General features: G+C 44.5%; 77 protein-coding genes. 32 read left to right on the forward strand and 45 right to left on the reverse strand.

What is annotated here, in order from left to right:
• Positions 1–42: 42 nt before the first annotated feature.
• Entirely contained in the window at positions 43–1932 is a 1890-nt protein-coding gene (gene mdoH, locus EYR97_RS17355; protein ID WP_131095094.1) for a glucans biosynthesis glucosyltransferase MdoH, read from the reverse strand.
• A 100-nt stretch (positions 1933–2032) separates the two neighbouring features.
• A complete protein-coding gene (locus tag EYR97_RS17360) occupies positions 2033–3646 on the reverse strand; it encodes a glucan biosynthesis protein (RefSeq protein WP_131095029.1) in 1614 nt (537 codons plus the stop codon).
• Between the two features lie 585 nt (positions 3647–4231).
• On the opposite strand from EYR97_RS17360, the gene EYR97_RS17365 reads away from it, so the two are divergent.
• Positions 4232–4786 carry an outer membrane beta-barrel protein gene (locus tag EYR97_RS17365; RefSeq protein ID WP_131095030.1) on the forward strand — a complete coding sequence of 185 codons (555 nt, stop codon included), beginning with the start codon at positions 4232–4234 and terminating at the stop codon, positions 4784–4786.
• Between the two features lie 78 nt (positions 4787–4864).
• On the opposite strand, the gene EYR97_RS17370 is transcribed toward EYR97_RS17365, so the two are convergent.
• From EYR97_RS17370 to EYR97_RS17385, 4 genes are read right to left on the reverse strand one after another with little or no spacing between them, the layout of a single operon-like run.
• The gene (locus EYR97_RS17370) at positions 4865–5098 is read right to left on the reverse strand and encodes a YheU family protein (RefSeq protein ID WP_131095031.1); all 234 of its coding nucleotides are present in this window, start codon (positions 5096–5098) and stop codon (positions 4865–4867) included.
• Between the two features lie 25 nt (positions 5099–5123).
• The gene (locus tag EYR97_RS17375) at positions 5124–6155 is read right to left on the reverse strand and encodes a hydrolase (RefSeq protein WP_131095032.1); all 1032 of its coding nucleotides are present in this window, start codon (positions 6153–6155) and stop codon (positions 5124–5126) included.
• A gap of 19 nt (positions 6156–6174) precedes the next feature.
• Positions 6175–6690, reverse strand: a complete 516-nt coding sequence (locus EYR97_RS17380; protein WP_131095033.1) for a TIGR02444 family protein — start codon at positions 6688–6690, stop codon at positions 6175–6177.
• Positions 6671–8623: an ATP-binding cassette domain-containing protein gene (locus EYR97_RS17385; protein ID WP_131095034.1), complete on the reverse strand. Its 1953-nt coding sequence runs from the start codon at positions 8621–8623 to the stop codon at positions 6671–6673. The genes EYR97_RS17380 and EYR97_RS17385 overlap by 20 nt, the downstream gene beginning before the upstream one ends.
• Before the next feature lie 125 nt (positions 8624–8748).
• Between EYR97_RS17385 and EYR97_RS17390 the strand changes: the two genes are divergently transcribed.
• Positions 8749–8955, forward strand: a complete 207-nt coding sequence (locus EYR97_RS17390) for a YheV family putative zinc ribbon protein (RefSeq protein ID WP_131095035.1) — start codon at positions 8749–8751, stop codon at positions 8953–8955.
• Between the two features lie 66 nt (positions 8956–9021).
• Here EYR97_RS17390 and EYR97_RS17395 read toward each other — a convergent pair whose 3' ends face one another.
• The 3 genes from EYR97_RS17395 to EYR97_RS17405 all read right to left on the reverse strand — a co-directional run bounded on the left by EYR97_RS17395 (position 9022) and on the right by EYR97_RS17405 (position 12762).
• Positions 9022–11454: a PAS domain-containing hybrid sensor histidine kinase/response regulator gene (locus EYR97_RS17395; RefSeq protein WP_131095036.1), complete on the reverse strand. Its 2433-nt coding sequence runs from the start codon at positions 11452–11454 to the stop codon at positions 9022–9024.
• A gap of 100 nt (positions 11455–11554) precedes the next feature.
• Positions 11555–11788, reverse strand: coding sequence for a SlyX family protein (locus EYR97_RS17400; protein WP_131095095.1), 234 nt, complete (start codon positions 11786–11788; stop codon positions 11555–11557).
• A gap of 44 nt (positions 11789–11832) precedes the next feature.
• The gene (locus EYR97_RS17405; RefSeq protein WP_131095096.1) at positions 11833–12762 is read right to left on the reverse strand and encodes a WD40 repeat domain-containing protein; all 930 of its coding nucleotides are present in this window, start codon (positions 12760–12762) and stop codon (positions 11833–11835) included.
• A 198-nt stretch (positions 12763–12960) separates the two neighbouring features.
• Here EYR97_RS17405 and fkpA point away from each other — a divergent pair, with 198 nt between their 5' ends.
• Positions 12961–13746, forward strand: coding sequence for an FKBP-type peptidyl-prolyl cis-trans isomerase (gene fkpA / locus EYR97_RS17410; RefSeq protein WP_131095037.1), 786 nt, complete (start codon positions 12961–12963; stop codon positions 13744–13746).
• A gap of 276 nt (positions 13747–14022) precedes the next feature.
• On the opposite strand, the gene EYR97_RS17415 is transcribed toward fkpA, so the two are convergent.
• Positions 14023–14292: a hypothetical protein gene (locus EYR97_RS17415; protein WP_131095038.1), complete on the reverse strand. Its 270-nt coding sequence runs from the start codon at positions 14290–14292 to the stop codon at positions 14023–14025.
• 175 nt (positions 14293–14467) lie between these two features.
• Between EYR97_RS17415 and greB the strand changes: the two genes are divergently transcribed.
• A complete protein-coding gene (greB, locus tag EYR97_RS17420; RefSeq protein ID WP_131095097.1) occupies positions 14468–14953 on the forward strand; it encodes a transcription elongation factor GreB in 486 nt (161 codons plus the stop codon).
• Between the two features lie 196 nt (positions 14954–15149).
• Positions 15150–17516 carry a Tex family protein gene (locus tag EYR97_RS17425; RefSeq protein ID WP_131095039.1) on the forward strand — a complete coding sequence of 789 codons (2367 nt, stop codon included), beginning with the start codon at positions 15150–15152 and terminating at the stop codon, positions 17514–17516.
• A gap of 147 nt (positions 17517–17663) precedes the next feature.
• Here EYR97_RS17425 and EYR97_RS17430 read toward each other — a convergent pair whose 3' ends face one another.
• From EYR97_RS17430 to bioH, 3 genes are all read right to left on the reverse strand, one after another.
• Positions 17664–18632: a putative metalloprotease CJM1_0395 family protein gene (locus EYR97_RS17430; RefSeq protein WP_131095040.1), complete on the reverse strand. Its 969-nt coding sequence runs from the start codon at positions 18630–18632 to the stop codon at positions 17664–17666.
• A 12-nt stretch (positions 18633–18644) separates the two neighbouring features.
• Complete coding sequence (locus tag EYR97_RS17435; protein WP_131095041.1) at positions 18645–18968, reverse strand: hypothetical protein; 324 nt, start codon at positions 18966–18968, stop codon at positions 18645–18647.
• A gap of 113 nt (positions 18969–19081) precedes the next feature.
• On the reverse strand, positions 19082–19891 hold the full coding sequence (gene bioH / locus EYR97_RS17440) for a pimeloyl-ACP methyl ester esterase BioH (RefSeq protein ID WP_131095042.1): 810 nt from the start codon (positions 19889–19891) through the stop codon (positions 19082–19084).
• On the opposite strand from bioH, the gene EYR97_RS17445 reads away from it, so the two are divergent.
• The gene (locus tag EYR97_RS17445) at positions 19873–20706 is read left to right on the forward strand and encodes a ComF family protein (protein WP_242635103.1); all 834 of its coding nucleotides are present in this window, start codon (positions 19873–19875) and stop codon (positions 20704–20706) included. The genes bioH and EYR97_RS17445 overlap by 19 nt on opposite strands.
• Positions 20707–20729: 23 nt before the next feature.
• Here EYR97_RS17445 and EYR97_RS17450 read toward each other — a convergent pair whose 3' ends face one another.
• Entirely contained in the window at positions 20730–23372 is a 2643-nt protein-coding gene (locus EYR97_RS17450; RefSeq protein WP_131095044.1) for a M14 family zinc carboxypeptidase, read from the reverse strand.
• Positions 23373–23533: 161 nt separating this feature from the next.
• Here EYR97_RS17450 and nfuA point away from each other — a divergent pair, with 161 nt between their 5' ends.
• From nfuA to EYR97_RS17475, 5 genes are all read left to right on the forward strand, one after another.
• Entirely contained in the window at positions 23534–24112 is a 579-nt protein-coding gene (gene nfuA, locus EYR97_RS17455) for a Fe-S biogenesis protein NfuA (RefSeq protein ID WP_131095045.1), read from the forward strand.
• Between the two features lie 34 nt (positions 24113–24146).
• On the forward strand, positions 24147–24377 hold the full coding sequence (locus EYR97_RS17460; RefSeq protein WP_131095046.1) for a hypothetical protein: 231 nt from the start codon (positions 24147–24149) through the stop codon (positions 24375–24377).
• Between the two features lie 445 nt (positions 24378–24822).
• Positions 24823–25518, forward strand: coding sequence for an aspartate/glutamate racemase family protein (locus EYR97_RS17465; protein WP_131095047.1), 696 nt, complete (start codon positions 24823–24825; stop codon positions 25516–25518).
• Between the two features lie 55 nt (positions 25519–25573).
• Positions 25574–25957 carry a VOC family protein gene (locus EYR97_RS17470; RefSeq protein ID WP_131095048.1) on the forward strand — a complete coding sequence of 128 codons (384 nt, stop codon included), beginning with the start codon at positions 25574–25576 and terminating at the stop codon, positions 25955–25957.
• A gap of 64 nt (positions 25958–26021) precedes the next feature.
• Positions 26022–26654: a class I SAM-dependent methyltransferase gene (locus EYR97_RS17475; RefSeq protein WP_131095049.1), complete on the forward strand. Its 633-nt coding sequence runs from the start codon at positions 26022–26024 to the stop codon at positions 26652–26654.
• Positions 26655–26745: 91 nt separating this feature from the next.
• On the opposite strand, the gene EYR97_RS17480 is transcribed toward EYR97_RS17475, so the two are convergent.
• Positions 26746–28086 carry an MATE family efflux transporter gene (locus EYR97_RS17480; RefSeq protein WP_242635104.1) on the reverse strand — a complete coding sequence of 447 codons (1341 nt, stop codon included), beginning with the start codon at positions 28084–28086 and terminating at the stop codon, positions 26746–26748.
• A gap of 61 nt (positions 28087–28147) precedes the next feature.
• On the opposite strand from EYR97_RS17480, the gene EYR97_RS17485 reads away from it, so the two are divergent.
• Positions 28148–29320, forward strand: a complete 1173-nt coding sequence (locus EYR97_RS17485; protein ID WP_131095050.1) for a polysaccharide deacetylase family protein — start codon at positions 28148–28150, stop codon at positions 29318–29320.
• Between the two features lie 53 nt (positions 29321–29373).
• Here EYR97_RS17485 and EYR97_RS17490 read toward each other — a convergent pair whose 3' ends face one another.
• From EYR97_RS17490 to EYR97_RS17515, 6 genes are read right to left on the reverse strand one after another with little or no spacing between them, the layout of a single operon-like run.
• Positions 29374–29961, reverse strand: a complete 588-nt coding sequence (locus EYR97_RS17490; protein WP_131095051.1) for an N-acetyltransferase — start codon at positions 29959–29961, stop codon at positions 29374–29376.
• A 1-nt stretch (position 29962) separates the two neighbouring features.
• Positions 29963–30613 (reverse strand): SCO family protein, encoded by a 651-nt coding sequence (locus EYR97_RS17495; protein ID WP_131095052.1) that lies wholly within the window; start codon positions 30611–30613, stop codon positions 29963–29965.
• Positions 30610–31527 carry a heme o synthase gene (cyoE, locus tag EYR97_RS17500; protein WP_131095053.1) on the reverse strand — a complete coding sequence of 306 codons (918 nt, stop codon included), beginning with the start codon at positions 31525–31527 and terminating at the stop codon, positions 30610–30612. Before cyoE ends, EYR97_RS17495 begins: the two co-directional genes overlap by 4 nt.
• The gene (locus tag EYR97_RS17505; RefSeq protein ID WP_131095099.1) at positions 31520–32725 is read right to left on the reverse strand and encodes a heme A synthase; all 1206 of its coding nucleotides are present in this window, start codon (positions 32723–32725) and stop codon (positions 31520–31522) included. Before EYR97_RS17505 ends, cyoE begins: the two co-directional genes overlap by 8 nt.
• 5 nt (positions 32726–32730) lie before the next feature.
• Positions 32731–33288 (reverse strand): hypothetical protein, encoded by a 558-nt coding sequence (locus EYR97_RS17510; protein ID WP_131095054.1) that lies wholly within the window; start codon positions 33286–33288, stop codon positions 32731–32733.
• Positions 33281–33985 (reverse strand): SURF1 family protein, encoded by a 705-nt coding sequence (locus EYR97_RS17515; protein WP_131095055.1) that lies wholly within the window; start codon positions 33983–33985, stop codon positions 33281–33283. The genes EYR97_RS17510 and EYR97_RS17515 overlap by 8 nt, the downstream gene beginning before the upstream one ends.
• Before the next feature lie 48 nt (positions 33986–34033).
• Here EYR97_RS17515 and EYR97_RS17520 point away from each other — a divergent pair, with 48 nt between their 5' ends.
• The gene (locus EYR97_RS17520) at positions 34034–34240 is read left to right on the forward strand and encodes a DUF2909 domain-containing protein (protein ID WP_131095056.1); all 207 of its coding nucleotides are present in this window, start codon (positions 34034–34036) and stop codon (positions 34238–34240) included.
• Between the two features lie 18 nt (positions 34241–34258).
• Here the strand turns inward: EYR97_RS17520 and EYR97_RS17525 are convergent, their stop codons facing one another.
• The 6 genes from EYR97_RS17525 to EYR97_RS17550 all read right to left on the reverse strand — a co-directional run bounded on the left by EYR97_RS17525 (position 34259) and on the right by EYR97_RS17550 (position 42258).
• Positions 34259–35137 carry a cytochrome c oxidase subunit 3 gene (locus EYR97_RS17525; RefSeq protein WP_131095057.1) on the reverse strand — a complete coding sequence of 293 codons (879 nt, stop codon included), beginning with the start codon at positions 35135–35137 and terminating at the stop codon, positions 34259–34261.
• 25 nt (positions 35138–35162) lie between these two features.
• Positions 35163–35750, reverse strand: a complete 588-nt coding sequence (locus EYR97_RS17530) for a cytochrome c oxidase assembly protein (protein WP_131095058.1) — start codon at positions 35748–35750, stop codon at positions 35163–35165.
• Between the two features lie 96 nt (positions 35751–35846).
• Positions 35847–37460 carry a cytochrome c oxidase subunit I gene (ctaD, locus tag EYR97_RS17535; RefSeq protein ID WP_131095059.1) on the reverse strand — a complete coding sequence of 538 codons (1614 nt, stop codon included), beginning with the start codon at positions 37458–37460 and terminating at the stop codon, positions 35847–35849.
• Positions 37461–37469: 9 nt separating this feature from the next.
• On the reverse strand, positions 37470–38633 hold the full coding sequence (gene coxB, locus EYR97_RS17540; protein ID WP_181409155.1) for a cytochrome c oxidase subunit II: 1164 nt from the start codon (positions 38631–38633) through the stop codon (positions 37470–37472).
• Positions 38634–39217: 584 nt separating this feature from the next.
• A complete protein-coding gene (gene lexA, locus EYR97_RS17545; protein ID WP_131095060.1) occupies positions 39218–39844 on the reverse strand; it encodes a transcriptional repressor LexA in 627 nt (208 codons plus the stop codon).
• Positions 39845–40149: 305 nt separating this feature from the next.
• On the reverse strand, positions 40150–42258 hold the full coding sequence (locus EYR97_RS17550; protein ID WP_242635105.1) for a TonB-dependent siderophore receptor: 2109 nt from the start codon (positions 42256–42258) through the stop codon (positions 40150–40152).
• 333 nt (positions 42259–42591) lie between these two features.
• Here EYR97_RS17550 and plsB point away from each other — a divergent pair, with 333 nt between their 5' ends.
• Together plsB and EYR97_RS17560 are read left to right on the forward strand one after the other, a co-directional pair.
• On the forward strand, positions 42592–45039 hold the full coding sequence (gene plsB / locus EYR97_RS17555) for a glycerol-3-phosphate 1-O-acyltransferase PlsB (RefSeq protein ID WP_131095061.1): 2448 nt from the start codon (positions 42592–42594) through the stop codon (positions 45037–45039).
• On the forward strand, positions 44991–45956 hold the full coding sequence (locus tag EYR97_RS17560) for an ABC transporter substrate-binding protein (RefSeq protein ID WP_131095062.1): 966 nt from the start codon (positions 44991–44993) through the stop codon (positions 45954–45956). Before plsB ends, EYR97_RS17560 begins: the two co-directional genes overlap by 49 nt.
• 101 nt (positions 45957–46057) lie before the next feature.
• Here EYR97_RS17560 and ilvA read toward each other — a convergent pair whose 3' ends face one another.
• From ilvA to EYR97_RS17575, 3 genes are read right to left on the reverse strand one after another with little or no spacing between them, the layout of a single operon-like run.
• Positions 46058–47611, reverse strand: coding sequence for a threonine ammonia-lyase, biosynthetic (gene ilvA, locus EYR97_RS17565; RefSeq protein WP_131095063.1), 1554 nt, complete (start codon positions 47609–47611; stop codon positions 46058–46060).
• Complete coding sequence (gene ilvD, locus EYR97_RS17570) at positions 47611–49461, reverse strand: dihydroxy-acid dehydratase (RefSeq protein ID WP_131095064.1); 1851 nt, start codon at positions 49459–49461, stop codon at positions 47611–47613. Before ilvD ends, ilvA begins: the two co-directional genes overlap by 1 nt.
• Before the next feature lie 51 nt (positions 49462–49512).
• A complete protein-coding gene (locus tag EYR97_RS17575) occupies positions 49513–50445 on the reverse strand; it encodes a branched-chain amino acid transaminase (protein WP_131095065.1) in 933 nt (310 codons plus the stop codon).
• A gap of 510 nt (positions 50446–50955) precedes the next feature.
• Here EYR97_RS17575 and EYR97_RS17580 point away from each other — a divergent pair.
• The gene (locus EYR97_RS17580; protein ID WP_131095066.1) at positions 50956–51573 is read left to right on the forward strand and encodes a trimeric intracellular cation channel family protein; all 618 of its coding nucleotides are present in this window, start codon (positions 50956–50958) and stop codon (positions 51571–51573) included.
• A gap of 317 nt (positions 51574–51890) precedes the next feature.
• Positions 51891–53405, forward strand: coding sequence for a YifB family Mg chelatase-like AAA ATPase (locus EYR97_RS17585; protein ID WP_131095102.1), 1515 nt, complete (start codon positions 51891–51893; stop codon positions 53403–53405).
• A gap of 39 nt (positions 53406–53444) precedes the next feature.
• On the opposite strand, the gene ilvY is transcribed toward EYR97_RS17585, so the two are convergent.
• Positions 53445–54311 (reverse strand): HTH-type transcriptional activator IlvY, encoded by an 867-nt coding sequence (ilvY, locus tag EYR97_RS17590; RefSeq protein ID WP_131095067.1) that lies wholly within the window; start codon positions 54309–54311, stop codon positions 53445–53447.
• 156 nt (positions 54312–54467) lie between these two features.
• Here ilvY and ilvC point away from each other — a divergent pair, with 156 nt between their 5' ends.
• A complete protein-coding gene (gene ilvC / locus EYR97_RS17595) occupies positions 54468–55946 on the forward strand; it encodes a ketol-acid reductoisomerase (protein WP_131095068.1) in 1479 nt (492 codons plus the stop codon).
• A gap of 92 nt (positions 55947–56038) precedes the next feature.
• Here ilvC and EYR97_RS17600 read toward each other — a convergent pair whose 3' ends face one another.
• Entirely contained in the window at positions 56039–57085 is a 1047-nt protein-coding gene (locus tag EYR97_RS17600; RefSeq protein ID WP_131095069.1) for an AraC family transcriptional regulator, read from the reverse strand.
• A gap of 162 nt (positions 57086–57247) precedes the next feature.
• Between EYR97_RS17600 and EYR97_RS17605 the strand changes: the two genes are divergently transcribed.
• Positions 57248–57772: a hypothetical protein gene (locus EYR97_RS17605; protein WP_131095070.1), complete on the forward strand. Its 525-nt coding sequence runs from the start codon at positions 57248–57250 to the stop codon at positions 57770–57772.
• A gap of 222 nt (positions 57773–57994) precedes the next feature.
• Here the strand turns inward: EYR97_RS17605 and EYR97_RS17610 are convergent, their stop codons facing one another.
• Together EYR97_RS17610 and EYR97_RS17615 are read right to left on the reverse strand one after the other, a co-directional pair.
• Positions 57995–59242, reverse strand: a complete 1248-nt coding sequence (locus EYR97_RS17610; RefSeq protein ID WP_131095071.1) for a multidrug effflux MFS transporter — start codon at positions 59240–59242, stop codon at positions 57995–57997.
• Positions 59243–59399: 157 nt separating this feature from the next.
• The gene (locus tag EYR97_RS17615) at positions 59400–61397 is read right to left on the reverse strand and encodes a S9 family peptidase (RefSeq protein WP_131095072.1); all 1998 of its coding nucleotides are present in this window, start codon (positions 61395–61397) and stop codon (positions 59400–59402) included.
• Positions 61398–61782: 385 nt separating this feature from the next.
• On the opposite strand from EYR97_RS17615, the gene EYR97_RS17620 reads away from it, so the two are divergent.
• Positions 61783–63621: an autotransporter assembly complex family protein gene (locus EYR97_RS17620; RefSeq protein ID WP_131095073.1), complete on the forward strand. Its 1839-nt coding sequence runs from the start codon at positions 61783–61785 to the stop codon at positions 63619–63621.
• Positions 63618–67358, forward strand: coding sequence for a translocation/assembly module TamB domain-containing protein (locus EYR97_RS17625; protein ID WP_131095074.1), 3741 nt, complete (start codon positions 63618–63620; stop codon positions 67356–67358). The genes EYR97_RS17620 and EYR97_RS17625 overlap by 4 nt, the downstream gene beginning before the upstream one ends.
• Here the strand turns inward: EYR97_RS17625 and EYR97_RS17630 are convergent.
• Both EYR97_RS17630 and EYR97_RS17635 read right to left on the reverse strand, forming a co-directional pair.
• Positions 67352–67963, reverse strand: coding sequence for a hypothetical protein (locus tag EYR97_RS17630; protein ID WP_131095075.1), 612 nt, complete (start codon positions 67961–67963; stop codon positions 67352–67354). The genes EYR97_RS17625 and EYR97_RS17630 overlap by 7 nt on opposite strands.
• Positions 67956–68462 (reverse strand): RNA polymerase sigma factor, encoded by a 507-nt coding sequence (locus tag EYR97_RS17635; RefSeq protein WP_131095076.1) that lies wholly within the window; start codon positions 68460–68462, stop codon positions 67956–67958. The genes EYR97_RS17630 and EYR97_RS17635 overlap by 8 nt, the downstream gene beginning before the upstream one ends.
• A 212-nt stretch (positions 68463–68674) precedes the next feature.
• On the opposite strand from EYR97_RS17635, the gene EYR97_RS17640 reads away from it, so the two are divergent.
• Positions 68675–68947, forward strand: a complete 273-nt coding sequence (locus tag EYR97_RS17640; RefSeq protein WP_131095077.1) for a hypothetical protein — start codon at positions 68675–68677, stop codon at positions 68945–68947.
• A 38-nt stretch (positions 68948–68985) separates the two neighbouring features.
• On the opposite strand, the gene EYR97_RS17645 is transcribed toward EYR97_RS17640, so the two are convergent.
• The 4 genes from EYR97_RS17645 to proB all read right to left on the reverse strand — a co-directional run bounded on the left by EYR97_RS17645 (position 68986) and on the right by proB (position 72483).
• Entirely contained in the window at positions 68986–69888 is a 903-nt protein-coding gene (locus EYR97_RS17645) for a DMT family transporter (protein ID WP_131095078.1), read from the reverse strand.
• Positions 69881–70846: a D-2-hydroxyacid dehydrogenase gene (locus tag EYR97_RS17650; protein ID WP_131095079.1), complete on the reverse strand. Its 966-nt coding sequence runs from the start codon at positions 70844–70846 to the stop codon at positions 69881–69883. The genes EYR97_RS17645 and EYR97_RS17650 overlap by 8 nt, the downstream gene beginning before the upstream one ends.
• Positions 70843–71280, reverse strand: a complete 438-nt coding sequence (locus tag EYR97_RS17655) for a thioesterase family protein (protein ID WP_131095080.1) — start codon at positions 71278–71280, stop codon at positions 70843–70845. Before EYR97_RS17655 ends, EYR97_RS17650 begins: the two co-directional genes overlap by 4 nt.
• Positions 71281–71385: 105 nt before the next feature.
• The gene (gene proB, locus EYR97_RS17660) at positions 71386–72483 is read right to left on the reverse strand and encodes a glutamate 5-kinase (protein ID WP_131095103.1); all 1098 of its coding nucleotides are present in this window, start codon (positions 72481–72483) and stop codon (positions 71386–71388) included.
• 187 nt (positions 72484–72670) lie between these two features.
• Between proB and EYR97_RS17665 the strand changes: the two genes are divergently transcribed.
• From EYR97_RS17665 to EYR97_RS17680, 4 genes are all read left to right on the forward strand, one after another.
• Positions 72671–75148, forward strand: a complete 2478-nt coding sequence (locus tag EYR97_RS17665) for a M1 family metallopeptidase (protein ID WP_131095081.1) — start codon at positions 72671–72673, stop codon at positions 75146–75148.
• Complete coding sequence (locus EYR97_RS17670; protein ID WP_131095082.1) at positions 75138–75701, forward strand: DUF6702 family protein; 564 nt, start codon at positions 75138–75140, stop codon at positions 75699–75701. The genes EYR97_RS17665 and EYR97_RS17670 overlap by 11 nt, the downstream gene beginning before the upstream one ends.
• A gap of 158 nt (positions 75702–75859) precedes the next feature.
• Positions 75860–76261 carry a hypothetical protein gene (locus tag EYR97_RS17675; protein WP_131095083.1) on the forward strand — a complete coding sequence of 134 codons (402 nt, stop codon included), beginning with the start codon at positions 75860–75862 and terminating at the stop codon, positions 76259–76261.
• A 144-nt stretch (positions 76262–76405) separates the two neighbouring features.
• Entirely contained in the window at positions 76406–77728 is a 1323-nt protein-coding gene (locus tag EYR97_RS17680; RefSeq protein ID WP_131095084.1) for an AarF/ABC1/UbiB kinase family protein, read from the forward strand.
• A 118-nt stretch (positions 77729–77846) separates the two neighbouring features.
• Here EYR97_RS17680 and EYR97_RS17685 read toward each other — a convergent pair whose 3' ends face one another.
• A complete protein-coding gene (locus EYR97_RS17685) occupies positions 77847–78155 on the reverse strand; it encodes a DUF6482 family protein (RefSeq protein ID WP_131095085.1) in 309 nt (102 codons plus the stop codon).
• Between the two features lie 46 nt (positions 78156–78201).
• Positions 78202–79527: a sterol desaturase family protein gene (locus EYR97_RS17690; protein ID WP_131095086.1), complete on the reverse strand. Its 1326-nt coding sequence runs from the start codon at positions 79525–79527 to the stop codon at positions 78202–78204.
• Positions 79528–79855: 328 nt separating this feature from the next.
• Between EYR97_RS17690 and EYR97_RS17695 the strand changes: the two genes are divergently transcribed.
• The 6 genes from EYR97_RS17695 to EYR97_RS17720 all read left to right on the forward strand — a co-directional run bounded on the left by EYR97_RS17695 (position 79856) and on the right by EYR97_RS17720 (position 84166).
• The gene (locus tag EYR97_RS17695; RefSeq protein ID WP_131095087.1) at positions 79856–80716 is read left to right on the forward strand and encodes a DUF3014 domain-containing protein; all 861 of its coding nucleotides are present in this window, start codon (positions 79856–79858) and stop codon (positions 80714–80716) included.
• Positions 80703–81287, forward strand: coding sequence for a DUF1285 domain-containing protein (locus EYR97_RS17700; protein ID WP_131095088.1), 585 nt, complete (start codon positions 80703–80705; stop codon positions 81285–81287). Before EYR97_RS17695 ends, EYR97_RS17700 begins: the two co-directional genes overlap by 14 nt.
• Positions 81288–81397: 110 nt before the next feature.
• Positions 81398–82690: an amidohydrolase family protein gene (locus EYR97_RS17705; RefSeq protein ID WP_131095089.1), complete on the forward strand. Its 1293-nt coding sequence runs from the start codon at positions 81398–81400 to the stop codon at positions 82688–82690.
• A 13-nt stretch (positions 82691–82703) separates the two neighbouring features.
• The gene (locus EYR97_RS17710; protein ID WP_131095090.1) at positions 82704–83300 is read left to right on the forward strand and encodes a YqaA family protein; all 597 of its coding nucleotides are present in this window, start codon (positions 82704–82706) and stop codon (positions 83298–83300) included.
• A 109-nt stretch (positions 83301–83409) separates the two neighbouring features.
• On the forward strand, positions 83410–83901 hold the full coding sequence (locus EYR97_RS17715; protein ID WP_242635106.1) for a hypothetical protein: 492 nt from the start codon (positions 83410–83412) through the stop codon (positions 83899–83901).
• A gap of 64 nt (positions 83902–83965) precedes the next feature.
• Positions 83966–84166: a hypothetical protein gene (locus EYR97_RS17720; protein ID WP_242635107.1), complete on the forward strand. Its 201-nt coding sequence runs from the start codon at positions 83966–83968 to the stop codon at positions 84164–84166.
• Positions 84167–84172: 6 nt separating this feature from the next.
• Here EYR97_RS17720 and tusA read toward each other — a convergent pair whose 3' ends face one another.
• The 3 genes from tusA to rph are packed head-to-tail and all read right to left on the reverse strand — an operon-like array spanning position 84173 to position 85790.
• Positions 84173–84433, reverse strand: a complete 261-nt coding sequence (gene tusA, locus EYR97_RS17725; RefSeq protein WP_131095091.1) for a sulfurtransferase TusA — start codon at positions 84431–84433, stop codon at positions 84173–84175.
• Positions 84423–85064: an orotate phosphoribosyltransferase gene (pyrE, locus tag EYR97_RS17730; protein WP_131095092.1), complete on the reverse strand. Its 642-nt coding sequence runs from the start codon at positions 85062–85064 to the stop codon at positions 84423–84425. Before pyrE ends, tusA begins: the two co-directional genes overlap by 11 nt.
• A 12-nt stretch (positions 85065–85076) precedes the next feature.
• Positions 85077–85790: a ribonuclease PH gene (rph, locus tag EYR97_RS17735; RefSeq protein ID WP_131095093.1), complete on the reverse strand. Its 714-nt coding sequence runs from the start codon at positions 85788–85790 to the stop codon at positions 85077–85079.
• Between the last annotated feature and the right edge of the window lie 257 nt (positions 85791–86047).

Here is an 86047-nt window from a genome sequence, read left to right on the forward strand (position 1 = left end):
CATATGCGGTTTTTTATTGCTTGTAGCATTAGCGCCTATCCACTAAAGATTCTCTACCAACGCAGGGCGCATGGGAGTAGGCTGTTCATTTAATAGCTGCTCGGGCATGGTCTGCCAAACACTGTCTGGCAACATAGGCACTTCAGGTTTATGTTGCGTAATGGCAAAGTATTGCATGGCAACGCGCAGGCGTTTAAGTGCTTTGCACTCATTTACTTCCTGATCGATGACAAATATTCCCCATTTATACATACGTTGACCTAATAAGTTACTGCTCGATAAGCGGATAACCGGGGCGGCTAACACCATCCCAACCAATACAGGCAACAGCCACATGAAAAGTGAAGGGGTAAAGTAAAATGTTGTCACTCCCCATACCACAGCTAAACAACTCATAATTTGTGTGTGCTTAATAGCAACTTTCCAAGGTACTTTGCGACCTTCGCGTTCCTGCGCTTCCCATTTAACCGAGTGACCTATCAAAACGCTAATAACAAAGTAGCTATGGTAAAACATCATAAGAGGTGCAATAAGTACCGCCATCACCAATTCAACAGTGGCGCCTTTCAGCAATGACCAAGCCCCTCCAAATTCATTTCTACGCTTAATTAAGGCCAGCGCAATACCGAGTAATTTCGGCAAAAACAGTAGTGCGGCAGTCCCCCACATTGTGACCATCATCATATCTTGGCGGGCCACCTGCCACGTAGGAAACAACTGATAGTCAGAAACAAAAAATTCAGGTACTGATGTGGCGCGAATTAAGGCATCTGCCGTACCAAGGGCCAACATACAAAAAAGAATGAGCGACGAAATATAAGCAAATGCGCCAAATAAGAAATGCAGACGGTTAGCTGTTTTTAAACCTTTAACATTAAGCAGACCCAAGTGTTGAATATTGCCTTGAACCCAGCGACGATCGCGAATCGCGTAGTCGACAATATTACTTGGTACTTCCTCATAGCTGCCTGTGGTATCTGTAAGCAAATACGCATGCCATCCCGCGCGTCTTAACAGCGCAGCTTCCACAAAGTCATGACTTAAAATTTCTCCGCCAAAAGGCGCACGCCCTTCTAGGGTAGGTAGCCCACAATGTTGCATAAAAGGTGCAATACGAATAATTGCATTGTGCCCCCAATAATTAGCACTGTCGGTTTGCCAAAAAGACAAACCAGTGGCTAACATCGGGCTATATAGGTGCGCGGCAAACTGCACAAAGCGACCAAAAAAGGTGTGTTGGCGAACAGGCATTGGAATTGTCTGCACTAGCGCTGTATCTGCATTTTGCTCTATGCGACGCGCTAAGTCTTGCATACGTTCACCACTCATCACGCTGTCAGCATCCAACACAATCATTGCCTCGTAGTTCGCCCCCCAACGCTCGCAAAACTCCTTTAGGTTGCCCACTTTACGGTGCACGTTCTGCTCTCTACGGCGGTAAAAAACTTGTGATGAAAACGCCCCTAGGCGCTTTTGTAAGCGAGTAAAAGCGCGAAGTTCGGCATCTGCTTTCTCCATATCACGGGTGTCACTTAGCATAAAGAAATCAAAATTATCTTTGCTTTTGCTATCCATCAGCTCGCGAATACATGCTTCGAATCCCACCATGATGCGACGTGTATCTTCGTTGTACACGGGCATTACTACTGCATGGCGCTTTGTAATAGGCGTTAATGCACTTGGCGTTACCTGCTTCTTGCGAAGGCTTAATGGATCAATATTAAATAGCTGCAAAAAGAAACCAATGATACCGGTCCAAAATGCCATGCACAGCCAAGCAAAAAGAGTTAGACCAAGCGTTAATTGCGCCACTTCTAACGTTGTTAAGCCGTTTGGCAGAAAAATTTCGTAAAGACTCCAACCTGCCAATACCGTACTAGGAATCACTAGCAATGCCATAATAAATAGACGCATATGCTCTCCTTTAACCATTTGCAAAGTAACTTCACTTTGGTTTTCATTTCGAATACACGCAGAAGCACCTTCATCTCGCGTACTTGTTGTCATTGATAAGCTCTGTGACGTGTTGCGATTATTTTGGTTGATAGACATAATTCCACACCTCACTAATACGTTTGCCGTTTTGTTCGATATAAGCGCGCATATCTACAGTTTGCTTTTGTTTAGGCGCAACGAAAAACATGGCTCGCCATTCTTGTCCATCGGCAACCGGAAAAAGGCGCTGCTCTGAAATACTGCCGTTGGCACCTTGAACAACCAGCTTGGTTGTCTCACCGTCAAAAACCATTGATTTGGGCACACTGAAGTCCACACTGAATTGACGAGTGGTGTTCAAATTGTCATTTTTGAATTCATCCCCCGGTAACACGGCCTTGCCCTGACGCGTGCGTACTACCGATGCCAACTGACTTTGAAATGGATTTTGTTCAACCGTTTTTAAGGTGTAAGAAAAGTACCGCGACGACCCCTCGCTGAAGGCTAATTCAGGAGTCCAAAACGCCACAATATTGTCGTGAATTTCCGATTTAGTTGGAATTTCAACAATCTCCAAATGACCTTTATCAAAGCCTGTTTCAGGTGTTACCCACAGTCCAGGGCGCTTGTGATAATTAGCTTCTGCGTCAAGGTAATTGGCCCATTCGCCATCTCTTTGCAACATGCCGAACCCCTGAGGATTGGTGTCACTTAGCGAAGTAACCTGCAAACGTGCGGGGTTAGTTAAAGGACGCCAAATTTCTTCCCCCGCGTGCGTTACCATTAACACACCGTCACTATCGTGCACTTCAGGGCGATAGTCGTCATGCTGTTGTTCGCTGTTTTCACCATACAAAAACATACTGGTGAACGGCGCAATACCTAGTTTCGCTACGTCTTTACGTGCAAAAAGCCAGCTTTCTACATTCACCGATGTGTCCACACCGGGCTGAATAACAAACTTGTATGCTCCCGCCACAGAAGGGCTTTCTAAACGGGCGTAAACCGTAATTGGCTGTCCTTCATTTGGCTCAATCAACCAAAACTCTGTAAAGTGAGGAAACTCTTCGCCTTTGGCCAAAGCGGTATCTATTGCAAGGCCACGTGCAGAAATTCCATAGACTTGATTTTTCCCTACTAAACGGAAATATGAAGCACCTAAAAAGACCGCAAACTCATCTTTATACGCCTTATTTTTAATTGGATAGTGCACCCTGAAACCTGCGAAGCCAGAGTTCTCATCGGTTAGGCTTGAAAGCGCTGATGAAGTACCGTCGTAACTAAACATATCAGGTGTAAATGCCAGTGCTTCAGGCGTGTTATTTTGTCCTATGGTGTGAATAGTGACAGGGTACTCATAAAGAAAACCTGGGTGAAAAAATTGCACTTCGAAGTTGTTCTCATCACGCCACAAGCTTTGTTCAGGCTTAAAACGGATAGAGCGATAAGTATCGTAACTCATCTCTTTAAGCGCTGTATTTAAGCCATGATCATTTTGTTCATAGCTCTCCTGTGCTGAAGCGCGCGCTGAATCGATAATTGACTGTAAAACAGGTGATGCTTTAAGCGGTTGATTTGTCTCGTTAACTTCAACCGCCCACGCCACTTGAGATGAAACTAAAGATAACATACTAACAAGTGCTAATAGCACCGGTGAATAGACTTTCTCTTGAACATCATTTTTTCTAAAAAACAAAAACGGATTAACCATTTGTCCTCTCCTTAAGAATACAACGGTGACTGACGCGATTTTTGTGCAATAAACTTCGTTGAGAAGAAGGTGATAAGAAAGGCGCTCTCTTCCTTTCTTGATAACCGCTTTTTTAGCGGTAGCACTGATGTGTTAAAACATCGCGTAGACCGTAAAAGTGCCCAATAGCACTTGGTAAGGGAATTGCAAAAGGTGATCCAACCTATTAATAGGCCAATGAATTAATAAAAAAGTTCATATATAACATGTAGATAGAAACATGAAAAAGTAAATCAATCTTGCTTTAACAGCCTGACATCTAACCCTGCTATATATAAATACACAAAAGTGTTGTTTTTTAGAGACAGTATTTTTAAGTAGAAGGTATTCCTTATGATAGATGGCTTTTTCACATCCCTATTTAGCAGCTAACCCAGAAAATAAAAGAACAACAAAATTCATAATTATCAACAGATTAAGAAACTCAAGGCCCAATATATTAGAAAAATAAGGTAAGTTGGCAAACGCCTTGCACCCGTATGTTAATTCTAGTTAAACCAGATATGTTGTTTGACTGCAATTTTGTAACTGATAAGGAGTTATCACATGTATAAGGCAATCACTTTACTAACCGCATTAACAGCCACAGCGCTTCCGCTTACTGCAAATGCCGACAAGCCAGATTGGCGCTATGTTGAGGGTGGATACACTAAAATGGACTTTGACGGCAACGAATCATTTGAGCCAGATGGGCTCACCGTAAACGGTAAATACCTTATGAACAGTAACTGGTATTTAAATGGTGAATACAGCTTCTTTGAAGAAGGAAACTTTGACTTTGATATGTTGACACTTGGTGCGGGTTACAGGCTTCCATTAACTGCCACCACTGACGCCTACTTTGGTGCCAATGTCGAGCGTGTTGACGGCGATGGCGACATCGACGACACCGGTTACAGTGTAAACGCAGGACTGCGCAGTATGCTCACCGAGCAAGTAGAGTTAGCTGGTGAGTTGGGCTACTACGATGTTGATGATGGTGAAGCTTTTTTTAAAGTAGGTGCTAACTATTACATCACGCCGGCTTGGGCAGTAGGCGCAAATTATAAAGTCATTGACGATTGGGATATCATGCAAGTAACTGCACGATACGCGTTTTAAACCTACCTCTCCTCTGGTTGGTTGGCCGGGTTGCTCGACCCGGCATTTTCTGCCTTTGCGCCAGCTTAAAACAATATTCTATTCTTCGCGGTCTTCAGGTTGTATATCTTCTTTGCGCTTTATATCTACACTTTCGTGTAGTTCAGAGTAAACCAAAACAGCCTCACCCGTTTTCAGCTTTGCCAGAACTTGCTGCACTTTTACCTCAAGGGCAATTTCTTCTTCTCCATAGTCAGTCCCTTCGCGTAAAACAAAAGACTCTGCTAAGTGATATAAAGTATCGGCTTCTAACGCATCTATGGGGATAATCATTCTTACTCCAAATGGTAACAGTTAATTAGCGGGTGTACCCACACGTGCTATTCACCGGCAAAACATCACTAATAAAGCGTTTTACTCTTTCGTGAAGCCATACGGTAGGGTTAAGTATTGACCCTTGCATAAAACCAACGTGCCCACCTCTTTCACTGAGCTCTACAGTAACATTGCGCGCTAACTCTTCTTCCTTTGGTACAACAAGGTGATTCATAAATGGGTCATCAATACTGTGTAACACCAAGGTAGGACAATGTATTGCACTTAAGAAATGATACGCACTGCACTTTTCATAATAGTCCTGGGCGTCAGAAAAACCGTGTAATGGTGCGGTGATCTTTTGATCAAATTGGGCAAAACTGGTCATGCTATCCACATCGTGCTTCGTTAGTTGAATTAACTTGCGATAGTCTATGTACTCCATTTTTTTACGCAGTGTCGCCTTCATACTGTTGAGCAAGTACTTCTGATAGACCCTAGAGAACCCCTGATTAATCGACTTCGCACATTCTGCCAATTTCAAAGGAGAAGAAATGGCTACTGCCGCATTAAGCCACTTTTGAGCAGGGTTTTCTCCCAGAAGTTTAAGTAGCATATTTCCCCCTAATGAGAAGCCAATTGCTACTTTGGGAATACTGGGGAACTTCGCCTGAAGCCAATCAAGGAAAAAGCTCGGATCTTCGGTTTCGCCACTGTGGTAGGCCCGTGCTTTTAAATTGGGAACGCCGCTACACCCACGGTAATGCATCATCACTACTTGCCAACCATTTACCGATAATTGTGCCATCATGTCGTTAGCATAGTGTGATTTAATGCTGCCCTCCAGCCCGTGAAATAACACAACGATACCCGATGTTTCTTGCGGCTTTGGACCCCATGCAACATCAACGAAGTCGTCGTCAGGCAAGGTCAATCGCTCCATTTCATAGGATAGGGGCAAACGTTTTTGAATAAATCGTGGCCATATCGTTTGGATGTGACGATTCTTCGCCCAACTTGGCACTTTAAAGCTGCTTTTAATGATCTTTCCATGGGATAGTGATGATTTACTCATGTGCTTTCTTATTGTGTTTTTAATTTGGTAGTTGGTTGACAACAAGGCTTAACAATTGGCGAGCCTCTTCGCTATCTTTAAGGGCATACGCATTAATGAACGCAGCAATAGAAGCATTGAAAATAGTTGTTTTTGTGCTTAATGAACCGCTGGGTAAGGTCATCACGTCTTGCGTATTGAATGCCTCTATCATAGCGGCTTGCTGCTGCTTTTCTAATTCAAGTTCTTGTGCTTTTAGCACCTCGTAATGTGCTTTCTGCCCACCATTATCTGGGTGCGCAGCTTTTCTTTGCAACCTATGCGCCTGTAACTGTTTATCACTCTCAGTAATTGCCGCAACAATGGCTTTCATCTGTATCAAATTAACAATGACGTTATTTTCTAAACACCAACACATTAGCAAGAGAACGTTTACATTTACGCCATGGTTGTCTTGAAGCAATAGTGCTAGCGGCGCCATGTCGTTCGAAGCATAGCGACGAGTGCTGTATTGCCAGAATATCGAGCTTGTTAATTTAGAGGCTGGTGCTGTCATAAGCTTCTCGCTCTTTTTCGATATGCTCTTGGGCATCTAGCCATGCCATTTCCTCTTCTTCCAGTTGCTGCTTTAACGTGGTTTGTTTATCAAGCAACTGCATCAAATCTGCCTTTTTGTCCTCACTGTAGAGCCCGCTATCTGCTAACGCGCTTTCTACCTCACTAAGTGCAGCATTATACTTATCCATCGCCTTTTCATGCTTTTCAACGGCTTTTTTAAACGGCGCTATCTTTTGCCTAAACTCGGCTTCGCGACGTTTTTCTTCTTTGCGATCTATTTTGCGTTCGGGCTTACTTTCAACATGACTTCCTTGATTGGTAAGCTCTTTTGCTTCGCTATTGGCCTTGGCCTTTTCAGCAGCTTGTTGTTTTAAGATCCAATCTCGATAATCATCTAAGTCGCCAGTAAATGGCTCAACTTGCCCACTATCTACGAGGTAAAAATCTTCACACACCGACGACAGCAAAAAGCGGTCGTGCGAAACCAATACCATTGCGCCTTCAAAACCTTGTAAGGCAATATTTAACGCATGACGCATTTCTAAATCTAAATGGTTGGTTGGCTCATCGAGTAACAACAAGTTTGGCTTTTGATAAACGATAAGTGCCAGTACTAGTCTGGCTTTCTCACCGCCAGACATAGGGGCTACAGGTGCTAAGGCTTCATCGCCATTAAAGCCAAAACCACCTAAATAATCACGTAGTTGTTGCTCTGTCGCTTTTTCATCGATGCGTTGTAAGTGTAAAAGTGGCGTAGCCCCAGCATCTAGCGTTTCTAACTGATGCTGGGCAAAGTAACCTATTTTTAAGCCTTTGGCCGTATTGAACACGCCTTGCTTAGGCGCATGCACACCGGCAAGTAATTTGATTAGCGTCGACTTACCCTGACCGTTTCTACCAAGAAGACCAATACGGCTACCTGGCACTAAATTGAGCTTCACTTGCTCAAGTACAATATGCTCATCGTAACCTAGCTGTACTTTTTCCATCTGAACAAGTGGGTTAGGCAAGGCGGTTGGTGGCGCAAAGGAAAAACTGAACGGGCTTGCCATATGCGCAGGCAAAAGCATTTCCATTTTTTCCAGCTGTTTAATACGGCTTTGCGCTTGCTTGGCTTTGCTCGCCTTGGCTTTAAAGCGCGTAATAAATGAATTCAAGTGCGCCACTTTTTGCTGTTGCTTTTCATACTCTAAGTTTTGCAAGCGAATGCGCTCAGCCCGTTGTGTTTCATAAGCAGAGTAGTTACCGGTATAAGCAATCAGCTTTTGGCTTTCCACACTGATAATCTGGGCGACTGTGTTATCAATAAACGCTTTGTCATGGGAAATAAGCAGCAACGTACCTGTGTAGCGTTGAAGCCACTTTTCCAGCCAAATAACTGCATCTAAATCTAAGTGGTTGGTCGGCTCATCAAGTAGTAGTAAATCAGAAGGGCACAATAGTGCCTGCGCTAAGTTTAAGCGCATGCGCCATCCACCGGAAAAATCGGTTACAGGTGCAGAAAGCTGTGCGTTGGTAAAACCCAACCCCGATAAAATTGTAGCTGCGCGCGATTCTACATCGTATGCACCGGCTTGCTCTAACTGCCCATGAAGCTGACCAATTTGCACACCATCTTCTTGCTCTTCGGCTATGGCAAGCTCGGTTTGAAGTGCGCGTAAGTGCCTGTCGCCATCTACCACATAATCTATGGCATTGCGCTTAGTTGCAGGCGTTTCTTGCGCCACACTAACAATGCGCCAATCGCTGGGTACAGAACAATCACCAGCGTCTACACTAAGTTCACCGCGTAATAAAGCAAAAAGCGTCGACTTACCGCAGCCATTACTGCCAATTAATGCCACTTTGTGACCAGGGAAAACCTGCGCAGAGGCTTCCTCTAGCAGCATTTTTCGGCCGCGCAGCAATGAAACATTTGAGAGCTTTATCATGAATAACCTTTGGTGGAGCAACTAAGTATGTAAAAACGGCATGATACCAAAAACTTAGGGTAAAAGCTGATCAAGCAACGGTATTTCAAGGTATAATACGAAGGAATTTTTACGAAGGTATATGTATGTCAAATCGCGTAAGACGTCGTTTTGTAGCCGGTGCAACCTGCCCAAAGTGCCAAGAGCTAGATACTATTTCATTGTATTTTGAAAACAATGTAGAAAAGCTGGAATGTGTCTCCTGCGGTTACAAAGAAGCGCAAACTGATGAAAAAGTGAGTGCCGTTACTCGGGAAAACGAAAGCGTTATTGGTATTTTCAAACCCCACTAGCCACTTCGACATTCATAGAGTCTCACTGTATGCGCGTGAAAGAAGTGCTGTTACAAAGCTTTGTGTTTAGCTCGTTGCTTTTCTGAGTAAAAGTTTGTCGATTAGTGCGTAAAGTTCTTCTAATTCAACGGGTTTTCCCAAGTGGCTAATAAAACCCTGTTCCATATAGTTCGCAACATCAGACGGCATCACGTTGGCAGTTAACGCAACCACGGGCGTGTCTGCATTGTACTTTTTGATTTCCCTGTTCGCTTGAATGCCATCCATTACTGGCATATGAATATCCATAAAAATTAAGTCAAAGTGGTTTTGGGTGGCTAGTTCAACGGCTTCCATTCCATTATCTGCCGTAATCAACTCTGCATTCGTAGGCTCTAACATAGCTTCTATAACAACCTTATTGATCGCATTATCATCCACCACTAACACGCGCTTACCTGATAATTCTGGCGTGACAAGTTCTTCCGCGTCTTGTGAGCTTGTTTCCTCTTCTTTATCAAGAGGTAGGGCAACAGCAATACTTGTCCCTTTGCCTAGCTCACTATCTATCTTTATTCCTCCCCCCATCATTTTCACTAAATTAAGCGTGATTGACATACCTAGCCCAGTACCACCATATTTTCGCGTGGTGGAAGGATCAGCTTGAACGAAACGTTCAAAGATCCTTTGCTGATATTCCTTACTCATGCCGATACCAGAATCAATTACGTTAATGCACAAACTATCCTTTCCTTGAATAGGAAGGCATGCCACTTTGATATTGACGCCTCCCTCATTGGTAAACTTCACCGCATTTGACGCAAGATTAAGAACGATTTGGTGTACCCGTGTGGGGTCACCTTGCCAAGCATCGCAGCAAGCCTTATCAACATCAATTCGCAGTGTTATTCCCTTTTTAGTCGCAATATTTTCCAACTCGTAGCGCACAGAGTTTAGTATTTTATTAAGTGAGAATGTGACACTCTCTAATTCGAGCTTGTTCGACTCAATTTTGGAATAATCGAGTATGTCATTGAGGATAGTAAGCAGGTTTTTCGCCGAAAAAGTAGCGTTAGTCAGTATCGACCTAAGCCTTTCTTCATTCACTGAACTTTTAAGCAGTTGCAAAGCGCCTAAAATGGCATTCATAGGAGTTCTTATTTCATGGCTCATATTAGCAAGGAATTCACTTTTCGCCTGTGTCGCTAATTCAGCCTTTTTCTTTGCTTCTTCAAGCCCTGCAATTATTTCCACTTTATCTGTGATGTTATAATTCACACCTACCATTTTAATTGGTTTACCTATCTTATCCAAAAGCACAAGCGCGCTAGCTCTAATATACTTAATGGAGCCATTACGAAGTACAATTCGAAACTCAGTATCAATTTTACTTTTTGTCTCAAGTACTTTATTTAATTGGTATTTTGTGTTTTTCACATCGTCTGGGTGAATCATTGCTTCCCATTGTTCTAGCTTGCCTGAAAACTCCTCTTTTGAAAGCTCATACAAGCCAAGCATCTTGTCATCCCATGTCATAATTTGTGTGGCAAAATCCCACTCCCAAATACCCATACCTATGGAATCGTAGGCTAGCTGTAACCGTATGGCGTTTGCCATCGCTGCTTCACGACTTTCTTTTAATGCGGCCTCGGTAAATTTTTGCTTCGATATGTCTTGAAACACACCAAATAGGCGAACACATTTACCGTCAACAAAAAAGGGTTTTCCATGGGCTCGCACCCAAATATCACGGCGTTTAGCGGTAACTAACTCAAGCTCTAATTCCCACGATTTTCCATACTGAATACCTTCTTCCACCGCCCTTTTTATTCGCTCACGGCTCTCGCCTTGTTTGTAAAAATTAATGCCGGTTTCAAGGTTCGGTGCATAGTCATCGGGTACTTCGTGAATTCGCTTAGTTTGCTCACTCCAATGCACGGTTCTTGAGACTAAGTCGACTTCCCAGGTTCCTATATTGGCAGTCTGCTCTAACTCATCGAGCAGTAGTGCTTGTTTCTGAAAGGCTATTTTTTGTGCTTTTTCTTGGGCTACACGCAACAACTCTTGCTCTTTCATCGCAGTTACATCAGTGTGCGCGCCCAACATACGTATAGGCTTACCTTGGCCATCTCTTATAGCAATACCACGACACCTAATCCAAATAGTGTGGCCTTCTTTGTGTTGATATCGAACAATTTGGTCATAGGGATAGGAGGGGTCGGCGCAGTGCCTTTCAAAGTTTTCAAGAGCGACTTTAAGATCATCTTGGTTAATGATGTTATGCCACTCTGAAGCAAGGTGGGATTTACTTGATGGGTCGTAGCCCAAAGTAGTCCAAAACGATGGACTCATCCATTCGTGTTCAGGGTTTTCTAAATCCCAAAACCACATACCATCTAACGATGCACTTTCTATGAAATTGAAAATCGTGTCATCACTTTTAATGAGTGCTTTTAACTCTAAAAAAAGTGAGTCATCGCAATGTTGTCCACCGTTAAACAAAGGGGGTATCTCGAGCAATTTATCCTTACCAAAAGACTAGCAGTGAGATCTGATACCCGCAATGTCATCATAAGTTTAATCTTATGTTGTGCGTTTATAATATTGCTGCAAGAGCAATTTAGTAGTGAGGAGGAGGTGTTTCTTCCGACTGTTTAGCGATATTAGAAGGCTCAATTGATTTCACACGGTCGATAACATGACGCACTTTAAACGCTATGTCATCAAGCTGTTTTTGTTGAGAAGAAAGCGCTTCATTCAATGCCTCGATAGTATGTTCTTGAAATGCCACTTTCATCTGTAACTCTTCGATATACGCGTTGGCAGTATCTAGTTGCGCTTGCATTTGTGTCATGTCTATTTTTTGGTTACTACTATTTTCTGTCATTGTCTTCTCTACTATTGTCGCTGCCATACTTCTGCAAGACCGCTGCTACTAACAGTGACAATATTACCATCTGGCATAAATCCAACGCCATACACAACTGCAGTAGGGGGTGATACCGTTTCTCTTGAGGCTACCTGTATGGCTTGCAATTGCTCGCCCGTTTGTACATCCCATAAATAGGATTTTCTCGACGGAGATCCAGTTAGCAAGTACTTACCATCTTTTGAAAATTCAGCGTCTGTAAATATTTTTTGGCGCGAAATAAAATTCAAGGCACTTACCGGTTGACCCGTTTGCACATTCCATATTTGTGACTTACTTTGACTATCCGCAGTAAATGCATAGCGCCCTTCATCGTCTAGCGAGACCTTAGTCACTCGCGTTGGATGGGTGAACGTATGAATGATTTGTCCTGTCTCTGTACTCCACAAATACGCGATATAGTCATTGCCTCCGGTCAGTGCAAATTTGCCGTTTGGCGAAATATCAATCGAGTTAACTTTCTCTTGATGCCCCAGAAATTCTAATCGCCTAGACGTTCGCGGTTCAAAATACATCACTTTGCCACTCGAACGCGCCACCAAAATACCTTGGCCATTGTTAGCTACCGCAACATCGCGAATGGAAGCCTCGTCGATTCGCCAAAATCCTTCGGGCTCACCGGTTTCCATGCTCCACAATGCAAAGGCTTCCCTATCTGCCGTGACCACATAACGTTTATCAGCACTTATATGAACCGACATGACTAAATTATTGCCTTCGCCCTGGTGCCCCCAGTGATACAGAGGTTCCGATTCACCAATACGCCAGACGTTAATGCCATTATCTACCCCCGACACAACACTTAAGGTTCCATCATTGGATATATCTGCGGCATAAGCACCTTCTTCGACATGACGCCACTGCTGTATTGGCGTAGTATCGGGTACTGTACATCCTATCGATCCGCCAATGAATACGGTGAGTAACAAAATTCTAAGGAACATTTGGGGCCTAAACATAATCAAATGGGTTTCGCTTTGTGAACGCTAGGTTTACCATAGCACGGATTACGCATCTTAAACTATCGTGCCCACTGCCTTGGATGCAGCAGTATAGACATTAGACGCATGATGATAAAAATTAATGGAGACGTTTTTATGCAGAAGTCGCTCGTTGCCTTATCTACCATCGCTGCGCTAGGCCTTTTCGCTTGCCAGCCAAATACATCTGATGAGGCTGCTTCTTCAAGCGCTGATAGTGCAAATACAACTTCTGTTTCAGCAGAAGAAATGACTAATTCGCAAAAGCAAGCATACGCCATGGGCGCAAGCATGGGTTTATTTGTTAGCAACCGCGCCGAACAACAAGAGCAACTAGGTATGTCGCTAGACAAAGAAGCGCTAAAGCAGGGCTTTAACGACGGTTTAGCAGACACACTTAAATTCACGCCAGAGCAAATTCAACAAATTGCTCAAGAAGGTGAAGAAGCTATTCGCGCTAAGCAACAAGAAATGGCAGCGCAAGCTGCAGAGAAAAATGTAGAAGCGGGTATTGCCTATCTTGAAGAAAACGGCAAGCGTGACGGCGTAGTGACAACAGAAAGCGGTCTACAGTACGAAGTACTAACCGAAGGCACTGGCGCAAGCCCAGTTGCAACAGATGTTGTTAAAGTTCACTATCGTGGAACGCTACTTGACGGCACTGAGTTCGATTCATCGTACAAGCGTGGCGAGCCAGCGGAATTCCCATTGAACCGCGTTATTTCAGGCTGGACTGAAGGCGTTCAATTAATGAAAGAGGGCGCAAAATACCGTTTCCATATTCCTTCTGAACTGGCATATGGTCAGCGCTCAACGGGGTCTATCACACCAAACTCAACGCTAATTTTCGACGTTGAATTGTTAGAAGTGGTTAAACCTGAAGCCGAAGAAGCAGCCGAATAAGTTTTTTGGCGATAAAAAGAGAAAGCCGACACGATGGGTGTCGGCTTTTTTGTTTTAGTGAGTCAGCGTAATCCATGCCTACCTATTCCCTACGAGCAAGTAGCGTTTCGCTACGCGCGTACCCAAATAATAAAGTGGGTTATTCAATATGCTTGGTGCCTCGAATCACTCTTTAAGCATAGCGCAAAGCCGATTATTTTCACGCTTCACGCCTTACTTTCTTGTAACAAATTAACCTTAACATTGCGCCTTTATAACGCTGGGTTTTAAGAAAGATTAACGCTGTACTGCACGGCGTCTTTCTTTATTGATTTTAAACACAGCAAAGTGATTCAATAAAAACTGTCCTACCTTAAACATCGCGCAAGCTAAAATTAGATTAAGCACCGTATCTAGGCTTTCTAGTCTCACAACAACATCAAGCAAGGTGTATAACAATAACATTGCACCACTAATTAGAAGCAAAAAGCCCACTATTGTGCCACTGTTTTCAAGTGGTGCTTTGTTTGAGCCTCGGCGGTTAACTAAAGGCATATTGTTTGGCATGAATCTCTCCTTCCGAGCATCTGACAAAAGACACGCGGTCAAAGCAAAATTGGTTTATGTGCAATAATCATCCAATCTCGGTCTTTTGTCACGTTTTTACTTCGTCAAAAGATTGCGTTTTTCTTTATTAACCGCATAAAGTAAGGGTATTAATTTGGAAAGTTCGTTGGACGCCGTGAAAACACCACTGATTACTCGCAAAGGTTACCTTAAGTTAAAACAGGAATTGGATTTCCTTTGGCGTGAAGAAAGGCCGGAAATTACCAGAAAAGTCACTTGGGCAGCAAGCTTAGGCGACAGAAGCGAGAATGCTGACTATCAATACAACAAAAAGAAGCTACGCGAAATTGACAGGCGAGTACGTTATCTGCGCAAATGCTTAGAAAATTTGAAGGTTGTTGATTATGACGCACAGCAAGAAGGAAAAGTCTTCTTTGGTGCATGGGTTGAAATAGAGAACGAAGCCGGCACAGTAATGAATCTCAGGCTAGTAGGCTACGATGAAATATTTGGTCGTAAGGACTATATTTCCATCGACTCTCCGATGGCCCGTGCCTTAGTAGGAAAAGAAGAAGACGACGAATTTATCGTCAAAACAGACACCGGCACCAAGGAATGGTGGATAAATCGTATCTGGTACGACACCACTGACAAACTGTGATGGCATTTATGGTGGACAGTAAACACTTGTAAACAGAAAAGCCAACAGCCTAAAAAATGATAAGACGACTTCCCGTAAACCGCGGTGATATACTTACTGCATGATTTTTTCACACACAATACTATGTGCCATAAACGCAGAGCACATTGTATATTCGCAATTGCCTTAGCGAATCACTAGCATCGTAGAGCGACATATGATTATCAATAAAATTGCTGAAGAACTTGCCGTACAAGCCTCGCAAGTTAATGCAGCTGTAAAACTTTTAGACGATGGTGCAACCGTGCCTTTTATTGCTCGTTACAGAAAAGAAGTAACACAAGGGCTTGATGACACCCAGTTGCGTACACTTGAGCAGCGTCTGACCTATCTTCGAGAGTTAGAAGAGCGCCGCGAAGTCATTCTAAAATCAATAGATGAGCAAGGTAAGTTATCTGATTCTTTAAAAGCGAGTATTCAATCTGCAGATAGCAAAACTACCCTTGAAGATTTGTATTTACCCTATAAGCCACGTCGCCGCACCAAAGGGCAAATTGCGATTGAAGCAGGGTTAGCACCACTTGCAGATGCACTTTTTAGCGACCCCAACACTGACGTTGAAAGTGCAGCGCAAGCCTACATCAACGCAGAAGCAGGCGTTGCAGATACTAAAGCCGTACTAGAAGGTGCCCGTTATATTTTAATGGAACGCTTCGCTGAAGACGCTTCTTTGCTCGCCAAAATACGTCATTATCTTGTTGAAAATGCGCATATCAAGAGCACGGTTGCACCAGGAAAAGAAAAAGAAGCGGTTAAATACAAAGACTACTTCGAGCACAGTGAAAAGTACAAATCAGTGCCTTCACACAGAGCACTGGCTATGTTTCGAGGGCGCAATGAAGGCATGCTGCATATCCAATTAGATGCAGATCCGCAGTCTGAAGAGAATAGTGCGTCTCATTGTGAACACATTATTGCAAGTCACTATGACATTATGCATCGCAACCGCGCCGCCGATGATTTTCTCGCTCAAGTTGTTCAGTGGACATGGAAAATAAAAATTGGCCTTCATATGGAAACCGAGCTTTTTAGCACGCTCCGTGAACGCGCTGAAGAAGAAGCCATTGAAGTATTTGCAAAGAACTTAAACGACTTATTAATGGCGGCTCCGGCGGGTGCAAAAACTACGATGGGGCTTGATCCTGGTTTGCGTACAGGCGTGAAAGTTGCGGTAGTAGATAGCACAGGTAAAGTGGTAGCAACAAACACCATATTCCCTCATGCACCACAGAATCAGTGGGATAAATCGATTCGCACACTAACCACCTTGTGCAAGCAATACAAAGTGGATCTCATCAGTATTGGCAACGGTACCGGCTCAAGAGAAACTGACAAACTCGTTGGCGAAATGTTGAAAAACAACAGCGATCTCAGTGCGCAAAAAATTGTAGTCAGCGAAGCGGGAGCATCTGTATATTCTGCGTCAGAATTGGCGTCTAAAGAACTGCCAGAACTTGATGTATCGTTGCGCGGCGCCGTGTCTATTGCTCGTCGTCTACAAGATCCATTGGCAGAGTTGGTTAAAATTGAGCCCAAAGCAATTGGTGTGGGCCAATATCAACACGATGTAAGCCAAAGCCAATTGGGCAAATCACTCGACAGAGTCATTGAAGATTGTGTAAACGCGGTGGGTGTTGACCTAAATACCGCTTCTCCTGCACTGTTAAGTTATGTGTCAGGGCTAAACAAAACCCTTGCTCACAATATCGTAAACTTCAGAGATAGCAACGGTGCTTTCCCCGACAGAAAAGCATTATTGAAGGTGGAGCGCCTTGGGCCAAAAGCCTTCGAACAAGCCGCGGGCTTTTTGCGCATCGTAAATGGTTCTAACCCTCTTGATGCATCAGCGGTTCACCCAGAAGCTTACCCAGTGGTAGATAAAATTGTTGATACCACTGCATTAGCCGTTAATGACATTATTGGGAACACTGAGCTGTTGAAAAGCTTGTCTCCAGATACCTTTACCAGCGACGCATTTGGCTTGCCCACCGTTAAAGATATCCTGAAAGAGTTGGACAAGCCTGGGCGCGATCCACGTCCAGAGTTTAAAACAGCGGCGTTCAAAGAAGGGGTTGAGACCATCAATGACCTCAAGCCAGGTATGATTTTAGAAGGCGTTGTAAGTAATGTAGCAAACTTTGGTGCGTTCGTTGATGTGGGAGTCCACCAGGATGGTCTGGTACACATCTCGGCATTGACCAACAAGTTTATCTCAGATCCACGAGAAGTGGTTAAAGCAGGCGATATTGTTAAAGTTAAGGTATTAGAAGTAGACGTTCCTCGTAAACGCATTTCATTTACCATGCGGTTAGATGACAACCCGACTCAAGCCAACGGTACTAATCAAAAGCAAGGAAATAGAAATAGCGGTCAGGGTGCAAACAACCCAAGTAATAAAGGCTCAGCGAGAAACCAATCTCGTGGCAATGGGCAAAACCGCGGCGGCCAAGCGCGCAGTAACGAACCCCAAAATAGCGCCATGGGTAATGCCTTTGCCGATGCGTTTGCGAAAGCCAAAAAATAAGACTAGTGATACCCGTCCTCTCGAACCTAAGTCTACACTGGCTTCGAGAGGATACACCTTACACATTGTCTGAAACTCGTTTGAAATGAAAAAAGTGAGCTGAAAAGGTCAGTTCGCTCTATGCAGATGTCACTGAGTTAGGATAACTCACGCACTAAATGATAGCCCTTCGCGGGTTGGGGTGTAAGCTTGAGTATACGCATTCTGAATGCGGCCGATTCGCGCTTGCAGAAGTTCAGAGATACCCTGCTGCTCAATATTTAACGAGCGGCTACCAGAACCTTCGGAAATGATATCATCTTGAGTCTTCGATGCTTCTCCAATCGCGTCATTGACAGACTGACCTATAAATGGCGTATCCGAAGCCTCTTCTATTGTTGATGCTCCGCTATTTGGCGCACTTTCACCGTTAGAACTAGACAGCGCTTCACGTTTTTCTTCCGCAATGTCAGTACGCGCCTCAACGGCCTTTTGAGAAGCTTCTGCCGCTACTTTTAAATCTTGTGATGAGGGTTCAGCCGGGGCAAGGGCCGCTGCGCGAACCTGCTCCATTTTTCTTAATGTCTCTTCAGGGCTTTTTGCTTCAGACACATCAATAGACACTTCACCGCCTGTTATATAACGCTTATTATCAGGACCTGTGGTGTATTCGTACTGTGGCGAACCTGCGTATTGCCCGCCTGTTGTAGCATGAGCTTGTTCGTGAGTCCGCACTTCTTGATCACGCGCTTTTAGCTGCTCAATTTCTTTGGTGTCTTGTTGCTCTTGTTGCTGTTGCTGCTGCGTTTGCTGACGAGATTGCTGCTCACTTTGCGCACCTTGCTTTCCTGCGCTTTCATCTTGTGCGTTGTCTTTCTCCTGACCAAACGCATTTTGAAAGGCGGCAAAGAGATCAGATTGAATTTGTGGCCGCTCATAAGTTACTGGAGCAGGTGGTTGGCCAGGCGTTCTTGCCTTATCCGCTTCTGAACCCAAGCCTTTTTGTGATGCGCCCTTATCTGCTTCCGCAGTCTGTGGGATAGTTTCGCGCTGAACGTTGTCACGACGCGCAGACTCAGTGTTGAGGTTTGCCGTTGGGTAGGCAATCGCATTGAGAATGGGAGTGACAATATTCACAAAAAAGCTCCGCTACGCTAGCGTATCGATTATGGTGCCTAACGTGTCATTTGCGACTTCAAGCACTTTTGCCGATGCTTGTGCATTCAAGCTATTGACGTTAAGCGAGATTAAATCGCTCGTTAGATCAGTATTTGATGAAGATGAGGATGCCGTCTGATCAGCTGAAGTTACATTTTGTGGCTCATTGGCTTGTGATACTGGCACATTCTGCGTGCTTTCAACAGTACGTTGAGCGATAGATGACGAGGCTTGTGTAATACCATTGCTGGCATTTTGCAAACCATACTGCCCCGCATAAAACGCGGAATTCACCCCATTACCAATATTTGTCATACACTACCTCTATCCTCTCATGTGTAATTATTAACCAATTTAGAGAAAATAGAAAGCTTTGAAAGGCACTCTTAAAATAAGCACCTGTGGTTTAAGACGTTTTTTACCGTGTATTAAGACGCTATTTGCTGCTGTAGCCGCATTGCAAAGTTCAACAGGATGTCAGCCGTTTGTTGCGGATGAGATATGAACGGCGCATGAGACGCATGTGGAAGCACAACCGAATCAGATTGAGGGTGTAACTCACATATTCTGTCAATGCCACTGGTTGGCACTAGGCTATCTAACCTGCCGTACAAGCGAAGGGTAGGCACTGAAATGCGCCCTACGTCTTGTCGCATGTCTTCACTAGCCAGAATCGTTAAGCCCTTTTTCAATGCTTCTTCCGCGGGAGCAGGAAATTGCATCACCTGCTGGCGAATTGTTTTGATATCTTGCTTTGCTGTTTCACTTCCCATCGCTTGAATAGCAAGAAATCGCTCGAGGGTCTTTTGAAAGTTCTTCTCTAACTGAGTTTCAAACATTTTCAGCAAATCAGCGGCAATCCCTGGCCAACATGGGCCCGCAATGAAACGTGGTGTTGATGCTATGGTAACTAACCCCACCAGCTTTTGTGGTGCAATTAACGCAAGCTTCTGCGCGACCAAACCGCCAAGTGACCAACCCACAAGTAAACAATTATCTGGTAATGAAGCAACGAGCGCGCTGGCCAATGTGTCGACGTTATAAGGCTTAGGTAAAATGGCCGCATTTTCACCAAAACCCGGTAAATCGATGGTGGTAACCCTAACGTTATCGCTGATGTAAGGAATAAAAGATGTAAACGCTCCGCTATTCATTCCCCAACCGTGAAGAAAAACCACGTCCATGCCTGTACCTTGTGTACGGGTGACAAGGGCATTGTTTGCCTGCAAACTTTCCATATACGTCTCCTTTGGCTGTATCGAGCGTTGTAGAAACACAAAATGACAAATTTAATCAACCGTTGACGCTTTCCCAAGCAGATGGAATCAACACAATGAACCTTTCATGTTTATTATGTTATCAGGCAAGTCCTACGCCAGTATGTCATTGGTGTGAAGATGATATGTTTTTTTTCACTTCGCAGATCCATGGTTGCAACCTGCTTAAGTTCGGCCCAGTGGGCCGCCATGTAAAGCACAGCCATTACGATAGCCTTAGCGTACTAAGCTTACATACCTGGCCTATATCCTCACTGGTTCACCAGCTAAAGTTTACTCACTCTCTCGCAGCAGGCAAAGTGTTGAGTCACTGGTTTGTCCATAAAAAGCGACAGTGCACGCTTTCAGTGCCGAATATCCTGCTGCCAGTTCCTATTAGTGCATGGCGATTGGCCAAACGACATTACAACCAAGCACATGTACTCTGCCAGCACTTTCAAGTACATATGAAGATCCCTATTTCAACCTCATGGGCCTATCGCAAAGGCTTCAGTGTACAGCATCACTTATCTCGCTCGGCGCGTGAGAAGAACGTTAAGAAGACCTTTAGCTTAACTGCTGGCTGTATTGATCAATATTTTGAGTCATCGCACCTTCGCGATACAAACAATAAAGCACCATTCACCGTAGCCATTGTCGATGACGTTATTACTACTGGTGTTACTGTTAATCTGTTAAGCAAATTACTCAAAGCGCGCTACCCCAACATTCACATTCAAGTGTGGGCAATGACGTTTACGCCACCGCCCAAAAGTACACTTATCAAAGATTGTTAAGATATCGAACTCTTACACCCACATTAGCGAAGCTTGTGAGATTGATAAATGGCATTAGCAAGCATCTTGTTGGTTCCATACCAATAGCCTCTGAACTGCGCATTGTCAGTAAAGCCAATTACCACACCGCGCTCCATTCTATTCGTAGTAACAGCCGTAGATTCAGCCATAAGGGCAACCATAGCTTTGTCACTAAAGCCAGCCATTAGTGGCGCTTCTGTATAACGCGCTGGTGTGACAAACGGAGACTCATCTCCTTTCACAATCAGATTACTGGTTTTAAACATAGGCAAGGTGTCATTCTCGTAACCGAAAAATAGCGGGTGAGAAGTATCGATAGTTGCTTCATATACGGCACCTGCGACTAGCTTCTTCGCATACAAAGCAGCACCATCACCATAGCTAAGCTCACTTTCATCAAAAGCATTATTGATAGTATCGCGATTTACTATCTCGGCTTTTAACCATTTGTGCTCAGCAAAATAGTTTAGCGCTGATTTCTGGCCAATCACGGTACCACCGGCTTTAACCCAAGACTCAATTTTGCTTCGCTCACCGTCAGAGAAGCCATAACGACCGCTTGGGAAAATAACATGCGTATATTGAATAGTTGGGTCGGTTAATGCAGCTGCAAGGTGTTGTTGCTCCACAATACTAGCAGCTAGCCCCACTTTGGTATCAAAATAATGCCAAATTTCACCGGCTTCATATTCGCTAGTACCTTCGCCGCCCACAATAAGGACTTGAGGTACATTAACCGGTGTCATACTGCGACTACCCATATCGTTGCCGTGCGGGGTTAACCCACTCTTAAAGCTGAAAATAGGCACCTGCAGCTGTGCTTGCGCATTATTTACAATGTCACTTAGATTCGCTGGTTGCGAAAGGCCTTTTGGAATAAGAATACTTCCCGCGGGTAAATCAATAGCCTTACCTTTGTAGTCTAGTGCGGAAAACGCTTTGTTACTGCTGCGCACCTTGACGCCGGCTTCAAGCAAAGTTTGTAGCATGGCAGGCGCATAATAGTGTTGCCATGAAAAGCCGTAGGCATAAGCGTTCTCTTTTACGTCATTTAGAACCGCAGTTTTAACCTTGCCTGACTCTGCTCGTTTCACTTTTCGCGCTTCACCTTTGTCTAACGGCGCGTAGTGTAAATTGAAAGCGAGAGCTAAGTTCCAAGTAGAAACATCATAAAACGTATTGTTTTCAAAAGATGTTTGCGTAGAGAAAATGGATTTGACCAAGCGATATTGCTGCTGGTTAGTCGGCACGTAAATAGCCATGCCAGCGGAATAATCCACGCCGTCCACCGAGCTACTTTCTGAGATAACCTCATATTGGATATGGTGCTGTTCTAAAAGCGCTGTAAATGCCTCTAAGCGCGCGATATCACCCGAAGTACCCACAACATAACCCACGGTGTCATCATCTTTGGCTAGCGCATTGGTACTTTCTACAAACCCAGATTGATAGTCCAAAATAGCGGCTTTGTTGGTTAGCGCCCCTTTGAACGTGCTTAGCGACGTTGTAATTTGATTGGCAATAGTATCTTTGAAAGCAAGGTCGCCGTTTATGGAAGACTGTATATGCCCTCGTGCACTTGCCTGCTCAAACAAAATACCAATGCTGCCATGTAAATCGGGATAGGTTGAGCCTTTCCCCGCATAAAAGTCATCAAAGGCTTCTTCAGTAAAATACAGCTTTCCTTGTTCATCAAACGCGGCTGCATGATAAGTGGCCAGTGCTTCGGTAAGCGTGACATTTTCATCTGGCGTAAGCGGGTTTTTACGCGAACGAACACCCGGTTGGAAGAAGTACGTACTGTCAGTGCCCATTTCATGGAAGTCAGTCAATACATGTGGACGCCATTTGTGAAACTGCTTAATGCGAGCCTGAGACTCTGGATGTGCCAATAGCAACCAGTCGCGATTCAAATCAAACCAATAGTGATTAGTGCGACCTGAAGGCCACCCCTCATCATGCTCTCTGTGATTGCTGTCAGAAACCAACTGCTTACCTTTGTGCATATTTGCCCATTGAGCAAAACGAGAAAGGCCATCGGGGTTGAAAGAAGGGTCAAGCAGTACAATATTGTTGTCCAGAAGCGCGTTAATTTCGTCACCCTCTGCGGCTGCAAGATAGTAGGCTAGGGCAAGGGAAGCGTTCGAGCCAGACGGCTCATTTCCATGAATGCTGTAACCCATGTAGAAAACAAGTGGAGCATCATCACCGACTTTGTCGCCAGATTGCATGGCATCAATATGCTGTTGACGCAAGGTTTCAATGTTATCTCGGTTGGCTGGCGACGTAATAGTAAGTAAAAGAAGCGGTCGGTTTTCGTGTGTACGGCCTGTTTCTTCTATAGTAATACGATCTGATGCATTGGCCAGTAACTTCATGTATTCCACTAATTGGTCGTGGCGAACATGCCACTCACCAATGTTTGCACCCAATACAGATTCAGGGGTCGGAATAGCAGGGTTATACGTAACAGTGCTAGGTAGGAAGTCGTGAACTGACTTTCCTCCTTTGTCCGGTGTAATGACAACAGGTGCCGCATTGACAGTTTGTACCGTTGCCGCGCCTAGTGACATCGCGCCAAAAGTAAGTGCTGTTGCCAATGCTAAATGGTTTTTTCTGGCAGATTTGTGCAAATTCGTTAGCATCGCGTTTCCCGTCTTGTTGTTATGGTTGAGGTAGTGTTGAGATAAACAACCGCCTCAACAAATTCGATTTAGTGAAATAATTTATTTCATTAATACTTGACTGTTTTAGTCAGGTAAATTTGTTACAATGACTAAAATTTCAAAATAAGTAGGACTTGTTGATGATTACTATATCAGAAGAAGCTCAGGCTCACTTCGTAAAACTGTTGAGTAAACAAGAGTCTGGCACGAATATTCGTGTATTCGTCGTAAACCCAGGCACGTCGTCGGCAGAGTGTGGCGTGTCCTATTGTCCACCGGATGCTGTTGAAGCAACTGACACGCGTTTGCCATTCAATGGTTTCGATGCAGTGGTTGATGAAGAAAGTGCACCGTTTCTTGAAGAGGCGGAAATTGATTATGTCACTGACCAAATGGGCTCGCAGCTAACACTTAAAGCGCCTAATGCAAAAGCGCGTAAAGTATCGGACGATGCACCACTGGTTGAACGTATCAACTACATGATCGAATCAGAAATTAACCCTCAACTTGCTAGCCACGGTGGTAAAGTGATGTTGGTGGAAGTCACCGAAGACGGTTACGCCATTTTACAATTCGGTGGTGGTTGTAACGGCTGCTCAATGGTAGACGTAACACTTAAAGATGGCATTGAAAAACAAATGCTTGAGCAGTTTGCGGGTGAACTGAACGGTGTACGTGATGCCACAGAGCACGAAGCGGGCGAACACTCGTATTATTAAGTATTTTGCTAAGTACTACTGAGTAACAACCAGTATGCTATCCCAAGACATACACAAAAGCTGGCAACGATTTAAAGTCGGTTTGGCTATTTTCGTTGCTGGTGTTGTGTTGTTGTTTTTGTTAAGCCATGTACACATTGTGTTTTATTACCTTTCAGTAGGCATATTGTTGATTGGCTTTGGCTATGCCATGCTGGGCTACGCGGGAATATTCCTGCAACGTTTTGCCTTTATTAAAGACAAAAAGCCACCGCCAAAATTTTAATACGCTTTTATCCATCGAAGCCTTTTTTTACTCCCTCACTTTCTATCCCTTTCTTTTGACCACGTACTTTTTTAAATTTCATCATACCAATCCGCATAGATAATTGCCCACTCAGAAGGCGCTGGCAAGTTTCCTAGCGAAGCGTGGGAATGCAGGAATGGCTGTCCCCTTTCAAATTCCCAGAATGAAGCTAGGAAGCTTGCCAGACCTTCCCGAAGGGCGAGTTTAAAATGTCCGTACTCTTTGTTGTGTCACCTTGATGTAAAACCACTATACCTGCGGTAACACGCCGCGATTACGAACATTTTAACTCTCGCTGAGTGGGTAGTTATCTGTGCGGACTGGTATCGAACACTACCGCCCATGCTGAGTTTGTTATATTGCGCTTGCAAACACACTTGTCTCGCTGCACAGTATTTCTTTTGCGCAATCGGCTAAAGCTGTTATGAAAAAACTGGGACTTATAGGCGGTATGAGTTGGGAATCGACCGTGAGTTACTACCAAGCTATCAACCGTGGCATCAATACACAATTAGGTGGATTGCACAGTGCCAAACTCTTACTTAGCAGTGTGGATTTTGCGGAAATTGCACACCTTCAACATCAAGATGAATGGCCCGCGCTGGCGAATGTTCTCAGTAAAGAAGCTATAAACTTACAAACCGCAGGCGCAGATGCCATTTTAATTTGTACTAACACTATGCACAAAGTGGCAGATGAAGTGGAAGCCAGCATTACCATTCCACTTATTCATATTGCCGATGCCACTGGTCAGTTATTAAAGCAGCAAGGCGTGAAAACCATAGGACTACTTGGTACACGCTTCACAATGGAGCAAGCATTTTATAAAAGCCGCCTCAAAGAGAAATTCGATATTGACGTGGTTGTGCCAAATGCATCACAAAGAGACCTTGTGCATAAAATTATTTATGAGCAATTATGCAAGGGGGTGATTTGTAATGCATCGCGCGAAGCGTATATTGAAATTATCGATATGCTTGCTGAAAAAGGTGCTGAAGGGGTAATTTTGGGTTGCACAGAAATTGCCTTACTTATACAACAAGCACACACGTCAGTGCGTTTATATGATACCACCGCTATTCATGCACAAACTGCTATTGAGTTTGCATTAAGCAATTAGCACGTAAATTTAGCTGCTCTACATTTGCAGTATTATTTTAGATAAGGACACAACTATGTTTAGTCATATAATGATTGGTGCCAACGACCTTGAAGCTTCAAAGGCATTTTACGACGCGACGCTTGCCGTATTGGGTTATGACGCGGGTGTTTATGACGATTATGGACGGGTATTTTATTATACGCCTAAAGGTATACTTGCGTTAACGAAGCCAATTAATGGTGAAGCTGCAACTCACGGTAATGGCTCTACTATCGGTTTGGCAGCACGTACGCCTGAAGTGGTAGACGAATGGCATAAAGTGGGTAGTGAACATGGTGGCGTTCCTTGTGAAGATCCACCGGGAATACGTGGAAATGCAGAGCGTCAATTGTACTTAGCGTATCTTCGCGACCCTTCAGGCAACAAACTTTGTGCAACGCATATTGTAAGAAAGTAAGCCTAGAAGTCACCTTTGATAACGCGAAGCATATTCTTTCGCTTCGCGTAAATGGTTTTAAATCATGACACCTGAACAAACGGGTAAAGCCTACGACAGTATTACAGGGCTGTGGACACGCCCCGAATTCAATAGCGAAAATGGTACAAGTAGCTATCGCCATGCATTGGCGTTTCTTCCTTCCCACCTACTAAACGGGACGCATTTCGCATTAGATATAGGGTGCGGATGTACTAACCGTTTTGTACCAATTATTGAAGATAAAAAGCTTGTTTATGAAGGCGTCGACATATCTAACAACATGCTAGACATTGCGCGTAAATCGCTGCCTGAGCACACCTTTTACTACCATGACATTTGTAGTTTCAACTTTCCTAAACAGTATGCTTTTATTTCGGCGTGGGACAGTTTGTGGCACGTACCACTGCATCAGCAGGAAGCGCTATTGGTAACGCTTTGCCACCAGTTAGAAGCAGGGGGTGTGTTGATGTTCTCTTGTGGAGGTGTCGATGAAGCTGGCTGTCATACCAATCAAGCAATGGGCCCAGAGGTATACTATGCGTCATTGGGAATTAATGGTTATGTGTCACTATTAGTAGATGCAGGCATGTTCATTCGTCATATTAACTACGACCAGTACCCTGAACAACATACTGTCATCATTGCTCAAAAGCCATGTCTGAACACTTCACCTTAACGCCTTCATAATGCTTCCACCCACACAACCTTTCGCATAGCTTCTAAACCGTGATGACAACATGGGTTTGGATTTGGGTTTGGGTTTCGGCCTATTGCTCGCTTAGCGCACCTTGTTTATCTAAGCTGTAAAAGCACCACGCTAAAGTAATACCTCGCGCAAGGAGAAAGGCAAGCAATGCAAACCACAAACTTCTGTTCCCGCTACTTTGGGTAAAAAACCACATGGGGAAGAACACGCCCAGTGCACTAATTATCATAGTATTACGCATGGCACTTGCGCGCGTTAGTCCTACAAAAACACCATCGTAAAGAAAACACCAATGAGCTAGTAAGGGTAATAGCACCATTAACGGCAAGTAAGGTGAGGCAGCATCGACAATGGACGTATGCTCTGTGAGCTGCATTACAATAGTGCTGCCCGAAAAATAGAAAAGTGCACTGTAGCCAAGAGCAAATAACGACGACCATAATAAACCTTGGTATGTGCGCCGCTTAATTTCGCTGTCGTCTCTTGCGCCTTTTGCTTCTCCTACTAAGGCTTCAACACCGTATGCGATACCATCTAATCCTAAGGCGATTAACACAAAAAACTGCATCAAAATGGCATTAACAGCTGCTGGCGTTTCGCCATACCTTGCCCCTTGAATGGTGAGAAACGCTAAACACCCTTGCAGCGCCAGATTGCGCAGCAGCATGTCACTATTGAGCTTCATAAGCACTTTACGTGCAGCGCGGTCAAACCAGCTTCGGCAAACACGAACACCACCCGCAAGCTTAATTGACACCATTAACGCCATGGCTGCCATGCTGTATTCCGCTATAATACTGGCAAGTGCCACACCAGCAACCGAGAACTCGAAGTGAAAGACAAACAAAATATCCAGCGCTGCATTAAGCAAATTGCCGATAATTTGTATCACCATAACGGCGCGGGTTTTCTGTTGACCTACCAACCATCCCACCAACGCTAGATTAAGCATAGCTGCTGGCGCTCCCCAAACACGCACGTCAAAATAGGCTTTTAAGTATTCAGCGACGTGAGTGTTAGGCTGAGTAAGTGCAATGCCCATTTTAACAATGGGCACTTGAAGCAATACAATAAGCACACCCAAGACCATTGCCACACCAATGGTTTGCCAGAGTACTTTTGCAGATTCGTACACCCGATTTTCATGGCCTTTTGCCTGCGCACTTAACCCTGTAGAAGACATTCGCAAGAAACCGCAAACCCAGTATATTTGGGTAAGGATCAGCGCACCTACTGAAGCCCCGGCTAGCATCGCAGGTAATGACATATGCCCGAGTACTGCCGTATCTACCAATCCAAGTAGTGGCGTGGTGACATTCGCTAAAATCATCGGCAGCGCTAACGCCAATAGACGTGTATGATCGCTAAAGAAAGAGTGTGGTGAATCTGAACGGCGAGGCATACATTGATCTCTAATCGGTATTTTCAGCTATATAAAAGTGACCTAACAACGGGAGTGTACCATGTTAAAGGACTTTCTTAGACGGGCAAAAAGCCTTGTGGCTAAATGGGCTATTAGCACTACGAGGGTTTCGGGGAATGAATGGGCTTATCTAAACACATTTAAGTCAACCTTTGCGTTAACATTGCTTGGTCTTTCAACTGTCCCCCCTGCATGGTCACACTCAAATGAGGGTCACTCTTCCACTGTGCCAAACGCAGCTATATTGCTTTATCATCATGTATCAACAAAAACGCCACCCAGTACAAGTATTTCCCCTGACGATTTTTTAGCGCATATGCAATACCTAAAAGCGCATCATACTGTGGTGCCACTTCAAGATGTGGTTAACGCGCTTAAAGCAGGATCGCCGCTTCCCGACAAAGCCGTTGCAATTACTTTTGACGACGGTTATGCCAATATTTTGGACAATGCCCATCCTATTCTGACTGACATGGGGTTTAGCTATACTATTTTTATCAATCCAAATGAAATTGGCGTTGGTCCTAAGCAGCTAACCTGGGAGCAAGTCATTGCCATGCAAAGCGAAGGCGTGACATTTGCAAACCATACGCTAGACCATTTGCATATGTTAAACGGTGAGAGTACGCAAAATGAAACAACATGGCTTAAACAAGTGTGGGATAACGTACTAGCAGCTGAGCAGAATATTAAAGAAAAGTTGGACGTTGAGTTACGCTATCTAGCATACCCCTTCGGTGAATATAATGTGGCGTTAACCGCACAACTGAAAGAGGCTGGCTATATAGGTTTTGGTCAGCACTCTGGCGCGGTAGGCCCATTGAGCAATCTTCAAGCACTCCCGCGTTTTCCGGCTGCAGGCCCATATGCAAATTTAGCTACACTTAAAAATAAGCTGAATAGTTTGGCTATGCCGGTTGTCGAGACATCTTTGCCCGAGCCTCGTCAGCGTAGTAGAACGTTAGTTAACCCCGTACGGCTAACGGTTGAAAGTGACGACATGCGACTATCGCAAGTGAATTGCTTTTACAGTGGAAAACCTATTCCCACGTCAGTGGATGAAAACACCTTTGCTTTTACGCTAGATAGCGCATTACCTGTGGGTCGTTCTAGAGTAAATTGTACTGCACCTTCAATTAGTCAAGCTGGGCGATACTATTGGTATTCCGTGCCATTTTTTGTGGCAGACGAACAAGGTAATTACCCAGACTAAACCTGTAGAGCTTTGCTCTAATGCAAAGCTCTACAACCATAGATAAACAAAAATTACACGTCGCGCGAAAAACGTATAAAGCCTTTATTGATGGACGCTTCACTAAACCCAAGTTTTTGATAAAAACGAATAGCCGGAATATTGGCTACTTCAACGTCTAGTACCATTTTTTGTTTATTTAGTTTTTCTGCGCGCTTTTGCATGGTATCAACTAAAGCTGATCCCACACCTTGGCGTTTTGCATGCTCTGCAACAGAAAGGTGTCCAATCATAAGCTCAGTATTTTTCGGTGGTGATAAGTTAACCGCGACAGTTTGATTGCGCACCAGTACTGTCATCGCTTCATCAAGGGTAAAATAAGAGGTCATACTGTCGAGTGTGGCACGGTCGAAAGCCGCTCCGAGCTTGCTATGCCAAGAAGTAACCACACCACAAATACCTTTGGCACTTTCTGCCACCCAGTGATTCTTAAACCCGTACTGCCCAACACCAAGCTGCCATGCATGGGTAAGATAACCCAGTGCAGTCTTTTGTGGGTTATGTTCAAAAATAGAAGTAATCAATGACTCTGCGGCACTTAAAATAAGCGGAGTCGCCTGCGCAGCATCAGAGGCTGCACCTAGCCTAATTTTGATATCCATATTACTGCTTTGTGATTATAACTGGCATATCTTCCAGTATTTGCTGAGAATCACTTATCGATAGCTTTCCAGGCTCTCTTTTTGGTTTAAATCTCCCTATCACCCTAGCTTGAGGGTCGACAAGCACAACAGACGCACTATGGTCTACTAAGTAATTGGGGTTGTCGGTGCTTTCAGCCATTGCGTACATCATGCCCAAATTGCGAACAAAGGGAAATAAGGCTGCGTGCTCGCCGGTAACCGCCACAAACTCGCTATTAAAATAGCTCACATATTCAGAAAGTCTATCTATTGTGTCTCGTTTAGGATCAACCGACACAAAAATGACACGAATGGGGTTAGAACTCTCTATCGCTTGTAACTCTGGATAAATTTCATTGAGTTGGGCCATGGTTGTTGGACAAATATCAGGGCAAAAGGTGTAACCGACAAACAGGAGGCTCCACTGGCCTAAAAGTGATGCTTCAGTAAAGGTATTTTGCTCGTCATCCGTCAAAGAGAATGGGGCGATTACTCTTGGTTCAGGGTAGGACTGAAAGTACTTAGGTATAGCCTCACTGTGAGAGCCTGGGGGCGCGATATAAAGCGCCCCAACAATGCCGGCGACCAGTGCAACAGCAGCTATAACACCAACTAAAATCTTTTGATTCATAAACTTAAAGGTATGTAGTGGTCTAAAAGTAATACCACAAACAATAACATGAGATGAATAATTGAGAACCTAAAAGTTTTCATAGCAGTTTGCGCTTGCGCTGCAAACTTTAGCTTCACCGCGTAGTAAAGGAAGCCAAGATTAAGCACACTAGAGCCGATCAGGTAAATGAGATCGCTCATACCAATCAAATAAGGCATTAAGCAAACAAGACCCAATAAAACGGTATATAAGAGCACTGACGTTTTGGTAAATGACACACCATGGGTCACCGGCAACATCGGCACTTTCGCTTTTGCGTAGTCTTTTTCACGGTGAATAGCTAACGCCCAAAAATGTGGTGGTGTCCACGTGAATACAATTAATACCAACAGCAAAGCATGCGCGTGCACTTCACCTGTAACCGCGGTCCAACCCAACAACGGCGGAGCAGCACCTGCAAGACCTCCAATCACAATGTTCTGAGGGGTGGCGCGCTTCAAGTACATGGTATAAACAAACGCGTAACCAACAAGGCTCGCCAAGGTTAACCACGCGGTTAACATATTGACAAATACTGCAAGTAGCGCAAACCCCAAAGTGCCTAGCACCAAAGCAAACCACAGGGCATTTCCTACACTCACTTTCCCCTTTGCAACAGGGCGATTGAAGGTACGCGCCATCATGCTATCAATTTTGTGGTCCACCACGTGGTTGATAACCGCCGCAGATGCCGACAACATACCAATACCTGCAAGCCCGCTTATCAACGTGACAGCATCCACCCAACCAGGCGTAGCCAAACACATACCCACAAGTGCAGTGAGCAGTAACAACATAACCACATTAGGCTTTGTCATCTCATAATAATCACGCCAAGACACCGTTTTGTGTTGTTTGGTAACACTCGCTTGAAAAGAAACAGATTTAGCCATGGAAGCCTCCAGGAACTTTCGTTAAAGCATGCTCAGAAAAATTAGCTGTTGTTGATACAGATGACATTGCAGCGGCGGGGGCTGATGATGCTCTGCCGAATTCGGTTCGATGGTTTACTTCTCTGTTTTGTACTAGCTCGGACGCTGACAAGCGGTGCCATAGAGAAAAAACAAGAAACAGTAAAGAAAGAAGTAACACAGCGGCAACGGCATTGTGCATAACCGCAACCGCGAGAGGTAGCATAAATACGATATTGCTAACGCCAAGTGAAACTTGAACACACAAGGTCACCAGCATAAACCAGCCAATGCGCTTTTGCTCGTTTGTTACTGTTTTCGCTCTTAACACACTGACACCTAACGCGAGTAGGTAAACAAACGTCACGAGCGCTCCCATTCTATGCACAATGTGCATTGTCATACGCTCATCATAATCATGTGCACCAAATTCATAGTTATCAGCCTCAGGAACACTGTAAGCCCCTGCAAAATCCAGTTTCTGTTGCCACCCTTCTTCACAAATTGGCATATCAGTACAGGCAAGTGCAGCGTAATTAGCCGACGTCCACCCACCTAATGCAATTTGAACAACAAGCACCAAAACACCTAACGTTGCAAAACGAAACAATGTACGTTGGGTGCTGCCTTCCTCTGCAGTGAGTTTCTCTGTTGAAGGCACGTTTAACGGTGCAGTGGATAAAGGAACTGTAGACGAAATAACTTGCGCCTGTTCGCGGTTGCGCAGCCGTAAGTACAAAATAAACAAACAACTCAGTACGCTAAAGCCTCCTAGTAAGTGACCCATCACTACAACGGGTAACAAATTCAGAGTCACCGTCCACATCCCTAGCGCAGCTTGAAATGTAATTAACCCCAGAAGCAAAATGGGAAGCTTAAGAGGAAGTCCTTCGTGTCGCTTTTTTATTGCAATGACAGCAATTGCCAAAACACAAAGGCCTAAGGTGCCAGCGAAATAACGATGAATCATTTCATTCCACGCCTTTGCCGCTTCAACTGGTCGCTCGGGATATGCAGCGTTTGCCTTCGCGACTTTATCTTCACTTAGTGGCACCGTTAAATGCCCATAACAGCCAGGCCAATCAGGGCATCCCAAACCCGCATCAGTTAATCTAGTGTAGGCGCCTAAAATGATCACGACCGCGGCAAGAAAGAGACTAAATAGCGTTAACTTTTTCATCATACTCATCCTATACGAGACAGTTTTAGAAGCTTTCGCATGTCTGCGAGCATGTCTCGGCTCCCCATCACCGCCTCTTTTCTGTCGCTGTTAATCTGATAAAACAGCATGGCATTATTCTGTGTATCTACAATGTAGACGCTGTTGTCTTCAAGACCAGAAAGCGCTTTGGCTTCAAGGGTTGCAACATTGGGATAGTCAGACAAAGCAGAAAGCGCATTTTTGTCACTCGTTTCATGGGTAAGAACCAACGCCTCAGCGCGGTCTGACTCTTTACCTAATGCCAACCACACTTGATTTATACTGAAAAGCGCATTTTCACACACAGCATCACACTGGCTAGGAAGCACGTAAACCAACCGCCATTTAGGATCAACTTGGTTTAGCGCTGATGTCATATCAATGGTTGGTGATAGCAATTGCCCTTTATTTGTTGCTGCCTTAGTGAACCAATCATTTTCTAATGCCAATTTGGCCAAAATCACTGGCACAACAAATACTGCCACCATTAGCAGCAGTGTTTTCTTTGATGCGGTAGGATTTTGTGATGCAGTATTACTCATATCTACGTCCTTTCTTACTGATAGCAAACCCACCTATAGCGGCTGCTGCAATGGCTAAGCCAAACCACTGCAATGCATAACCAAGGTGCTTTTGTGGTGACATCACCACAGGCTGATAAACACGCACGAAGGCTGGGTCTTCTGAGGTTAATTGAATGACAAAGGGTAATAGTTGACGCTCTAAGCCTTCGCTAATTGCATCAATATCAAGCTTTTGAACTAAAGCGGGAAAAACCGATAAACGTGTATTAGTTTCTTTCACAAGCGGATTATCGCTCGGGAAAGTAATGACACCTGAAAATGTAAAGAGGCCAGTATCAATGTTTATAGAGGGCAAACTACGCAACATGTCAGGGGCAGGAACCCAACCGTAGTTTACTAATAACCAGCCCATGTTGGTATTTACAGGTATGACGACATCAAACCCCACTTGTTGCTGGTGAATTTGATTGTCGAGATAGAGAACGCGAGAAGCATCAGGAGTGCCTACAAAAGTGACGTCGATATCTCTGGGATCGTCTTGTGCTAAAGCCTGCTCTAAAACCAAGCTACCATTACTTTGCTTTTGCGCTATGCTAGCTAAACGGTGTTGCTTTTGTATCATTCGTTCAATCTGCCAATACCCCAAGCCGCACATAATGACTACACTAATTGATGTCATTATCCAGGCGATAAGTGAACTTGAACGTCTAGACATGATCAGCGAACTCTGCAAAAACCAATAACAAAAACAGAGGTAGTAAAAATGATAAAAATAATCCTTGTTGCTTTAGTCATATACATGATTGTTAACTTGTTTATGGCAATGCGAGTGATGATGAAGAACGACCCTAAAAACGGACCTATGAGTAAATACATCGGGCGTAGAGTGCTAACTTCAGCAGTCATTGTGGTTATTATTCTTATTGCCATTGGCACCGGTTTAATTACACCAAACCCCAGACCTTACTGAGGTTTGGTGCATACACAACTAAAGTACGTAAACGAAGATATATAGCATTACCCAGACAACATCGACAAAGTGCCAATACCAACTACCTGCTTGGAACGCGAAGTGGTTTTCTGGTGTAAAGTGCCCTTTCAACACCCTAAAGAACAATACAATCAGAATAATGGTGCCCAATGTCACATGCATGCCGTGGAAACCGGTCAGCATAAAGAATGTGTTGCCGTAAATTCCAGATTGCAGGGTTAGACCAAGCTCTTGATAGGCGTGGATATATTCTTCAACCTGTAGGAATAAAAAGCCACAACCCAATAAAATGGTTAGCCCCAACATTAATGTAAGCTGCTTGCGCTTATTTTGTTCTAAGCCCACATGTGCAAAATGGAGCGTTACCGATGAAATCAATAATATGATGGTATTGATTGTAGGTAAGCCTGCTGCACTCATTTGCTGGGTCGTTGTGCCACCGGGCGTGTTAGTCAACGGCCACATTGCTTCGAAAGCAGGCCATAATACTTCATTGGTCATGGCATTATTCGATGCACCACCTAGCCATGGCACCGCAATAAATCGGGCATAGTAAAGGGCACCAAAAAACGCCGCAAAAAACATGACTTCAGAGAAAATGAACCAACTCATTCCCTGGCGATATGAGCGGCCTAATTGGTCGCTATAAAGCCCTGACATCGACTCATCAATTTGGTTTTTAAACCATCCAACCAGCATAACTAATAAGACAGCAATGCCGCCAAACAAAATATGTTTACCGTATCCGGTTTCACCTTTCGTGGCTTCAATGACAAAATTGCCTGCTCCAACAGCGATTAAGAACAGTGCGACCGCACCAACAATAGGCCATGGGCTTTGTGCGGGTACGTAGTATTTTTGATATTCTTGTTGCATTTTGTTCTCCTTACCCCTTTACCAGTTACTTCCCGCTTTCGGCGCTATTAACCATAAAAGGATTCGGTTTTGTCGTTAGATCACTTGCTCGCGCAGTGACGTCATAGAGTGTGTACTGCAAAGTTAAATACGTTATTTCTTGAGGAATTTGAGGGTCGACATAAAACTGCATGGGCATGTACGCCTCACTTCCTGCGTCAAGTGGTTGCTGGTTAAAGCAAAAGCACTCTGTTTTGTTGAGATACAGCGCTGCGGTGCCCGGAGAAACTGACGGTATTGCTTGCGCTACAATATTGCTTGAAGCTGGGTTTCGCACGTAAAACGATACCGTATTCAGCTCACCGGGATGCACTTTCACGCGTTTGGTTTCTGCGCGAAACTCCCATGGCATGCCCGTGTTTGTGCGCGTGATAAACTCGACGGTTACTTCTCTAGACTCATCAATCTCCACAGAGGAGTAAACCGCGGCAGTCTTGTCAGTTTTACCGTTAATTCCCGCTACATCACAAAAAACGTCGTACAAAGGCACAAGGGCAAACCCAAAGCCAAACATGCCAATAACAATAACAATTAGCTTTAGCACCATTTTGTTATTTGCACTTTGTTGCGACATTGTTCAACCTCCTATTAACGCGCTTCAACAGGGAGGCGGTATGCACTGCGTTGTTTAACCGTGCAACCACTGCCCATATGTTGAAATCGCTGTGGCTTATTTCACCACTGGTGGTGTTTCAAACGTGTGATACGGAGCCGGTGAGGGAATTTCCCACTCAAGTCCTTCTGCGCCTTCCCACACCTGAGATGAAACGGGCTCGCCTTGTTTCTTACAGGCTTTGATCAGTAGCGCTAAGAAAATAAGCTGTGACAGTCCAAACGCAAAGCCACCTAAACTGATCCACTTGTTGAAGTCTGCGAACTGCAACGCATAGTCGGGAATACGTCGTGGCATTCCAGCCAAGCCTACAAAGTGCATCGGGAAGAACAATACATTGACAGAGATTAACGAGCACCAGAAATGCCATTTAGCTAATGTTGTGTCGTACATTTTGCCGGTCCACTTAGGCAACCAGTAATACACTGCGGCCATAATGGAGAATACTGCGCCCGTTACCAGCACGTAGTGGAAGTGCGCGACCACAAAGTAGGTATCATGGTATTGGAAGTCCACAGGGGTAATCGCGAGCATTAGCCCAGACAAACCGCCGATGGTGAATAGCACAATAAATGCGATTGCAAACATCATTGGCATTTCAAACGACAATGAACCGCGCCACATGGTGGCAACCCAGTTAAATACTTTTACGCCGGTGGGTACTGAAATAAGCATGGTGGCAAACATGAAGAACATTTCCATGTAAACCGGCATGCCCGTGGTGAACATATGGTGAGCCCAAACCACAAATGACAGTAACGCAATTGAGGCGGTGGCATATACCATAGATGCATAACCAAACAACTTCTTACGTGAGAAAGTAGGCACAATTTGCGAGATGATGCCAAATGCAGGCAAGATCATGATGTACACCTCTGGGTGACCGAAGAACCAGAAAATATGCTGGAACATTACAGGGTCGCCGCCACCAGCAGCATCAAAGAAGCTGGTTCCAAAGAACTTATCCGTCAGTACCATGGTTACCGCACCTGCAAGTACGGGCATTACCGCAATTAACAAGAACGCCGTAATCAACCATGTCCAAACGAATAATGGCATTTTCATCCATGTCATGCCTGGCGCACGCATGTTGAAAATAGTCACAATTACATTTATCGCCCCCATGATGGACGAGATACCCATAATATGAACAGAGAACACAAATAAGGCTGTAGAGTCGCCACTATAAGTAGTAGAAAGTGGCGCATAGAAAGTCCAACCAAACGCTGGACCGCCCCCTTCCATGAACAGTGAGCTTAGTAGGATTAAAAACGCACCAGGCAAAATCCAAAAACTCCAGTTATTCATACGTGGTAGCGCCATATCTGGTGCGCCAATCATCATTGGCACTAACCAGTTTGCAAGCCCTGTAAACGCGGGCATAACGGCACCAAACACCATGATAAGTCCGTGAACGGTGGTCATTTGATTAAAGAAATTAGGGTCGACTATTTGTAGTCCAGGTTGAAATAATTCTGCTCGAATTACCATGGCCATAGCACCGCCAACCAAGAACATAATAAAGGCAAACCACAAATATAGTGTGCCAATATCCTTGTGGTTGGTAGTGAATAACCAGCGGGTTATTCCCTTTGGAATATGGTCGTGATGATCGTGTTCGTCGTGATGCGCCGATGATTCTGGCGAAATGACTTCTGTTGCTTTGCTCATTATTCGCTCCTAGTTACCCGTTGCCACGGCGTTTACATCTTTTGCCTGAACCATATCGCCCGTATTGTTGCCCCACGCATTACGCTCGTACGTAACAACGGCAGCAATCTCTTTCAGGCTCAACATTTTTCCAAAGGCTTGCATGGCAGTACCTGACTTACCGTGCAGAACAATATCTATGTGAGCTTGCTGGTCTTCTTTCACCATTTTGCTGCCTTTAAGTGCAGGGAACACACCGGGAAGACCTTCACCATTAGGCATATGGCACGCAGCACAAGTGGTGTTGTAAACTCGCTCACCTTCTTTCATCAATTCGTCCATTGACATGTTCATGGAAAGTAAACGCTGCTCTTCCTCTTTCGCTTGGCGAACTCTTTCTTCTTGTTCACCCATCCATGCTTCAAACTCTGCAGGCTCTTTAGCAATAACGACAACCGGCATATAGCCGTGATCTTTACCGCACAATTCAGCGCACTGACCACGATAAACACCTGGTTCGTTTACCTTAGCCCATGCTTCGTTGATAAATCCTGGGTTAGCATCTTTTTTAACGGCAAAATCAGGTACCCACCACGAGTGAATAACGTCGTCTGATGTAATCAAAAAGCGTACTTTCTTACCCGTTGGAATAACCAGTGGACGGTCAACCTCAAGTAAGTAGTTGTCCGTTTTTTCAAACTTGTTTTCTATTTGCTCACGCTGGGTAGCAAGCAAAGAATAGTATTCAACGTCACTGTCCATATACTTGTAGTGCCATTTCCACTGAGAGCCAGTGACCAATACCGTCATGTCAGGCTCAGAAACATCTTCCATTGCAATCAGTGTATTTGCCGCAGGTACGGCCATAAAAATGAGAATAAGGAAAGGGATCACTGTCCATGCAATTTCTATTTTTACATTTTCATGGAAATTGGCAGGCTTAGCGCCACGTGATTTTCTATGCAGATACATAGAGGCAAACATCACACCAAACACGACTACAGCAATACCCACACAGATAAAGAACATAAGCATGTGCAAGTCATAAACCTGCCCACTGATGTCAGTAGCGCCTCGCCGAAGGTTTAGCGAAGAAAGTTCTTCACCAGCCTCCTGGGCGAAAAGAGAATAAGAAAAAAGCATAAGAGACAAACTAGCTGCCACTTTTGCCATTACGGTCATTAGTTGTTTCACTCAGCACCTCCGTAATGGTAGAACCATTAACGCCAAATGTTGTTGCGCGCTGTCCCTACCAAATGGTTTGCGAACGACTGACCCATAACTGCAACTTGTAAAACAAATTTAGAGTCATTGTTATTATTTTGTTAATTACTGTGTAAGAATTGCTCAATAATGGCGTGCCGTCTAGTCTTTTCTGTTAAATTTTTAGCAGAACGTTCAAAATTTAATCATTACTAAACAACACAATTAAAAGTGCGTGGTAAGAGTGGAGAGGGTTACGAGGGTAAAAAAAGATGAAAATTAAACAAGCATTTTGAACAAGGGCTAGTTAGAAAATTTTTTTACAATTACATTTAAATCAACAGCTAACTTTGAAAATTGAACAAGTTTTAAACACAAAGGTTTAACTTCCATCCTCAAATTGTAATTTTCAATATCTCTTTCTTTTCTATTGTGAGCAGACAAATTCAGTTTCGAATATACGTTAACAATTTGGCTAAAAAACAAGCTTACAACTAAAAAAGCATTCTTTAAGACCAGAGTAAAGGCACAAAAAAAGCGGCTAAAGAGCCGCTTTTCAATTAACCCGCTAAAACCTACATCCAGTCTGCGTTTCTAATTACGCCAACAGCAATACCTTCAATGGCAAAAGGTTGTGAAGCTAAATCTACTTTAATAGGTGAAAACTCTTCATTCTCGGCGTGTAATAGCACCTCTCGACCGCGCTTTTCTAAACGCTTAACGGTTACATCTTCATCCACTCGAGCCACGACAACTTGGCCGTTATGAACATCTGTGGTTCTATGAACCGCCAATAGATCGCCATCTAAAATACCAATATCTTTCATACTCATGCCGTTAACGCGAAGCAGAAAGTCGGCTTGAGGATGAAACAAAGCAGGGTCGACTTTGTAGTGCGATTCAACATGTTCCTGTGCAAGAATAGGTTCGCCAGCGGCAACACGGCCAATAAGAGGAAGACCTTGCTCTTCTTCCTCTTGCTCATCTAATGGAATATTGAGCTTAATGCCACGAGATGTACCAGGAAGAATTTCTATAACACCTTTCCGCGCCAATGCTTTTAGATGCTCTTCCGCAGCATTTGCCGAGCGAAAGCCTAACTGTCGCGCTATTTCAGCCCGAGTTGGTGGCATGCCGGTTTCTTGCATTGTTGTTTTAATAAGTTCTAAAACTTCAGATTGTCGAGCTGTGAGTGGACGCATTAAAAGACCTGTCTGTTCATACAGTTCCTGTAAGTATATACACCTAAAAACAAATAACAAGTACTGTTAAGTAGCGCCAACACAAAAAGAACAAAGATAAACAGACTCTAACTTCACTAACGCAGCACTCTTGTACTAGTATTGGTTAAAGCCAAGGGGATGTAGGTATTTATTGAACCTAATCGAGAATGCGTTTGATGGCATCCATACTATAAATGAGAAGGGCAACGTTGTTTACAGCAGCAATGAATTTGCATACTAAAGAAACAAGGAGGCGACCCTTAGGTCGCCTTAAACGTCTCTAATTAGAACTGATACTGCATACTGATACGGGCATTTAACGGCTCTCCTGTGGAGATGTTGTTGTCGTTATGCGCCGCCGGGAAATATTCTTCATCAAACAGGTTTTCAACATTTAATTGAAAACGAATATCGTCACTGTAGTCATAATAAACGGCTGCATCAACGCGAGTGAAATCAGGCAACTCAGTGGTGTTATTCAACGAAGCATATTGCTCAGACTGGTGAATTAAGCCTAAGCCCACGCGCCATTGGTCACTTACTTCATATTGATTCCAAATAGTCAGCATATGTTCTGGCAACTGAGCAAGGTCACGGTTGGCAATTTGAGCGTTAACAACTCTACCCATTTCTTCGCCATCTAGATTACTGTAGCCAGCATTAATGGTCCACTTGTCTGTCAAATTACCCACAACTTGTATTTCAAAGCCGCTGGTTTTAGTACCAGTTAGAATTGACGCTTCTGGGTTATTCGGGTCCTGTGCGGTACCATTTTCACGCTCAACATCAAAAACGGCAGCAGTGACACTCAAGCGATCAGAGTAATTCCACTTAATACCTAGCTCTTTGTTTTCAAACTCTTCAGCATCAAGAGCAGCACTTGATAAAGACAGTGTTAAGAACTGATCGCCAGAACGAGGTAAGAACGACTTGCTGTAACTCGCATATACGCTGATATCGTCAGTGGGCTTATAAATAATACCTGCACGTGGTGATAGTTGAGAATCAGAGCTACTTAAGAAGCCGTTATTACCGTCTTCTGCGCCATTTTCAACTTCGATTACATCTTTAACATCTATATCGAAGTTGTCGTAACGCAGGCCGGCCACAATTATCCAATGATCATTTAGCTTAATTTCATCCTGTACAAATGCCGATGCAAATGTAACGTCTGAAGCACGGTCGCGCACAGGATCAGTTAGCGTCATCGCAGGGATAACCAGTGGGTTAGTGAATGCAAAGGTCACCTGATCGTCTTGGCTATCTGCAAAAAAGGCGTCTTGACGCGCGTTGTGTGTATCTTGGTTACCGTATTCAAAGCCAGTAAGTACAGTATGTTCAAGATTTCCAGTTAGGAATTGTCCGATAAGGTTTAACTGGAATAGTAGGTTTTCACGACCCGTTGTATCACGATACCCATCAAGGGTTACTGTAGAGGCTTCGTCATTGAAATTAACCGGATACAAGTTCTGATAGGCCTTGTCGTAATCGGCAAATTGAACCGTTCCATTAATATTCCAATTTTGGTTGAGTGTGTGGTCAACCCGGATACGTGCTATATGCGCTTCAAGCGTTGTATTATTAAAATCTGGGTCGCCAAAGAAGGTGTCACGATTACCTTTTAGTGGCGCATTATTTAGCGAAGGCACACCACGGTCTACAATGCGATCATCATTCACATATTCATAGGATGATACGACCATGGTGTCGTCGCTGACTATCCACGTGTAGGTTGGGTTAAGCGCATAGCGCTCGCCATCTTTAAAATCGCGATGGCTATCGATGGTATCGAACACACCGTTTAAACGAAACGCATTATTGGCATCAATGGCCTTATTGGTATCAATGCTAATGGATCCAGCAGAAAACGTATCTATGCCCGCACTTAAACGTGTGAAATCACTAGAAGTTTCAGCAACTTTAGTGACGCGGTTAACCACACCGCCACCGCCACCGCGGCCAAATAGTAAGGCATTTGCACCGCGCAGAATTTCTACACGTTCTAGATTATATAGTGGTCTAAAATACTGAACGTCATCGCGAAGACCGTCAACGAAGAAGTCAGCCGTGGTGTTTTGGCCGCGAATAGTTATTTGGTCGCGGTGATCTTCACCCTGACCAATACTCACGCCCGGTGTATATTGCATTACATCAGCAACACTGAATAAAGCTTGCTCTGCTATTTGTTCGGCGCTCACCACTGAAACAGATTGAGGCACGTTCACCAATAAGGTAGGCGTTTTCACTCCTGCTGCAGCTTGTTGTCCAAAAAAAGCGCCACGCACCGTGATACGTTCTACACTTTCTTCATTCTCAACACTTTGTGCCGCTGCCAGTTGACTAGACATCGCCAACGCGGTTGCAACTGCAAACATTACTTTATTCGTTTTCACTGACATCTCCATTAGTAAAAATGACATCGTTAATGATAAACATTATCGTTTGAGCTGCGGATAATAAAGATCTTTAAACATAATTAAAAGATGTTTTAATTAAAAAGTTCTTTGAATACACGCTTTCGAGCGCGTTGTTTGAATCCTGCCTTGAAAAGAACAATAAATGTACACACTGTTAGAGAGAGTATTTGGAAGTTTTTGAACTTACGAAGGTGGATATAGTCACTAAAGCATGTACGTTAGACACAATCGTGCTACGACGTGTTACGAGATATTTAGCTGACTGTGTTACACTTCGCCCCGTTTTCATTTCATAGGACTACATAATTCATGTCGTGGATGCGAAAAGCCCTGTTATCGGTGTTTCATTATCCTGTAAAGCTATTGGTAAAAGCTCACAGTATTCCGGTTAATGTTGAATCCGAACTGGGAATAGACAAAAACAAACCAATTGTTTATCTGCTTCCAACTAACTCGGTGACAGACCAGCTGGCACTTAGGATGTCAACTCAAGCCCTTGGCTTGCCAAGCCCTACTGACACCTTGACGCTGGCAGGAAGAGAATATTCATCAACTTTGTTTTTGCGAAAAACTCAGCCTATTTTTCGCTCGTCAGCTAACGACACGGGTATTGAAGAGGTTTTTACCGACTTATTCCACCTGCATAGAGATCATGAAAATTTAGACCTACAGGTTGTGCCTGTTTACGTGACATGGGGGCGAGCACCTGGTCGAGGAAACCCGGGGCTAAGCGACCTTATAACCGACAAAGCAGCGCCAAGTTGGCTGCGCAAACTCTTTATTGTTCTGTTTCTTGGCAGAGACAACTTTATAAATTACTCCAAGGCAGTATCTGCTCGAGCCATGTCAAATCAGCATGGTAGCGATCAGAGTATTGCTCACAAGTTAGTACGTGTAGCGAGTACTCACTTCCAAAGAAAGCGCCAAAGCATGACAGGACCAATGCTACTAGAGCGCCAAGAACTCAATAACAGCGTACTTGGCTCAGATGCCGTTCGCCGTGCTATTGCCGATGAATCACGCAGTAAAAAAATCTCTCACGATAAAGCAAAAGAAGTGGCGCAAACCTACATCACCGAAATTGCTGCTGATTACCGCGAAGGGCTAATTCGATTTGGCGATCGATTGCTTACCCGTATTTGGAATAAAATATACAACGGAATTAGCGTTGGTCATGCCGATCGCATCCGCGAACTAGCTGCAAATGGTCATGAAATTATTTATGTGCCATGTCACCGCAGTCACATGGATTACCTGCTGCTCACTTACGTTATTTACCACGAGGGCATGGTAACACCGCACATTGCAGCGGGTATTAACCTAAACTTCTGGCCTGTCGGTAAAATGTTCAGACGTGGTGGCGCATTCTTTTTACGTCGAAGCTTTGCTGGGAACAAACTGTATACCGCCGTATTTAGAGAGTATCTGGAGCTGTTATTTAACAAAGGCTATTCAGTTAAGTACTACCCAGAAGGGGGTCGCAGTCGAACAGGGCGCCTCATTCCGCCTAAAACAGGTATGTTAGCAATGACAATTCAAGCCATGCTCAAAGGTGTAAACCGCCCTGTCAGTATTGTGCCTGTTTACATCGGCTACGAAAATGTCATGGAAGTGAAGAGTTATTTAAATGAATTAAAGGGCTCGAAGAAAGAAAAGGAATCTACCTTACAAGTTTTCTCAGCCATTAAGAAACTCAAGAACTATGGGCACGGATATGTAAACTTTGGTGAGCCCATTGCGCTTAATCAGTTCTTAGAGACACATGTGCCGAATTGGCGCGAATGTCGCGAAGCCGAGCCAGAGAAAAAACCTGCTTGGCTAACCCCTGCAGTTAATGAACTCGCTAACAACGTGATGACGCGCATAAACCGTGCAGCAGCCCTTAATGGAATGGCATTAACATCGCTTTGTCTGCTGTCATCTAAAACACAGACCATGAGTGAAATGGAGCTAAAACAGGCACTGGGCGACTTTATGGACCTGTTTAAAGCCGTGCCATTTAGCGAAGACGCCACCATTCCCGATGCCTCAGCTGAAACATTACTTAGCGATACATTAAAGCTGGGCAGATTTGATATTAAAGAAGATGACTACGGGCGTTTGATCAGCCCTCAGCCAAAGTCTGCGGTTTACTTAACTTACTACCGCAACAATATTCTGCATTTATTCGCATTGCCGGGCCTTATTATGGCATCAGTTTTTGCCAAAAAAGGCATCCATAGAAACAGCATTTTACAGCTTGTGGCGGCCTTATACCCGCTACTGCAAAAAGAGTTATTCTTGCATCTATCGCAAGATGAAGCACTTAAGCACACCGATGCACTTGTAACCGCGCTTTTGGAAAGTGGTCTCATGCGTCAAGAGGGTGAAATTTTGCTACCGCCAGATGCCCATAGCAAGCAATTCCACTCAGCATGGCTATTAAGCCGCTGTATGCAAGAAACGCTTCAACGCTACGCTGTTGTGTTAACCATACTAGACAAAGAAAAAGTGATCAGTCGTAGTTCTCTTGAAAGAGAAAGTAAGCAAGTTGCCGAACGTTTGTCAGCGTTATATGGGCTAAGTTCGCCTGAGTTTTACGACAAAAATGTACTGTCTAGTTTCATCAGTGCGCTAAAAGAAAACCACTGGTTAGATTCTGAAAAAGACGGCAGTTTAAAATACTCAGAAGAGTGCGAAGGCTTGCGCGGTGATGTTATGGCACTTATTTGGCCAGAAATGGTGCAACACCTAGAAAACGTAGCTTTGCACAACTAAAAGGTGCCGCAATTAGCGGCACTTTCTTGTTTCATTCAAAACGTGATTTTGGAACTACCACGCTCACTATGCCCACTCAAATAACGTATTCGCCGCTGCTACTTGTATTGCTCGCGGCCCTTTTTACGCCAATAAAATCACTTTTGGCGCAACCAGCAGAAGACCTTTCTAACACTATTGAGTTAAAGGTCATAAAAGGCGTAGCGGTTCAAAAACAAAATATTGAGTACTTTCACCACATACTTGAAGAAGCACTTGAGCTTAACGATGAAGGGATCACCTACAGTCTTAAACAAGTTGATTTTGAGTATCCTCAAAACAGAACCTTACGGCTTCTAAATCAGAAAGGTGCGCTAGATATTACATATAGCATGACATCCCCCTTTCGTGAAAAAGCCTATATTCCAATAAAAATCCCTTTGCTCAATGGCCTATATGGCAAACGAAAGCTGGTTGTTCTAGCAGAAAACAAAGCATTATTTGAATCACTGTCTGAAGAGCAATTGAAAAACAAAGTAGCATGCCAAGGCGCAAACTGGCCCGACTATGATAGGTTGAAGGAAAATGGCTTTAAGGTTTACGGTGTTAGTGAATTTGATGCAAACTTCAAAATGCTCGCAAGTAAGAGATGCGATTATATTCCACGCGGTCTTGCTGAAGTAGAGTGGGAAATGGCGCTTTTTCAGGCAAAATATGGAGAAATAGCAACCGTTGACAACATCATGCTTTCTTACGATGCACCGGTTTATTTCTTTACTGGAAAGCAAAATGAGAAATTAGCAGCGGTGGTACAGAAGGGGCTAAAGCACCTTTATGATGAAGGTAGACTTGATGAACTACTTAAAGCCACAGATGCTTTTGCTTACGACCGAGACTTTGAATCCCAACCTTCCCTGCGTGTCTATCATTTGCATTAAGTGATGCTGCTTTACATCGCTCCACAGTAAACCTTAAGCTTAATATGAAGCGATGCAAAGCAAAACTCGGTAGACCTTAGCCGCCTTACTTTACTACAGCTCTAGCTCTGTGCTGGCTGTGACAAAAAGAAGCGATAAGCAGGGTTGTCTGTAACTTCTTCCACTTTATAGCCTAGCTCAGCTACGTGTTGATTGAAGTCAGCACGGCTTTCAGGCGCTATATCAAAACCAGCCAATACTAAACCTTCCGCTGCACCATGATTTCGATAATGGAAGAGCGTAATGTTCCACTGTTCACCTAAGGTATTGAGAAAGTTCAACAACGCCCCAGGACGTTCGGGAAATTCAAAACTGAACACTTGTTCATTAAGCAGTGCCGGCGGACGCCCACCTACCATATGACGCACATGTAACTTGGCCAGTTCGTTATCAGTTAAGTTAAAGCAATCGTAACCTTTGTCTTCTAGGTCATGTTGCAGTGCACTGAACTCTTGCTGCCCGCCTTTAAGTTTAACACCCACAAAAATATGCGCTTCACTGTCACTGGCGTAACGGTAATTAAATTCGGTGATTGCCTTTGCACCCACGCACTCACAAAACTGCTTAAAAGCACCTTTGGTTTCTGGAATTTTTACCGCGAATACGGCTTCTTTTTGCTCACCTAGTTCGCAGCGTTCTGACACATAGCGCAGAGTGTGAAAGTTGATATTGGCGCCACACAATATACCGCCCAGCTTTTTACCGTGTAAGTCATGCTGCTTAGCATACTTGCGCATTGCTGCCACAGAAAGTGCACCCGCAGGCTCAGCAATTACGCGGGTATCGTCAAAAATATCTTTAATAGCGCCGCAAATTTCATCGTTCGTCACTGTGATGGTTTCGTCAACAAGACGATTACAAAGCCTGAAGGTTTCTTGGCCCATGATCTTAACGGCCACACCATCAGCAAATATCCCTACACTTTCAAGCTCAGTAGGAGCGCCTTCTTCGCGCGCCTTGATAAAGCACGCCGACTCTTCAGACTCTACGGCAACAATTTTAATACTTGGCTTTAACTGCTTCAAATACACAGCAATACCCGCGGCAAGACCGCCGCCACCTACCGCGATAAATAAGATATCGAGGTTAGGGTTTTGCTCTAACAACTCTCGGGCAACCGTACCTTGACCTGCTATAACATCAGGATCATCAAACGGCGGAACGAAGGTATAACCGTGGGTATCACACAGCGCCTTGGCATGGTTACTAGCTTGATCAAAGCTAGTGCCGTGTAACACGACATTGACGTTCTCGCCACCAAAGCGACGCACGGCATCCACTTTGATATCAGGCGTGGTCTCAGGCATCACAATAGTGGCTTGTATGCCCTTCATTTTGGCACTATACGCTAAACCTTGCGCGTGATTACCCGCAGAAGCCCCTATAACACCGGCTTGCAATTGTGCCTCGCTCAACGAGCAAATGCGGTTGTACGCACCTCGCAACTTAAAGCTTTTTACGGGCTGCTGGTCTTCGCGCTTTAAAAATATCTCGTTATCAAGCTCTGCCGACAACAAAGACATGTAAGACAGCTCACTTGCTACTGCCACATCATAGACAGGGGCAAGCAGAATTTTCTTTAAGTAGTCGTGGTCGCTAACGTGATCACTAGGCATTACAAATTTTCCAACTTGCTGACATCACGAACCGCCCCTTTATCAGCACTTGTCGCCAGTGCTGCAAAGGTTTTTAATGAGGTTGATACTTCACGCACGCGATCTTTAGGTCGCCATGGTTTGTCACTGGCTTCCATTTTGGCTCGACGTTCGGCAAGCTCTTCATCGCTGATAGCGATATTGATACTGCGGTTAGGAATGTCGATTTCAATTTTATCGCCATCTTCAACCAAGCCAATGCCACCACCACTTGCGGCTTCAGGTGAGCAATGACCAATTGAAAGGCCACTGGTGCCACCGCTGAAACGACCGTCGGTAACCAATGCACACGATTTACCTAAGCCTTTCGACTTCAAATACGACGTAGGGTAAAGCATTTCTTGCATACCCGGCCCACCACGGGGACCTTCATAGCGAATAAAGACGACATCGCCAGCTTTAACTTCATTGCCTAAAATGCCAGCTACGGCATCGTCTTGGCTTTCGTAAATGCGCGCCGTACCAGTAAATTTCAAAATAGACGCATCTACGCCTGCGGTTTTCACAATACAGCCATCTTCGGCCAAATTGCCGTACAGTACCGCTAGCCCACCTTCTTGGCTGTAGGCATGCTCGATAGAACGAATACATCCGTTTTCTCTATCATCATCGGCATCATCCCAACGACAATCCTGACTGAATGCTTGGGTGGTGCGTATGCCAGCAGGGCCTGCGCGATAAAAAGTGATCGCATCAGTATTTTCTGGGTTAGTGATATCCCACTCACTGATCACGTCAGTTAGCTGTTTGCCCAATACGTGATTAACATCGGTATTTAGCAAACCTGCTTTATTTAGCTCACCTAAAATACCTAATACGCCACCTGCTCGGTGAACATCTTCCATGTGGTACTTCGGTGTCGATGGTGCAACTTTGCATAGGTGCGGCACTTTGCGTGACAATCTGTCGATGTCGTCCATAGTGAAAGGCACTTCACCTTCCATTGCCGCCGCTAATAAGTGCAATATGGTGTTTGTTGAACCACCCATGGCAATATCTAAGCTCATGGCGTTCTCAAACGCTTTAAAGTTAGCAATATTTCGAGGCAATACACTGTCGTCGTCATCGCCATAATATCGCTTGCACAATTCAACAATTTGCTGCCCAGCCTTTTTGAACAAGGCTTCACGGTCGGCGTGTGTCGCGAGCATAGAGCCATTGCCCGGCAGCGATAAACCCAACGCCTCTGTTAAACAATTCATTGAGTTAGCGGTAAACATACCCGAGCACGAACCACAAGTTGGACACGCTGAGCGCTCAATTTCGTCGGTATCGGCATCACTCACTTTATCATCAGCTGCCGCTACCATGGCGTCGACCAAATCCAGTTTAATTAACTGGTCGGAAAGCTTGGTTTTCCCCGCTTCCATTGGGCCGCCAGACACAAAGATAACAGGAACATTTAAGCGCATGGACGCCATTAACATTCCCGGGGTAATTTTGTCGCAGTTAGAAATACACACAATGGCGTCAGCGCAATGTGCGTTCACCATGTATTCGACTGCATCTGCAATAATTTCACGGGAAGGGAGGCTGTACAGCATACCGCTGTGCCCCATGGCGATACCATCGTCTACCGCGATAGTATTGAACTCTTTCGCCACACCACCTGCAGCTTCTACGCTACGAGCAACAAGCTGACCGAGATCTTTGAGGTGAACATGCCCAGGCACAAACTGCGTAAATGAATTAGCGATAGCAATAATAGGTTTTCCGAAATCAGAATCCTTCATTCCTGTTGCACGCCATAAAGCGCGTGCACCAGCCATATTTCTACCTTGCGTTGTCGTTGCAGAACGTAACTTGGGCATAAATCCTTCCCGTTAATTTGCGGTCTTTCGACCTTTGTGAAACTTAAAAAATTACTTATAAACTGGTGTCAGCCAGTTCCATTTGTCTTCAGTAGTACCATTGAATAAACCGAAGAACATGTCTTGAACTTGCTTAGTGATTGGGCCACGGCCACCTGCACCAACTTCAATACCGTCAACACTGCGCACTGGTGTAACTTCTGCCGCTGTACCACACATGAAGATTTCATCAGCAAGGTACATGGCTTCACGAGGAATGTTCTCTTCGCGAATTTCATAGCCCATATCTTTAAGTAGTGTGATACAAGTATCGCGTGTGATACCCGGCAAGATAGCAGCTGTCTTTGGTGTGGTACTTACAACGCCATCGCGGATCACAAAAATATTTTCGCCCGCGCCTTCACTGATGTAGCCGTTTCTATCTAGTGCAATACCTTCACCGTAACCGTGACGGCGCGCTTCCATTGAAATAAGCTGAGAAGAAAGGTAGTTACCACCCGCTTTAGCGCCAGTGGGCATTGTGTTAGCCGCTAGGCGGTTCCATGAAGAAATACCCGCATCAACACCGTTTTTAAGTGCTTCTTCACCTAAATAAGCACCCCACTCAAATGCCGCAATGGTTACTTCAGTTTCAGTCCCAAATGGTACTTGAAGGCCCATACCGATATCGCCGTAGAAGGCAATAGGGCGAATATATGCAGACTTAAGGTTGTTCTTCGCGATAATGTCGATAGTCGCTTGATTGATTTCCTCTAACGTATAAGGAATGGTCATGCGATAGATTTTCGCAGAATCAAAAAGACGACGGTTGTGGTCGTTCAAACGAAAAACACATGTGCCTTTGTCTGGAGTGTTGTATGCACGAATGCCTTCAAAAACAGACGAGCCATAGTGAATTGCGTGAGTCATTACGTGCACAGTGGCTTCTTTCCAAGGCTTGATTTCGCCATTGAACCAAATGTGATCAGCAGGTTGCTTTGCCATGAGTTATCCTTCCAAATGAGGGCGATTAGCCCAAACTGTGCCGTCTTATTTCAACACAGAAAATTAATACCGAGATGAATGATACATGACAGAGCGCAAGCGCCCAACATACAGGAAAGCGAGAGAATAAAACGGACAGAATATTTTACGCTTTGTATGCCACTGTGTGCATTACGAAGGCGAAAACTATCTATGCGTTACGCGTTTCCTGAATAATATTGTCGACGTATTGAATCATCTTCTATCGTCTAGCGTGGAGGACAACAAAAACTCTGACGCCAAGTTATATTTAGCGCTTTGTTTTTAATGATAATTTGACTCACAATGCACATATCCGTTGGCACTGTAAAAAATGAAATGTTGCTCGGTAGAGGCTATGGCTTAACCTCTTTTTTCAACGTACACGCTGCGGTGAGCGTTGTTAATGCGCAAAGAAATAGCATGAAATGCGCGGTGTGATCAAGTATTTTGCCGTAATCAGGCCTGTTTTTAATGTAAAAAGGAATATTGATGATTGATTGGTTTCATTGGCTGAATTTGGCAGGTGTTGCAGTTTGTGCAATTTCAGGCACTCTGATGGCCTATCAAAAGCGCATGGATGGTTTCGGGGTTGTTGTTTTGGCCAGTGCAACGGCCATTGGCGGAGGAACGTTAAGAGATGTCATGCTTGATGTACCGGTTTTTTGGATTGCCGATACCGACTATTTATATACTACATTAATTGCTGCCCTTATCCCCATTGTTTGGTTGCGTGTAAGCCCACGCTTCCCTTATCACTATTTACTGGTTGCCGATGCATTTGGACTTGCACTGTTTAACGTTGTAGGTATGGAAAAAGCCCTAGCGAATGAAACTGGCATGGCTGTTGCCATTGCAATGGGCACGATAACCGGTGTATTTGGTGGTCTTTTGCGTGATGTTATTTGCAGGGAAGTTCCCTTGGTACTTAACGGCGAGCTTTACGCGATGACATGTATTGCAGGGGGCGTCGTTTATGGCATCGGTATGCAACTTGATATTGCTACTCAGTGGTGTGGCATCGCAGCACTCATTACCACGGTTCTGTTTAGACTAGGAGCGATGCGCTGGCATTGGCAATTACCGGTATTTTATAACGACCATCATTAGGGACTCTTACTTCTCAGCACGTGCACTAATTAGATATGGCTAGCTAGTTCTAGCCCCTTGTACAGTAACCGCACCTTATTTCTTTGTTTAAAGTAATACCAGTCCGCACAGATAATTACCCACTCAGTGAGAGTTAAAATGTTCGTAATCGCGGCGTGTTACCGCAGGTATAGTGGTTCTACATCAAGGTGACACAACAAAGAGTACGGACATTTTACACTCTCCCTTTTTGGGGGAAGATCGAAAACGCAGAGGCGACATAAAGAATAGTGAATACACCGCTATTCGCACTTCAAAGAAATAAAAGGGATATTGACATGGGCATGGCGGTGGTAAAAACGTTTGCAGGGCAGGGAGTATCCGCTCCAGAAGTAAGTGTTGAAATTCACCTTGCCAATGGTTTGCCTGCTTTTCAATTGGTGGGCATGGCAGAAACCAGCGTAAAAGAAGCGCGGGAACGTGTACGCAGTGCACTTATCAACAGTGGTTTTGACTTCCCAGCTAAACGCATAACCGTAAACTTGGCGCCAGCCGATATTCCCAAATTTGGCGGCCGCTTCGACCTTCCTATTGCTGTAGGTATTCTTGCAGCCTCAGGCTACATTAACGACACCAACCTGTTAAATATTGCCTTTGTCGGCGAACTTGCTTTAAATGGCGAGATAAAACCAGTTAATGGCTTAATCCCCGTTGTGATGGCTGCGGCGAATGAAGATACTCCGCTGATTTACCCGGGTGATAACGACATAGAAGCCGCCTTGGTATCTCACGCAACACGCTATCCCGCTTTCGACTTATTGTCAGTCTACGAACACTTAGCCGGAAACAAAAAATTAGCCAAAGGTCAGCTTTTTTCGCCTCATAAGAAAATAAGTAAAAGTGCAGGATGGGACGATATTATTGGCCAAGAGCAAGCCAAACGGGCGTTGATGATTGCTGCCAGCGGTTCGCATAATCTTCTGATGGTAGGCCCACCTGGTACGGGAAAAAGCTTGTTGGCGAGTAGGATGTTGGCCTTATTGCCAGAAATGACCGAGGAAGAAGCCTTAGAAGTTGCAGCCATTCACTCGGTAAAGGGAGAGAAATTGAATACCGAGCGCTTTTTGACTCGTCATTTGCGCTCTCCCCACCACACTAGTTCAGCCGTAGCCCTTACCGGTGGAGGCTCACATCCGGTACCGGGAGAAATTTCGCTAGCACATCACGGCATTTTGTTTTTAGATGAGTTACCCGAGTTTGGCAGAAAAGCACTTGATGTATTGCGTGAACCTCTAGAAACCGGTGATGTGCACTTATCTCGCGCTTCAGGTAGTGCAACCTATCCCGCAAACTTTCAATTGGTTGCGGCAATGAACCCAAGCCCGACGGGCGATATTGACGACAACCGCCTTACACCACAACAACAGCTCAATTACCTCAACCGCTTATCGGGCCCGTTGCTTGATAGAATTGATATTCAAGTGGAAGTACCCCGATTACCCGACTATGACTTACCCCCCAAGGGGAATAGCCCTAGTGATTCTCTTTACAACAGTAAGCAAATTGTTGCTGATGCCCGACAAAGACAATTACTACGCCAAGGCAAGTCGAATGGGGCGCTGCATGCGGGGGAGCTTGCCGATGTATGTTCGCTATCCGATGCAGACCTGCGCTTCTTACAGGCCGCAGCCAAACAGCTAAACTTGTCGATGCGCGTGTTTCACCGTACTTTAAAGGTGGCCCGAACTATTGCCGATTTGCAAGACGAGACCACCGTGAGCCGAGCCCATATAGCCGAAGCCCTAGGTTATAGGGCTTTGGATAACCTAATAAAACAACTTAGCGCTAGTTAAGGCGTTTAATATGAAATACCTACATCAGTAAATTTAATACTACACTTGTGCTTTTAGTTGCATAAAGGCGTTAATTAACGGCTCGTTCTGCTTGTCTTGCAAGCAGCATAAGCCAAGGGCGTAGGGCTCAATATCATCTACCTGAATCTGCGTTACTGCACTTGCCATACTAGAGTGATCTAACACCACCTTTGGCACAAATCCCACACCGCATTCAAGTGCCACCATGCTCACAATGGCTTCATTGCCCCCAACGTACGCATAAACATTAGGGCGAATGCCGTGCTCAGCAAACCAGTGATAGGCAGTACGGCGCGTAGGGCCAGTTTCTGGCATGATCACCTGATGCTTGGTCCAATCTAATTGACTAAGCTGAGTTAACCGCCATTCACGCGGCGCAATAAGTACCAAGGGCACATTATCAAGAGGGGTAAAGTGAAGGTCGGTGGGCATATCTGGAGTATAGATAGCAATCGATAGATCACATTGCTTGCCTTTGACTTTTTCTATTGCAAGGGCGGGATCTCCGGTTATTAATCGAATATCCACACCTGGGTGCTGCTGTCTGAAAAGTCTAAGCATGGCAGGTAGATGACTTTGACTCGCTGTCACCGAGCAAAACACACTTAATTCACCTTGTAGCGCGTCGTTATCTTCCTTTAAGTCTACCTTTAACTGCTGCCAGTCTTTTAACGCCTGCTTTGAAAAGGCCAACAGCTTGTGCCCACTGTGCGTTAACGCCACCTTGCGGTTGTCCCGTTTAAACAAAGTGCACCCTAACTCGTCTTCTAGGCGTTGGATCACGCGGCTTAACGTAGAAGGCGAGACGTACATAGCCTCTGCAGTAATACCAAAATGCAGGCTAGTCGCCAGGTGATTAAAGAGTTGTAGGCTACGAAAATCCATAGTATTTCACAATTTGCAATATTATCTTGCAAATATATCATTTTCCAAAACAAAAGAAATCACTTAGTCTCACTACCAAGTCGTCATAGACGAGGTCTATCTTCACCAAGGTCGGTGTTTGATATTGACAAAAATGAATGTTGTTCGGAAATTTTTATGGCTAATTATTTCAACACCCTGTCACTTCGCCAGCAGTTAGATCAGCTTGGCCGCTGCCGATTCATGGCACGCGAGGAATTCGCTGACGGTTGTCAGTTCTTAAAAGGCAAGAAAATTGTCATTGTGGGCTGCGGCGCACAAGGTCTTAACCAAGGCCTGAATATGCGTGACTCGGGGTTAGATGTTTCTTATGCGCTGCGTCAAGCAGCCATTGATGAGCAACGCGACTCATACAAACGCGCTACCAGCAACGGTTTTACTGTTGGTACATATCAGGACTTGATTCCTGAAGCAGATTTAGTTTACAACCTAACGCCGGACAAGCAGCATGCTAGCGTTGTCGAAGCGGTTATGCCTCTGATGAAAGAAGGCGCAACATTAGGTTATTCGCACGGTTTCAATATTGTTGAAGAAGGCCAGCAAATTCGCAGCGATATCACCGTTGTGATGTGCGCACCGAAAAGCCCTGGCTCTGAAGTTCGCGAAGAATATAAGCGTGGCTTTGGTGTACCAACACTCATTGCTGTGCACCCAGAAAATGACCCTGAAGGCAAAGGCTGGGATCAAGCTAAAGCGCTAGCAAGTGCGACAGGCGGCGATCGTGCAGGCGTACTTGAGTCATCATTTGTGGCTGAAGTGAAATCTGACCTTATGGGCGAGCAAACCATTCTATGTGGTATGCAACAAGTTGCTGCGGTTCTTGCCTTCGAGAAGATGGTTGAAGACGGCATTGATGCTGGCTACGCAGGTGCGCTTATTCAGTATGGTCTAGAAGCCATTACAGAAGCACTTAAGATTGGCGGTGTTACTAACATGATGGACCGTCTGTCTAACCCAGCTAAACTGAAAGCGTTTGCGCTTTCAGAGCAATTGACTGATTTACTTCGTCCGTTGTTTGAAAAACACCAAGACGACATCATCAGTGGTGAGTTCTCTCGCACTATGATGGAAGACTGGGCAAATGGCGACGCAAACCTACTTAAGTGGCGTGCAGAAACCGGTGAAACCGCGTTTGAAAATGCACCGACCTACGAAGGTGAAATCAGCGAGCAAGAATTTTTTGACCACGGCATCTTACTTGTTGCCATGATCAAGTGTGGTGTAGAAGTGGCGTTTGACGTCATGGTAGAAGCAGGCATTCTTCCAGAATCTGCATACTACGAGTCACTGCATGAAACACCACTTATTTCTAATACAATCGCACGTAAGCGCTTGTATGAAATGAACGTAGTAATTTCAGACACTGCAGAATACGGAAACTATTTGTTTGCTAACGCAGCCATTCCGATTTTGCGTGAGAAGTTTATGCCTACTATCGACACCTCTGTTATCGGTAAGGGTTTGTCTGCTACTTCTAATCAAGTAGAGAACAAACGCCTTGTTGAAGTAAACGAAGCAATTCGTTCACACGGTGTGGAATCCGTAGGGAAAACCTTACGTGGCTACATGACTGACATGAAAGCCATCATAGGTTAGGACAGTTTCTGTCGTTAGGTGCTTAACTAAGCCCTCTTGCCCGACCATTTTGGTCGGGCTTTTTTATGTTCAACCTAAAAATCAAAAAGGCTTTATTTTGTAGAATGTTGCTTTCTATATTGCCCTGGTGTGCAGCCTGTAAACTCTTTAAATGCTCGAGTGAAAGGGGCGATAGACGCAAAACCACTCTCCATACCAACAACAAGCACAGACCAACCTTGTTTGTCAGATGAAGTCAAAATGGTTTTGGCATGCTCGATACGCATCTGATTGACATAGTGATTAAAGTTTTTAGCTTTAAAATGATTCAGCATTAACGCTCTTATACGATATTCCGGTACATCCAATTCTCGAGCAATATCTGCAACTCGCAAATTTGGTTCCAAAAAGCGTTTTTTATCAGCCAGTATTGTTTGAATCTCTTGGGCAAGAGATGCTTCTTCTTGAATTGAGCTAGTCGCGTCTTTTTCTGTTTGTTCAAGTTGTTGCTGGCGAAAGCGAATTAGTCCGTGCGAACTCATTAAAATTAGTAAAAAAGCGAAAGCGGAAAGCCAATCTCGACCAGAGCCATTTGCCAAGCTTGCTGGAAGTATAGAGCCTATTAACATAACACTGACGACGCAAAAGACAAAAGAACCGAGATATATGATTGCTACCTTCCGTTGTCTTGAGGTGGTGATATTCAATACTCGGTATCCCTCCCAGAAAATTAGAACGAGCATACCTGGGTAAATTATTGCTACAACTTCGGTTAAAATCGAAATTAGTGGCGCTATCCAGTCAGAGTTCACTAACCACATCTTTTCAGAAAATAGTAAAAGGTGGCGTAGTGCCAGACAAATTGAAAGTAAACCCACTAGAATGAGGTGATGACGATTTATTGGGTTATTTTTTCTAAAAAATGTGCGCGCAAATAACCAATACCCACTAGCGGTAAAAACGCCGAACATACCTATTAAATGATGGTAGGGCTCCCAAAAGCTGCCGACGAGCTTGTGTGCAACATACATTGAGGAAGAGGCACAAAAAATAGCATATACAAGGTGAAAGAGGTGCTTTTCCCGAAAGCGAAAATGAAAGAGTGCTAATGTAAGACTTAGCAAAACAACAAACAATTGCGCAAGGTGTAACAATTCCAATTTTCTCTCCCAACTATTTGCCTACATACTTTACATTAATTCATTTCTCTTTTTATGAATTTCTAATTTATTGCCTTTTTCGTAGATCGATTTTCAAATTCGACACTCATTGAATGCTTCTGGGTGGCACGATGGCGACACATTTTGAAATCGAGGCCCCTTATGAAAAGTAACCATATAGAAAATAGCTATGTAGCAAGTAGCGATTTAACAAGTAACCGTGAATACCGAAAAACAGACCAAACTCCCCCATCTGTAGCATTATGGAAAACGTGGGGACTTCGATTGTTTTTTGCTGGATTGGTTTTTGTCATCGGAAAATGGCAGTTAATGTCTCTTTTAGGAGGGCCTTCTGAATGGGCAACATGGCGAGGGGCGGGACATTCGCTTCTGCTCGCCCTTGCCATATTATCTATTGGTGGCATGTTTCGTCCGTTAGCCTTTCTACCAATCATGCTATTTGAAGTCGTTTGGAAAGCAGTGTGGTTGACCGCAGTGGCGTTACCGCTATGGATGGCAGGAGAGCAAATCCCGGGGATCGTAAGTGTAAAAGGCTCAATAATAGGAACTGGTCTTATAATTATCTGCATTCCGTGGAAATACGTTTGGTGGAGATATTTTACTCTGCCGATTGAGCCTTGGAGACGCAAAAAGCAAGTCGCAGATAAAAGTGATAACTTACTATGAGTAACAAAAACCAAACCCAAAGAAAACATCAACGATGGCAATAGCGGTAATATTAGTCACCATTATCATCGCGGTGATCGCTGGCACCTCTGACGCGGCCGCGTTAGAGGTGGCAAAATGTATGGTATGTCAGGTTTGGGAATAATGTGGCATAGGCGCGGGACCGCTTTCTATCTCGCGCGCTAAGTCTTGCCATACATCCACTCTATATTCTAAAGACGCTTACTCACCACACTCACGAACCCGCTCAGCGTAACGTACAGAAACATACGCAAGCGCAAAGAACACTAAGAAGCCCAGCCCTATTGGCATAAGACTACCACTTAAAAAGCTATCCACAAATAAAGCAATGGGTACCGAGAACAAGCTCGAAAAAGAACCGATAATGGCCGCGCCCAATCCAGCCATTTCACCTAACGGCTGCATGGCCATGGCATTTAGATTCCCAAACAAAATGCCCACAAAGAAAAACCCAACAAACATCACCGACACCGTTAGCGCTATAGGTGGTAAACCGTCGTAAGCAAAAAGCATTGCCACATACACAATAGCAAATATGTTGACGCCTTTTAGGGCGAAACGACACAACTTGCGCATGCCGAATTTCATCACCATTTTGCCGTTAAAATAAGAGGCAAGGCCAATAGAAAAGGCAAGTGTGGCAAAGATATACGGAAACATGTCACCCATATCATAGTACACAGTAAATATGGTTTGTGACGCGCTTAAGTACGCTAAGAATGCACCAAAGATGCAGCCCATAGCAAAGGTATATCCCATTACAGACGGATGGGTCAGAATAAACTTAGATGATGCGAAAAATTGAGCCCAAGAAAATTTCTTTCTTCTATGCCTTGGTAACGTCTCGCCTTGGCGAGAAAAAAACCACATGCCCGACATGGTAGCGACAACTAAAAACAGGGTAAAGATATGAAACCACGAAAATAAGTCCATGACGGTTTGACCAATAATAGGGGCTAGCATTGGCACCAAGATAAATACCATCATAATAAATGACATTACCCGCGCCATGGCATCGCCAACATAAAGGTCGCGGATAATTGCCATTGACGCAATACGCGGGCCAGACACCCCAAAGGCTTGAATAATACGACCAATCAGCATGGTTTCTAAGTTCGTTGCAATCATACAAACAAAGGTACCTAGGGCAAATATGCACAAACCGACGAGTATGGTTAAACGACGCCCTCTACTATCACTGAAAGGCCCGAAGAACATTTGCCCAAATGCCATGCCCACAAAAAACACCGTGACAATCAGGTGTGTTTCATGTGCTTGAGCAACATTTAGCGCAATACCAATCTGACTTAACGCAGGCAACATTGCATCAATACTGAGTGCAACAAGGGAAGTCATGGTTGCCATTAAGGCGATAAACTCAAATAACCCTAAAGCCGGCTTTTGAACCACTGCTGTATCCTTTGATACGCCATTAGATGTCTGGGGCATAAATTCTCGAATTTGATGTAACGTTTTGAAATAAAGTGCGGAAACAAAAAAGCGCGTGATACACGCGCTTCAATTTGTGATTATACACCAAACATGGTTAAAAAGCCGCCAGCTTTGTTCGCTCCCATCGTAAAATCTAGCAACTTGAACGGTTTACTTACTCATCGCTTGCCGTCGCTTCAATCTCTTTAGCACTTGGCGTAGGGCTACGCAAATACTGCTTCAAGAACGCATCCATTTCAGCAAAGAACCGATGGCGATTTCGTTGAATCGACAAACTGTGATCACCACTCTCTAGCTCTACATATTTGAAGGTTTTGTCATAGTCTTCTAGCTCGTCTGCCATATAACGACTGTGCAATGGCCTTACAATACGGTCCTCTTCACCATGAACCAGTAGAATAGGGGTTTTTATTCCCTTTGCGTGATAGTAAGGAGAACGCGCTTCTAAATCATCAAAGTCATCACCAATTTGGTTTTTGACAAACTCGTTGTTTAAGAAGCGACGAGAATGAATGACGATGTGTTTTAGTGAGCTAACCCCAGCAAAACTTACCGCACACTTGAATAAATCAGGGGTTTTTACTGTCGCCATTAACGCCGCGTAGCCACCGTAACTTGCGCCAACGATACACATATTGTCTTGCTCAGCATAACCTTGCTCCACCATCCACTTTGCCGCGTCAGTGATATCGTCTTGCATGGCTAGGCCCCAGCCTTTCATTTGGCTTTGTGAAAAACTATATCCGTAGCCCCTCGACCCCCTAAAATTAGGGCGAAGTACAGCATACCCTCTGTGGGTGAAATACGCGGTCCAATAATCGAAGCCGCTAAAATCACGGGCACCTGGACCACCGTGAGGGTGAATAATGGTTGGGAAAGGACCTTCACCTTTTGGCAAGGTTAAGTACGCCTCAATTGACATACCATCTCGGGTTTTATACTCAATCAGCTCGTGCTCAGTTAACTGGGTAGAGTCGATAAGCGGGTATTGCTGAAATAGGAACGTCAATGACCCTTTGTTACGATCGCCAATCAAATACATTCCCGGTAAGGTATCTGACTCAGAGTAAACCAAATAAATTTGCTCATCATCGCTAAAACTTACCAGTGTATTTTGATAATCAGGTAAGCCTTGGTCTATGCCATTTTGCAAACCGATATATCCGTCATCCCAATATTTGCGGCCGTCGTGTCTAACCCCAATGACATCATTAGTAACAGGCGAGTATATGAGACCGCCTTCTACGTCGTACCCTTCATCAGAAAATACTTCTTTGTGCTCGTTGGTTTTAAGGTTCAAGGTAAAAATGGCTTTAAAGTCTCCTTTATACCCTCTGTAATACAAAATGTTTGGATCTAAGCCAAAACCTATTGGGTATTCCCCTTTTTCGGTCATTGCATTGTAGGAAAATAAGGTACGCCAATCGTCTCCTTCCATTAGTAAGACTTCACGCTCACCGCTATCGTAATCCAGTGTTACGCCAATACGTACATTGTGCTGTCTGTCGGTTATCCAATCGCGAATTTTTTTCTTACCGCGAATTAAGCGGCTGGTACCACCATCATTAACATTTACTTTGTAAACCGAGGGTAAGCCTAAAGCCTCGGCATCTAGAGAAATCAAAATATGATCAGGGTCATCTGGTAGCCAATCAATGACATCGTCGTGAAATTGAGGAACATGAGAGGGATTTCCCGCTCTTCGTTTAATTCGCTCCCAGTTGATCAGGCTGAAAGCGCCACCATCACCACCATCAAATCGCACACTTAACAAACGCGTATCATGTACTTTCGTAGTACCCCGACGTGTTTCATAGCGAGCACTAACAACTAAGCGGTCGTTATTTACCCACTTGTACCATTTTATCTTCACACTCTCGTTGTCAGAGCGCAGTAAATAGTACTTTTTACCTTCCGCAATATCATAGGTTGCAAGCATGGAATACGCTTCATCACCTGATACGTTTTGTTCGAAAGCAATTCTATTTCCATCAGGCGATAGTGCTGGCATGTAGTAAGCTGGTAATGCACTGAATGCTTGATAACTGTTCTGTGCAGACAATTCACCGTCATTAGCAATACTGAAAGCCGAAAACACAGTAAGCAACAACGCAAAGAGCGCTGTATGACGCGGTAGTTTGATGAAAGGCATAACATTCCTTTGTACTAATAAATTTCCAAAATGATGGAATTTGAGCGTGTTGATATATGAAAATATCAAACTAATGACATGGCAGTATACAAATACATCCGTCAATGTCCAAAGCTAAGTTATTGTTTCCCGATATGGAGGGGGTTATCGGGTATGAGGGATTTGACCGAGCACGAGGAACTTTTATTTCAGTATTTCACTCTCAACGTTGATAGCCAAAAGTTAGCGTAAAAATTTGCTCCCTCGTCGTAGTTTGCAGTTACGCAGTGCAGTTGTGTTATTATATGGTCCGTGCGCGCGATCGGCACTCCGCGCCACAAAGGATGATACTCTCAACCGGTATATCACGTCGATTTTCCCGTTGCTGTAAGGATTTTGCAATTTCATGCCATTAAATTGGAATGACCACATTATTCAACGCGTTAATCGTGCGCGAACGCTTAACCTACTTTCTGCTAAACACAGACTTGTCATTGTCTGTGTTTGGTTGTTTTTGGGGTTACATTTTTTAGGTAACGAAGCCTTTGCACAACCCCCTGTAGTGTATGACATCAAAGGGGTAACTCAAGATAAGCTTCGCAGTAATATCCGGCTGTATTTGCAAAGCCTTGATGTTGAAAAAGGGCTGTTGCGCGAACCCTATTGGCAAGATGAAGTAGGTGCTGCAGTTGCCTCTGCGGTGGAACCCTTTGGTTACTACAATAGCGAAACCCGTGTTTCCTTTGAGGAAAAAGACGCCGTTACAGTTACTGTAACGTTGAATGCGCCACTAATCATCAATAAAGTGACCCGGGAAATTATCGGTGCAGGCAGAGAAGACAGCGCATTTCGCGCTCGATTCAATGGGTTGAAGCTCAAAGAAGGTGATGTACTCGACCAGACAATTTACGAGTCTTTCAAGTCTTCGATGTTCAATTATGCCTTGTCTAATGGTTATTTCGATTATCATTGGCAAGCCACCCGCCTTGACCTTGTCAGAGATGAAAAACAAGCAAATGTGTTGCTAATAGCGCAAAGTGGCCCACAATATCAGTTTGGCGAATTAATGTTCATAGGCGATGACAAAGCCAAAGCCATCATTGAAAGATTAAAGCCATTTAAAACAGGCGATGCCTATTCCTCTGCGGCATTGGCAGACTTCAATCGAAGGTTAAACCAATCGGGTTATTTTACACGGGTAATTGCACGGCCAGTGGTCAGCGACGCTGACGGATTACTTGTACCTATTGAGGTGTCATTGCTACATCGCCCAACTGACGCCTTCAACGTTTCAGTAGGAGCGGCCACAGATACAGGTCCACGCGTACGTTTGGGCTGGGAGCGTCCATGGGTAAATAGTCGAGGGCATTCTGCGTCTTCTGATATTTTTATCTCTGCGCCAGAGCAATCAATTACTGCTGATTACCGTATTCCAATGAAAAATATCACTCAGGATTACGCCAGTATTGAAGCGGGCTATCAGTTCATTGAATACAACAATACCTCGTTCGAAAGTGAAACCTTGTCACTTTCTGCCCACCGCTATTGGCAGCGTGATGGCTCACCGTGGCAACACGACGGCTCAATAACCTATTTGCAAGAAACTTACGACCAAGGAGAAGTAAGCAGCAACACAACTTCTCTGGTGCTACCGGGTTATTCATTGACTTATCGAGATAAAGACGACGATATCAATATCAACAAGGGCAGCTACGTGCAAATTTTGGCGCAAATAGGTCAAGAAGGGTTTGGTTCAGATATCGATTTCGCAAAGGCGGTTGTAGAGGCGACCTTCATACGTACATTTGGCGATGTTCATCGCGTGTCTGTTAGAGGGGAGCTAGGCGCAATAAAAACCAATAGTTTCGATGAGGTCCCCACGTCGCTGCGCTTTTTCGCAGGTGGCGATCAAAGCGTTCGAGGCTTTGATTATCGAGAGATTTCCCCCACCGCAGAAGTGATAGACCCTGAAACGGGCAACCTTATTCTCGATTCTATTGGCGGAAAATATCTTGCTACGTCGAGTATTGAGTATGCGTATCAATTTACTGATGGTTGGCGTGCTGCAGCCTTTGTGGATGTTGGTACGGCTACCAATGACGTAAATACCACTCTGACTTACAGTGTGGGTCCAGGAATTCATTGGCTTTCCCCTATTGGCCCTGTAAGGTTTTATATTGCACGCGGCTTTGCCCCTGATGAAAACACGTGGCAGCTTCACATCATGTTGGGGCCAGAGTTATGAAGAAACGTACTATATCAACGCTCTTGCTTTCACCTGTTTTCCTTGTGGTGGCAATTTATGCACTGCTCATAAGCCCACTTGGTGGGCCAACTGTTAAGCTCCTTGCCAATACCTTCGTTAGCAATTTACATATTGAAGAAGTAAAAGGTAGCTTTGCTGATACACTTGATATTAAAGGGATAACGTGGAAAGACACGCAGTGGGACGTCAAGGTAGCACATACTTATGCCGACATTACGTGGCGCTGCTTATTCGAACCTCGAGTATGTGTTAATGAATTATTTATCGATAATGCGCAAATTAAACAACTGACGCCTTTTCCAGAGTCAGAAGAAGCTGCAACATCTAGCGATGTCACGTTACCGCTGCCTATTGAGGTTGGTCTTCTCACGTTGAGCAACATCGACGTTTCCATACCTAGTATGGTTATTCAAATAGGTGAGTTGGAAGTTGTCAATTTTGAAGGAAACCGAGCCCTCGACATAGAGAATATCGCAACTAAATCTCTAACTTTATCTATTCTAAGTAAGGAAGGCATGCCTAGTGGTGAGGAAACATCAACTTCGAAGCCCACTATTCCCTCGTCGTATTCACTTAGCTATACCGTACCCGAACTACCGGAAATAGCATCTCCAATCCCGATAAAAATTGGTACTTTGCTACTTGAAGACACGGCATACGAAGATGGAAAAAGCACACAAAAAATACCGCTATTTTCAATGCTTGAAGCAAGCTTTAAGCAATCTGAAATAGAGGCAAACGAGCTGCTATTAGTGCATGAGCAAGGCGAGTTAAAAGGCCAAATAAAGGCAACCCTAGCCGAGCACTTTCCCTTTGAAATAAAGCTTAACGTGAAAGGGCAAGTCGAGAATCGTGAACAACAAATTGCTATCGAAGCCAGCGGCGCATTAGACGCCGTTGAATTATCTGCCCAAGCCAGTGGTGCCATTACCGCTAATACCACCCTAACTGCCAATCTATTGGACGAAACACTGCCACTTGCATTCAGTGCCAATTGGGTGGAGCAAGCCATTCCCACTGTAACAGACGGAATTTTAAAATCGGGCTCTCTCACGCTCAACGGTGTCATGGGTGATTATGTTTTACTTGGAGAAGGCGCCGCAGAACTCCCGTCTATAGGTAACGTGCCTGTCGCTCTCGATGTTGTGTTGAAAAAGCATAATATCTATGTGAATCGCGCCAATATTAAAGCACTTGAAGGTAGCTTAATTAATACCGGCACTTTATATCTGAACGACACCATCGCATGGGCGGGAAAGACAACGCTTAACGATGTATCTGCAAAACGTATTGACCCCAATGCACCGAACCACCTCAATGGTGAAGTAGACAGTATCTTGCAATATTCAGAGGCAGGAGGCTTGCACGTTAGTTTGCGCGACATGAATCTTACCGGCGAACTGCAAGGTAAATTACTCAGTGTGAAAGGTAACGCGGTTTACGCGGGGCCAAGCGATCTTTTCGTAACAAATATCGACGTTAAACAACAACAAAATGCCATTCGCGCTGTGGCACAAGTGCTAAACAAGCGCCATCTTAATGCCGATATATACATAGATGTCCCTACTATTTCTGACTTATATCCCGAGGTAACCGGCGCGATTGATGGCCATGTAAAAGCGGTAGGTCCTTGGCAAAACCCCAGTGCAACTGGAACTATCGCACTCTCTGACATACTCGTTTCAGCTAATTTGTCTGCCGAAGCGCATAACCAAGGCCCGGTAAATGGCGAGATAACGCTGCAAGGTGCTTATACTGATCACAAAGTGCAAATTGATATAAATGTTCCTGAGCACAAAGTTGCAACCACGCTTGCAGGCGCTTGGCAGAACAATCACTGGACAGGTACGGTAAGTGAGACAAATATAAAACTGGCCAATATGTATTGGCAGTTATCGAACTCTTTTGACGTTGATATTGGTACTCAACCGATAAGTGCGAAGGTAGGCCAACATTGCTGGACCTCGCGCAAAGAAGGAGAGCTATGCGTTGCAAACGTTCTCTATGCAGACGACCGCGCCAGTTGGGATATTAAAGCATCATCACTGCCGGTAGGCTTATGGGCCAACGAACTTGCCCCAGAGGTTGTCTCCACCCCGTCAGAGGCCACGCTAACGTTAACAACAAAGGGCAATTACTCACCTAGTGATAATATCGATGCAACGTTTAATTCATCACTAAGCACAGCACCTTGGCAACTTGGTGCTTCTCGTCCTCTATCATTGATGATCAATGCCGTTGAAACTTCAGGTCAATTGAAGCAAGGAGAGCTTTCACTCACGTCATTGATTTCAAGCGAGGATATTGGTGAAGCAACGCTAGATTTCAATACGCGTCCTTTCGATGAGAAAATGCCACTAAATGGCCGACTCACCATGCAAAAACTGGATGTATCGCCTTTCAAGCCGCTATCACCGGCAATTCGCGAGTTAACCGGTCTGCTCAAAGGGGATGTTACGCTTACTGGCTATGTGGATGATCCTTCACTTTCAGGCGAACTAAGCATCACAGATGGCGCTATTGATATTCAAGATACACCCGTCACCTTAGCCAATTGGAATCAAACGGTTTTACTGGACAATAAGAAAGCACATTTAGAGGGAAGTTTCGTCTTAGGCGGCGGTGAAGGCTCACTGGTAGGGCAGCTAGATTGGTCAGAGAACCCTAGCGCGCAATTTAATTTACGAGGCGATGCATTCGAAATACGCCAACCTAATGTGCGTTTAAAAGTATCGCCTAATATCAATGTTGATGCGAATCAATCCAAAGTTGATGTATCCGGTAATATTAATATTCCTTGGGCACGCATTGAAATTGAGTCATTGCCAGAAAGTGCGGTGTCACCTTCTAAAGACGTGCATCTTCGCGGCGAGCCATTAAAAGAAGACCCTCTCGATATTGTTCACGCTTCGGTAATGGTAAATATAGACAAAGACAAAACTCAAGATGTTAAGTTAGACGCCTTTGGTTTAACCGCCAGCTTGCACGGCGCGATACAAGTTAACACTCAGCCTGCACTAGTGGGCTATGGCGACCTTCAAATTCTTAACGGACGCTACAATGCATATGGTCAACAGCTGATCATTCAAACTGGCGAAGTACAATTTAATGGCCCCATTGACCAACCTCTACTTTTGGTAGAAGCAATTCGAGACCCCGCCAAAACAGACGACGATGTTATTGCAGGTATTCGTATTGACGGTGCCACAGACTCACCCAGTATCAATCTATTTTCTGAGCCCGCTATGGACCAGCAGGGCGTGTTGTCTTATCTGTTAACAGGTTCTGGACCAAACTCTGGCAGACAAGATCCTAACTACGCATCGTTACTCTTGGGCTTTGGTTTATCGAACACTAAAACCCTTACAGGGCAAGTAGGTAATGCGTTGGGTATTGATGATTTTAGTTTAAGTACTAACGAAGACAGATTGTCAGTAACGGGCCAAATTAATGAGCGCCTATCGGTGGAATATAACGTCGATGTGGGCTTGAGCAACAATGACGCCAACAGCACCTTAAGAAGGCGACAACTGCCGCCAGACCTTGCGATGAAATACCAGTTGCTGCCCAGTTTGTATCTTGAAGCCATTCAAACAACGTTGGAAGATCAATCTGAGTTTGCCCTCGACCTCTATTATGAGTTCTTTCTGGGAGACAACAGAACGTCCTCAAAAGACGATAAAGACGACGCCAATGAGGAAAAGCCGGCTCAGTAACCCCGCTTATCCGCCATTTCGTGAAGCGTTTTGAGCTGCTGTTCAAAACGCTTTTGCCTTTTGTGCGCCCACACGGTCCAACCCGCAATACCAATCGAAAGAACGGCAAAAACAATACCCATTTGGGTTAGCTTTTCTACACTCAAATCTCCAGATAAATAGCGTAAATACGCGAAACCGGGTATAAACAACAATGCTGGCCAACCAGAGTGCTTAGTAATAAATGCGATGCGAATATTGTTCTTTATCTGCTTGGTAAACTGTTGAAGATAGTCGAATGTGTCTGAGTTCTTTGCGAATGCAGCAATACGGCGCAGCCATAACTGATAAACAAGCATTGGCGTTGCAAGAATGAAAAGCAACATGCACATGGCTTTCATCGCAAAAGATAACTCTCCCCATGTGACAACAACCATGTAGACCGCAGGAAGAAAAGCTAGTGAGTCGACCACCATATACAATCGCTGCTTTCGTTGCTCTTCATTGAAGCTTTTCTTTACCGCTTCTAAATCTATTTCACTGACGGGCTGAGCTTGCCACAACGACAATAAGTCATTAATTTGATCTTGCTGACTCTCAGTAGAGTCGTGTTCCTGATTAGGCATGAGGCTCCTCCTGCACAATGGCCTGCTTAGCGCGCTTCAATATCACACCCACGTGATTTTTGGTTAAACCGCACACCTCGGCAATTTCGTCGTAACTCAACCCTTCTAATGACAGGGTTAACACTTGCCTAGGCTGTAAAGGCAATGCGCGTACAGCTTTCAGTAACAGCGCGAGTGATTGATGCTGACTCGACACGGTTTCTGGTGAGTGATGTGAACTTTGGAAACTGTCAGGTCCCATGTCTTCACTATCGTATTGATGGGTATCTACGCGTTTTACTTGGCTTGCAACATGCGTAACCGCACGGTTGTGGGCAATTTTCAAAATATAGGTTTTCACACTGCTATCGCCATTAAAGCGCGACAAGCCTTGCCATACAGCAATGGCTATTTCTTGCAATAGCTCTTGTTGCATCGCTTCATTGGCCTCATAACTTGAAGCTACACGGCTAAGCAAGGCACCATATTGTTTAAAAACTGCTTCAAATCCTTGACCCAACGTTAATTTCCTACCTTTTCGCCATGTGCTTTTTATGTGTTTTTTTGCGTGTTACTAATTCAGTCTCAAGTTAAGAGATTTTATTACACAAAATTTTTTATTCTTTTTTGTAAGTTTTTTTTGAAGCGCTGTGACTACCTTTATGAAAGCGCAATAAACACCAACGATTTTTTCATATTTGCGCTTAATCACCAAATGATGAGGAAACAGTTATGACTACACTAAGTATTGTATTATTGATTGGCGGAATATCATCTATTGCGCTAATGGCTTGCTATTTAGATGCAAAATTTCAATGGCGCTTAAATGACTGGATGAGTGGCGAGTGCAGCAACCCGTTTATCAAAAGTAAAGCAGACCTGCATCAACAAAAACTGGACGAAAAAGACGCCCAAATTGAAAAGCTAATGCGCCGTATTGAAACCTTAGAAACTATTGTGACAGAGCCAGCTTACGAGCTAAACAAAAAAATCAACGCGTTGTAACACTACGTGTTGACGCGTGCACTAGCAATATCATTTGGCTAATTAGGCACAGAAGGGCGACGCATAAATCGCGGAATTTTACCCATCGCGATAGCGTTGCCCACCAATACCACAACAACACCTACCACCGAGAGCAATGACCAGCGGTAGCCTTCAAAAAACGTAGATATGACAAGGGCAACCAACGGATAAACCAACACGACATAAGCCGCTTTGTCAGCCCCCATTTGTTTTAGTAACTTCATGTACGCACCAAACGCAAAAACCGAACCGAAGACCGCAAGGTAAAGCAAAGAGATATAAAACTCACTGCTAGTAGGAATAACAACTTGATCGTTTGTTAACCAAGACGTGGCAAATAACAACACCATGGCATAGCCCATGGCGTAGAAATTCATTTGAATAACGGGTGTACCCGACGTCAGAATGCGTTCAGAGATTACATTGCCAATAGAAGCACATAAGAAACTGACAAACGCGATAGAAAGCCCAATGGCCAATGCTGCGTCCATCGAAACCTTTGAGAACTCGGGAACAAATAAGCAAATGATGCCTGTTAGGCCAAATGTCGCACCAATAACCACTTCTTTTCGAATGGGCTCTTTTAGCCACCAGCGTCGAAGCACAACATTGATGTAAATGATGCACGAACTCATTAGCGCTAACAGTGCGCTAATAATATGCGCTTGTGCCATATAGAGTAACGTGTAGTTTAGGCTATAAAGAAACACGCCAACTGCTGCCATTTTTACGTGAATATGCATGGGCAATTTAAGTGGTAGACGCATTATTAAGCAATAAGCACCCAAACACATTGACGCCAGCAAGTAACGCAGACCAATAGCAAAGGTTTCCGAGGTATGCCCAATTTGGTAAGTGATGGCTATCCAGGTTGAGCCCCAAATGAGGCAACATAATGCGAACAAAGTTGGGTTATTCATGGCTATTTCCCCCCACTTCAATGGAAGAGAGAAAGCTTTTAAGGTGGTCAATCGCCATATTAAATAGCGTTTGACGTGCAGTATTGCCAATCCACGCATTGTGAGGTGTTATCAGCAAATTAGGTAAATTTGCGTTTAGTAAAATGTGGTCCTTGGGAGGTGGCTCAACGGTTAACACGTCAAGCCCTGCACCACCAATGCAATGCGTTTTAAGTGCTTCAAGTAATGCTGGTTCATCTACCAAGCCACCGCGTGCGGTATTGATAAGAAAACTTGTAGGTTTCATCAGCGACAAGGTTTTTGCATTGATCATTTTTTCGTTGTCGCTGGTTAATGGACAATGCAAGCTAACCACATCAGCACTAGGTAGCAGTGATTCTAGGGAAGGACGCGCATCGCCTTCGTTGCCTGGACGCGCAGCAATAGTTACGCGCATGCCCATGGCTTTAAAGAGGGCTTCAACCCGCTTTCCTAGTGCACCATGCCCCACAATAACCGCATGTTTACCGGCAAGTTCAATAACAGGATGTTCAAGCAAGCAAAAGTGTGGTGATGCTGACCATTTTCCCTTTGTTACATCTTGCTGATATTGCACAAAACGCGTTGCTAAATTCAGTAATAGCGTTAACGTGTGTTGCGCCACACTATCTGTGCCATACCCTTCCACATTCTGCACGTGAATACCATTAGACGCACAAAACTGCAGATCGATATTGTTCATCCCCGTTGCGGTTACACCGATATACTTTAACTGAGGCGCACTTTTTAATACCTCCTCATCAAGTACAACTTTATTAACCAATACCGCATCAGCGTTAGCAATACGTTCGCCAATATCTTGTGCAAATGTGTGTTCGTGTATCACAACATCAGCATTTAATTGTTGTAGCACCGATGTATCTAGCGTCGCTAAGTCGAGTGTCTCAGCATCGAGGAAAACAACATGAGGTAACGTCATAGCACTTCACATATTGACGATAAAGCGGTCTTAATGGTCTCTGGAATTGGAATAGCTTTGTCTGTTTTTTTGTCTACGAAAACATGTACAAATTGACCATGAGCTACGCGGCGCTTATTTTCTCCGGCATATACAGACAAACCGTACGTCACCGAACTTCGCCCAATTTTGGCCACTCTCAACCCCACATATATGTCTTCCGGGTAGGCTGCGGGTGCAATGTATTGGCATTGGCTGCTTACAACATAGGCAACCGATTGACCATTGTGAATATCTAAGCCACCTTCTTCAATTAAGAAGCGATTCACTGCGGAATCAAAAAAACCGTAATACACAACGTTATTAATGTGCCCATAGGCGTCATTGTCTTGCCAACGTGTGGCAATTGTTACGGAGTAAGGGTAATCAGCTAAAGTTGGTGTGATATCTGTCATACGAATCCTCTTCAACGCCAAATTCAGCGTTAACCATAGATGAAAGCCAAGGGCGAAAGTTGATTTTGAATTTACTTATATTTATGGCGCGCTAGACATGGCTTATTAATACAAAACCATATCGTCGCGATGCACTGCCACTTCAGCCGTTTCATAACCTAACACACTGGCAATATCTTTCGACTTTATCCCTTTTATAAGCGTTAAGTCTTTTGCGTTATATAAGCAAAGCCCTTTAGCAATAACCTTGCCTTCGCACTCCACTTCAATGGCATCGCCTTGCTCAAAATTGCCAATAATATCAATGATCCCAGTAGGCAATAGTGACGCGCCCTTACGCACCAGCGCTTCTTTTGCGCCAGCATCAACCACAATCTTTCCGGCGGTTTTCAGGGTGTGCGTAAGCCATAGTCGCCGCGCATTTGCTGGCGTACTACTTGGCGTAAATAAAGTACCCGGAACGTGACCATCAATTAACGTATCGAAGGTTTCGCCTTTTCGCCCATTCACGATAAGCGTTTGAATGCCACTACTGGTACATTTATCAGCGGCTTCAATTTTAGTGCGCATGCCGCCGGTTCCCACCGACGTGCCCGCGCCACCGGCTAGGCCATAAATTGTGCTATCAATTTTACTCACATGCTCTATCAAGGTTGCATTGGGGTCTTTTCTAGGGTCTGCGGTATATAAGCCGTCAATGTCTGAGCAAATAATTAACGTATCAGCTTGGGCTACTAATGCGGTGTAAGCACCTAAATTATCGTTATCGCCCACTTTTAACTCGTTCACTGCTACCGTGTCGTTTTCATTTACAATGGGCAAAGCATTGTGTTTTAGAATTTCACGTAGGGTGTTTTTAATATTGACGTAGCGCGTACGGTCGCGCAGGTCGTCCGCAGTTAGCAAAACCTGCGCACAGGGAAAGTCAAAAAAACGCTGCCAATTGGCCATCATTAAATTCTGCCCAATGGCCGCCATAGCCTGCTTTTCAGCAATAGATGCATTGTGGCGAATTTTTACTTTGCTGCGTCCTGCCGCCACACTGCCTGACGACACCAAGATAATCTCTTTGCCGGCTTCTCTACTAGCGGTGATAAATCGAGCCAGCGAAAGTAAGTACTTACCACTACACTCGTAACCCTCTGGTGCAATTAACGCACTACCAACTTTGATGACAGCGCGCTGCCAAGTAAAACGATTCATAAGGGGGAAGAAAAAAATCAATAAGGAGGTTAAGAATACGACAGTTGGCGCTGGAAGCAAAACGTTCCTTTACACTAATTTGCGTTAAAAGCAGGTTAGATTACGGTCAAAAACTGGATTCATTTGATGAGCCTTATATACTAGAGTGTCCTAAAACAAGACTAACCTAAAAGTTGCAAGGAAACTCATGAGCACCGCAAAACGACATCTATTTTGGCTAGCGCCAGTGTTGTCTATGCTGATTTCTCTTCCAAGTGCTAACGCCGCTATTAAACAAACTAAAGGCGACTTCGAAGATAAATTCCGTCAGCTAGACGAAGTTCTACCTACTCCAAACGTATACCGCAATGCGGCGGGCGAACCCGGCCATCAGTACTGGCAACAAAAAGTCGATTACGACATTGATGTAAAACTTCTTGAAGGCAAGCGTCGTATTGAAGCCAGCGAAACCATTACCTACCACAACAACTCACCAGACACGCTGAAGTACTTGTGGATCCAACTTGACCAAAACAAATTTCGCGACGATTCAATGTCAGCCCTTACCACCACATTCGGTGGAATTGGTAATCGTGGACCAGCGACCAAAGCAGCTAGCGGCGACGCGCCAGCGAAACTCAGCATGGGTGCACTGCGCCGTCAGCAATTTGTTGATGACAACGAACTGGGTTACACCATTTCCCGTGTTGAAGACAAAGCGGGTAATGACTTACGTCACACTGTTGTAGGCACCTTGATGCGTGTTGACCTTGCCAAGCCACTAAAATCTGGTAGCAAGGTGACTTTCGACATCGATTTTGCGTTTAATATTGTTGAAGAAGATGCGGTATCGGCGCGTGCGGGCTACGAGCACTTCCCTGATGATGAGCGCGAAGGCGGCAATGATATCTTCCTTCTTGCTCAGTGGTTCCCACGTCTTGCTGCGTATACCGACTACGAAGCCTGGACCAATAAAGAGTTTCTTGGCCGTGGTGAGTTCACGTTGGAATTTGGTAACTACGAAGTAGATATTACTGTTCCAGCTGACCACATCGTATCGTCTACCGGTGAGCTACAAAACCCGAAAGACGTTCTGACAAAAACACAGCGCGACCGTTTGAAGCAAGCTGAAACTGCAGATCGCATTGTATTTATCGTTTCACCAGAAGAAGCGATTGAGAACGAAAAAGAAGGCACAAGCGAACTTAAAACATGGAAGTTTAAAGCTGATAACGTACGCGACTTCGCTTGGGCTTCTTCGCGTAAATTTGCGTGGGATGCACGCGGCTATCAACAAGGTGGTGATACTCAGCCACTGGTAATGGCCATGTCGTTCTACCCGAAAGAAGGTGGCGAGTTGTGGCAGAAGTACTCGACTGAGTCCATTATCCACACTATGGATGTTTACAGCCGCTTTAGCTTCGATTACCCATACCCAGTAGCGCAGTCTGTAAACGGCCCTGTTGGCGGTATGGAATACCCCATGATTACCTTTAATGGCCCGCGTACAGAACTTCGCGACGACGGTTCACGCACCTATTCATTGGCTGAAAAACGCTTCCTTATTGGTGTAGTTATTCACGAAGTAGGTCATATCTACTTCCCAATGACAGTTAACTCAGACGAACGTCAGTGGACGTGGATGGACGAAGGTCTAAACAGCTTCCTTGACGGTGTAGCTGGACGTGAATGGGACCCAACAATTCCATGGGGTGTTGAGCCACGCGATGTTGTTGGTTACATGAAGTCACAAAGCCAAGTGCCTATTATGACGCAGTCTGATTCGGTACTTCACTTAGGTCCAAACGCTTATACCAAGCCAGCAGTAGCACTAAACATCTTGCGTGAGACCATCCTTGGCCGTGAATTGTTTGACTTTGCCTTTAAAGAATACGCACAGCGTTGGATGTTTAAACGCCCTACACCGTCTGACTTTTTCCGTACTATGGAAGAAGCATCGGGTGTTGACCTTGATTGGTTCTGGCGTGGTTGGTTCTACACCACAGATCACGTAGACATCAGCCTAGACAAAGTTTACAAGCTTCGCTTAGACACCGAAGATCCTGATATCGACTTCGCACGTGAGCGCGAAGCTGAAATGGAAAAGCCTAAGTCTTTAACTGACATTCGCAATAAAGAAGAAGGCAAGAAGCTGTGGGTTGACCGTTTTGAAGATATCCGTGATTTCTATGACGAAAACGACCGCTACACAGTAACCAACAAAGATCGCAATAAGTACAAGAAGTTCCTAGATAAACTGGAGCCTTGGGAGCGTAAAGCGTTTGAGCGTGCGGTTAAAGAAGACAAGAACTACTACGTACTCGACTTTAGCAACAAGGGTGGTTTGGTAATGCCAATCATTCTAGAGCTAGCGTTTGCCGATGGCACTACAGAAGAGATGCGTATTCCAGCTGAAATTTGGCGCCGTACACCAAAAGCAGTTAGTAAGCTAATTGTTACGGATAAAGACAAAGAGCTGGTTAGTGTTACCGTAGATCCACACTGGGAAACGGCGGATGTTGACGTAGAAAATAACCACTATCCTCGTCAAATTATTCCTTCTCGTATTGAAGCGTATAAGAGCAAGCCACGTGATACCTATGAGTATCGCGACCTTATGCACGACTCAAAAACCGAGTTAGACACAGATAAAGAAGACAAAGAAGAGGGCAAAGATGACGAATAAGTTGTCTTTGCGAACTAAGCAGTGCAAAAGCGCACTGTTTAGTTCGGTATTCTTCGCACTAAGTCTACTTGCTGCAATGACCTTCAGCAGTCTTGCACAAGCACACCAAATAAAAGCGGCGATCACCACGGTATTTTTTAATCCACGGACAGAAAATATTGAAGTAATGCACCGCTTTAATTTGCATGACGCTGAGCACGCGGTAAAAGCCTTGTTCGATAAGCACGCCGATATAATGGACGATGCTACCACTCAGCAAGCCTTTGCCGATTATGTCGCTGGCCACTTCACACTGCTTAACAGTGAGGAAAAACCTCTTGAACTTGCCAAAGTAGGATACGAGGTTGAAGGTAAGCACTTTTGGGTTTACCAAGAGACAGCTGTACCACCTGCATTGGAAGGCTTAAAAATAAGACACGATGCATTACGTGACTTATGGCCCGCCCAAATCAATACCTTAAACATAGAAGGCAGAGGCGATATAAAAACCCTGACTTTTGCTGACAGTGTTACCTTGCTAGAAGTGAGCTTTAAAGGCGAACAAGACAAGTAAATTAGTGCATTGAATGACATACTCAAAGCCCGTTGATACACAATATTGACGGGCTTTTTTGTATTCATCTGAGACCGAAGTCGTATAGTGTTTTAGCTGCGCATACACTAACGTTAACAAAATGTTACTAGTTTAAAAAGCGTACCAAAGGGTTTAGTATGAGTAACGGTGCAGCAACAACACTACCTTCGATATCAAAGAAAATGCAAACCAGAAGCGACAGAAAACGCAAAGCAGCAAAAGCACAACAATCACAAGGTTCGCACGAAGTGCAAGACGCACCAGTCGACGACACCACAAAACCTAATAGTGCCTTTGCAGATAAGAAAAATATCATGTGGGTGCTATTGAGTGGAGCAATGGCACTGACGTTTGTTGTTATGCTTTTCCTACCGGATACCGGTATGGGCACAGGCTTACTATCAACCTATGCAGCCATGTTGTGGTGCGGTTTTTTTGGTGCGGCGCTGTGGCGTTACCGCAGTGGCAGCGGCTGGGCAGGTTTTGCCTATGGTAGTGTTATCGGTTTTGTTGTGCAGTTTGCCTCACAACTCATTTAATTACATTCCCAACAATCTAATCTCTTTGTAAGGTATCAGCGTAACTACACTTTAACTATGCTGTAGTCTGAATGAGCACTACTTAAACGTTCATACAATTAGGCTAACCTATCTTATCATCGCCATTTTGCGCAGAGAGATTTCATGACAGACAAACCCCGTTCCAGCAAAGCGATACCCGCATCCAGACTTTCAAGATTGAGTAGACTTGGTAGCTTGGCCGGCAGGATAGCGGGGAATGTGGTCACACAAGGCGCAGGACAACTGCTTAAGGGCGAAAAGCCTGTGTTGTCGTCGTTGTTACTTACTCCTAGTAATATCAGTAATATTGCCGATCAACTGGCAACCATGCGTGGTGCAGCAATGAAGTTGGGGCAGCTGATATCCATGGATACGGGTGAGTTTTTACCTCCCGAACTCGCGGCTATTTTGGGTCGATTGCGAGAGGATGCCGACCCCATGCCCAAAGCACAACTGATTGAAGTACTAAGCCAGTCTTGGGGAACAACATGGCAGGATGATTTGCTGTATTTTTCTTTTGCCCCTATTGCAGCGGCCTCAATAGGCCAAGTACATAAGGTTATTACCATGGATGGAAAAATGCTTGCGGTGAAGGTGCAATACCCTGGTGTCAGGAAAAGCATTAATAGCGATGTAGATAACGTAGCGACACTTATAAAATTAACGGGCTTAATTCCGAAGTCTCTCGACATTGCACCACTACTTGAAGAAGCAAAACAACAGCTGCATCAAGAAGCCGACTATGAGCGAGAAGCCGATATGCAACAGCGATATTACAATTATCTAGCTGATCATGACGACTTCGTTGTACCTAGCCCTTACTCGGCACTGACAACCACTAACGTGCTAGCAATGGATTTCATTGACGCGTCGAACATTGATACGCTATGTGACGCCCCTAAAGCTATTAGAGACAAACTAATGACTTCGTTAATGGCACTTTTCTTTAACGAAGTATTTCAATTCCGCCTACTTCAAAGCGACCCCAACTTAGCGAACTACAAATACAACGCAGATACACAGAAAGTGGCATTGTTAGATTTTGGCGCTACACGAGAAATTCCCAAAGACATATCTACGCACTATCGCGAGCTGCTAAATAGTGCAGCGGCAAACAGCATTGAAGATATGCGACAAGCCGCCTTCAATATTGGCTTGATAACATCAAATCATACGCAGCAACAAATTGATGCCGTACTTTCAATTGGCATGGAAGCGTGTGAAGCAATACGCAGTGATGTACCGTATGATTTTGGCGAAAGCGACCTTATTATGCGCCTTCACGACAAAGGGATGACGCTAACAACAGAGCTTGATTTTTGGCATACGCCACCTGCAGATGCACTGTTTATTCACCGTAAACTTGGTGGTTTATTCTTATTAGCCAAGCGCCTTAAGGCATGTGTAGATATGCGACGTGCCGCCGCTCCTTGGCTTAAGTTGTAGGAGTTAGATGACTAGGGGCTTGAGTTTTAGGGACTAGACCGTTTAGGAGCTTGATATCCAGGGAGCTTAACGTTTAAAAGGCTAGAAGCGTATGCGCCTAACCTCATTAAAATAAATATCAGTAGGGAAGTGCCATACTAAATGGCAAGGCCATTTGTTCTGCACTTTTAGGTGGGTTTCCAATCATTTCATCATATGGCGTGTCGTGCTTCATCACCGCTTTTTCAACAGTGCAATGAGCAAACGCTTCTCGAATATGGCCTGCACTAAAAAACCGCATTGGTTTGTCTTTATCGTCGTAAAGCATGCCGCTTTTATCGCCAATAGATAGGAAAACAAGATAAACGTTCATTTCATACGACTGTACTTCTAAATAGTCAATCGCCGTTGTAGTGTCTTCAATATCGCGGAAGTAAAACTTGTGCATACAGGCCTCGTACAAAACCAATTAGTCAGATTGTTCAGTTTGTACGCTATGCAAGATTATCAGGTTCAGTGGGTAATACGCCTTTTTCAGCAAGTGAATGAGATTTAAGATTCGAATTTTGAACTGATGAGTTTTGACTTAAGTTTCGGTCGGATTTTCCACTTGCAAGTGGCAGCTTATTAGCGTGTTTAATCGCAATTAAAAGCAAACCTAAGCTCAGTAAACAACTTGCTGTAAATATCATGGAAGGCAGTTCCAAACTTGTACTTAGCCATAGTAGTGAAAATAAGAATAGGCGAGGCACTTCCAGTTTAAGCGCAGTGGTAGATTGAGAAAGAATAAACCCATTTTGCACACTCATAACCACAACAGTAATCACGGCAATAATTTGCTGGGTAGCCGATAGCGTGGCTATATTGAGTAGCAGATACAGCGTAACGCCCAGCATGATAATATGTTGCGCTAGGCTGTATTGGGTAACCCACTTATTAAGCGTTGGGTTGTACTTTACAAATTCTTTAAGCGGTTTCTTTTCTTGTGGGAAGCGCTTTGCGACGTCTTCAGGGCGCCATCCTGTACGACCAAACCACACGCGAAATTTGTCTTTCCACGAATGAGTGTAATAACTGTCTTTGGCTAGTTGACGATAAATTTGTAAATTCGCCCAAATAGGATTAAAACTTTTCAGCGCGCCGCGAATACCATAAACCGGAGGCTCTTCGTCTAATTCGGGAATAAACGTACCAAACAAACGGTCCCAAAGAATAAACACACCACCGTAGTTTTTATCGATATACACCCTGTTTTGCGCGTGATGCACGCGATGATTAGACGGCGTGACAAAAACGTATTCCATCCATCCTAATGTACCAATGTGCTGAGTATGCACCCAAAATTGATACACTAAGTTAAGCGCGCCCACTGTGATGATCATTTCAGGTGGAAAGCCCACAAAGGCAAGGGGAAGATAAAAAATCCAACTGAACAAGGCCCCACTGGTTTGTCGTAGTGCCGTTGTCAGGTTGTAATCTTCACTTGAATGGTGAACCACATGCGCTGCCCATAACACGCTCATCTCGTGACCCATTCTATGATTCCAGTAATAAAAGAAGTCGTAGGCGATAAAAGCGAAAACCCAAACCCACCAAGACTCGCTAAGTGTAAACAAAGCTAAAGCATCGAACACCACAATATACACAGTAAACGGAATGAGCTGGTGCCCAATAGCAACCACCCGCGACAATACCCCAGCACTTAAGCTAGTAATGGCGTCGTTTGTTCGGTAATACCCTGTCTTTCTTTTGTAATCGACAACAAGCTCGATGCCGATAAGCAGGAAGAACAGTGGAATAGCAAATAGGATCACGGTCATGAGCACTAAGGTATTACAACTCTCGCAAAATGTTAAACATTTGTTTAAAAATCATTTATCAGATGTATACCAATGCTGACAAAGTACTTTTTACCTTCGTAATTTATCTATTAAGTAACACCCAGCAACTGTACAAAAAGCCATCAACCCGCTTAATTAGCCAACTAATCTGAAGAAAAAACAATCAAAATAGTGCTTTCAAACGTTAAAAAACAACGTGAAATAAATAATTTATACTTAATGTGAACATTTATGTTGATTGAATTTCCAATATTAGGTGTTATCTCTGGTAGTATTACCAAAAGGATATTTTCCAAGCGGAGTCAATATGAGCGAATCGTCAGAAAAGAAATCGTTAGGCCCAATTTTTATCGTTGTTGGTATTCTTGTTATTGTGGTTTTGGCTGTTGTTTTTTGGCCAAGTGAAGAGGCACCAAAGCCTGTTGTAACGCCAGAGCCTGAAGTGGTTCAGCCTGTTGAGCCAGAGCCAGTTGAGCCCGAGGTTTTTGAGCCTCAAGTACCAGCGCCAACAGTAGAGCTAGAAGAGAAAGACGAAGTTGATCCTCTGCCAGAGCCAGTAGAAGAAGAACCTGAGCCATTAGATACAAGCGACCCAGCTATTAAAGCATCGCTTATTGAAAGCTCGTCAGCAGGCGAAGACACCGTTAATAGAATGATTGTTAACGAAGGCCTACTTCAACGTTTTGTGGTTACGGTAACTAACCTTGCTAACGACGAAATGGCGCCTAATCATCAATTGCTTACGCCACCAGAGCAACACTTCCGTGTTTATTCTCAAGCGGGTAAGCAGTGGATTGACGCAGCAAGCTACAAACGCTACACGCCATATGTAGATATTTTAGAGTCTTTCGACAACGAAGCGTTGTTGAGTGTGTATGATATTTATAAAGCGGATATTCAAGCAAAGTATGCTGAAATTGGCGACCCTGATCAGAACTTTGACGAAGTACTTGTAGATGCCTTTGATCAACTTTTAGATACACCGGAAGTACCTGTACCGGTAGAAGTGTACACCGACTCTGTAGCATACAAATATGCAGACGAGCGTTTGGAAAACTTAAATGAGCCGCAAAAGCAGTTGCTCAGAACTGGGCCAGACAATATGCGTCGCATTAAAGCAAAGCTGCGCGAATTGAAAGTACTGGTTGAAGAGCGTGGATCTAACTAGATTTCAGCAACAACTGAAGGGCACGTCGTCAAAAGCGCGCCCTTTACCCCCTGTTGAAAAATGGAACCCTGATTTTTGCGGTGACATTAATATGACCATCACCCTTGATGGTCGTTGGTTTTATGAAGGCAGCCCGATTGGCAGGGCCAGTTTAGTTCAGCTATTTGCGTCGGTATTAAAGCGTGAAGGCGACGATTATTTTTTAGTAACGCCCGTTGAGAAAGTGGGCATTACCGTTGAAGACACCCCCTTTTTAATTACACAATGGCGACAAGAGCCCAATGAAGAAACAGGCTCTACCGTTTTTATTCTAACCACACAAACTGGCGATGAAATACGTTTAGCACATCCAGAACAAATGGCTTTACGCATCCCCCCCAAAGCCATTCAAGACACGGAAGCCACACCTATACCTTACGTGTGTGTACGCCGAAATTTATGGGCAAGACTTCATCAAAACGTTTATTATCAGTTACTTGAAAAAGCTCACGAAGAAAATACAACAGACGCTACACGTTTTGTGCTGACATCAGCTGATACGCAGTTTGTGATAGGAGAAGTCACCGTTTAAGGTCATTCGTCGTATAAAACGACCAATAGTGGCGTATCACTTTGCCTTAGTGATGCAGGTGCTTTACATTCGATATAGTCTACAAATCCAACAACAAGAAGAACTATATCATGAAGAAGACACTCACCACGCTAGCGGTTTCATTAAGCCTTGCAACCATCTCTACCATCAGCCAAGCCGATACTCTTATTTACGCCGGTAATGCTTTTACTAGCACATCAAATGAATTACTTAGCGATGTAACTATTGTTGTTGATGACAATAAGATTGAAGCCATCAAGGAAGGCTTCGTGAAAGCCGAAGAGGGCGATACGGTTATCGACCTTAAGCACGCAACCGTCATGCCGGGCTTAATGGACATGCACGTGCACTTATCTTCACAGCACGGTGGCCCACAAACGTATTTAGACCGTTTTTCACTAAACGAAGCAGACTATGCACTACGCGCCGCCAACTACGCCAAAATAACCCTTGATGCAGGTTTCACTACTGTGCGTAACTTGGGCGATAGTTACTACGAAACCGTTGCATTGCGCAACGCTATTTCTAAAGGCATAGCCACTGGGCCACGTATTTACACAGTAGGTAAATCTATTGCCACCACAGGCGGGCATGCCGACCCAAGTAATGGTATTTCACACTTACTACGCCCCGATGTAGGCCCCAAACAAGGTGTGGTAAATGGTGAAGTAGAAGCACGAGAAGCTGTACGCTCGCGTTATCAAGACGGTGCCGACTTAATTAAAATTACCGCTACAGGCGGTGTACTAAGCGTGGCAAAAAGCGGGCAAAACCCACAGTTTATGACCGATGAGTTAGAAGCCATTGTCGACACTGCCAAAGACTATGGCATGACCGTAGCTGTGCATGCTCACGGTAAAGAAGGAATGAAACGTGCTATTGAGGCAGGTGTTGATTCCATTGAACACGGTACGCACATGGATGAGGAAATTCGCAACTTAATGGTAGCGAACGGCACCTACTATGTGCCTACCATCATGGCGGGTAAGTTCGTTGCTGACAAAGCAAAAATTGACGGTTACTTCCCAGAGTTGGTTCGCCCCAAAGCCGCGGCTATTGGCCCACTTATTCAAAAAACCTTCGAGAAAGCGCACAAAGCAGGTGTGAAAATTGCTTTTGGTACTGATAGCGGTGTTTCGGCCCACGGTGACAACGGTCAAGAATTTGCGCTTATGGTTGAAGCGGGAATGGCGCCAGCAGATGCACTTCGCAGTGCAACTATCAACAGCGCGCAGCTACTGGGCGTAAGCGATATTTTAGGTACATTGGAAGCCGGTAAACTAGCTGATATTGTGGCTGTTTCTGGTAATCCAATAGACGACATTTCACTTATGGAAAACGTGTCTTTTGTTATGAAAGACGGCGTAGTATACAAACAGTAAAAGAAAGGATTACATGGCACTAGGTAAAACGGTAAAGAAGAAGGTAAAGAATAAAACCAAGCAACTGGTTAACTCCAAATACATGCTAAAGAGTATGACCGTTGCCTCGTTCTTAGAATCGACCATAGTGCCTATTCCCCTTGAAGCGGTTATGGTGCCACTGATGCAAGCACGACGCGATTCGTTGTGGAAAATAGCATTGGTGGCCACTTTAGGCTGCGTTATTGGCGCTGTGTTTGGTTACGCCCTTGGGTATTACCTGTTTGACCTTGCTGGAGAGTGGGTAATTGAAACCTTTTTCAGTGAAGCACAATTCGATAATGTAAAACAACACATGCAAGAGCAGGGCTTTTGGTTCGTAATAACCTTAGGCATTGCTCCCATTCCATTTCAAGTCGCTATGCTTGCCGCAGGCGCAACACACTATTCATTAGCGCTATTCCTCCTTGCTACTATCATTGCCCGCTCACTGCGTTACTTCGGCTTGGCCATTGTGGTGTATTACGCTGGTGATAAAGCAGAACAACTAATTAAGCGTTATAAAATGAAAGCGGTTATTGCTATCACGCTTACTGTTTTGTTGCTTTGGTGGATATCGAACTTACTGTAGTAACACCTTCTACTAAATAAATTTTCATATTACGTTGATAGAAAATTTGAACTTTACATTTGATAATGATTCTTATTTGCACTAATGTAGTTATGCAGGAGGTGCAAATATGAACACACAACGTTTATGCCCAGTGTATCGAAAGTGGTTGCAACTAAACCCCACTGATGCGCGAGAACACCGTTTTTCAATGCAGCTTGAGTCACAACAAGCCCATCAACAGGGAAAGCCCAATTCTGCTTTGGCGAAGGGCTATCAAGCCTTTGAAACCGCTAGAATAGTGCTAACTGTGTTACAACCGGTTTCCTATGAGAAAAACCCAAGTGTAGAACAAGATATCTTAGCGTTTGGCACCATGGGAATGTACTTGTATGCACTGCTCAACAAGATGCATAAAAAACGTGAAGCGCATAACATTTTGCAAGAATGCCAGCAGCAACTTATTGCGATATGGCCATTGCATGCGACGAACCCGTCTGTTTGCCGGTTGATCAGTGCGGTTCAGTATACGTTGGAGCAGGCAAATATAACGCCCCGCCAACGCAGCGCCCATAACCATATCCACAATCAGCACCACGCACTTTCAACAACGGCACATTAGTTGAGATGTTGAAGATTGAAGTCACGTGTTGAAAACCAGTTCGAAAGAACGCAGGGCAAAGATAATGATAAGAATGGAGGAAATGATGTCAGCAAAAACCATGTACAACGATGATCATTTTGTTTCGTTGAATGTTAGAGCCTCGGTACTGAGAAAAATGCTACAAGGTGAAAACTTGCACATGAGTGATATTCAATGTTCGTGCTCTAAAAGCAAGCAAGTACTTCAGAAGCTACTTATTCAAGCAGTGAGTAACACAAAGTAAAGGCGCTTAATCACGCCCTTTCTTAATGACGTATTGATATGGCATAACCTCGGTTTGCGATGCCACTAGTGTGTGGTCCATAAACCGACAGAAACTGGGAATATCCCGTGCCGTTGAAGGGTCGTCAGCGGTGACCGACAGCGTTTCACCGTCGGCCAACTTACGAATATTCAAACGCACCATCATGACAGGCTCAGGGCAGCGAAGCCCTAACGCATCTAAATGGGTGCTCGCGCTGTTAAACGCGTCATCAAAACTAGATGCCATAGTTTTCGCGATAAGTGTTAATAGCACTAATTTGCGCTTCGTGACCGCCTTTTTCAGTAAGGTAAGCTACAACGTCGGCCAGTGACACAATTGAAATTACTTGTGTGCCGAAATCGCGCTCTACTTCTTGAATAGCAGAAAGCTCACCTTTGCCACGCTCTTGTCTATCAAGAGCAATAAGTACACCTGACAAACTGGCTTGCTGCTGCTCGATAAGTGTCATCGACTCGCGAATAGCAGTACCCGCGGTGATCACGTCATCCACCAGCATTACGCGCCCTTCTAGCGGACTACCCACCAAGTTACCACCTTCACCGTGCGTCTTGGCTTCTTTGCGGTTGAAGCAATATGGCACATCTAGATTATGGCTATCGGCAAGCGCCACAGCGGTAGTGGTAGCAATTGGAATGCCTTTGTAAGCAGGCCCAAATAACACGTCAAACTCAACGCCTGCATCCATAAGCGCGTCAGCGTAAAAGCGACCCAGTCTTGCTAAATCGCCACCGCGATTAAACAAACCCGCGTTGAAGAAATATGGGCTAATGCGACCTGACTTAAGCGTAAATTCGCCAAACTTCAGTACACCACGCGCGATGGCAAACTCAATAAAATCTCGCTGAAACGCTTTCATGATACCCCCTTCTTACGCTAATGCTGCTTTTTGAATGTCGAACAATTCACGCAAACCGTGTTTGCCAATTTTCAACATTTCATCTAGCTCTTCAAATGAGAACGGTTCGCCTTCGGCAGTGCCTTGAACTTCAATAAGCTTGCCTGTTTCTGTCATAACAATGTTCATGTCAGTTTCAGCGGCAGAGTCTTCAGTGTACTCAAGATCAGCAATAGGCGTACCTTCGTAAATACCCACAGAAAGCGCTGCAATCATGTGCTTAAGCGGGTTAGTTTTAATAATGCCTTTGCTACGCATATAAGTAAGTGCGTCAACTAATGCCACACATGCGCCCGTAATAGATGCGGTACGCGTGCCACCGTCGGCCTGAATAACGTCGCAATCAAGAGTAATGGTGTTTTCACCTAAAAGCTGTAGGTCTACCGCTGCGCGCAATGAACGAGCAATTAAACGTTGAATTTCTAACGTACGACCACCTTGCTTACCGCGCGCGGCTTCGCGACCACTGCGCGTGTGAGTAGCGCGTGGAAGCATGCTGTATTCCGCAGTGATCCAGCCTTTGCCTTGGCCCTTCATGAAACGTGGAACACCTTCTTCCACGGTAGCGTTACACAGCACTTTGGTATTGCCGAACTCAACTAATACCGAGCCTTCAGCGTGGCAAGTATATTGACGAGTAATTGTAACGGGGCGAATTTGACTGGCGGTTCTGCCGCTTGGACGCATAGTGTTCTCCACAACGTAAATGCTAAAAGTGAGTACGCTTTACCTGACTATTTGCCAACGCTATTAACGAAAACAATACAGCTAAAGCAGAATTGGGCATAAGTATAACGCATTACCCAGACTCGTTAAAAACGAACTTTGTATAGAAATGTGGTTTTGTGCGCTAATATAAAGGCTACAAGTAAGCCTGCCCGTTTGTTTATTGTATACAACACGAAACATCGCGTTGTTTTTGCAGGCTTTCATTACCACGTTTG

The sequence above is a fragment of the Alteromonas sp. KUL42 genome (assembly GCF_006538325.1).
Taxonomy (GTDB): domain Bacteria; phylum Pseudomonadota; class Gammaproteobacteria; order Enterobacterales; family Alteromonadaceae; genus Alteromonas.

Excerpts from the sequence above, each read along its gene's own strand:
- EYR97_RS17385 (WP_131095034.1), bottom strand. The coding sequence starts at position 8,623 with ATGATAAAGCTCTCAAATGTTTCATTGCTGCGCGGCCGAAAAATGCTG.
- EYR97_RS17710 (WP_131095090.1), top strand. The coding sequence starts at position 82,704 with ATGGCACTAGGTAAAACGGTAAAGAAGAAGGTAAAGAATAAAACCAAG.
- EYR97_RS17720 (WP_242635107.1), top strand. The coding sequence starts at position 83,966 with ATGATAAGAATGGAGGAAATGATGTCAGCAAAAACCATGTACAACGAT.
- rph (WP_131095093.1), bottom strand. The coding sequence starts at position 85,790 with ATGCGTCCAAGCGGCAGAACCGCCAGTCAAATTCGCCCCGTTACAATT.
- EYR97_RS17460 (WP_131095046.1), top strand. The coding sequence starts at position 24,147 with ATGCTATCCCAAGACATACACAAAAGCTGGCAACGATTTAAAGTCGGT.
- lexA (WP_131095060.1), bottom strand. The coding sequence starts at position 39,844 with ATGCGTCCACTCACAGCTCGACAATCTGAAGTTTTAGAACTTATTAAA.
- EYR97_RS17610 (WP_131095071.1), bottom strand. The coding sequence starts at position 59,242 with ATGCCCCAGACATCTAATGGCGTATCAAAGGATACAGCAGTGGTTCAA.
- EYR97_RS17505 (WP_131095099.1), bottom strand. The coding sequence starts at position 32,725 with ATGAAAAAGTTAACGCTATTTAGTCTCTTTCTTGCCGCGGTCGTGATC.
- EYR97_RS17435 (WP_131095041.1), bottom strand. The coding sequence starts at position 18,968 with ATGACAAATATTGGTAATGGGGTGAATTCCGCGTTTTATGCGGGGCAG.
- EYR97_RS17705 (WP_131095089.1), top strand. The coding sequence starts at position 81,398 with ATGAAGAAGACACTCACCACGCTAGCGGTTTCATTAAGCCTTGCAACC.
- EYR97_RS17370 (WP_131095031.1), bottom strand. The coding sequence starts at position 5,098 with ATGATTATCCCCATAGATGCGTTAGAAGCCGATACTTTATATCACTTA.
- EYR97_RS17670 (WP_131095082.1), top strand. The coding sequence starts at position 75,138 with ATGACGAATAAGTTGTCTTTGCGAACTAAGCAGTGCAAAAGCGCACTG.
- EYR97_RS17615 (WP_131095072.1), bottom strand. The coding sequence starts at position 61,397 with ATGCCTTTCATCAAACTACCGCGTCATACAGCGCTCTTTGCGTTGTTG.
- EYR97_RS17675 (WP_131095083.1), top strand. The coding sequence starts at position 75,860 with ATGAGTAACGGTGCAGCAACAACACTACCTTCGATATCAAAGAAAATG.
- EYR97_RS17575 (WP_131095065.1), bottom strand. The coding sequence starts at position 50,445 with ATGGCAAAGCAACCTGCTGATCACATTTGGTTCAATGGCGAAATCAAG.
- EYR97_RS17495 (WP_131095052.1), bottom strand. The coding sequence starts at position 30,613 with ATGAATCAAAAGATTTTAGTTGGTGTTATAGCTGCTGTTGCACTGGTC.
- EYR97_RS17665 (WP_131095081.1), top strand. The coding sequence starts at position 72,671 with ATGAGCACCGCAAAACGACATCTATTTTGGCTAGCGCCAGTGTTGTCT.
- EYR97_RS17530 (WP_131095058.1), bottom strand. The coding sequence starts at position 35,750 with ATGTCGCAACAAAGTGCAAATAACAAAATGGTGCTAAAGCTAATTGTT.
- nfuA (WP_131095045.1), top strand. The coding sequence starts at position 23,534 with ATGATTACTATATCAGAAGAAGCTCAGGCTCACTTCGTAAAACTGTTG.
- cyoE (WP_131095053.1), bottom strand. The coding sequence starts at position 31,527 with ATGGCTAAATCTGTTTCTTTTCAAGCGAGTGTTACCAAACAACACAAA.
- EYR97_RS17490 (WP_131095051.1), bottom strand. The coding sequence starts at position 29,961 with ATGGATATCAAAATTAGGCTAGGTGCAGCCTCTGATGCTGCGCAGGCG.
- EYR97_RS17400 (WP_131095095.1), bottom strand. The coding sequence starts at position 11,788 with ATGACACAAATGCAAGCGCAACTAGATACTGCCAACGCGTATATCGAA.
- EYR97_RS17685 (WP_131095085.1), bottom strand. The coding sequence starts at position 78,155 with ATGCACAAGTTTTACTTCCGCGATATTGAAGACACTACAACGGCGATT.
- EYR97_RS17620 (WP_131095073.1), top strand. The coding sequence starts at position 61,783 with ATGCCATTAAATTGGAATGACCACATTATTCAACGCGTTAATCGTGCG.
- tusA (WP_131095091.1), bottom strand. The coding sequence starts at position 84,433 with ATGGCATCTAGTTTTGATGACGCGTTTAACAGCGCGAGCACCCATTTA.
- EYR97_RS17480 (WP_242635104.1), bottom strand. The coding sequence starts at position 28,086 with ATGCCTCGCCGTTCAGATTCACCACACTCTTTCTTTAGCGATCATACA.
- EYR97_RS17585 (WP_131095102.1), top strand. The coding sequence starts at position 51,891 with ATGGGCATGGCGGTGGTAAAAACGTTTGCAGGGCAGGGAGTATCCGCT.
- EYR97_RS17680 (WP_131095084.1), top strand. The coding sequence starts at position 76,406 with ATGACAGACAAACCCCGTTCCAGCAAAGCGATACCCGCATCCAGACTT.
- EYR97_RS17380 (WP_131095033.1), bottom strand. The coding sequence starts at position 6,690 with ATGACAGCACCAGCCTCTAAATTAACAAGCTCGATATTCTGGCAATAC.
- EYR97_RS17630 (WP_131095075.1), bottom strand. The coding sequence starts at position 67,963 with ATGCCTAATCAGGAACACGACTCTACTGAGAGTCAGCAAGATCAAATT.
- EYR97_RS17470 (WP_131095048.1), top strand. The coding sequence starts at position 25,574 with ATGTTTAGTCATATAATGATTGGTGCCAACGACCTTGAAGCTTCAAAG.
- EYR97_RS17510 (WP_131095054.1), bottom strand. The coding sequence starts at position 33,288 with ATGAGTAATACTGCATCACAAAATCCTACCGCATCAAAGAAAACACTG.
- EYR97_RS17655 (WP_131095080.1), bottom strand. The coding sequence starts at position 71,280 with ATGACAGATATCACACCAACTTTAGCTGATTACCCTTACTCCGTAACA.
- EYR97_RS17525 (WP_131095057.1), bottom strand. The coding sequence starts at position 35,137 with ATGCAACAAGAATATCAAAAATACTACGTACCCGCACAAAGCCCATGG.
- EYR97_RS17390 (WP_131095035.1), top strand. The coding sequence starts at position 8,749 with ATGTCAAATCGCGTAAGACGTCGTTTTGTAGCCGGTGCAACCTGCCCA.
- fkpA (WP_131095037.1), top strand. The coding sequence starts at position 12,961 with ATGCAGAAGTCGCTCGTTGCCTTATCTACCATCGCTGCGCTAGGCCTT.
- EYR97_RS17520 (WP_131095056.1), top strand. The coding sequence starts at position 34,034 with ATGATAAAAATAATCCTTGTTGCTTTAGTCATATACATGATTGTTAAC.
- bioH (WP_131095042.1), bottom strand. The coding sequence starts at position 19,891 with ATGGAAAGTTTGCAGGCAAACAATGCCCTTGTCACCCGTACACAAGGT.
- ilvD (WP_131095064.1), bottom strand. The coding sequence starts at position 49,461 with ATGCCCAAGTTACGTTCTGCAACGACAACGCAAGGTAGAAATATGGCT.
- ctaD (WP_131095059.1), bottom strand. The coding sequence starts at position 37,460 with ATGAGCAAAGCAACAGAAGTCATTTCGCCAGAATCATCGGCGCATCAC.
- ilvC (WP_131095068.1), top strand. The coding sequence starts at position 54,468 with ATGGCTAATTATTTCAACACCCTGTCACTTCGCCAGCAGTTAGATCAG.
- EYR97_RS17715 (WP_242635106.1), top strand. The coding sequence starts at position 83,410 with ATGAACACACAACGTTTATGCCCAGTGTATCGAAAGTGGTTGCAACTA.
- EYR97_RS17485 (WP_131095050.1), top strand. The coding sequence starts at position 28,148 with ATGTTAAAGGACTTTCTTAGACGGGCAAAAAGCCTTGTGGCTAAATGG.
- EYR97_RS17450 (WP_131095044.1), bottom strand. The coding sequence starts at position 23,372 with ATGCTAACGAATTTGCACAAATCTGCCAGAAAAAACCATTTAGCATTG.
- EYR97_RS17415 (WP_131095038.1), bottom strand. The coding sequence starts at position 14,292 with ATGCCAAACAATATGCCTTTAGTTAACCGCCGAGGCTCAAACAAAGCA.
- EYR97_RS17625 (WP_131095074.1), top strand. The coding sequence starts at position 63,618 with ATGAAGAAACGTACTATATCAACGCTCTTGCTTTCACCTGTTTTCCTT.
- EYR97_RS17365 (WP_131095030.1), top strand. The coding sequence starts at position 4,232 with ATGTATAAGGCAATCACTTTACTAACCGCATTAACAGCCACAGCGCTT.
- plsB (WP_131095061.1), top strand. The coding sequence starts at position 42,592 with ATGTCGTGGATGCGAAAAGCCCTGTTATCGGTGTTTCATTATCCTGTA.
- ilvY (WP_131095067.1), bottom strand. The coding sequence starts at position 54,311 with ATGGATTTTCGTAGCCTACAACTCTTTAATCACCTGGCGACTAGCCTG.
- EYR97_RS17375 (WP_131095032.1), bottom strand. The coding sequence starts at position 6,155 with ATGAGTAAATCATCACTATCCCATGGAAAGATCATTAAAAGCAGCTTT.
- EYR97_RS17650 (WP_131095079.1), bottom strand. The coding sequence starts at position 70,846 with ATGACGTTACCTCATGTTGTTTTCCTCGATGCTGAGACACTCGACTTA.
- EYR97_RS17465 (WP_131095047.1), top strand. The coding sequence starts at position 24,823 with ATGAAAAAACTGGGACTTATAGGCGGTATGAGTTGGGAATCGACCGTG.
- pyrE (WP_131095092.1), bottom strand. The coding sequence starts at position 85,064 with ATGAAAGCGTTTCAGCGAGATTTTATTGAGTTTGCCATCGCGCGTGGT.
- EYR97_RS17695 (WP_131095087.1), top strand. The coding sequence starts at position 79,856 with ATGAGCGAATCGTCAGAAAAGAAATCGTTAGGCCCAATTTTTATCGTT.
- ilvA (WP_131095063.1), bottom strand. The coding sequence starts at position 47,611 with ATGCCTAGTGATCACGTTAGCGACCACGACTACTTAAAGAAAATTCTG.
- EYR97_RS17690 (WP_131095086.1), bottom strand. The coding sequence starts at position 79,527 with ATGACCGTGATCCTATTTGCTATTCCACTGTTCTTCCTGCTTATCGGC.
- proB (WP_131095103.1), bottom strand. The coding sequence starts at position 72,483 with ATGAATCGTTTTACTTGGCAGCGCGCTGTCATCAAAGTTGGTAGTGCG.
- EYR97_RS17360 (WP_131095029.1), bottom strand. The coding sequence starts at position 3,646 with ATGGTTAATCCGTTTTTGTTTTTTAGAAAAAATGATGTTCAAGAGAAA.
- EYR97_RS17425 (WP_131095039.1), top strand. The coding sequence starts at position 15,150 with ATGATTATCAATAAAATTGCTGAAGAACTTGCCGTACAAGCCTCGCAA.
- EYR97_RS17580 (WP_131095066.1), top strand. The coding sequence starts at position 50,956 with ATGATTGATTGGTTTCATTGGCTGAATTTGGCAGGTGTTGCAGTTTGT.
- EYR97_RS17475 (WP_131095049.1), top strand. The coding sequence starts at position 26,022 with ATGACACCTGAACAAACGGGTAAAGCCTACGACAGTATTACAGGGCTG.
- EYR97_RS17515 (WP_131095055.1), bottom strand. The coding sequence starts at position 33,985 with ATGTCTAGACGTTCAAGTTCACTTATCGCCTGGATAATGACATCAATT.
- EYR97_RS17640 (WP_131095077.1), top strand. The coding sequence starts at position 68,675 with ATGACTACACTAAGTATTGTATTATTGATTGGCGGAATATCATCTATT.
- mdoH (WP_131095094.1), bottom strand. The coding sequence starts at position 1,932 with ATGGTTAAAGGAGAGCATATGCGTCTATTTATTATGGCATTGCTAGTG.
- EYR97_RS17605 (WP_131095070.1), top strand. The coding sequence starts at position 57,248 with ATGAAAAGTAACCATATAGAAAATAGCTATGTAGCAAGTAGCGATTTA.
- EYR97_RS17645 (WP_131095078.1), bottom strand. The coding sequence starts at position 69,888 with ATGAATAACCCAACTTTGTTCGCATTATGTTGCCTCATTTGGGGCTCA.